We start from the raw sequence: 114627 nt of genomic DNA, 5'->3' as shown, positions 1-114627 counted from the left end.
CAGGCCTGGACGACGGCACTGCGGCTCGACCCGGCGGACAGGCTCGGCGCGGTGCTCAAGCTGCAATTGATCGGCAGGGCAGCGGCGGCCCAGGCGCCGCCCAGCGCCTTTGTCGAGACGCTGTACGACCACTATGCCGGGAGTTTCGAGGCTGAACTGGTCGACAGGCTCGGCTATCGTCTGCCCGAATGCCTCGACCGCGCCATCCAGGCAGCACGGCCGGGCCGGTTTTCGCTGGCGCTCGATCTCGGCTGCGGCACCGGCCTCATGGGCCAGAAGCTGCGGCCGATCGCCGACCGGCTGGAGGGTTACGACATCTCGGCCGCCATGCTGAGGCAGGCGCGCGCCAAAGGCGTCTACGATCTGCTCGTCAAGACGGACCTGCAGGATTTTTGCTATTCTGGCCCGAAAGCCGATCTGGTGACGGCGGCCGATGTGTTCATCTATGTCGGCGCACTCGAAAAGGTGGTGAACAAGATTGCCGGAATGCTTGCCGGCGGCGGTCTGTTTGCGTTCTCCGTCGAGACGCTCCCGGGCGGAGAATCGTCTGACAGCGCCGGCTTCGCCCTGCTGCCGTCCCGCCGCTACGCGCATTCCCAAAGCTATGTAGAGCGGGTTCTGGACGCCGACGGCTTTTCAGTCCTGTCGCTGCAGGCAACGATCATCCGGCAGGATCGCCGCCAACCGGTCGAAGGGCTGGCCGTAGTGGCAAGCTTGCTTTCCGGCAGCGTAAAATCTGGCTAAGACTTCTGCCGCTGCGCATGAGAAGCCGCAGCTGCGAACGACAAGGAGCACGTTCATGCGCTGGAACATGACGGTCTTGGCATCTTGCCTGGCGATGGCCGGCTGCGTCGGCAATTCGATGTCCGAACGGCAGGACGAAAACGTCCAGTCCTCGCTGCAATATGACAAGGTGCCTTGCGATCAATTGCTGGCGCAACGAAACGGCCTGGCGCAGCAATATCATCTGCCGGTGGACGCCAAGCCGTCCTTCTCCAACCCGGCGACGGGCTTTGGCCCGTTCACGCCGGATATGCGCTCGAAAGCCAAGCGCGATGCCGACCAGGCAAGCGGCAAGATCGACGCCATGAACCGGTCGATTGCCCGCCGCGAATGCGGCAAGCCGGCCAAGCAGAACAAGCTCGGCCTGACCTGACCGGATCCTAATCCGCCACCTTCCACTGCTCGCGCGAGGCGCTGGCGGGATAGACGCCGAGAATGCGCATTTCGCGCGAGAAAAAGCGCAACTCGTCGAGTGCCAGCTTCACCAGCGGATCGTCGGGATGGCCCTCTATGTCGGCGTAGAACAGCGTCGCCGTAAACGCGCCGAGCTGGTAGCTTTCCAGCTTGGTCATGTTGATGCCGTTGGTGGCAAACCCGCCCATCGCCTTGTAGAGCGCTGCCGGCACGTTGCGGACGCGGAAGATGAAGGTCGTCATCATCCTGGCGTCGGCCGAGGGGCGCTCGGCCCATTGCTTGTTCTTGGTCAGCACGACGAAGCGGGTAACGTTGCTGTCGGTGTCCTCGACATTCTCTTCGATGATGTCGAGCCCGTAGAGCGTCGAGGCCAGCGCCGGCGCCAGCGCGGCCATGGTGCGGTCCTTCATTGCGGCGACCATCTTGGCGGCGCCCGCGGTGTCGCCGGCCACCGTCGCCTTCCAGCCGTTCTTGCGGATGTATTTGCGGCATTGGCCGAGCGCGTGGATGTGGCTGTGCACGGTCCTGATCTCGTCGCGCCTGACGCCGGGCAGCACCATCAGCTGGAAGTGGATCGGCAGAAAGTATTCGCCGATGATGTGCAGCTTCGATTCCGGCAAGAGGTGATGGATGTCGGCGACGCGGCCGGCAATGGTGTTCTCGATCGGGATCATCGCCAGATCGGCTTTGCCGGTCTCGACCGCATTGAAGGCGTCCTCGAAGGTCGGGCACGGCAACGGCTCCATCGACGGGAACATGTTGCGGCAGGCGGTGTCGGAATTGGCACCCGGCTCGCCCTGGAAGGATATTTTGTTGGTCTTTTCAGGCATGCGCAGTGTCTCGGGATTGGGGGAGGAATTTCTTAGTTGGAAAGGAGCGCCCTGGCGCGTTCGAGATCGTCCGGCGTATCGACGCCAAGCGGCACCGACTGGACGATCTCCGCATCGATGCGCATGCCGGCCTCCAGCGCCCGCAATTGCTCCAGCCGCTCGCGGCGCTCCAGCGGCGACGGCCTCAGCGCAACGAAGCGTTCGAGTGCGGCGCGGCGATAGGCATAGAGGCCGATGTGATGGTAGAGCGGGCCTTCGCCCCAGGGCGCGGTGGCGCGGGTGAAATAGAGCGCCCTGAGCCGTGTCGCCGAGAGTGGCGAGCCGACCAGCTTGACGACGTTCGGATTGGTCTTTTCCTCGTCGCGGACGATCTCGACGCAGAGCGTGGCGATATCGACCGCTCTGTTCTCGAAAGGCTTCAGCGCGGCGCCGATAACAAGGGGGTCGATGGTCGGCAGATCGCCCTGCACATTGACGATCGTCTCGACGCTGTTGCCAGGGTCGAGAATGGCCAGCGCTTCGAAGATGCGGTCGGAGCCGGTTTCGTGGTCCGCCCGCGTCATCACCGCCTCGAAATCATGCGCGCGCACCGCCTCCGCAACGCCTTGCGTATCGGTGGCGACGACCACCCGGCCGAGCCCGGCCTCGGCAGCGCGGCGGGCGACGTGGACGATCATTGGAGTGCCGGCAATGTCGGCGAGCGGCTTGCCCGGCAGGCGGGTCGAGGCCATGCGGGCCGGGATCAGGATGAGCGTGGACATGAGGCGGGCAGGGGCTCGAAAAAGAGGAGGACAAAGTGGCAAAAGGTCTCACTGGCAGCGCCCTTATAGGTGTTGCAACGCCGGAGCAAAAGACCTAGTTTCCGCGCGATTTGGCCGGTTCCACCGGGTGGATCACGATACCGACGGACGGAGTGGACGGATCGGTCCGCCGGAAAGGGAGCCTGGGGCGTATGGATTCCAACGAAGTCAACAAGCTGCTCGCCGGTCTCCTCGGAACCGTGTTCATCGTCTTTTCCGTTGGCATCGTGTCCGACGCGCTGTTTGCCTCGCCGGCGCCGGAAAAGCCCGGCTTCGCCATCGAGGCGACCGAGCCCGCCGAAGGCGGCCCGGCCGCTCCCGCCGCGGCCGTGAAGCCGATTGCCGAGCTGCTGACCACTGCCAACGCCGAAGCGGGCGCCGCCATCTTCAAGAAATGCCAGGCTTGCCACTCCGGCGAAAAGGGTGGCCCCAACAAGGTCGGCCCCGATCTCTGGGATATCATCGACCGTCCGGTCGCCGAGCATGAGGGCTTTGCCTATTCTGCCGGCATGAAGGAGTTCTCCAAGGGCGGCAGCGAGAAGTGGACCTATGACAATCTCAACCACTTCATCACCTCGCCGAAGAAGTTCGTGAAGGGCACCGCGATGGGCTTCGCCGGCCTGCCCAAGGATGAGGACCGCGCCAACGTCATCGCCTATCTGCGCACGCTGTCGGACAATCCTAAGCCGCTGCCGGCGCCCGGCGCCTCGGCCGAAAATGAGCCCGCCAAGCCGGCCGAAGGTGCGGCCCCTGCCAAGCCGGCAGAAGGCGCGGCGCCAGCCGCTCCGGCGCCGGCTGCGCCCGCAAAATAACAAAACTGTAATGGCATAATCCTTGAAAAAGCCGGGTTCAGCCCGGCTTTTTCGTTAGGAAAAATGCATATGCGACGACAAAGCCGCTCGGTTGCGGTTTTCAGCGCCGCCAAATGATCTAGATTGGGCCCAGACGCTATGGTGACGGCGCTATATCGCGAAGAGGAGAACGCATGACGGTTGGCCGAGCGCGGACGCTTCTGAAATCGGTACTGATGCTGGCTGCTTTTGCCGGCGGCCTGCAGGCGACCTTTGCGGACGAATGGCGCACGACCTCCTCGCTGATCGGCGAATCCAAATACGGCGATAATTTCCAGCACTACGATTACGTCAATCCGGATGCACCGAAGGGCGGCACAGTGAACTCAGTGGTGCTCGGCACGTTCGACAGCTTCAATCCTTACATCGTGCAGGGTTCGCCGGCCGCCGGCTTCGCGCAGTTCGGCGGCGGCCTGCTCTACGACACGCTGATGGAGCAGGCGACGGACGAGGGCAGCACCAGCCATCCGCTGATCGCCGATGCCTATAAATATCCGACCGACTATTCCTCGGCGACCTATCGTCTCGACCCGCGGGCCAAATGGCATGACGGCCAGCCGATCACCACCGACGACGTGATCTGGTCGTTCCAGGTGCTGAAGGCCAACAGCCCGCAATATAGCCGCTATTTCGAAAACGTCACCGACGCGGTCGCCATCTCCGACCGCGAGGTCGAGTTCCATTTCAACCAGAAGGGCAACCGGGAGCTACCGAAGATCCTCGGCGATCTCGTCGTGCTGCCCAAGCACTGGTGGGAAGGCACCGACGCCAACGGCAAGAAGCGCGACGTCACCAAGCCGACGCAGGAGCCGCCGCTCGGCTCGGCCGCCTACAAGATCGCGAGCTTCAAGCCGGGGTCCGAAATCATCTGGCAGCGCGTGCCCGATTACTGGGCGGACAAGCTGCCCGTAAAAATCGGCCGCGAGAATTTCGACAGGCAGCGTTTCACGTATTTTCTCGACGACAATGCCGCCTGGCAGGCCTTCACCAAGGGCGGCTTGGACGACATCAAGCCGGAGAACAGTTCGAGGCGCTGGAACACGGCCTATAATTTCCCGGCAGTCCAGGCCGGCGACGTCATCAAGAAGGAATTCAAGACCGCGTCGCCCGAACCGATGCAGGCCTTCATGCTCAACACCAGGCGCCCGCTGTTTAGGGATCGCCTGGTGCGCGCCGCGCTGATGTATCCGTTCGACTTCGAGACGATGAACCGGACCCTGTTCTTCGGTTCCAACACCCGCACCAGCAGCTATTTCCAGGGCACGGAACTGGCGTCGAGCGGCCTGCCGCAGGGCAAGGAACTTGAAATCCTCGAGCAGTACCGTGACAAGCTGCCGCCTGAAGTCTTTACCCAGGAATTTAAGCTGCCGGTCTACGACACCCCGCAGGCTGAGCGCAAATACCTGAAGACCGCGGTCGATCTGTTCGCCAAGGCAGGCTGGGTCATCAAGGGCGGCAAGATGGTCAACGCCAAGACCGGCGAACCGTTCAAATTCGAGATCCTCGGCTGGAACGACACCGACCAGGTCATCGCCAGTCCGTATATCGCCAATCTGCGCAAGATCGGGGTCGACGCGACGCTGCGCCTCATCGATCAGACCCAGTATATCAACCGAGTCACTCACTTCGACTTTGACGTGGTCACTTCGATACTCGGGCAGTCGGACTCTCCCGGCAATGAACAGCGCGATTTCTGGAGTTCCAAGGCCGCCGATTCGCCGGGATCGCGCAATTACGCCGGCATCAAGAATCCGGTCGTCGATGCGCTGGTCGACCGGGTCATCTTTGCCACCGACCGCGACGATCTGGTTGCCACCACCCATGCGCTCGACCGGGTGCTGCTGTGGAACTATTATGTCGTGCCGCAATATTACCGCGCCGTGGTCTGGCTCGCCTACTGGAAAAAGTTCGGCATGCCGGAGAAGCAGCCCGCATATAGCGGCGTCGACCAGAATTCCTGGTGGATCGACCCGGACAAGGAAAAGGCGCTGGCGGCCAAATACAAGAGCGGCAATTGATGGCAGCGCTGCCTCGTCGCGACTTCCTCGCCCTGGGCGGTGCTGCCGCCGCTGCGGCACTGCTGCCAGGCCGAGCTTTCGCGGCCATTCCGACCGGCGTGAAACTGCACGGGTTGTCGGCTTTTGGCGATCTCAAATACGGGCCGGATTTCACGCATTTCGACTATGTCAATCCAGACGCTCCCAAGGGCGGCCGGATGAATTTCGGCCCGCCGAACTCCACCCTCAATCAGAGCTTTCTGACTTTCAACACGTTGAACTCGCTGGTGTTGAAGGGGGATTCGCCGCCGCGCACCGAGCTCTGTTTCGATTCGCTGATGGCAAGGGCGCTCGATGAGCCGGATGCGGTCTACGGCGTGCTTGCCGAATCCGTTACGTTGTCGCAGGACCGCAACGGCTTCCGCTTCAGCCTGCGGCCACAAGCGCGCTTCCATGACGGCTCGCCCCTGACGGCCGAGGACGTTGCCTTCGCCTTGAACCTCTACAAAGACCGGGGACACCCGAACCTTTCCCAAGCGCTGCGGCATATGACGGATGCGGTCGCAATCGATCCGCTTACTGTCAGCCTTACCTTCAACGGCAAACAGTCGGCGCAGAATATCCTCGCGATCGCCGTAATGCCGATCGTGTCCAAAGCCTTCTATACGGCCAATGATTTCGACGCCTCGACGATGACCCCGCCGCTCAGCTCCGGGCCGTACAAGATGGGACGGGTCGTGGCAGGGCAGACTATCGAATATGAACGCGTCGCCGACTATTGGGGGCGCGATCTCGCCGTGAACCGCGGGCTTAATAATTTCGACCGTATCCGTATCGATTTCTATCTTGATCGCCAGGCAGCGTTTGAAGCGTTCAAGAAAGGCGATACGCATTTTCGCGAGGAATTCACCGCGCGGGTATGGGCGACCGGTTACGACTTTCCGGCCCTGAAGGACGGCAGGGTCGTCAAACGGGAATTTCCCGGCGAGAAATCGCCCGACATGCAGGCTGTCGCGCTGAACCAGCGCCGGCCGCAATTCCGCGATGTGCGCGTGAGACAGGCGATCGCCTATTGCTTCGATTTCGAATGGACCAAGCGGGTACTGTTTTTCGGCTCCTACGAGCGCTCGCAATCGAACTTCGAACGATCGGACTACAAGGCCGAGGGCCTGCCCTCGCCCCAGGAATTGAAACTGCTGGAGCCGTTTCGAGCCGAGTTGCCGCCGGAAACCTTCGGCGAACCGGTGGTGCAACCCGTCTCGGACGGTTCCGGTCACGACCGTAAGGTGCTGCGCGAAGCTTCGAGACTGCTTGCCGAAGCCGGCTGGAAGCGAGCGGGCAATTTCGTCGTCAATGAGAAGGGCGAGCGACTGCGGGTGGAAATGCTGGCCGAGGACGAGGGTCTCGTTCGCATTTTCGCGCCGTGGTCCGAGAATATGAAGGCGATTGGCATCGACGCTTCGATCCGGCAGGTCGATTCGACGCAATTTGAAGCGCGGCAAAGCAACTACGATTTCGATTTCAACATGCTACATTGGTTGATCGGGGCGACGCCTACTGCCGACGGCCTGGAAATCCTCTACAATTCCCGGATGGCGAAAACGCCGGGGATGCGCAACTATCCGGGCACGGAAAGCAAAGCCATCGACGCGCTGATCGAGGCAGCCGGCAAGGCGCAGAGCCGGATCGAACTCGTCACAGCGCTCAACGCGCTCGATCGGGTCTTGCGCGCGCGGCTAGACTGGATTCCAACATATCATCTGGCGAATCACCGGGCAGCCTTCTGGGACATGTTCGGCTTTCCCGCTCAAAAGCCGGATTACGACTTTCCGGTCGAGACGCTGTGGTGGTTCGACAAAGACAAGGCGGCAAAGATTGGCAAAGCCTGAGATTTTTGCACAAGCGAGGCAGGGAACCTGATGGGCGCCTATATACTGCGCCGCATCCTTTTGATGATCCCGACCCTGTTCGGCATCATGGCGGTGTCATTTGCCGTCATCCAGTTTGCTCCAGGCGGGCCGGTCGAGCAGGTCATCGCCAGGCTGACCAACCAGGGCGGCAGCGATCGCCTCGGCGGCGGCGGGGGTGATGCCGGCGGCGCCAATTTCGATGTCGCCGGTGACGTCGGCTCGAAATACCGCGGCGCGCAAGGGCTCGATCCGGAATTCATCAAGAAGCTGGAGAAGCAGTTCGGTTTCGACAAGCCGCCGCTCGAGCGCTTCGGCATGATGCTGTGGAACTATCTCCGCTTCGATTTCGGCGACAGCTACTTCCGCGACATCTCAGTGCTCGACCTGATCCTGGAAAAGATGCCGGTGTCGATCTCGATCGGGCTGTGGATCACGCTTTTATCCTACCTGATCTCGATCCCGCTCGGCATCCGCAAGGCGGTCAAGGACGGCTCCACTTTCGACGTCTGGACCAGCGGCGTCGTCATCGTCGGCTACGCCATTCCGGGCTTCCTGTTCGGCATCTTGCTGATGGTGCTGTTTGCCGGCGGCTCGTTCTGGGACTGGTTTCCGCTGCGCGGCATCACCTCCGACAATTGGGACCAGCTGTCCTGGCCGCAGCGGATCGTCGACTATTTCTGGCATATGACCCTGCCGCTGACCGCGCTGGTGCTGTCGGCCTTCGCCACGACGACGCTGCTCACCAAGAATTCCTTCCTCGAGGAAATCCGCAAGCAATATGTGGTCACCGCCCGCGCCAAGGGCCTGTCGGAGCGGCAGGTGCTCTATGGCCACGTCTTCCGCAACGCCATGCTGATCGTCATCGCCGGTTTTCCCGGTGCTTTCATCTCGGCCTTCTTCACCGGCTCGCTGCTGATCGAGAACATATTTTCGCTCGACGGCCTCGGCCTGCTCGGCTTCAACTCGGTGGTGCAGCGCGACTATCCGGTGGTGTTCGCCAATCTCTTCATCTTCTCGCTGCTTGGCCTGTTCGTCGGGCTTTTGTCCGACCTGATCTACACCTGGGTCGACCCGCGCATCGATTTCGAGCGGAGAGACGTCTGATGGCGCGGACCACGGCCGAAACGGCGCCGGCTCGGATCGCGCGGCCCTTTCTGTCGCCGCTCAACCAGCGGCGCTTGCAGAACTTCAAGTCCAACCGGCGCGGCTACTGGTCGTTGTGGATATTCCTGTTCCTGTTCGTGCTGTCGCTGGTTTCCGAACTGATCGCCAACGACAGGCCGATCATCGCCTCCTACAAGGGCGAGATCCTGTTTCCGGTCCTGGTCGCCTATCCCGAGGAGAAGTTCGGCGGCTTCTATGCGGTCACCGACTACCGTGACCCGGTGATCCAGGACGAGATCAACGCCAATGGCTGGATGGTCTGGCCGCCGGTGCGCTACTCCTACCAGACCGTCAACAACGCTATTCCCGAAGCAGCACCGACCAAGCCGTCCTGGCTCTACGACAAGAAGACGCGCTGCAACCAGTATCCGAAAGGCGAGGCAGACCCCAATTGCAACGTCGGCAACTGGAACTGGCTGGGCACCGATGACCAGGCCCGCGACGTGCTGGCGCGCGTCATCTACGGCTTCAGGATCTCGGTGCTGTTCGGCCTGATCCTGACCGCCGGCTCGGCGCTGATCGGCGTGGCGGCCGGCGCTCTGCAGGGCTATTTCGGCGGCTGGACCGACCTCCTGTTCCAGCGTTTCATCGAGATCTGGTCGGCGATCCCGGTGCTGTACCTGCTCCTGATCGTCGCCGCCATCCTGCCGCCTGGCTTCTTCATCCTGCTCGGATTGATGCTGCTGTTCTCCTGGGTGGCACTGGTTGGCGTGGTGCGGGCCGAGTTCCTGCGCGCCCGCAATTTCGAATATGTCAACGCGGCGCGCGCGCTCGGCGTCTCCAACATCACCATCATGTTCCGGCATCTGCTGCCCAATGCCATGGTGGCGACGCTGACCTTCCTGCCCTTCCTGCTCAGCGGCTCGATCTCGACGCTGACCTCGCTCGACTATCTCGGCTTCGGCCTGCCGCCCGGCGCCGCCTCGCTGGGTGAGCTGTTGAAGCAGGCACAGCGCAATCTCAACGCGCCATGGCTCGGCATTTCCGGCTTCGTCGTCATCTCGCTGATGCTGTCGCTGCTGGTCTTCGTCGGCGAGGCCACCCGCGACGCCTTCGATCCGCGCAAGACGTTCAGATGAGCGACACCCCGCTGCTTTCGGTCCAGGATCTCAGCGTCGCCTTCACGCAAGGCGGCGACCAGTCGATCGCCGTCGACCATATTTCCTTCGACCTCGCCAGGGGCGAGACGGTGGCGCTGGTCGGCGAATCCGGCTCCGGCAAGTCGGTCACCGCGCTGTCGGTTCTGAAGCTGCTGCCCTATCCGACCGCCAGCCACCCGTCGGGAAAGATCTTCTTCCTCGGCGCCGACCTGCTTGCCACGGACGAGAGAGACTTGCGCCGCGTGCGCGGCAACAAGATCACCATGATCTTCCAGGAGCCGATGACCTCGCTCAACCCGCTGCACACGATCGAGCAGCAGATCGTCGAGGTATTGAAGCTGCATCAGGGCCTGGGGGATCGCAAAGCCAAGGCGCGCACGCTGGAACTTCTGCACGAGGTCGGCATCCGCGATCCGGAGAAGCGGCTCGACGCCTATCCGCACCAGCTTTCCGGCGGCCAGCGCCAGCGCGTCATGATCGCCATGTCGCTGGCCAACGAGCCTGAACTTTTGATCGCCGACGAGCCGACGACGGCGCTCGACGTCACCGTCCAGGCGCAGATCCTCGAGCTGCTCGCCGGCCTGAAAAGCCGCAAGAACATGTCGATGCTGTTCATCACCCACGATCTCGGCATCGTCAGGAAGATCGCCGACCGGGTCTGCGTGATGACCAGGGGCAAGATCGTCGAGACCGGCCCGACCAAGGAGATATTCGCCAATCCGCAGCACGCCTACACGCGGCATCTGCTTGCCGCCGAGCCGAAAGGCAAGCCGCCGGCGGCCAACCAGGCCGCCAAGCCGGTGATGGTCGGCAAGGACGTCAAGGTCTGGTTTCCGATCAAGAAGGGCTTCTTCCGGCGCACCGTCGACAATGTGAAGGCGGTCGACGGCATCGACGTCACCGTGCGGGCCGGCCAGACGCTTGGCGTCGTCGGCGAATCCGGCTCAGGCAAGACGACGCTCGGCCTGGCGCTGGCCAGGATGATCTCGTCGACCGGGACCATCCAGTTCAACGGACGCGGCATCGATCAGCTGTCCTTCAACGAAATGCGGCCGTTGCGGCGCGAGTTGCAGATCGTCTTCCAGGATCCGTTCGGTTCGCTCAGTCCGCGCATGTCGGTCGCCGAGATCATCGAGGAAGGGTTGAAGATCCATGAGCCGAAGCTGTCTCCTGATGGGCGCGACGAGCGTGTCGTCGACGTGCTGAAGGAAGTCGGCCTCGATCCGGCGACGCGCAACCGCTATCCGCACGAATTCTCCGGCGGCCAGCGCCAGCGCGTCGCCATCGCGCGCGCCATGGTGCTCAACCCGCGTTTCGTCATGCTGGACGAGCCGACCTCGGCGCTCGACATGAGCGTGCAGGCGCAGGTCGTCGACCTCTTGCGCAGCCTGCAGGCCAAGCACGACCTCGCCTACCTCTTCATCAGCCACGATCTGAGGGTCATCCGCGCGCTCGCCAACGAAGTCATCGTCATGCGCAACGGCAGGATCGTCGAGGCCGGTCCTTCCGAACAGATTTTCGGCAACCCGCGGACCGACTATACAAAGGCGTTGATCTCGGCCGCCTTCAAGATCGAAACGGCGCCGGTCGGCATCGTCAGCGAGTAGATTTTCGCCAGAGATCATGCACAAAATCAAAACGCTGCCGCGCCTTGCGCGTCGGAACGCGAACGCTGTTGGTAAAAAGGGAAAAACAATCCACAATGGAAAAAGGCCGCATCCTGCTTGCCCTCACCGGTATTCATCCGCTGCGCTGGCGCGAACTGCTGTCGGCGGAGCGCGAGGTGGTGCTCGAGCCGAATGGCGCCGGCGATCCCTCGATTACCTATGCTGTGGTGTGGAAACAGCGGCCGAACCTGTTGTCGTCGCTGCCCAATCTGCGCGCCATCTTCTCGATCGGCGCCGGCGTCGACCACATCTTCGCCGATCCCACCTTGCCCGACGTACCGGTCGTCAAGGTGGTGGCCGACAACCTGACCCAGTACATGACCGAATACGTCGTCTGGCGGGTGCTCGACCACCATCGCCAAGGCATGCTCTACCGCGCCCAGCAGCAGAAGAAGATCTGGCATGAACCGCAGCAGCGGCCGGCCAGCGACATCTCGGTCGGCATTATGGGGCTCGGCACGCTTGGCCGCGCGGCGGCATCGGTGCTGTTGTCGCTCGGCTTTCCCGTCAATGGCTGGTCGCGCAGCGATCGGCCGATGCAAGGTGTCTCGACTTACGCGGGCGAGGCCGGCCTGATCCCGTTCCTAAACGCCACCGACATCCTGGTGGTGCTGCTGCCGCTGACGCCGCAGACGCACGGTATCATCAACCACGGCGTGCTGAAGGAGCTGCGGAAGCGCAACGGCCTCGGCGGCTCGGTGCTGATCAATGCCGGGCGCGGCAGGCTGCAGAAGGACGCCGACATTTTGCGCGCGCTGGACGACGGCACGCTGAAGGAAGCCAGCCTCGACGTTTTCGAGGTCGAGCCGCTGCCGAAGACGAGCCCGCTATGGAGCCACCCCAAAGTGTTCGTGACGCCGCACGCGGCGGCAACCTCCGATCCGGTCCACCTGGCGCCGATCATGCTGCGTCAGATGGATGCTTTCGAGCGCGGCGAAGCGCTGGAAAATGTGGTGGATCGCGACGCCGGGTATTAATTTGTTGGAGCGCCGCTTTCCAGTCTCAGCCCCAGCCGAGCGGCACGTAGTCGATCTCCATAAACGCCTCGACTTCCGGAATCCAGCGGTCGCGGACGAAGGCGACGTGGTCGGGATGGTCGTTGTAGCCGGAATAGGCCCGCTGATCGGCGAACTCCATCGAGAAGCCGAAGCGGTAGTCGTTCTTGGGACTGACCTGCCGCAACTGCTCGAAATGCGTGACGCCCTTTATCGCCGTGAGAATCCTCTTGGCGTCGGCGAGGAACCGTTTTTCCTCGAGCGAATGCGGCGGGTGTTTCAGCGTGAACACGACGGTGTGACGGATCATTTTTTGCTCCTGCGATGTCTTCGTGTCACGCGCTGTCAGCCCAGGCGCGGATCAGGTTATAGGCGATCGCCCCTTTCGGCGGCGTCACTAGGCCGCCCGGATGCTCGCGGGCCAGCATCGAGAGCACCTCGTCGTGAAAGAACCAACGGCAATCTTCCAGCTCGTTGAGGTCGGGGTGGATATCGTCGTTGAGCGGTTCGCCGAAGCAGCCGATCATCAGCGAATAGGGAAACGGCCAGGGCTGGCTGGCGTGGTAGACGACGCGGCCGAGCCGGATGCCGGCTTCCTCCAGCGTTTCGCGGCGCACCGCCGCCTCGATCGTCTCGCCCGGCTCGATGAAACCGGCGAGCGCCGAATACATGCCGGGCCCGAAATGCCGGCCGCGGCCGAGCAGGCATTTTTCGCGTGTTGCCGTCAGCATGATCGCCACCGGGTCGGTGCGCGGAAAGTGCTCCGTACCGCAGGCCGGGCAATGCCGCTTGTAACCGCCCGCCCGCATCTCGGCTTCGGTGCCGCATTTGCTGCAGAAGCGATGGCTGGCATGCCAGGCGAGCAGCGCCGCCCCTTGCGCCAGCGCGCCGGCCGCCGCTTCGTCGATCAGCCCCTGCATATATACCGAGCGATAGTCGATCGCCTTGATCGTCTCGGGAAGCTGCTCGGGCTCGACCCCGGCCGGCACCGCCAGCACCGGGCCGCTTTCGGAAAAACCGAGCAGGACGCCGTTTTCGAGCGATGCTTCGAGCGGCCGGCATTCGGCCACCCCGAACCAGGGGTCGAATGCGCCTTGCGCAAGCTTCAAATAGAGCCGGCCGCCACGCATCAGCAAAAGCCGCGCCGAGGGATCGGCGAGTGCCTTTTCGACGGAATCGTCGGCGCGGTTTTCGGACTGCCGGTCGATAATGTTGCCGGCGAAGCCGACGAACTGGCTCGGCTCGCGCAAGGGCGCGTCAAACAGGCGAAAGCTCATGCAGACTCGGGAAGGTTCAAGGTGGACACGGGAGAGGCTTATAGCGCTGCCTTGATCTTTTCCGCAAACTTGCGAAGGTCGGAGCGCTGATAGGGCTCGCGCAGGCCGTGCCCCCACACCGGGCCGGGCCAGCCGGGATCGCCTTCCGAGCGCGCAATGACGTGTACATGCAACTGGCGCACGATGTTGCCGAGTGCGCCGGTGTTGATCTTGGTGCAGCCGGTCACCCGCTTCAGCGCCAGCGCCACCATGTTGGTCTCGAAGGTCAGCATCGCCTGGTCCAGCGGCGTCATGTCGTGGATTTCCTCGATGCCCGGCCGCTGGGGCACCAGCAGCAGCCATGGCCAGCGGCGGTCGTTCATGACGCGCAATTCGCACAGGCCGAGCCACATCAGCTGTTCGCTGTCGGCTTCCAACTGGGCGTCAAGCGTGAATCCGGCCTTGAGGCCCGGCAGCATCGGCGTTTCCCTCACTTTTTGACGTTTTTTGAACTCCATCGACGCTAGAGCGGCTTCCGAAGGGCCGCAAGGGGCAGCAAGCAACATTGGCCGCCGCGGCGCTGATTGTGCGCGAAGAAGTGAGGGCCCGGGCAAATTGCATCAGGTTGGCGCTGCCCCGCCGAGGTCGCGGCCACATTTTGTTCTTGCTTTGTGCCGGCAGCTATGCTACTAATCTCGCTATGGTGATTATTCGCACCAACGACCCGCCCGCCGAGGCGGGTTTTTGGTTTCAGCTTTCGCCGTCGCTCAAGGCCCCTATCATCCGCACTTGCATTTCATCGCCGGATTGCCGATATGGAGGCTGGGAGGTTGGTGGTGGACGGTCCACTCGCCAACCGGGTCAGGTCCGGAAGGAAGCAGCCCTAACGAGCCCGGAACGGGTCATTGTTCCAGCCTCCCGCCTCTTCGCCTTTTGCCCCGACATTGACGGCGCCAAGCCGTGCGGGCGAAACTATGCGCAGGAATCGGCCGCCTCCAGTGGCAGCCCTTGGAGCTTAACGGGCGAATGAGCGAAGCCGGAAACGAGGCCGGGAAATTGGACAAGCCTGCCGCCTACCGCGTGCTGGCGCGCAAATACCGACCGTCGAATTTCTCCGAACTGATCGGCCAGGAGCCGATGGTCCGCACCTTGACCAATGCCTTTGCCACCGGCCGCATCGCCCAGGCCTGGATGCTGACCGGCGTGCGTGGCGTCGGCAAGACGACGACCGCGCGCATACTCGCGCGGGCCCTGAACTACAAAACATCGACCGTCGACCAGCCGTCCGTCGACCTTGCCGTGCTCGGCGAGCATTGCCAGGCGATCATGGAAGGCCGGCATGTCGACGTCATCGAGATGGACGCCGCCTCGCATACCGGCATCGACGACATCAGGGACATCATCGAGCGTGTGCGCTACGCCCCGGTGTCGGCGCGCTACAAGGTCTACATCATCGACGAAGTGCACATGCTTTCCAACCAGGCCTTCAACGGCCTGCTGAAGACGCTGGAAGAGCCGCCGCCGCACGTCAAGTTCATCTTCGCCACCACCGAAATCCGCAAGGTGCCGATCACCGTCCTGTCGCGCTGCCAGCGTTTCGACCTCAGGCGCATCGATGCGGCAATGATCAAGGCCGACCTTGCCAGGATAGCCGGTCTGGAGGGCATCGAAGTCGAAGACGATGCGCTGGCGATGATCGCGCGCGCGGCCGAAGGCTCGATGCGCGATGCGCAGTCGATCCTCGACCAGGCGATCGCCCATGGCGGCGGCGCGGTCAGCGCCGAAGCGGTGCGTGCTATGCTCGGCCTTGCCGACCGTGCCCGCATCGTCGACCTGTTCGAACATGTCATGAAGGGCGACGTCGCCGCCGCACTTGCCGAATTCCGTGCCCAGTACGATACCGGCGCCGATCCTGCCGCGGTGCTGACCGACCTTGCCGAGTTCAACCATCTGGTCACCCGTCTGCGTTTCGTGCCGGCTGCCATCGACGACGCCTCGCTGTCCGAGGACGAGCGCCGGCGCGGCGCCGATTTCGCCAGCATGCTGTCGGTCAAGGTGCTGTCGCGGACGTGGCAGATGCTCTTGAAAGGTATTCCCGAGGTGCAGACCTCCAACCGCCCGGTCAGCGCCGCCGAGATGGTGCTGATCCGGCTGGCCCATGCCGCCGACCTGCCGACGCTGGACGAGGCGCTGAAATCGCTGGAGAACGGCGGTACCCTGCCGGGCACTGCGCCGCGCGTGAATGGCACGCCGGCAAGCCCCGGCCCCGCAAACCATGCGCCTGCAAGCGGTGGTGCCGGCGCCGTGGCGCAGGCGCGGATGCCGATGGCCAATGGCGGCGCCCAGACAATGCGTCTGGTCGAGGCCGAGCCGGTGCCGACCAACTTCGTTACTCCGCCGGAGCCGGCGGTCGAGGCGCCGCCGGTGCCGGTGAAATCGCTGGCCGACATTGTCGCCCTTGCCGACGCCCAGCGCGACATGGCCTTCAAGGTGTTGGTGAAGCGTTGCGTGCGCCTGGTGCGCGTCGAGCCCGGTCGTATCGACGTCAGCCTGACCGACGATGCGCCGAAGATGTTGCTCAACGATTTGACCGCCAAGCTGCGCGCCTGGACCGGCCGCAACTGGCTGGTGTCGCTGTCGAAGGAAGAGGGCGGCCAGACCTTGGCCGAGCTGGAATCGACAAAGCGCGAAAACGCCTTCCTCGATGCCAAGAGCGACCCGACGGTCGCCGCCATCCTGGCGCGCTTTCCCGGCGCCAAGATCATCGACGTGCGCATTCCCGACGCGCCGGAAGCCGACGAGGCCGACGTGCCGGTCGAGCCGCCGGCCGACGACGACGAAACCTGAAACAACCAGCACCAGCTGCAAAGGACCGTGCGATGAAAGACCTTCTCGGCATGATGGGCAAGGCAAAGGAAATGCAGGCCAAGTTCCAGGCCATGCAGGATGAGATCGCCACGCTGGAAGCCACCGGGCAGGCCGGCGGCGGCCTGGTCAGCGTCACGCTGACCGGCAAATTCGAGATGAAGTCGCTGAAGATCGACCCGTCGCTGTTCAAGGAAGACGAGGTCGAGATTCTCGAGGACCTGCTTCTCGCTGCCCACAACGACGCCAGGACCAAGGTCGAGCAGATCATGCAGGAGAAGACCAGGGCGCTGACCGCGGGCCTACCGATCCCGCCGGGAATGAAACTGCCGTTCTAAGGCTAGTGCATGTCGCGCAAAAGTGTGCAGCGGTTTTGCGATAACGACATGCATCAAAACAAGAACCTAAAGCGCGTCGCATGAGGCCGGTCGAACGCGACGCGCTAGTCAATCGGTATGCCGTTACAGTGGCCGAAGAGTGCAGCGGCCCAGTGCTCGCTCTACCGCCAGCTGTGTCTATTAGGCAACTCCCCACACTTAATAACGCTTTAGCCATCTTTTTGCCTGAAAGTGTCTCATTCTTGCCGCAACCAGAGGCGGGCTGGCAGCAGAATTGAGGGGACACCTGTTGATCTCTACCCGATGGAAGACGCCGTTGCGGCTCGGCGTCGTTATCTCGCCGCTGTTTTTGGCCGCTTGCAGTCAGACCGCCTCGCACGGCATGTCCAGCCTGACCGATGCTATTACGCCGAGTTTCCTGAGCTCGCGCTCCTACAATTCCACGCCGAAGGAAAAGGAGTGCCTGGAGCGGGCAATGTTCTTCGAGTCCAACCGGTCGAGCCGTGACGGCATGATTGCGGTCGGCACGGTGGTGATGAACCGGCTGCGGTCCGGCAATCACGGCAACACCATCTGCCAGGTCGTCGGCGAGCGCGGGCAGTTCGCGCCGGGCGTCATGACACGGCCGATGAATTCGAAGGCGATGCCCGACGTCGAGGAAGCCGCCGAGGCGGTGCTCAAGGGCGAGCGCAAAGCCAAGCTGAAGAACACCATGTTCTTCCACACCGCCGGCCTGCGCTTCCCCTACAAGAACATGCACTACACCATGGTCGCCGGCGGCAATGCCTTCTATGAAAAGCGCGGCCGCAACTGGCAGCCGCTGCCGGACGAACCGGTGGTCGCCATGGCCCAGGCCAAGCCGCAAGCGCCTGCCGCTCAGGCCATACTTGTCGCCTCGGCGGAGCCGGCACGCAGCGCCAAGCCGACATTCGCCAAGGCAACCTATGTGACCGCCGCTGCATCGCTGCCGGCAAAGCAGACAAGGGTGACCGCCGGAATGGCGACCCCGGAGAAGGCGACGGCGGAGAAGCCGATACTTGTGGCGCTGCAAGAGCCAATGCAGGAGCCGGATGCGGCCCGTTTTGGCGGAACCGTGAGCGAGCGGCCTGTCACCTCCTTCCAGGCCGCGCCGGCAGAGCCGACAATGTCGTTCGAGGCGACGCCCGAGAACACCGACGCCATCGGCGCGATGATCGCCGGCCAGACCCGGCCACTGGAAGAAAACTGAGGACGGCAGCACTGGCCGCGACGTCGGCCTTCCCTTCTCCCACAACAAGGGGAGAAGGGAAGAGCGGAGCCCCTGGCCGCTCAACTGTTCCAAAGCGTGCGGAAAAATCCTAAACCGGTGCGATGTCGAAGCGAATCGCCGGTCCCGAGATCGAACGCCTGATCCAGCTGCTGGCCAAGGTGCCGGGGCTCGGTCCGCGTTCGGCACGCCGCGCCGCGCTCCACCTCATCAAGAAGAAGGAACAGTTGCTGGCGCCGCTCGCCGCCGCCATGGGCGAGGCGGTCGACAAGGTGCGCATCTGCTCGACCTGCGGCAATGTCGATACCTCAGATCCATGCATGATCTGCACCGACCCCCGCCGCGACCCCACTACGCTCATCGTCGTCGAGGACGTGGCCGACCTTTGGGCGCTGGAGCGGGCGACAGCCATGAACGTGCGCTACCATGTGCTCGGCGGTACGCTGTCGCCGCTCGACGGCATTGGTCCTGATGAGCTAAACATCCGTTCGCTGGTCGATCGCGTCGCCGGCGGCGAAGTCAAGGAAGTGATCCTCGCCGTCAACGCCACGGTCGAGGGCCAGACCACCGCGCACTACCTCACCGACCAGCTTTCCGGCTTCGACATCAAGGTGACGCGCCTGGCGCACGGTGTTCCGGTCGGCGGCGAACTCGATTATCTCGACGAAGGCACGCTGGCCGCCGCACTGCGCTCGCGGACGGTGTTTTGAGGCGAGCGGCGGGAAGGGTGCTTCTGTGATGATTGCATTCTGTCGCGCCCCCCTCTGTCCTGCCGGACATCTCCCCCTCAAGGGGGGAGATTGGCTGTCGCGCTGGCTTTCGCCAATCTTCAACGGTGCAAGGCTGGAGCAGAAATCGAAGCTGCCAATCTCCCCCCAAGTGGGGGAGATGTCCGGCAGGACAGAGGGGGGCGCGACAGAACGCCGACCTCGCACACTAGCCTGCCTCTCGTTTCTAGCAGCCCTACTTGGGTTGATCCTCGCCACCCCGGTCTCCGCCGCAAAAATCGACGACCAGTTCCACGCCTGGCTCAGCAATGACCTCTGGCCCGAAGCCAAGGCCAAAGGCATCTCCAGGAAAACCTTCGATGCCGCCTTCGAAGGCGTCAAGCCGAACCTGAAGCTGCCCGACCTGGTGAAGCCGGGCGAGAAGGCGACGACGCCGCAGAAGCAGCATCAGGCCGAGTTCGGTTCGCCGGGCGCCTATTTCGCTGAAAAGATAGTCCGAGCGGTGACCGCCGGCGGCCGCACCCGCGAGGCGACCAACGCTAGGACGCTTGCCGCGATCGAGAAACGCTACGGCGTGCCTGGCGAAGTGCTGCTGGCGATCTGGGGCCGCGAGAGCGGCTTCGGCGCGGCGAAGATGCCTTATGACGCCTTCGAGGTGCTGGGCACCAAGGCGTTCATGTCGACCAAGAAGGAATTCTTCCGCACCGAGCTCTTGGCTGCGCTCGAGATCGTCGAGCGCGGGCTTGCCCCGGTCGGCGCGATGAAATCGTCTTGGGCAGGCGCGCTTGGCCAGCCGCAGTTCATGCCGACATCGTTCCTCAAGCATGCCGTCGATTTCGACGGCGACGGCCGCACCGACATCTGGAATTCGACGCCCGATATACTGGCATCGATCGCCAATTATCTCGTCCATTATGGCTGGGTCAGGGGCCGCGGCTGGGGCTTCGAGGTGACTGTGCCGGACAGCGTCTCGTGCTCGCTCGAAGGTCCGGACCAGGGCAAGAAGATTTCCCAGTGGGCTGATATGGGCATCAGGCGTGTGTCGGGTAAACCGTTCCCGGCGAGCGAACTGAAAGCCGAGGGCTTTCTTTTGATGCCGGCCGGGCGTAGCGGCCCGGCCTTCATCGTCACCCCCAATTTCTATGTGCTGAAGCAGTATAACACCAGCGATCTCTATGCCCTGTTCATCGGCCATGGCGCCGATCGCATCGCCCATGGCGACAGCAATTTCTCGGGCAATTGGGGCGCGGTCGGCGGGCTCTACCGATCCGACATCGCCGCCCTGCAGCGGGCGCTGGAAGCTAAGGGCTACGATGTCGGCAGCGCCGACGGCCTGCCTGGCTTCAAGACGCGCCGCTCGATCGGCAAATGGCAGGCCAGCAACGGCCGTTCCGCTACCTGCTTTCCCGACGCCGACCTGGTTACCGCGCTGAAATAGCCGGATTTTCGCACCGCCGGTCTGGCCCAATCGACCGTTCTGCAAATGCTCGTTGCCGCGCTCGAAACCGCCGGATATGGTGAACCTGAACCGCACAAAAAATTGCCAAGACAACGGTCCGGGGATCACCGTTCGACGCGGCAAGAAATGCCACAACCCTGAGCCGGGAACTCAGGTCAACAACAACAGGGAACAGTTAAAATGATGATGGAAAAGTTTGCTCTACGCTCCCGCTTCTTGCTCGCGGGCGCGGCCATGTCCGCGCTGCTTCTGGCCGGTGCGCCTGCCTTCGCGGTCACGCCCGCCGACACGCTGGTCGAGGGTTTCGCCATCGACGACATCATCACCATGGATCCGGGCGAAGCATTCGAATTGTCGACCGCAGAGGTCACCGGCAACACCTATGATCTTCTGGTACGCCTCGACCTCAGCGACACATCCAAGGTCAAGGGCGATCTCGCCGAAAGCTGGAGCGTCTCCGACGACGGCCTGACCTACACGTTCAAGCTCAAGCCCGGCCTCAAATTCGCCTCCGGCAATCCGATCACAGCGGCCGACGTCGCCTATTCGTTCGAGCGCGCCATCAAGCTCGACAAGAGCCCGGCCTTTATTATCGGCCAGTTCGGTATCGATGGCGGCAACGTCACCGAGAAGGCCAGGGCCGTTGATGACACGACGTTCCAGTTCACCGTCGACAAGGCCTATGCGCCGAGCTTCGTGCTGAACTGCCTGTCGGCGACGGTCGCCTCGGTCGTCGATGCCAAGCTGGTCAAGGAGCATGTCGCCGCGGTCACGCCGAGCGCCGACTACAAATGGGACAATGATTTCGGCAACGCCTGGCTGAAAACCGGCTACGCCGGCTCCGGTGCCTTCAAAATGCGCGAATGGCGGGCCAACGAGGCCGTCGTCCTTGAGCGCAACGACAATTACTACGGCGAAAAAGCCAAGCTTGCCCGCGTCATCTATCGCAATATGAAGGAAAGCTCGGGCCAGCGCCTGGCGCTGGAAGCCGGCGATATCGACGTCGCCCGCAATCTCGAGCCGAACGACCTCGATGCGATCGCCAAGAATGCCGACCTCACCACCACCTCGGCGCCGAAGGGCACGGTCTTTTATATCAGCCTCAACCAGAAGAACCCGAACCTCGCCAAGCCCGAGGTTCGCCAGGCGTTCAAATATCTCGTCGACTACGACGCGTTGGGCTCGACCATCCTCAAGGGCATCGGCGAGATCCATCAGACCTTCCTGCCCAAGGGCGTGCTCGGCGAGCTGGACGAAAACCCCTTTAAGCTCGACGTCGCCAAGGCCAAGGAACTGCTTGCCAAGGCCGGCCTCGCCGACGGCTTCAGTGTCACCATGGACGTACGCAGCACCCAGCCGATTACCGGGATGGCGGAATCGATCCAGCAGACGCTGGGACAGGCCGGCATCAAGCTGGAGATCATCCCCGGCGACGGCAAGCAGACGCTGACCAAATACCGCGCCCGTAACCACGACATCTATATCGGCCAGTGGGGCCAGGATTATTTCGATCCGAACTCCAACGCCCAGACATTCGCCAGCAACCCCGACAATTCGGATGAAGGCAAGACCAAGACGCTGGCCTGGCGCAACGCCTGGGACATTCCGGACCTGACCAAGCAGACCGAAGCCGCCTTGCTCGAGAAGGACGCGGCCAAGCGCGCCGCAATGTACCAGGATCTCGAGAAGAAGATCCTCAATACCAGCCCCTTCGTCATCATCCACCAGCAGCTGGAAGTGGCCGGCCTGCGCAAGAACCTCAAGGGTTTTGCGCTCGGCCCGAGCTTCGACACCAACTTCGTCGGCCCCGTCTCGAAGGAGTGATGCCGGGGAGTGACGCCGGCGGACGCGCTGTATGAGTGTGGCTGAAAGCGAGGTGACGGCAGGGCGCGGCGGCGCCCGCGCCGTTGCCGTGGCCTCATCTATCGCCCGGTTCCTGGTCATCGCGATAACGACCTATCTCGGTCTGCTCGCGGTGACCTTCTTCATCGGCCGCGTGATCCCGATCGACCCGGTGTTGGCGGTGCTCGGCGACCGGGCGCCGGCCAACGTCGTCGAACGAACGCGCCGCGAGATGGGCCTCGACCTGCCGCTGGTCGAGCAGTTCTACATCTATGTCAAACATGCCCTGAACGGTGATTTCGGCACCTCGGTGCTGACCACCAATCCGGTGATGACCGATATCCGCCGCGCCTTTCCGGCGACGCTCGAACTGGCGACGTTGGGAACATTGATCGGTTCGGTGATCGGCGTGCCGCTTGGCGTGCTGGCCGCCGTGCGGCGCGGCAGCGTCATCGACCAGATCGTGCGCATCATCGGCCTTGTCGGCTATTCCGTGCCGATCTTCTGGCTGGGGCTGCTGGCGCTGGTGCTGTTCTACGCCAAGCTGCAATGGGTCGCCTTTCCCGGCCGGCTCGACGTCGTCTACGAATACACCTTCACGCCGATTACCGGCTTTTACCTGCTGGATGCGCTCTGGCAGCGGCAGTGGGACGTATTTGCCGATGCCTTCCGCCACATCATCCTGCCGGCCTCGCTACTCGGCTATTTCTCGCTCGCCTACATCAGCCGCATGACGCGCTCGTTCATGCTGAACGAACTCACCCAGGAATACATCGTCGCAGCGCGCGCCAAGGGCCTGTCGGAAACGCGCATCATCTGGGGTCACGCGCTGCGCAACGCCGCGGTGCCGATGGTCACGGTGATCGCTCTGTCCTATGCCGGGCTGCTCGAAGGCTCGGTGCTGACCGAGACTGTGTTTTCGTGGCCGGGCATCGGCCTCTACATCACCAACTCGCTGCAGAACGCCGACATGAATGCCGTGCTTGGCGGCACGATCATCATCGGCTCGGTCTTCATCGCCATCAATCTATTCTCCGACCTGCTCTACCGGCTGCTCGATCCAAGGACCAAGGCAGGATGAGGACCAAGGCAGGATGAGCACGGAAGCGATTCAAACTCGCCGCGACTGGCTGCTCAGCGAGCGCCCGGCGTCGCGCGTGCAGGCGAGGCTCGGCCGCGCCTATGTGGCGTGGCGGCGCTTTTCCGCCAACCGGCTGGCGTTTGCCGGCCTGCTCATCATCGTCGCCCTGCTGGTGGTCGCGGCATTCGCCGATGTGCTGGCGCCCTATTCGCCGACATTCGGCGACCTCAAGGGCTCGCGGCTCCTGGCGCCGAGTGCGGCGCACTGGTTCGGCACCGACGATCTCGGCCGCGATATCTATTCGCGCATCATCTTCGGCTCGCGCTGGACACTCTACGTCGTCATTCTGGTTGCCATTATCGCCGCGCCCATCGGCTTGCTGGTCGGCACCGTCGCCGGCTATGCCGGCGGCTGGACCGATGCGATCCTGATGCGCATCACCGACATCTTTCTCGCCTTTCCGAAGCTGATCCTGGCGCTGGCCTTTGTCGCGGCGCTCGGCCCCGGCATCGAAAATGCCGTGCTTGCCATCGCCATCACCTCGTGGCCGCCCTATGCCCGCATTGCCCGCGCCGAAACGCTGACGGTGCGCAATTCCGATTATATCAAGGCGGTGCAATTGATGGGCGCCTCGCCGTTTCGCATCGTGCTTCGCCACATCATGCCGCTCTGCATCTCCTCGCTGATCATCAGGGTGACGCTCGACATGGCCGGCATCATCCTGACCGCGGCCGGCCTCGGCTTCCTCGGCCTCGGCGCGCAGCCGCCGCTGCCCGAATGGGGCGCGATGATCGCGTCGGGCCGCCGCTTCGTGCTCGACCAGTGGTGGGTGGCGGGTGCTCCGGGCTTTGCCATCCTCATCGTCAGCCTCGGCTTCAACCTGCTCGGCGACGGACTGCGCGACGCGCTCGATCCCCGAAGTGGCGACCAATGAGTGGCGACCAATGAGCACGCTTCTCGAAGTCAACGACCTGCGCGTTACCTTCCCGACGCGCACCGGCCTGATCGAGGCGGTGCGCGGCGTCTCCTTCTCGCTCGGCCGCGAGCGGCTCGGCATTGTTGGCGAGAGCGGTTCGGGCAAGTCGCAGACCGGCCGCGCCATCATGGGCGTCACCCCGCCGCAGGCCGAGGTGACCGCGAAGACGCTCGCTTTTGACGGCATCGACCTGCTGGCCGCCTCGCCGCGCGAGCGCCGCGCGCTGCGCGGCAAGCGTATCGCCATGATCCTGCAGGATCCGAAATATTCGCTCGACCCGGTGATGAGCATCGGCCGCCAGATCGTCGAGACGCTGCGCACGCATGAGAAGGTCTCCAAGGCCGAAGCCCGCGACCGCGCGCTGGCCATGCTGGAGGCTGTGCAGATCCGCGATCCGGCCCGTGTCTTCGACCTGCATCCGCACGAGGTTTCCGGCGGCATGGGCCAGCGCGCCATGATCGCCATGATGCTGATCGCCGGGCCGGAAATGATGATCGCCGACGAGCCGACCTCGGCACTCGACGTCACTGTCCAGCTCGACGTGCTCGGCATCCTCGACCGGCTGGTCAGCGAGCGCGGCATGGGGCTGATCTTCATCTCGCACGATCTGCGCCTGGTCTCGTCCTTCTGCGATCGTGTCATCGTCATGTATGCCGGCAAGGTGGTCGAACAGCTCAAAGCCTCGGAGCTCGGCCGCGCCCAGCATCCCTATACGCGCGGCCTGCTCAACTGCATGCCCAAGATCGGCGCCGACCGTCACCCGCTGCCGGTGCTCGACCGCAAGCCGGAGTGGGCAGCATGACGGCAGCCCTTTCCGTCGACAGGCTGGAGGTGGTCTTCGACCGCTTCCGCGCGTTGAAAAGCGTCAGCCTCGAGGTCGAATCCGGTGAATCCTTCGGCCTGGTCGGCGAGTCCGGCTCCGGCAAGTCGACGTTGCTCAGGGCAATCGCCGGCCTGGCGCCGGCCGCATCAGGCACCATCGCGGTCAACGGCAAAACGCTCGGCGCGCGTCGCGACAAGGCGTTTTACCGCGAGGTGCAGATGGTCTTCCAGGACCCGTACGGTTCGCTGCACCCGCGCCAGACCGTCGACCGCCTGCTGCAGGAGCCGCTCGCCATTCACGGCTTCGCCGACGGCGAAAAGCGCATCCAGCGGGCACTCGACGAGGTCGGCCTCGGCACCGGGTTCCGTTTTCGCTATTCGCATCAATTGTCCGGCGGTCAGCGCCAGCGCGTGGCGATCGCCCGCGCCCTGATTCTGGAACCGTCGATCCTGCTGCTCGACGAGCCGACCTCGGCGCTCGACGCTTCGGTGCAGGCGGAGGTGCTGAACCTGCTGGAAGAGATCAGGCGCCGCCGCAAGCTGACCTTCCTGATGGTCAGCCACGACCTAGCCATCATCACCCACATGTGCGAACGGCTGATGGTGATGCAGAACGGCGAGGCGATGGAGAATCTGACCGCGGACGATCTTGTCGAACGCCGTGTCACCAAGGATTATACGCGCAATTTGCTGAGGGCCAGCGAGGGGTTCGTGAGAACCGCTTGAACCTTCTCACGGTGCGCAGGACTAACTGTCTTCGGGAGATTCCCATGGAGCAATGGACGTTCCCAGACCCGCCCAATGTCGCGGTGTTTTTGGATCGGGTCATAATTACCCGCGGCGATTGGATTGCACACGTCTCGCATGACGATGACGACGGCAGTTGGCAATTCCACAACAGCGAAATTGGACCTGTTGACGAAGGCGACATAATGATTGTCAGCTTGCAAAACGTTGTGCAGCGGGATGAAAGTATCCTTGCGTTGGCCGACTTGCCGGAAGGCTGGCATGCTTGGCGCGAGTCAAAATCGTCGCCGTGGCAGCGCGCCAGGTCGCGCCCTGTACCCTCCAACGATAACGAATGATCCGGCAAAGCCTTAAGTCGGACCTTGCACCGGTTCGCCGGTCTCCAAAACGGGTAGCTCTTTCCAGCCTTTCGGCTCCTTGACCTGAACCACGCCGAATAGCGCGCCGGCAGGAACAGCAGCATGATCGCTGCGCCGGCGATAGTGCCGGGCCATCATCGCGTAGCTGCCGGACCGCAGGCCCAATCGCCCGCCGCCAGTGCCAACTTGAGGAAAACCTGAAATAAGCCCAGAAGAGTCTCAACAGCCATCAAACGAGAGCGGGCGCCGGCCCGGTGAGGGATACGATGACAAATTCAGCCATTTCCGAACGCAAGAGCCAGTCGATTTCGCGCGGCGTCGGCATGACCACGCAGATCTATGCCGATCGCGCCGAAAACTCGGAGATCTGGGATGTGGAAGGCCGCCGCTACATCGATTTCTCGTCCGGCATCGCCGTCGTCAACACCGGCCACCGTCACCCCAGGGTGATCGAAGCGGTCAAGGCGCAGCTCGACCGCTTCACCCATACCTGCTACCAGGTCGTGCCCTACGAGAGCTATATCCGGCTGGCCGAACGGCTGAACGGCATGCTGCCCGGCAAGTTCGACAAGAAGACGATTTTTGTCACCACCGGCGCCGAGGCGGTCGAGAACGCGATCAAGATTGCGCGCAACGCCACCGGCCGGCCGGCGGTCATCGCTTTTTCCGGCGGCTTTCACGGCCGTACCTTCATGGGCATGGCGCTGACCGGCAAGGTCGTGCCCTACAAGGTCGGCTTCGGCGCCATGCCGGCGGATGTCTTCCATGCGCCGTTCCCGGTTGCGCTGCACGGCGTGTCGGTCGCCGATTCGCTGGCTGCGCTCGACCGGCTGTTCAAGGCCGATGTCGATCCGGCCCGCGTCGCCGCGATCATCGTCGAGCCGGTGCAGGGCGAGGGCGGCTTCTACGAGGCGCCGCGCGATTTCATGACCGCATTGCGCAAGATCTGCGATCAGCACGGCATGCTGCTGATCGCCGACGAGGTGCAGACCGGCTTTGCCCGCACCGGCAAGATGTTCGCCATGGACCACCACGAAGTGGCGGCCGACATCACCACCATGGCCAAGAGCCTGGCCGGCGGCTTCCCGTTGGCGGCGGTCACCGGCCGCGCCGAGGTCATGGATGCGCCGAACCCCGGCGGACTCGGCGGCACCTATGGCGGCAGCCCGATCGGCGTCGCCGCGGCGCATGCCGTGCTCGACGTCATCGACGAGGAGAAGCTCTGCGACCGGGCCAACACGCTGGGCAACCGGCTAAAGCAGCGCCTGCAAGCGATCCGCGACGAAGCCCCGGAGATCGTCGATATCAGAGGCCCCGGCTTCATGAACGCGGTCGAGTTCAACGATGTGACGAAGGGCCTGCCGTCGCCGGAACTCGCCAATGCGGTCCGGCTGAAGGCGCTCGACAAGGGCCTGATCCTGCTGACCTGCGGCGTCTACGGCAACGTCATCCGCTTCCTCGCGCCGATCACCATCCAGGATGGCGTCATGAACGAGGCGCTCGACATCCTGGAAAGTTCGATCCGCGAGGCCCGCGCCGGCTGAACGATACGATTATCCTGCCGCGTGGGCCGGCTCTGCCTGCTGGAAGGCAGCGAGCGCTGCCTTCAGCCCGTCGGGCCCGGTCGCGACAATCTGCGGCGGCGGCGAAAAGCCGGCGCCGAGCATCTTGCGGCCAAGCATGTGGTCGCCGGGCCGGTTGACCGATTCGATGCCGAGCAGCCGGCTTCCGGCATAGTGGTAGATGGAGAATTTGTTCTCGGCCACGTCGCCCAGCACGACATGGCTGTCGCCGCCCGAAATCAAGCCGACCATCTGCAGCTTCATGTCGCCGATATCGGACCAGAACCACGGCACTGCCGAGTAATTGTCGGTGTGGCCGGCGATGGTGCGTGCGGCGAGCCGCGCCTGGTCAGTGGCGTTCTGCACCGATTCCAGCCGCACGTCGCCGCCGGTGAACCAGTGCCGGTAAGACGCCGCGTCGCCGATGGCGAGGATTTCCGGCACCGACGTGCGCATCTGCTGGTCGACGCGGATGCCGTTGGCGATGGCAATGCCGGCGGCTTCGGCCAATTCGACATTCGGCACGACGCCGATACCGATGACGACCATCTGCGCCGGCAATCTTTCGCCGGATGAGGTGATTGCAGCCGAAACACGGCCGTTCTCGTCCTCCAGCCGTTCGATGGTGGTGCCGGTAAGGATGCGCACACCGGTGGCCTCCAGCCGCTGGCGCACATGGCCGGCGATGACCGGTGCCACGGCGCGGGCGAGCAGCCGGTCGACCGCCTCGACCACCGCAACCTTGCGGCCTGCCGCGGTGAGCGTTGCGGCAATCTCCAGGCCGATGAAGCCGCCGCCGAGGATGACGACCTCCTCGCTTTGCGCGCTCAATTCGCGGATCAGGCGGGCATCGCCGAGCGAGCGCAGCGACACAACGCCGGAAAGCTCCGAACCCGGCAGCGGCAGCAGGCGCGGCCGCGCGCCGGTGGCGAGGATCAGCCGGTCAAACGGCAACACACCGCCGCCCGATATCTCCAGCCTGCGGCCGCCTACGTCGATCCGCTCGACCCGGATGCCTGGCCGGAAGTCGATGGCGCTGCCGGTATAAAAAGCCTCGCCGCGCAACGGCTGCGGCTTTGCTTGCTGATCCTTGATGAAGGTCTTCGACAGCGGCGGCTTGTGGTAGGGCAATTCGTTTTCGTCGCCGACCAGGATCACCGGGCCGTCATAGCCTTCTTCCCGCAGGCTGGCGGCCGCTTGCACGCCCGCATGACCCGCACCGACAATGACGACCCCGTTCTTCATAACAGCCCGATTCCTCATCCAAATCTAGGACGTCTCGCCAGGTGGCGATTGTCCGGCGCCGCCGCAAGAGCGCCGATCCGGGTCGCACCCGGAACGGCCGCCTGTCAACTGCGTCATGCGCCGGCATTCCTCATACGTCGGTGTTAAAGTTGACAGTTCTAGTTTAGAATAATTCTAAACTGTTGTTTCAATTGAATTTTTTCTATGCCACCAGTTGACATCCGGCGTCTTCGCCGTTTTATGGAAGCTCGCGCGTCAGCGCATCCCTTTGATGTCTGGGCCTTGAACCCTTTCGATTGGAGGCATTTCGGTGTCTTTCTTCCGCGAACCGCGCGATGGCGCGACCCTTCTTTGCCCGCTGGCAACTGCCCGCCGCGGCGCCGGCATTTCATAGATTCCCGAGGAGAGACAATCATGAGAACGATGATCACGGCGCGGTATGGCGGCAGGCTTGCGGCGATCGGCGCCACCGCGATGCTGACGGCGGCCGTGTTCGTGCTGCCGGCCAAGGCGCAAACCGATGCCAAGGCGGTCATCAAGACCTATTCCGACATTGCGCTCGCCAAATACGAGGATTCGCTGATCACGGCCGAGGCGCTCGACAAGGCTGTCGATGCGCTGCTCGCCAAGCCATCTGCCGAAACGCTGAACGCCGCCCGCGAGGCCTGGAAGGCATCGCGCGTTCCCTATCAGCAGACCGAGGTCTATCGCTTCGGTAATGCCATCGTCGACGACTGGGAAGGCAAGGTGAACTCCTGGCCGCTCGACGAAGGCTTGATCGACTATGTCGCCAAGAGCTACGGCACCGAGTCGGACGCCAACGCGCTCTACACCGCCAATGTGATCGCCAACAAGTCGATCGAGATCAACGGCAAGAAGGTCGACGCCACCGACCTGACGCCGGAGTTCCTCTCCGGCACCCTGCAGGAGGCCGGCGGTATCGAGGCCAATGTGGCGACCGGCTATCACGCCATCGAATTCCTGCTTTGGGGTCAGGACCTGCACGGCACCGGTCCGGGCGCCGGCGAACGGCCCTACACCGACTACGACCTCGCCAATTGCACCGGCGGCAATTGCGACCGTCGCGGACAGTATCTGAAATCGGCGAGCGACCTTCTGGTTTCCGATCTAAAGGATATGGTCGACGACTGGAAGGAAGGCGGCGCCGCCCGCAAGAACCTTGTCGATGGCGAGCTGAACGCCGCCATTTCGACCATCTTCACCGGCATGGGCTCGCTGTCCTATGGCGAGCTCGCCGGAGAGCGGATGAAGCTCGGCCTCTTGTTGCACGACCCGGAAGAGGAGCACGATTGCTTCTCCGACAATACCTACAACTCCCATCTTTACGATGCGATCGGCATCCGTGCCGCCTATCACGGCAGCTACAAGCGGCTCGACGGCACTGTCGTCGAGGGGCCGTCGGTGGCCGACATGGTCAAGGCGGCCGACCCGGCGGTTGACAAGGAATTGTCGGACAAACTGGACGTCACCGTCGCCAAGATGGAGGCCATCAAGGCGCGGGCGCTTGCCGGCGAGGCCTATGACCAGCAGATCGGAGAAGGCAACACGGAAGGCAATGCCACTGTGCAGGCGGCGATCGACGCGCTGGTCGATCAGACCAAGTCGATCGAACGCGCCGTCGGTACCCTGAAGCTCAATGCGATAGCCTTCGAGGGCTCGGACAGCCTCGATTCACCGGACAAGGTGTTCCAATAGACTATCGAAACCACCAGCCACGCGACGCAACGAAGCGGCGTTAGCCAGAGCGACAAATGCTGATCTGCCATTGCAACATCATCACCGAAAAGGAGATAGAGCAGACGATCGTCGGACTGCTGGATGAGGACCCCTGGCAGCTGATCGTGCCGGCGAAGGTCTATCACGCCATGCACAAGCGCGGTCGCTGTTGCGGCTGCTTCCCAAATGTGGTCGAAACGATCATTCGGGTCACCGAAAATTACCATGCCCGCTCGGCGGCGAGTGGCGTGGACATCGTTTCACACCTGGATCGCGTCAGAGGCCTACGCGTCCAATACGGGAGCAGAACCCATGAAAGGCGAACAGCAGATCATAGAGCGGCTTAACGAGGCTCTGTTTCTGGAACTTGGGGCGGTCAATCAATACTGGGTGCATTTCCGGCTGCTGGAAGACTGGGGATACGCCAAGCTAGCGAAGAAGGAACGCGCTGAATCGATCGAGGAAATGCACCATGCCGACCGGCTCGTGGCGCGCATCATCTTCCTCGAGGGCCATCCGAACCTGCAGTCCGTGGCGCCGCTGCGCATCGGGCAGAATGTCAAGGAAGTGCTCGAATCCGATCTTGCCGGCGAATATGACGCGCGCACCGCCTACAAGCGTTCGCGCGAGGTTTGTAACGAAGCAGGCGACTACGTGACGATGAAGCTGTTCGAGGAATTGCTGGCTGACGAGGAAGGTCACATCGACTTCCTCGAGACGCAACTCGACCTGCTCGCCTCGATCGGCGAAGAAAAGTACGGCCAACTCAACGCAGCGTCGGCCGACGAGGCGGAATAAGGACATGCCGGAATGCGGCGCCCCCTAGATTTCATGCGCCGCTTGCGGCCGGCCGAGCATTGTGGCCTGCCGCCTCCGCGATACGGTATCCTTCGCGGCGCCTTTCTTGCCGTGGTGGCGACGCTCACAGCCTCGGCGCTGGCCGGGGCGCCGCAACCGGCGGGGCTTGCCACCAGCCGCACGGATCTGACGCCGAAGGATCTGGCGCGCGTCATCGCCATCACCAGGCCGACCAGCGATTTCTCCAAGCCCGAGCAATTCGAGCTGATGCAGGGCGGCGCCGGCACCTCGAAGAAGGACGTCAACAAGGACGCCTTCTCGCAATCCTCTGCCAACATCAGCTTCGAGGAAGAGGGTACCTTCAAGCTCGGCAACGCCATTTTCCGCAAGAACTGGGTGTCCTCGCCATCCTCGACACAAGCCTCGGATGGGCTCGGTCCGTTGTTCAACGAGCGCGCCTGCCAGAACTGTCATCTGAAGGACGGCCGCGGGCATCCGCCCGAAGGCGACAGCGGCACCACCTCGATGTTCCTGCGCCTGGCAAGGGAAGCCAGTACCGAGGAGGAGAAAGCCGCGCTCGCCGATCACAAGGTGCTCAACTTTCCCGACCCGGTCTATGGCACGCAGCTGCAGGAATTGGCCGTTCCCGGTCTGCAGGGCGAAGGCAGGATGCATGTCGACTATCAGGACGAGAAGGTGAAATTGGCGGACGGCAGCACGGTGTCGCTGCGCAAGCCGAGCTATTCGGTCGACGGTCTCGCCTACGGGGCGCTCGATCCACACACCACGCTGTCGCCGCGCATGACGCCGCCGATGATCGGCCTTGGCCTGGTCGAGCAGATCGCTCCTGCCGACATCCTTACGCGTGCCGATGCGGCCGACCGCGATGGTGACGGGATTTCCGGCAGGCCAAACATAATACGCGACGCCAGCAGCGGTGAACTGACGCTCGGCCGTTTCGGCTGGAAGGCGCAGGCGGCATCGATCCGCCAGCAATCGGCGGACGCTTTTGCCGGCGATATCGGCATTTCGACACCTGAGGTGCCGAAGCACTGGGGCGATTGCAGCGCCGCGGAAAAGACCTGCCTTGCCCTACCTAACGGTGTACAGGAGCGCCTCGGTCCGGTCGAAGCGCCGCCGCCGGTCATGGACCTCGTGACCTTCTATTCGCAAAACCTTGCCGTGCCGGCCCGGCGCGATCTTGACAGACCGGACGTGCTCGCCGGCAAAAAACTGTTCTACGATATGGGCTGCGTCTCCTGCCATACGCCGAAATTCGTCACCCGTCGCGGCACCCCGAACAAGGCGCAGGCCTTCCAGCTGATCTGGCCTTATTCCGATTTCCTGCTGCATGACATGGGACCCAGCCTTGCCGACGGACAGGCGGTGGGCGAGGCCACGGGAAGCGAATGGCGCACGCCGCCACTGTGGGGCATCGGGCTCACCCAGACCGTCAGCGGCAACACCTTCTTCCTGCATGACGGGCGCGCACGAAGCCTGGCCGAGGCGATTCTGTGGCATGGCGGCGAGGGCCAGAAGGCGCGTGACCGCTTTGCCGCTGCCGATGCGGCCGACCGCGCCGCGCTGATCAAGTTTCTGGAGTCGCTCTGATGCGGAAGCGTCTTGCATTCGCTCTGATGCTGGTCCTCGCCGGTGCGCTGCCGGCATCCGCGGCGGTGAAGGCTTCGGATGTGATCCAGCGGGCGATCGACGGCTTCGTCCGCCCGGCCTATGCCAGACTGCATGACCATGCGGACAGCTTGGCCAAGACCATGCACGCGCTTTGCCAAGCGCCCTCGCGAGACAATCTCGATGCGGCACGCGCCGAATTCTCGGGTGTCGTGGATGCCTGGTCGGTGGTGGAAATCATCCGTTTCGGGCCGATCGCGGAAAACAACCGGCTTGAGCGCATGCTGTTTTGGCCGGACCGCAAGAGCATCGGCCTGAAGCAGGTGCAGGCAGCACTTGCCGGCAAGGATCCGACAGCCGCCGATCCGGCCCAGCTGGCTACAAAGAGCGTCGCCATGCAAGGGCTCGGCGCACTGGAATTCGTCCTCTACGGCGACGGAGCCGGTCAATTGGTCGGCAGGGACGACGCCTATCGCTGCGCCTACGGTGCGGCCATTGCCGGCAATGTCGAGACGATTGCCGGCGAGGTTGGCGATGCCTGGAACGAGCCCAACGGCTTTGCCGCGCTCTGGGCCAATCCGGGTCCGCAGAACGCGCTCTACCACGACGGAACTGAAGCGGTGACCGAACTGGTCGGCGTCTTCATCAACGAGCTGGAAATGGTCCGCGACGTACGCCTGAAAGGCTTCCTGGGCGCCAAGCCGGAGGCCGACAAACCGAAACAGGCGATCTATTGGCGCTCGCAAAACACCGCCCGCTCGCTGACCGGGAATCTGGCGGGCATGGACACGCTGTTCCAGGCCTCGCAGCTTGGCGACGCGCTGCCGCCCGATGCGCGCTGGATGGCAGAATCGGTCCACATCCAGCTCACCAATGGGATCGAGGCGGCCAAGGCGATCAGGGGACCGATCGACAAGGCACTTGCCGATCCGGCGCTGCGCCAGAAGCTCGACTATTTCTCGCTGGTGACATCCAGCCTGACGACCCTGATCGGCACGAGGCTGACCGCCGAATTCGGCCTGACCGCCGGGTTCTCGTCATTGGATGGCGACTGATCATGAGGACGCCGCTGATCGATCGGCGCGAATTCCTGAGGGCCGCAGGCGCTGGTTTCGCAGCGGCGATGGCGCCGTCGGCCTGGGCAAAGACACTCGACGCCGACGCGGTCTTCGCCACCGCTTTCGTCAAGCGCGACGGCAGCTATGGCGCGGCCGTCCTGTCCGAGGCCGGCAAGTTGTTGCACACGATCGATCTGCCCGATCGGGGCCACGACGTTACCTTCGACCCGGTGTCGAAGCGTTCGGTGGTGTTTGCCAGGCAGCCGGGCACCTTTGCTGTCGTCTTCGACCATACCGGCCGCGGTGAACCGCGCACCATTGCCAGCGTTGCCGGCCGGCATTTCTTCGGCCATGGCGTGTTCTCGGCCGATGGCACGCTGCTCTACGCAACCGAGAACGATTTCGACAATGCCGCCGGCGTCGTCGGCGTCTATGACGCACATGCGAAATTCAAGCGCATCGGCGAGTTTCCAACCTACGGCATGGGCCCACACGAGCTTTTGCTGCTTTCCGATGGCAGGACGATTGCTGTGGCCAATGGCGGCATCGAGACGCATCCGGATTATGGCCGCGCCGAGCTCAACATCGCAACGATGAAGCCTTCCTATGTTCTGGTCGACCGCCTTACCGGCGATCTCACCGAAAAGCACGAATTGCCGCCGGCGCTGCACCAATTGTCGATCCGCCATATGGATGCCGACCGGTCCGGCACCGTCTGGTTCGGCTGTCAATACAGGGGGCCGGGTACCGATCGTCCCCCGCTGGTTGGCCGCGCGCCGCGCGGCAAGGACTTGCAATTGCTCGATATGTCGCAGGATGTGCTCTCCGGCTTCAGGAACTATATCGGCTCGGTCGCCGCCAATCCTGCCGCCGGCACCATCGCCGTGTCTTCGCCTGAGGGGAATTCGCTTGCCGTGATCGACACGGCCAGCAGCCGCGTCGTCGCTACCAAGGCTCTGGTCGAGGTCTGTGGCGTGGCGCCCGATGGGAAAGGCTTCATGGCGACGACGGGTGCCGGCGAAATCATCGAAGCCGGTGGCGCGACCCGTTCCGAGCCGGACTATGTCTGGGATAATCACGTGCTGCGTATCGAGCAGATCGGCTAGTCCTGGCACCGGTTTGTGGCAGTTACGTTCGTCGAAACTTACCGTCTTGGACCCGCGCCGAAGCCAAGTCGCCTGACGATTTATCCATTATTCCCTTGCGGGGATCAGCCCTGGCGGGCAGAGGGAAGCTGTTTTCGAAACTGTCTCAACCGGCCGCTTCATGAAGTTGCTTGCCATCGACTGTGCCGCCAATCTCTGCGCCGCCTGCGTCTACGACGCGGCGGCCGGGAAAGAACTCGGCCGTTCGGTGCTCGATCTCGGTAAGGGTCATGCCGAGCATCTGATGGGTGTCATCGAAAAGGCGTTGGGGACCAGCAGAACCGACTATTCCGGCCTCGGCGCCATTGCCGTTTCGACGGGTCCGGGCTCCTTCACCGGTCTGCGCGTCGGCGTCTCGGCGGCGCGCGGCCTTGCGCTGGCGCTGAAAATACCGGCGATCGGCGTGACGACTCTTGAAGCATTGGCGGCGCAAGCAAGAGCGACGTTTCCCGGCCGCGCCGCGCTCGCCGCGCTCGATGCAGGGCGCGAGGAAATCCATGCGGCACTCTACGATGAAGCATCCGTTTTGATTTACGGTCCCTCGGTGACCACGCTCTCGCAAGCCGCCGCCATCGCGGTTGACAGCTCCGCGGTTCTGGCCGGTACGGCGGCAACGCAAATTGCCGCCTCGGCCGGGCGCGCCTTCGACGTCGGCGCGACAGCGGCCACCGCCGACATCGCCGTCTATGCCCGGCTGGCCGCCGCCCAACGTGCCGGTAAAAAGGGCGAGGGCGAAAAGCCGAAACCGCTCTATCTGCGCGGCGCCGACGCAAAGCCGCAGGCCGGCTTTATTCAATCTAGGCAAGACCATGATCCCAAAAAGTGGAAACCGGTTTTGGGAAAAGATCATGGTCCAAACGGAAACAAGTCCTGATGCGCATTCCCTTCCTCCAGTCGCGCCGCAGGGACTATGCGCTCGAGCCGTTGACGGTTGCCGATAGCGCGGCCATGTCGGTGCTGCATCGCGAGGATTTCGCGCGGCCGTGGACCGACGACGAATTCGCCGCGCTGCTCGAGCAGGACACGGTGTTCGGCTATGCCGCGCGCGAGACCGGACAGGGTGCCAAGCCGCCGGTCGGCTTCGTGCTGGCGCGGCTGGCGGCCGGCGAGGGGGAGATCCTGACGGTCGCGGTGGCACGCTCGCATCGGCGCCGGGGGCTCGGCTGGCAATTGATGGATGCGGTGCTGCGTGAACTGCACGCACAGCGCGCCGAGGCGCTTTTCCTCGAGGTCGACGAGACCAATGTCGCCGCGATCGCGCTCTACCGGCGGTTCGGCTTCCGCGAGGTCGGCAAGCGCGCCAACTATTACAAGTCGCCGGAGCACGGCCCGACCGGCGCGCTTGTCATGCGCCGCGATCTTCGCTAGCCAAACGCCGGGGTGGTGCGGATGATAGGAAAAATCAGGATTTTCCTGGCCCTTGGGCTGGTTGTCGTCGGCTCATTGGTGCTTGTTCCTTTGCAGATACTGTCGATGAGGACCGGACTCTGGCGCGAAACCTTCATCCTGAAGATCTGGCACAGGATGATCGTCAGGGCGCTGGGGCTGCGCATCCATGTCAAGGGAGCGCTGTCCGGCCAGCGCCCATTGCTGATTGCTGCCAACCACATCTCCTGGACCGACATCATGGTGCTGGGGTCGATGGTCGACGTGACGTTCATCGCCAGGGCCGATATGGCCGGCTGGCCGTTGATCGGCATGCTGTCGAAGCTGCAGCGCACCGTATTCATCGAACGTGAGCGTAAGCGTTCGTCGGGCGACCAGGCGAGCGAGATCGCCGGCCGCATGGCCAAGGGCGACGCCATGGTGCTGTTTGCCGAAGGCTCGACCGGCGACGGCAACATGATCCTGCCGTTCAAGAGCACGCTGTTCGGCGCCGCTACAATGGCGATTGCGGAAGGGGCGGCCGAACAGGTCTTCATCCAGCCGGTGGCGATCGTCTATACGCGCCTGCATGGCGTGCCGCTCGGCCGCCGGCATCGGCCGGTTGCCGCCTGGATCGGCGATGAGGAGTTGATGCCGCACCTCAAGGTGCTGATGGCCGAGGGCGCCCTCGACGTCGAGGTGCATTTTGGCGAGGCGATTGCTTTCTCCAGGGGCTCCAGCCGCAAGGAGACGGCAAAGCAGATGGAACGCCAGGTGCGCGAGATGGTGCAGGCGGCGCTCGCCGAACCGCGTCCGAGCCGGTAGGCTGCGCAGGTTCCGGCCAGATTCGTCTGTTTTTTGTCGGGGAAAGGCGCTAGAAGCCGCGAAATGGAATTGAACACGATAGAACGCGACGACATCGGCGCTGCCGCCGAAAACCTGGTCGTTCCGCCTGCCGCGACCAGAAAGGTCTTCGTCAAGACCTATGGCTGCCAGATGAATGTCTACGATTCGCAGCGCATGACCGATGCGCTGGCGGCCGACGGCTATGCCGCGACAGACGCCATCGGCGAGGCCGATCTGGTGCTGCTCAACACCTGCCACATCCGCGAGAAAGCAGCGGAAAAGGTCTATTCAGAACTTGGGCGCATCCGTGAGTTGAAGGCGGAACGTGCGAAGACCGGGCGCGAAATGCTGGTCGGCGTCGCCGGCTGCGTGGCGCAGGCCGAGGGTGCCGAGATCATCCGCCGCTCGCCGGCCGTCGACCTGGTTATCGGCCCGCAGACCTACCACCGGCTGCCCGGTGTGCTGGCGAGGGCGCGTGGCGGCGAAAAGATCGTCGAGACCGACTATGCCGTCGAGGACAAGTTCGAGTATCTGCCGCAGCCGAAGCGCGCCGAACTGATCAGGCGCGGCGTGACGGCGTTCTTGACCGTTCAGGAAGGCTGCGACAAGTTCTGCACCTTCTGTGTCGTGCCCTATACGCGCGGCTCGGAAGTCTCGCGGCCGGTGGCACAGATCGTCGCCGAGGCCGAGCGCCTGGCGGATGCCGGCGTGCGCGAGGTGACGCTGCTCGGCCAGAACGTCAATGCCTGGCATGGAAGAGGCGAAAACGGCGAGGAATGGGGCCTTGGCCGGCTGCTGTTCAGGCTGGCCGAGATTCCAGGCCTAGCGCGGCTGCGCTACACAACCAGTCATCCGCGCGACATGGACGATGAATTGATCGCCGCCCATCGTGATTTGCCGACGCTGATGCCCTATCTACATCTACCGGTGCAGTCCGGCTCCGACCGCATACTCAAGGCGATGAACCGCAGGCATATGGCCGAGGACTATCTGACGTTGATCGACCGCATCCGTGCCGCACGGAACGACATCGCACTGTCCGGCGATTTTATTGTCGGCTTTCCCGGTGAGACGGAAGCGGATTTCGAGGCGACGATGCAGTTGGTCGAAGACGTCAACTATGCCTCGGCCTTCTCGTTCAAATATTCTCCGCGCCCCGGCACGCCGGGCGCCGAGATGAGCGATCACGTGCCGGAGGCCGTCAAGGACGAGCGCCTGCAGCGGCTGCAGGCGCTGCTGCTGAAACAGCAGCAGGATTTCGGCACCAGCCTGATCGGCAGGACCATCGACACGCTGATCGAAAAGCCGGGCCGCCAGGCCGGCCAGAAGGTTGGCCGCTCGCCCTGGCTGCAGCCGGTTATTGTTGATGAAAAGGCCGGCGAAATCGGTGACATTATCCAGGTACGAATCACGAAGACGGGCTACAACAGCCTGTTCGCCGAATTGGCCTGAAGGTCTCGGCAGATGAGGAGAGACGGTTGAGCGCTGCTGAAGTGAAGAACCTGCCCCAGAACCTACCCTCGGGGGCCTCGGATATCGCGCACATCGTACTGACTTTCGACAACAACAAGCTTGCCAGCGCCCTTTACGGCCAGTTCGACGAGAATCTGGCCCGACTCGAGCAGAAGCTCGGCGTCGATATCCGCTCGCGCGGCAATCAATTGACCATCAAGGGCTCTTCCTCGGCCGCCGAGCAGGCACGCCGCGCCTTGGACAATCTTTACGGCATTCTGCAGAAAGGCACCGACATCGGCCAGTCCGATGTCGACGGCGCCGTGCGCATGGCGATCGCCAGCGACGACCAGCTGACGCTCCCGACGCTGGAGCGCAAGGGCAAGATGTCCGCCGCCCAGATATCGACGCGCAAGAAGACGATCTATGCCCGCTCGCTGAACCAAGACGCCTACATGCGCGCGCTGGAGCGGTCGGAACTCGTCTTCGGCATCGGCCCGGCCGGCACCGGAAAGACCTATCTGGCGGTGGCGCATGCGGCAATGCTGCTCGAACGCGGCATGGTCGAACGCATCGTGCTGTCGCGCCCCGCGGTCGAGGCCGGCGAACGGCTTGGCTTTCTGCCGGGCGATATGAAGGAGAAGGTCGATCCCTATCTGCGGCCGCTCTATGACGCGCTCTACGACATGATGCCGGCCGACAAGGTCGAGCGGGCGATTGCCGCCGAGGTCATCGAGATCGCGCCGCTGGCGTTCATGCGCGGCCGTACGCTGGCGCACGCTGCCGTCATACTCGACGAGGCGCAGAACACCACGCCGATGCAGATGAAGATGTTCCTGACCCGGCTCGGCGAGAACTCGCGCATGATCGTCACCGGTGATCCGACCCAGATCGATCTGCCGCCAAACACCAAATCCGGCCTGGTCGAGGCGCTGAGAATCCTCGACGGCGTCACCGGCATGGTGACCGTACGCTTCAATGAAGGCGACGTCGTCAGGCATCCGCTGGTCGCCGAGATCGTCAAGGCCTACGACCGTGACGGCAAGCTGGCCAGGGGCTTGGGTGTCGAAAGCTGATACGATTATGCGGCCGCATGGCTGAGGAGCAAAAGGCGGGGGGACCGCTTCCCGTCGAAATCGATATCGCGGTCGAGGCGGGCGACTGGCCCGACGAGACGACGCTGACGCGGCTGGTCGACCACGCCGTCTCGGCCGCCTTTGCCGAAACCGGTGCCGACGGCCGTTCCGAGCTCAGCATCGTCTTTTCCGACGATGCCCATATCCGCACGCTCAATGCCGGCTGGCGCGGCAAGGACAAGCCGACCAACGTCCTGTCTTTTCCGGCTTTTCCGTTTGCCAGGGGCGGGCCTCTGCCGCCGATGCTCGGTGACATCGTGTTGGCCGCCGAGACTGTCGCGCGCGAGGCGGCACTGGAAGACAAGCCCATCGAGGACCATATCTCCCATCTCGTCATCCATGGCCTGCTGCATTTGCTGGGCTATGATCACGAAACGGATGCCGAAGCGGAACTGATGGAAGCGACAGAGCGCGCAGCACTTGCGAGGCTTGCCATTCCCGATCCCTACACGTAATTACAAAAGACCAATTGACCGGACGATGATGAACGACAAACCAGAGACTGCCGCCCGCTCCGACGCCGGCAGTGTGATCAAGCCTTCCGAAACGACGGAAGAGGGCTCGAGTCCGAGTACCACGACCGGCAGCTTCGCCAGCGAGGCATCGCCTGCCGGTCCTTCCCTGTTCGATCGCGTGCTCGGGCTTTTCAGGCACCGCAACGGCACCAGCCTGCGCGAGGAGATTGCCGGTGCGCTTGCCGAAACGGCGAGCGATGCAGAATCCTTCTCGCCCGGCGAACGCGCCATGCTCAACAACATCCTGCGCCTGCGCGAAGTGCGGGTCGAGGACGTCATGGTGCCGCGCGCCGACATCGAGGCGGTCGAGATCACCACGAAGCTCGGCGACCTTCTGGGGTTGTTCGAGCAGTCCGGCCATTCCCGCATGCCGGTCTATTCGGAGACGCTCGACGATCCGCGCGGCATGGTTCATATCCGCGACGTGCTGGCGCACATCACCAAGGTCGCCCGCGTCAGAAAGGGCAGGACGACCAGGAAAACTCCGGTCGCGACGGTTCTCGATCTCGCCCAGGTCGATCTGGCGCGCACCATCGGCGATCTCAACCTGATCCGACCGGTGCTGTTCGTGCCGCCGTCGATGCTCGCCTCCGACCTGATGGGGCGAATGCAGACGACGCGCACCCAGATGGCGCTGGTCATCGACGAATATGGCGGCACTGACGGTCTCGTCTCGCTCGAGGATATCGTCGAGATGGTGGTCGGCGACATCGAGGACGAGCACGACGAAGACGAGCCGATGATCACCCAGGCCGGTGAAGGCGTCTTCATCGTCGACGGCAAGGCCGAGATCGACGATGTCGCCAAGATGATCGGCGAGGATTTCGCCGCCGGCGAGCACGGTGAATATGTTGACACGATCGGCGGCATGATCTTCAACACGCTTGGCCGGGTGCCGGCGCGCGGCGAAGTGGTGCAGGCCATACCCGGCTTCGAGTTCCATGTGCTCGACGCCGATCCGCGCCGCGTCAAGCGCGTGCGCATCGTCGAGACCCTGAAGGGCGAGCGCCGCCGCCGCGCCGTCCGCACCGAGCAGGCTTGAAGGACGCGGCTTGCCCGATGCCGGTTGAGGACCCGTTCAAGCACTCAACCTTGGGCTCGGGTGTCTTCTACCAGAATCCGCGGGCCGCATTGACATGGCTTGAAAAGGCTTTCGGCTTCGAGCCGAGCATGGTGGTCAGCGATGCCAATGGCAGGCTCGTCCATTCCGAGATGCGGTTCGGCGACGGCTATATCGTCGTCGATTCCGAATGGGCCGACCATATAGCCAGCCCGGCTTCAGTTGCAGGCAAGAACACGCAGTCGGTCTATGTACGCCTGAAGGACGGGATAGATGCCCACTGCGATCGTGCAAGGGCGGCGGGAGCCGAGATCGTCGAGGAGCCTGCCGACCAGCTCTACGGTGAACGGCAGTACAGGGCGCGCGATCCTGAAGGCCATATCTGGACCTTTTCCCAGACTGTCCGCTCCGTCCCGCGCGAAGAGGCTGAGCGGCTGGGCGGACTGAAGATCGAAGGCTGGCATCGATAGCTATGAGCGGACTTGTTCGCTCTTATCCGGTTTGGAGCCAAGCCCGCGGCCTGATAAATCTTGCTTCCTGATTCGCACGACTCGGAAGCATAGATGGAGCGCCAGGCCGGCCGGATAATTCTGCTTTGGGGCTGGCGGCGCGCGCTGGTGGCGTTTCTTGCCGGCGCGCTAGCGGTTCTTGCCCAGGCGCCTTACGATTTCTTCGCCGTCTGTTTCGTTTCGTTCCCACTGCTGGTGTGGCTGCTCGACGGCGCGACCTGCGAAGCCTCGGACGGTTTTCTGCGACGCTTGCTGCCGGCTTTCGCCACCGGCTGGTGGTTCGGTTTCGGCTACTTTCTTGCCGGTCTCTGGTGGGTCGGCTCGGCGCTGCTGGTCGAGGCCGACAGCTTTGCCTGGGCCTTGCCGTTCGCGGTGGCCGGCATCCCCCTCGCGCTGGCCCTCTTTTACGGTTTCGCTGCCGTGGTTGCCCGGCTGTTGTGGAGCAACGACATCGGGCGCATCGCCGCGCTCGCCTTCGGCTTTGCGCTGGCGGAATGGCTGCGCGGCTTCCTGTTCACCGGCTTTCCGTGGAATGCCGTCGGCTATGCGGCGATGCCGGTACCTTTGCTGATGCAGAGCGTCTCGGTGACCGGCATGGTCGGCATGGACGCGCTTGCGGTCTTCGTCTTTGCGCTGCCGGCGCTGCTTGCGGCCCGCCGGCATCTCCGCCTCGGCGCGGCATTGCTTGTCGTTCTCGTCGCCGCCCATGCCGGCTTCGGCTATATCCGGCTCGCCGCCCCCGAAAAGCCGGCCGCCCGCAGCCTTGACGTCCGTATCGTGCAGCCTGCCGTCGACCTTACGGAAAAATGGGATACCTCGGTGCGTGACCGTATCTTCGCCACCATGATGGGGCTTTCGGCCAAGGCGCCGGAACCCGGCCATGACAGGCCGCAATTGATCCTGTGGCCGGAGACGTCCGTGCCGTTTCTGTTCACCGAACGTCCGGATGCCCTGCCTGCGATCGGAGAGATGCTTGGCGATGGCCAGATGCTGGTCGCCGGCGTCGTTCGCGAGGAAGGCGGCTCGGCGGCCGGCAGCCGTTACTACAACTCTGTGGTGGCGATCGACGAAAGGGGCGAAATCGTCGATGCCGTCGACAAGGTCCACCTGGTACCCTTCGGCGAATACCTGCCTTTCGCCGATCTGCTCGGCCGCTTCGGGCTTGAGCAGCTTGTTGCCGGTCCAATGACCTTCGCGGCGGGCAATGAGCGGCATCCGATCGCGCTGCCCGGCGGTATCCGGGCGCTGCCGTTTATTTGCTATGAGGTCATCTTTCCCGATCTGGTCGCAGTTGACGCAACGTCAGCCGAGCTTATTGTGAACGTCACCAATGACGCCTGGTTCGGCGACACGCCGGGGCCGTACCAGCACTTCAGGCAGGCGCAGATCCGGGCGGTGGAGAATGGGGTGCCCCTGTTGCGCGCGGCTAATAACGGCATTTCGGCCGTTGTCGACCCGCGCGGTCGCATCGTCGACGCGCTGGCAATCGATGCACGCGGCGCGATCGATGTGCGTGTGCCGATCTCCAACCAAGCCATCGTTTCCTCCGGCCAACGACGCATTAACGGAATGCTGATCATGTTTTTGCTTGCCGTTGCGGCATGCATTTTGAACGTAAGGCAAAGGCTACGGGCGAATTGACAGCCGACACATTAGAAACTCATACTGTAAGCGCCTGAAAATTTTCGAAGTCGATAAGGTCGTTCTGTTGGGGCACGGGCCGCGGCGTCGTTTGGGCAGCAAAATAGAAAAAGCCGGAAAAATTCGGCGAGGAAAAAATGACAGAAGAAAACAAGAAAAAGCCGAATCCGATCGACATCCACGTCGGAAGCCGCATCCGGCTTCGCCGCAATATGCTGGGAATGAGCCAGGAAAAACTGGGTGAAAACCTCGGCATAACGTTCCAGCAGATCCAAAAGTACGAAAAGGGCACCAATCGCGTCGGCGCCAGCCGTTTGCAGGCAATCGCCTCCATACTCGGCGTCCCCGTCGCCTTCTTTTTCGAGGATGCGCCCGGTCAGGAGCCCGTGGGCAACCGTGGATTTGCCGAGGATGCTTCGATGACCTCCGCCGTCGAATTCTGCGGCAGCCCGGAAGGCCTCCAGCTGAATCGCGCCTTCGTCAAGATCGCCGACGTGAAAGTGCGCCGCAAGATCATCGAGCTGGTGAAGTCGCTTTCCACCGACGAAGTCGATTGACTGGCCCGTGAAGAGTTCAACAAGGAAGGGGTCGTCGTAGCTGGGCATGCAATTTCTCGCGGCTGCGCGCATTGAGGGATGTTCATTCCGCAAATGCGCTAAAGCGCAGATCGATTTCGCTCGACACGCTTCCTCGAAGCCGTTTTCCTCAGTCTGTTGGTGCAAGGGCTGATCGCAGTGCGCCCTGCCGCCGTCTTGGGATGCAAAGATAATAACGTCAAAATTCATGCCAGAACGGCTGCATGGCTTGACGAGCGACGCCCGGCACCGTTAACAACTGGCGCGCCAAAATCGGCGGCCTGCCGATATTTTTTTCAAGAGGGGACACCCGTGACGCGGCACAATTACTTCTTCACCTCGGAATCCGTTGCCGAAGGCCATCCCGACAAGGTCTGCGACCGCATCTCCGACGAGATTGTCGATCTCGTCTATCGCGAAGCCAGAAAGACCGGCATGGACCCGTGGAAGGTCCGGGTTGCCTGCGAGACGCTTGCGACGACCAATCGCGTTGTCATCGCCGGCGAGGTGCGCGTCCCCGAGACGCTGCTCAAGAAGGACAAGGAGGGCAACGTCCTGAAGGATGCGGCCGGCCATCCGATTGTCAACCCGGCCAAGTTCAAGTCGGTCGCTCGCAAGGCGATCCGCGAAATCGGCTACGAGCAGGCCGGTTTCCACTGGAAGACAGCCAAGATCGAGGTCCTGCTGCACGGCCAGTCGCCGGATATCGGCCAAGGCGTCGACAACGCCTCCGACCGGCAAGGCGAGGAGGGAGCCGGCGACCAGGGCATCATGTTTGGCTATGCCTGCCGCGAAACCCCGGACCTGATGCCGGCGCCGATCTATTACAGCCACAAGATCCTCGAATTGCTGGCGGCTGCGCGCCATGAAGGCAGCGGTGATGCCGGCAGGCTCGGGCCGGATGCCAAGAGCCAGGTCACCGTCCGCTATGTCGACGGCAAAGCGGCGGAAGTGACGCAGATCGTGCTGTCGACCCAGCATCTCGATGAGACGTGGGATTCGAAGAAGGTGCGCAACGTCGTCGAGCCCTATATTCGCGAAGCACTGGGCGACCTGAAGATTGCCGACAATTGCAACTGGTACATCAATCCGACCGGCAAGTTCGTCATCGGCGGGCCTGATGGCGACGCCGGCCTGACCGGCCGCAAGATCATCGTCGACACTTATGGTGGGGCTGCGCCTCATGGCGGCGGCGCTTTTTCTGGCAAGGACACCACCAAGGTCGACCGCTCGGCGGCCTATGCGGCGCGTTATCTCGCCAAAAACGTGGTTGCCGCAAAGCTCGCCGATCGCTGCACCATCCAGCTTTCCTATGCGATCGGTGTCGCCCAGCCGCTGTCGATCTACGTCGACCTGCACGGCACCGGCAAGGTCGACGAGGCAAAACTCGAGCGTGCACTGCGCGCCGTGATGGACCTGTCGCCTTCCGGCATCCGCCGCCACCTCGATCTCAACAAGCCGATCTATGCCAAGACGTCGTCCTACGGCCATTTTGGCCGCAAGGCCGGCCGGGACGGATCCTTCTCCTGGGAGAAGACCGATCTCGCCAAGGCGCTCAAGGACGCTCTCGCCGAACCGGTCGCCGAAGCAGTCGCCGCCTAACCGCGGCGCCTATGGATCCGAAGGACCGGCCAAGCCGTGCGACCGAGGCCTTTTTCGGTCGCCGGCGCGGCAAGACCATTCGACCACAACAGGCAGCGGCGCTGGAGAGCGGCTTCGCCGCCTACAGGCTCGATCTGACGGTTGAACCGCCGGCCGACTTGCGCAGCCTTTTCGAAGCCGAAGTTTCGGCTGTCCAGCTCGAAATCGGTTTTGGCGGCGGCGAACATCTTCTGCACCGTGCTACGGCCAGCCAGGCGACCGGCTTTATCGGCGTCGAGCCTTTCGTCAACGGCATGGCCAAGATGATGATGGCGGTCCGGGAGCGGCCGCTTGCCAATCTGCGCGTCTATGACGACGACGCCACACGTCTGCTGGACTGGCTGCCGCAGGCTTCGCTTGACGGCATTGACCTTCTCTATCCGGATCCGTGGCCGAAGAAGAAGCACTGGAAGCGGCGCTTCGTCAGCCCGGTCAATCTCGACCGCTTCGCGCGCGTCCTGAAGCACGGCGGAAAGTTCCACTTTGCGTCCGATATCGATAGCTATGTGAACTGGACGCTCCTGCATTGTCGGGCGCACGACGCCTTCACGTGGCAGGCAAGCGAAGCAGCCGACTGGCACCGGCCCTATGATGGCTGGCCGGGGACGCGCTATGAGGCCAAGGCCATTCGCGAAGGCCGACGGCCCGCCTATCTCACCTTCGTGCGGAAATAAGCGGGAAAGTAGAGCTGAGCACAAGGCGAGCGGGCCGAAGGCTCTCGGCGCTCACTTGGCTCAGAAGCGACGGATCTTGTCGAAGGCTGCCGGCTCCATGCCGAGATTGCGCAGATCATGCGCACGCGGCTTGCGACCGCTTTCCACAGCCCGGGACGCGGCTACGGCGCTGCCGAACACGCTAAAGACATCGCCTATGGCTGAAAAAAATCCACGATTGTTCATGATGGTACCCTTTTGAGCGCCGTGAGCGCTCCAATTGTGCAATGCAACATAGATAGTCGTGCGTGGCCGGTGCTCAAAGGGGGATCACTGCACGGGCGCCATGCATTTGGCGCAGCGCTGCGGACTCGGAGCCTTGCCGTCATGCAGGACGGGCTTGAAACGAGGACCACGATCGTCTATATCAGCTTCAAATTCTTGGTCGCTGTGACGAAGAGTGGGTCCACCCGGTCCCGCTCTTTTTTATTACCTGCCGACCAACAGAAATCGAGTGACAGGACCGAATGACAGTGACGGCAAGCGAAGGCGACGACCGCATCATCCGCGAAAGCGGCATCGATGCGCGCATCGCGCTGATCGTTCAGCCGGTACTGCGCGCCATTGGTTTCCGCTTGGTACGTGTGCACCTGTCGGGCCAGAACGGGCTGACGCTGCAGATCATGGCCGAGCGCGAAGACGGCACCATGACGGTCGAGGATTGTGAAGAGGTCAGCCGGGCGGTGTCGCCGGCGCTCGATGTCGATGATCCGATCGAGAAGGCTTATCATCTCGAAGTGTCGTCGCCGGGCATCGACCGGCCGCTGGTCCGCAAATCGGACTTTGCAGCCTGGACCGGCCATCTGGTGAAGATGGAAACATCGGTTCTCGTCGCCGACCGTAAGCGCTTCAAGGGCAAGATCGCCGAAAGCGACGCGGACGGTGTGCTGATCGAGCGTGACAAGGCCGCTTACGGCGAGGAGCCGACGGTACGTGTTCCCTACGATGCGATTGCCGAAGCGCGGCTGATTCTGACCGACGACCTTATCCGCGATGCGCTCTCGAAGGACAATCGGGCGCGCAAGGAAGCCAGGAAACGCCGCGGCGAACCCGAAGACGCACCAGAGGGTGCGGAAGACGAAACCGAACAGGAAATGTGATTGGGCTGCCGGCCGTAAGGGTCGGCAACAAGCTCGGGAGAAAGAAGATGGTTGTAAGCGCCAACAGGCTTGAACTGCTGCAGATCGCCGATGCGGTCGCGCGTGAAAAGTCGATCGACAAGTCGATCGTCATCGCCGCCATGGCCGATGCGATCCAGAAGGCCGCGCGCTCGCGCTACGGCCAGGAAACCAATATCCGCGCCGACATCAATGCCAACACCGGCGAGATGAAGCTGCAGCGGCTGATGGAAGTGGTCGAGAAGGTCGATGACTACGCGACGCAGATTGCCATTTCCTCGGCGCGCGAGCGCAATCCGGACGCCCAGCTCGGCGATTTCATTGCCGAACAGCTACCGCCGATGGATTTTGGCCGCATCGCCGCCCAGTCCGCCAAGCAGGTCATCGTGCAGAAGGTGCGCGAGGCCGAGCGCGACCGGCAATATGATGAATACAAGGACCGTATCGGCGAGATCGTCAACGGTACCGTCAAGCGCGTCGAATACGGCAACGTCATCGTCGATCTCGGCCGCGGCGAAGCGATCATCCGCCGCGACGAGCTGATTCCGCGCGAAAACTACAAGTATGGCGATCGCGTCCGTGCCTATGTCTATGACGTACGCCGCGAACAGCGCGGCCCGCAGATATTCCTGTCGCGCACCCATCCGCAGTTCATGGCGAAGCTGTTCACCATGGAAGTGCCGGAAATCTACGACGGCATCATCGAGATCAAGTCGGTCGCCCGCGATCCGGGTTCGCGCGCCAAGATCGCTGTCATCTCGCGCGACAGCTCCATCGATCCGGTCGGTGCCTGCGTCGGTATGCGCGGCAGCCGCGTCCAGGCGGTCGTCGGTGAATTGCAGGGCGAGAAGATCGACATCATTCCGTGGTCGCCATCGGCGGCGTCCTTCATTGTCAATGCATTGCAGCCGGCGGAAGTCGCCAAGGTCGTGCTCGACGAGGATGCCGAGCGCATCGAGGTCGTCGTTCCCGACGATCAGCTGTCGCTGGCCATCGGCCGCCGCGGCCAGAACGTCCGTCTTGCCTCGCAGCTCACCGGCTGGGATATCGACATCCTGACCGAGCAGGAAGAGAGCGAACGCCGCCAGAAGGAATTCGTCGAACGGTCGTCGCTGTTCATGGAAGCCCTCGACGTCGACGAGATGGTCGGCCAGGTGCTCGCTTCCGAAGGCTTCACCAGCGTCGAGGAGGTCGCGTATGTCGACTCCGGCGAAATCGCGTCGATCGACGGCTTCGACGAGGACACGGCTTCGGAAATCCAGACCCGCGCCCGCGAATATCTGGAGAAGATCGAAGCCGAGCATGACGAGAAGCGCAAGGCGCTCGGCGTCAAGGACGAGCTGCGCGAGATTCCCGGCATCACCACCGCCATGATGGTGACGCTCGGCGAGGACGGCGTGAAGACGATCGAGGATTTCGCCGGCTACGCCGCCGACGACCTGACCGGTTGGAAGGAACGCAAGGACGGCGAGACGAAGGTATTCCCGGGTGTGCTCGCCAACCACGGCGTATCACGCGCCGATGCCGAGCAGATGGTCCTGGCCGCTCGCCTGAAGGCTGGCTGGATCACCGAAGACGAGCTTGCCGCCGAGGGCGTGCCGGCTGACGAAACCGTCGGTGCGTGAGGTGAAACCGCATCGCACCGAACCCGCCCTTGGACGAGATGAACGATCGCACCTGCATCGTCACCCGCAGGCAAGCCGAACCGGATGAACTGATCCGTTTCGTCGTCGGCCCGGATTCGGCCGTCGTTCCGGACATCAAGAGAAACCTGCCCGGCCGCGGTTGCTGGGTGACAGCCGACCGCCTACATATAGAAAAGGCAGCGGCCAAAAACCTGTTTGCCCGTGCTTTTAAGGCGCAGGTGAGCGTGCCGGCCGATCTTGGCGGCATGGTCGACGCGCTGCTTTCCAGGTCCGCTCTGGGCATGCTTGGCCTGGCCCGCAAGGCGGGCGCCATAGCGCTCGGAGCGACCAAGGTCGAGAGCGCCGTGCGCGGCGGACTTGCACTTTTCGTGCTCCACGCGACCGAGGCTTCCGACGATGGCGTCCGCAAGATAAGCCAGGCGCGACGGGCAACCGTCCACCTCGGCGGGCCTGCGATCCGCGCTTACAAACTTTTCTCCGAGGCCGAGTTGAGCTTGGCATTGGGGGGTACAAATGTGATACATGCTGCCGTTCTCGCGGGAGACGCGGGCAGGGCGGTGCAGAAGCGCATGGTTGCGCTCGACCGATATCGGGGCGGTTCCCCGGACGATCTGGCAATGCTTGCGGCCGTTGCTGACGAAGATGATGCCGCAGAGGATATGGAATGAGCGATACGAAATCGGGCGACGACAAGACGCTGAGTGTTACGCCGAAGAAGACCTTGACGCTGAAGCGCCCCGGTATGGAACAGGGCACGGTGCGCCAGAACTTCTCGCACGGCCGCACCAAGTCGGTGGTCGTCGAGACCAAGAAGCGCAAGTTCTCGCTGCCCGGCGACAAGCCGGAGCCGGCGGCAGCGCCTGTGTCCGTCTTCACGCCGAAGCCGGTCGCGGCAGCGCCTGCCGTGCAGGAAGCTCCCAAGGCGCCTCCCCCGCCGCCGCCGGTCGAACGCGGCGGCATGGTGCTGAACGAGTTGTCGCGCCAGGAAATGGAAGCACGCCGCCGGGCTCTCGAGGGCTCGAAGGTCCGCGATGTCGAGGATCGCCAGCGCGCCATCGAGGAAGCCAAGCGCCGCAGCGAGGACGAAGAGCGCCGCCGCCGCGAGCGCGAGGAATCGGCTCGCCGTCAGGCCGAGGAAGAGGCACGGCTGCAAGCCGAGGCCGAATCCCGCCGCCGTGCCGAGGAAGAGGCGCGCCGCCGTGCGCCGCTCGCCGCCGAACTGGCAACAGTCGATGACGAGGAAGAGGTCAAACCGAAGCGGACCGGTGCCGGCGCACCAGTGCGCCGTCTGGTCACGCCGGAAGTGGCGCGTCCGGCCAAACCGACCAAGGGCGAGGAGGACCGCCGCCGCGGCAAGCTGACGCTGAATTCGGCGCTTTCCGACGAGGATGCGCGCGCCCGCTCGCTCTCGTCGATGCGCCGCCGTCAGGAGAAATTCAAGCGCGCGTTGCATAACGAGCCACGCGAGAAAGTCATGCGTGAAGTGATCCTGCCCGAAACCATCACCATCCAGGAGCTGGCGCAGCGCATGTCCGAGCGCGCTGTCGACGTGGTCAAGTTCTTCATGAAGCAGGGCCAGATCCTGAAGCCTGGTGACGTCATCGACGCCGACACGGCCGAACTCGTCGCCACCGAATTTGGCCATACGGTCCGCCGCGTCGCCGAGTCCGACATCGAAGAGGGCTTGTTCAACATCGCCGATCGTCCCGAGGACCTGCAGCCGCGTCCGCCGGTGGTAACGATCATGGGTCATGTCGATCACGGCAAGACCTCGTTGCTCGATGCCATCCGCAATGCCAACGTCGTCTCCGGCGAGGCCGGCGGCATTACCCAGCATATCGGCGCCTATCAGGTCGAGAAGAACGGTCACAAGGTTACCTTCATCGACACGCCCGGCCACGCCGCCTTCACGGCGATGCGTGCCCGCGGTGCCCAGGCGACCGATATCGCCATCCTCGTGGTGGCAGCTGACGACAGCGTCATGCCGCAGACGATCGAATCGATCAATCACGCCAAGGCGGCCGGCGTTCCGATCATTGTGGCGATCAACAAGATCGACAAGCATGACGCCGACCCGCAGAAGGTGCGTTCGGAACTGCTGCGCCACGAGGTGTTCGTCGAATCCATGGGCGGTGAGGTGCTGGATGTCGAGGTGTCGGCGACCAAGGGCATCAATCTCGACAAGTTGCTCGAAGCGATCCTGCTGCAGGCCGAAATCCTCGACCTGAAGGCCAATCCGGACCGCACCGCCGAAGGCGTGGTCATCGAAGCCCAGCTCGACAAGGGCCGCGGCCCAGTCGCCACCGTGCTGGTGCAGACCGGCACGTTGATGCCGGGCGACATTCTCGTCGCCGGCAACGAATGGGGCCGGGTACGCGCGCTCGTCAATGATCGCGGCGAGCAGGTCAAGGAAGCGCCGCCGGCAATGCCGGTGGAGGTGCTCGGCCTGCAAGGCACGCCGCAGGCCGGCGACCGCTTCGCCGTGGTCAACAACGAGGCCCGCGCCCGCGAGATCACCGAATACCGCCAGCGTCTGGCACGCGAGAAGGCGGTTGCCAGGCATGCCGGCCAGCGCGGTTCGCTGGAGCAGATGATGTCGCAGTTGCAGACCAGCGGACTGAAAGAATTCCCGCTGGTTATCAAGGGCGACGTGCAGGGCTCGATCGAGGCGATCAACGCCGCGCTCGACAATCTCGGCACCGACGAGGTGCGCGCCCGCATCGTCCATGCGGGGGCTGGCGGCATTACTGAAAGCGACGTGTCGCTGGCGGAAACTTCGGGGGCTGCGATCATCGGCTTCAACGTTCGCGCCAATGCGCAGGCCCGCGCAGCCGCGGCTGCGGCAGGCATCGAGATCCGCTACTATTCGATCATCTACAATCTGGTCGATGATGTGAAAGCGGCTCTTTCCGGCCTGCTCTCGCCGGAGCGGCGCGAGACCTTCATCGGCAATGCCGAGATCCTCGAGATCTTCGACATCACCAAGGTCGGCAAGATCGCCGGCTGCCGTGTCACCGAAGGCAAGGTCGAGCGTGGTGCGGGCGTGCGCCTGATCCGCGACAACGTCGTCATCCACGAAGGCACGCTGAAGACCCTGAAGCGCTTCAAGGACGAGGTTTCGGAAGTTCCGGGCGGCCAGGAATGCGGCATGGCCTTCCAGAACTACGAGGACATGCGCGTCGGTGACGTCATCGAGTGCTTCCGCGTCGAGATGGTGACCAGGACGCTCTGAGCTCGAACGTTCGAGTTCGGGCATCCATCGAGACCGGGCGGTGGTCGAAAGACCGCCGCCCAAACCATATGAGACATGTGGTGCGGTCCTATCCCGCGCCCCACGATTTCAGGATAGAGAAAAATGCCCCGTTCAATCACATCAGGCCCATCCCAGCGCATGCTTCGCGTAGGCGAGCAGGTGCGCCATGCTCTGTCGGAAACCTTGCAGCGCGGCGAGATCCTCGATCCGCTGATCGAGAACACGGTGGTTTCGGTCTCGGAAGTGCGCATGTCGCCCGATCTCAAGATCGCCACCGCCTTCGTTTCGCCGCTCGGCGCCAAGGATGCCGGGGCGGTGATCGAGGCGCTCAACAAGCATGCGAAGTTCGTGCGCGGCCGCGTCTCCGGCGCGCTGCGCCAGATGAAGTACATGCCGGAATTCCGCTTCCGGCTCGACACCAGCTACGACAATTTTCAGAAGATAAACGAGTTGCTGCACTCGCCCGAAGTGGCGCGCGATCTCAGCGCCGACGACAAAGACAAAGACGACCGGAAGGACAGCGAATAGTGGCGCGTCGCGGCAAGAAGAAGGGCCGGCCGATCTCGGGCTGGCTGGTACTGGACAAGCCGGTCGGCATGGGCTCGACTGAAGCCGTCTCCAAGATCAAATGGCTGTTCCAGGCGGAAAAGGCCGGCCATGCCGGCACGCTCGACCCGCTGGCGTCCGGCATGCTGCCGATCGCGCTCGGCGAAGCGACCAAGACCGTGCCATACGTCCAGGACGGCGCCAAGGTCTACCGCTTCACGGTTGCCTGGGGCGAGGAGCGTTCGACCGACGACCTCGAAGGCCTGGCGACCAAAAGCTCGGACCGCCGTCCGGCGGAAGCCGACGTACGGGCGCTGCTTTCGAAATATACCGGCGTCATCATGCAGACGCCGCCGCAATTTTCGGCGATCAAGATCGCCGGCGAGCGCGCCTACGACCTTGCCCGCGATGGCGAGACGATCGACATTCCGGCACGCGAGGTCGAGATCGGCCGGCTCGATCTGGTCGAGCACATGGCCGATCGCACCATCTTCGAGGTCGAATGCGGCAAGGGCACCTATGTCCGCTCGCTGGCGCGCGACATGGGCCGCGACCTTGGCTGCTTCGGTCACATCGCCGAGCTGCGGCGGGTCGAGGTCGAGCCGTTCACGCAGGAAGATTTCGTTACCCTGGCCGAGCTGGAAGCCGCCCGCTTCGGCGAGCAGGGCGAGCCGCAAGAAGCAGACGCCCCGATCGACTTCGGTGCCATCGATGCACTTCTGGTCGACACCGCCGCCGCGCTCGAATGCCTGCCGCAGGTCGCGATCAGCGACGATGCGGCAACCAAAATCCGCCTCGGCAATCCGGTCATCATTCGCGGCCGTGACGCGCCGGTAGAAGCGGAGGAGGCCTGCGCCACCGCGCGCGGCAAGCTGGTCGCCATCGGCGCCATCGAGCAAGGCATGTTCAAGCCAAAGCGGGTCTTTATCGGGTAACAGCTGTCTCTCGGCGCATGATCTCCAACCGGATTCTATTTTGGGAAAGGATCATGCGCTAAATCAACAGGGCGACGGCGTCGTTTGCCGTCCGAAGGGATGCGCGGCACCGACGCTGCATTCGAGGGGGCACATGGCAAAGGCTGAGACGGGCAGGAAGCGGGCGGTGCTCAACACACGGCGGCCGCCCGTCGGGGCTTCGCCCGGCACGCTGATCGCCGACCCGGCGGCACGCCGTTCCGAGCTCAGGCTGACATTGATCTCGCCCGAAAAGTTCAAGACCATCGACAATGCCAGCATCGACGACGTCAACACCCATTGCCACAATTGGCCGGTTATCTGGCTCGATTGCACAGGCCTCGCCAACATCCAGCTGATCGAGGAGATCGGCCGGATCTTCAACCTGCATCCGTTGGCGCTGGAAGATGTCGTCAACACCGGCCAGCGGCCGAAGGTGGATTTCTTCGAGGACCATGCCTTTGTCGTCGTCAGGATGATCGACGATGTCACCGCGCATCGCTACGAACAGATCGCCGTCTTCTTCGGCAGGAACTTCGTCGTCACCTTCCAGGAACGCGAAGGCGACCCGTTCGATCCCGTGCGCAAGCGGATCGCAAGCTCGGTGCCCAACCGCTTGCGCTCGCGCGGCGCCGACTATCTCGCCTATGCTTTGATCGACGCCATCGTCGACAGCTATTTCCCGCCGATCGAGGCTGCCGGCGAATTGGTCGACAGCATTGAGGACCAGATGCTGAACCAGGCGCACAAGCATCAGATGCGGCAGCTTCACGAATTGCGGCGCGATGCCAATGTGCTGAAGGGCGTGCTTTGGCCGATGCGCGACGCGGTGGCGACCATGATCCGCAACGACGTCTCTTATGTGAAGGCCGAAACCAAGATATTTCTGAACGACACGCTCGATCATTCGCTGCGATTGATCGAACTGGTCGAAACCCAGCGCGACATGCTGACCGGCCTGATCGAGATGCACTTGTCGCTCAGCCAGGCGCGCACCAACGACGTCATCAGCTATCTGACGATCGTCTCGGTGATCTTCATGCCGCTTACCTTTCTCGTCGGCGTATGGGGCATGAATTTCGACCCCGACACCTCGCCCTGGAACATGCCGGAGCTGAAAGCCTATTACGGCTATCCCCTGTCGCTCGTCTTCATGGCGCTTGTTGCGGTCGGGCTCTATGCGTACTTCAAATGGAAGAAATGGCTCTGACTAGGCGGAAGTGCCCGTTTATGCAGCAAAAAGCCGGCTTGTGAATTAGGCTGGCCTTTTTGTCGGAATTGCACTATATGCGCCGCAGCCTCGCGCTTTGACGCGTTGCTTGCACCGGCCCCTGCTGGACGACATCCCGGCTGAGGGCGTCCCGTTTCCTCAAACAGACAAGGAAAAACACGATGTCGATTACTGCCGAACGCAAGAAGGAATTGATGGGCGAATTCGCAACCGCCAAGGGCGATACCGGGTCTCCGGAAGTCCAGGTGGCCATCCTTTCGGAGCGCATCAAGAACCTGACCGATCATTTCAAGGACCACAAGAAGGATAACCATTCCCGCCGTGGTCTGCTCGCTCTCGTTTCCCAGCGCCGCAGCCTGCTTGATTATCTCAAGCGCAAGGACGACGCGCGCTATCAGACGCTGATCGAGAAGCTCGGTCTGCGCCGTTGACGAATTGACCGGCGGGTTCTTTCGAGAGCCCGCCGGTCGCGCATTGGAGCATCGGATCATCCAAGGCTCCAATGAAGAAAGCAGAGCGCCGCGCACCGGTTTGGACGCGCAAAGGACGCTCTGAAGTTTAGATTTGCGCAGGATACTTTCCGAAAACCTGGTTTTCGGGTTCACGCGCAAGGCCAGTCGGATCGATTGGCCAACCCGGTTTCGAAACAGCAGAGGGCCACTCGAAACCGCCCATGGACGGTCATGGGGCAGGATTGCAGGACGCTCGTGCGGCACCGCGCCGAATAGCCGAGCTTCCCGTTGTCTTGCCCGTGGCTGCCCGAGAAAGGAAGCCAAGGGAAAGGGCATCCGCGCACGCTGAAACGGCGCGGCCCTTTCCGCATACGAAGGACAAGACATGTTCAATTACCACAAAGTGGAAATCGAATGGGGCGGCCGTCCGCTCATTCTCGAAACCGGCAAGATCGCGCGTCAGGCTGATGGCGCGGTGCTGGCCACCTACGGCGAAACCAAGGTTCTCGCCACCGTCGTCTCGATGAAAGAGCCGAAACCCGGCCTCGATTTCTTCCCGCTGACGGTCAACTACCAGGAGAAGACTTACGCCGCCGGCAAGATCCCGGGTGGCTATTTCAAGCGTGAAGGCCGTCCGAGCGAGAAGGAAACGCTGGTTTCCCGCCTGATCGACCGCCCGATCCGCCCGCTCTTCGCCGAAGGCTACAAGAACGACACCCAGATCGTCGTCACCGTCGTCCAGCACGATCTCGAAAATGACCCGGACATCCTGTCGATCGTCGCCACCTCCGCCGCCCTGACCTTGTCCGGCGTGCCGTTCATGGGCCCGGTTGGCGGCGCCCGCGTCGGCTACATCAACGGCGAATATGTGCTCAACCCGCATGTCGACGAGATGCAGGAATCGAAGCTCGACCTGGTCGTCGCCGGCACCGCCGACGCCGTGCTGATGGTCGAGTCCGAAGCCAAGGAACTCGGCGAGGACCTTATGCTTGGCGCCGTCATGTTCGGCCACAGGGGCTTCCAGCCGGTGATCGACGCGATCATCAAGCTGGCTGAAGTCGCGGCCAAGGACCCGCGCGACTTCACCGCGCCGGACTATTCCGCACTTGAAGCCGAGATGCTCAAGATCGTCGAAGGCGAGCTTCGCGACGCCTACAAGATCACCGACAAGCAGAAGCGCTATGCCGCCGTCGACGCCGTCAAGGCGAAGGTCAAGGCCGCGTTCGCGCCGGCAGAAGGCGAAGAGGCCAAATACACGTCCGAACAGATCGGCACCGTGTTCAAGGAGCTCCAGGCCAAGGTCGTGCGCTGGAACATTCTCGACACCGGCTCGCGCATCGACGGCCGCGACCTGAAGACGGTCCGCAAGATCGTCTCGGAAGTCGGCGTCCTGCCGCGCACGCACGGCTCGGCGCTGTTCACTCGCGGCGAGACCCAGGCACTGGTTGTCGCCACGCTCGGCACCGGCGAGGACGAGCAGTATGTCGATTCGTTGACCGGCATGTACAAGGAGAAGTTCCTCCTGCACTACAACTTCCCTCCCTATTCGGTCGGTGAAACCGGCCGCATGGGTTCGCCGGGCCGCCGCGAAATCGGCCATGGCAAGCTCGCCTGGCGCGCCATCCGGCCGATGCTTCCGACCGCCGACCAGTTCCCCTATACGTTGCGCGTCGTTTCGGAGATCACCGAGTCCAACGGCTCGTCGTCAATGGCTACCGTCTGCGGCACCTCGCTGGCTCTGATGGATGCCGGCGTGCCGCTTGCCAAGCCGGTCGCCGGCATTGCGATGGGCCTGATCAAGGAAGGCGAGCGCTTCGCCGTGCTCTCCGACATCCTTGGCGACGAGGACCACCTCGGCGACATGGACTTCAAGGTTGCCGGCACCGCCTACGGCATCACCTCGCTGCAGATGGACATCAAGATCGAGGGCATCACCGAGGAGATCATGAAGATCGCCCTCGACCAGGCCAAGGATGGCCGTCAGCACATTCTCGGCGAAATGGCCCACGCGCTGTCCGGCGCACGTGCCGAGCTCGGCGAGTTCGCGCCGCGCATCGAGGTCATGCACATCCCGACCGACAAGATCCGCGACGTGATCGGCTCGGGCGGCAAGGTCATCCGCGAGATCGTCGAAAAGACCGGCGCCAAGATCAACATCGAGGACGACGGCACCGTCAAGATCGCCTCGGCCAATGCCAAGGAGATCGAGGCGGCGAAGAAGTGGATACACACCATCGTCGCCGAGCCGGAAGTCGGTGAAATCTACGAAGGCACGGTCGTCAAGACCGCCGACTTCGGCGCTTTCGTCAATTTCTTCGGTCCGCGTGACGGCCTCGTCCACATCTCGCAACTCGCCAATGACCGCGTTGCCAAGACCTCCGATGTGGTCAAGGAAGGCGACAAGGTCTGGGTCAAGCTGATGGGCTTCGACGAGCGCGGCAAGGTCCGCCTGTCGATGAAGGTCGTCGACCAGGCCACCGGCAAGGAAATCCTGCGCGACAAGAAGAGCGAAGGCGAAGAAAACGCCGCCTAAGCTGATCTAACTATGCAATCGAAGCGGGCGCGCCGGAAGGTCGCGCCCGTTTGCGTTTCAACAACAGCCTTGCAGTTCAAGAGTGGTGAATGTCCGCCGAGCCGCTGAAAACGCTTTTCCATCAGTTCGAGGCCGGTGCTGTTTCCCTGCCACGAAAGGATGAACGCATACTCTTTCTCGGTGCCGAGCCCGGCTTTCGCTTGCCGGAAGGGTTTGATGCCAAGCTTCATCTTGTCCAAGGCTTCAGGCCGCACTTTCGCGCCTTGCAGGCGTCCGGCTTCGCGGTCACGCCGCAGGTCGAAGGCGAGGCTTTCGACGCGGCATTTGTGCTCGCTGGCCGCCATCGCGGCCAAAACGAGTTGCGCGTTGCCGAAGCGGTCGAACGCGCAGCACCAGGCGGGTTGATCGTCGTCGCCGGCAGCAAGGACGATGGAATCGCCAGCCTGCGCAAGCATGTCGGCGCCCTTGTGCCGCTCGAAGGCCACCTGCCGAAGCATCACGGCATTGCCTTCTGGTTTCGCCGGCCGGCCGATACCGTTGCCGCGGCAACGCTTCGCGCCGCCAATCCGGACTTGGTGGTCGAGGACCGCTTCCGCACGGCCCCAGGCATGTTTTCCTTCGACAAGATCGATGCCGGATCGAAGCTGCTGGTCGAAAATCTGCCCAACGATCTGCGTGGCAGCGTTGCGGATTTCTGTGCCGGTTGGGGCTATGTCGCCGCCGAAGTCGCCGCCCGCTCACCCGGCATATCGGCGCTTGACCTTTACGAAGCGGATTTCGAGGCGCTGGAGGCGGCCAAGGCCAATGTCGGCAACACAGGCGTGGAGCCACGTTTCTTCTGGATAGATCTTTTGAGAGAACCGGTCGAGCGCCGCTACGACGTGGTCGTCATGAACCCGCCCTTTCACCGCAGCCGGGCGACTGAGCCGGAAATCGGTGCCGGCATGATCCGCGCGGCAGGCAAGGCGCTGAAGCCCGGCGGCCGGCTGTTCATGGTGGCAAACCGTCAGCTTCCCTACGAACCGGTGCTGGCGGCCGCCTTCTCCAGCCATGCGGAGCTCGCCCGCGACGGCATGTTCAAGGTCTTATCGGCGCGACGCTGAAATCCTGCGGGGCAAGCCGGCGATACGTCGCTCGCGCTATTCCCGCCCGCCGTCGGTCTGCTTCAATTCGTCAAGCGTCGGCATGGAAACGATGTGATAGCCGGAATCGACATAGTGGATTTCGCCGGTGACGCCGGAGGACAGGTCGGACAGCAAATAGAGCGCGGAGCCGCCGACTTCGTCGATCGTCACTGTACGGCGTAGCGGCGCGTTGCGCTGCTGGTAGGAGAACATGTGGCGTGCGTCGGAAATCCCGGCGCCCGCAAGCGTCCGTACCGGTCCCGCCGATATGCCGTTCACCCTGATGCCGCGCGGGCCGTAGTCGTTGGCGAGATAGCGGACGCTGGCCTCCAGCCCCGCCTTGGCGACACCCATAACGTTGTAGTTCGGCATGACACGGACCGAACCGGCATAGGTCAGCGTGATCATCGAACCGCTATCCTTCATCAATGTGGCGGCGTGACGGGCGATCTCGGTGAAGGAGTAGCAGGAGATCACCATGGTGCGGATGAAGTTGTCGCGGCTCGTGTCGGCGTAGAGGCCTTTCAGCTCGTTCTTGTCGGAAAAGCCGATGGCATGGACGACGAAATCCAGCCCGCCCCACGCCTTCCCCAAAGTCTCGAAAGTCGCGGCGACCGACACGCTGTCCTCGACGTCGCAAGGCACCACCAGGGATGCGCCCAATTTCTCGGCGAGCGGCTTGACCCGGCGCCCGAAGGCCTCGCCCTGATAGGTGAAGGCGAGGTCCGCGCCATGTTCGGACAGTTTGCGGGCGATACCCCAGGCGATCGAATGATCGTTGGCAACACCCATGACAAGCCCGCGCTTGCCCTTCATCAATCCGTCCATGGTCGGCAAATCCTTATGCGGAATAGCGCTGGAAAATCAGCGTTGCGTTGGTGCCACCGAAACCGAACGAATTGGACAAAACGGTGTCGATCCTTGCATCGTCGATGCGCTTGCGCACGATCGGCATGCCCTCGAATTCCGGATCGAGGTTCTCAATGTGGGCACTCTCGCCGATGAAGCCGCCTTGCATCATCAGGATCGAGTAGATCGATTCCTGCACGCCGGCGGCGCCCAGAGAATGGCCGGTTAGCGATTTGGTCGACGTGATGAAAGGCATCTTCTCGCCGAACACCTCGCGGATGGCGCCCATTTCCTTGGAGTCGCCGACAGGCGTCGAGGTGCCGTGCGTATTGATGTAGTCGACCGGCGAGGACACCGTTGCGAGCGCCTGCTTCATGCAGCGCGCCGCGCCTTCGCCCGACGGCGCCACCATGTCGTAGCCGTCCGATGTCGCGCCATAGCCGACGATCTCGGCATAGATCTTGGCGCCGCGTGCCTTGGCATGCTCGAGCTCTTCAAGAATCAGCACGCCGGCGCCGCCGGCAATGACGAAACCGTCGCGATCGACGTCGTAGGCGCGTGAGGCGACCGATGCCCTGTCGTTGAACTTGGACGACATGGCGCCCATGGCATCGAAGAGATCCGACATCGTCCAGTCGAGATCCTCATGGCCGCCGGCGAAGACGATGTCCTGCTTGCCCCACTGGATCAGCTCGTAGCCATTGCCGATGCAATGCGCAGACGTCGAGCAGGCTGATGAGATCGAATAGTTGACGCCGTGGATCTTGAACCAGGTGGCAAGCGTCGCCGACGCGGTCGACGACATCGCTTTTGGCACCGCGAACGGTCCGATCCGCTTGGGGCTGCCGTTTTTGATAGTGGTCTCGGCCGCCTCGACGATTGCACGGGTCGACGGTCCGCCGGAGCCCATCACGATGCCGGTGCGCTCGTTGGTGATGTCGGCCTCGTCGAGGCCGGCGTCTGCGATCGCCTGGTCCATTGCGACATGGTTCCAGGCAGCACCCTGCGACAGGAAGCGCATGGCGCGACGGTCGATCATGCCCGATGGGTCCAGCGTCGGCGCACCCCACACCCGGCAACGGAAGCCATGCTCGGCGAAAGAGTCGGAGAAGCTGATGCCGGACCTGGCATCGTGCAGCGAGGTCTGCACCTCGTTGGCATTGTTGCCTATCGACGACACGATGCCGAGACCTGTGACTACGACCCGTCTCATTCGCAACTCCTTCCAGCGCGGACCCCGAACCTGAAATCAATTTCCGGAATGGAACCATGCGCAAAATTAAAAGTGCTACAGCGTTCATCAGACGTCCAAGACGTCGTACTGTAGGGTCTTCGTTCAGACGGCGGCCGATTGCTTGGACAGACCGACCTTCAGATCCGTTGCCGCGTATATGGGCTCGCCATCTGCCTTCAGCCAGCCATCGGCGATGCCAAGCACAAGCCGACCGCGCATCACTCGCTTGAAGTCGACGCCATACTCCACCTTCTTGACCGAAGGCGTGACCATGCCTTTGAACCTCACCTCACCGGTCGACAGCGCCATCCCCTTGCCGGGTTCACCGAGCCATCCGAGATAGAACCCCGTCAACTGCCACATGGCGTCCAGGCCTAGGCATCCTGGCATGATCGGATTACCGATGAAATGGCAGGCGAAAAACCACAAATCCGGCTTGATATCGAATTCCGCGCGGATGAAACCCTTGTCGAATGCACCGCCGGTCTCGCTGATCTCGGTGATGCGGTCGAACATCAGCATCGGCGGATAGGGCAGCTGCGCATTTCCCGGTCCGAACAGCTCGCCGCGGGCGCAGGCAAGCAATTCCTCGTAACCGTAGCTGGATTTCGAACCCGCCATCAATCTCGTCCCCGTGATCGTCCCGGGCGATAGGCGCCCTTGTCGGTGGTTTCCTAACACAATCTGTTTCAGGCCGGAAACCGGCGCTTGCGCTTAACCTGCCCGTCTGCCCGGGTCAATGCGCGCTATTGATCGCATTCGGTCGACAGAATATATGTCAGGACACGTCCGGTTTCGGCAGATGCTCAATTTCTGCCATTTTGGACCTGTCTGAGGCGGAATTGTGAGCGCGACGGATACATGGATCTGGGTTGCCGGAAGGATAATGTCGCTGTGGACAAGCGGGTTCGCGAGGCCGGTCTGAGGCCGACACGCCAGCGCATCGCGCTGGCAGATCTGCTTTTCGCCAAGGGCGACCGCCATCTTTCGGCCGAGGAACTGCACGAGGAGGCGCTTGCCGCCGGCGTGCCGGTGTCTCTGGCCACCGTCTACAATGCTCTGCACCAGTTTACCCAGGCCGGTCTTCTCCGCATCCTTGCCGTCGAGGGATCGAAGACTTATTTCGACACCAACACCTCCGATCACCATCATTTCTATATCGAGGGCGAAAACAGGATCTTCGATATCGACAGCGGCCCGGTGACGGTTTCCAACCTGCCGGAACCGCCGGAGGGCATGGAGATCGCCAATGTCGATATCGTGGTGAGACTGCGTCCGAAACGCTGCGACTGACCGGCGCCTTATGAAATTCCTGGATTTGACGCTCCGGCTCGAATGGGTCGCCGTCGCGGTGGCGGCTCTTGTCTTCTATGCAATCGCCGGTGTTTCCTGGTGGCTGTTTGCCGTGCTCATTCTGGCGCCCGACCTGTCGATGCTGGGTTACATGGCCGGGCCGCGCGTCGGGGCTGTCGCCTACAACGCCTTGCACATACTGATCTTGCCCGTTCTGCTGGCGCTTGTCGGCAGCGTCTTTGACAACGCAATGGCGATAGCTGTCGCGCTGATCTGGATCGCCCACATCGCCATCGACCGCGCTCTGGGCTATGGTTTGAAGCTGTCAAGCAGTTTCCAGGATACCCATCTCGGCCGCATCGGCCGCTAAACCATCCCCGAACCGAAGATCAGCGAAACAAATGCCGGATCCGGTGCTTGCAGCGCTGGCCCGACCTCCGGTTCGGAAAAGTCAGTTCTTGACCTTTTCGCCGGGATAGGCACCCCAGACCAGCGACTGCGCGAGCCAGCCGGTATGGCCGTCGAAGGTCATTTCGCACCACTGGCCATCGCAGGACTTGATCGTGCCCATCACCCCCGGTTCGAGGATCGCGATGACGCCTGCATCTTTTGCCGGGTCGTCAAGGAGGTTGACGCGAGCGTCCTTGCCGCGCTGCCAGGGGGCGACGATCGCCGTGCGACGGCCCGAAAGCAGCGACTGATTGATCCAGCCTTCCGAGCCGTCGGCATCACGCACACGGCGCCACGTATCGAACTCCTGGATGATCTCCATCGGCAGGCCTGGCTTCATATACATCCAGTCGACGGAATAATTGACGCCCGGCCCAACGCGCGAGTTGACGCGGCCGGATTTCAGGCTGACGAAGCGCGGCAGCGGCAAGCCGCTTGGTCCGAGCGTGACGCTCTGGGCGGGTGCGGCGGCACTTTGCGCCATCACCAGTGGGCTATGGATGAGAGCGCCGAGGAATGCTGCACTGAGGGTCAGGCGGAGCGACGCGAAACCAGACACTTTCGTTCCTTTCGGCGCCCGCCCATCGGCCTTCGCGCCCATTTTTCTTTGTCTTCGGCGGAACCGCTTGTTACATGGATGACCGGTACCGCGATCGGCTCTCAGTTTCGCCGTTCTTGGTTAAAGAGGTCTCAACGAGATCGGGTTCGAGGAAACAATGGCAGGCAAAAAGAAGCCCCTCGTCGTCATCACGCGCAAGTTGCCCGACCTAGTCGAGACCCGCATGCGCGAGTTGTTCGACGCCCGCTTGAATGTGGAGGACAGGCCGATGACGCAGCCGGAACTGGTGGCGGCGGTCAAGGAGGCCGACGTGCTGGTGCCGACTGTGACCGACAATATCGACGCGGCGCTGATTGCCCAGGCCGGCGACAACCTCAAGCTGATCGCCAACTTCGGCAATGGCGTCGACAAGATCGACGTTGCGGCAGCGGCCAAGAAAGGCATCACCGTCACCAACACGCCGAACGTGCTGACCGAAGATACGGCCGACATGACCATGGCGCTGCTGCTGGCCGTACCGCGACGGCTGGCCGAAGGCGCCAACGTGCTGACCGGCGACAAGAAATGGGCGGGATGGTCGCCGACCTGGATGCTCGGCCGTCGCATCTGGGGCAAACGGCTCGGCATTGTCGGCATGGGTCGGATCGGCACTGCCGTCGCCAGGCGCGCCAAGGCGTTTGGCCTCTCGATCCACTACCACAACCGCCACCGCGTGCTGCCGGCAATCGAGGACGAGTTGGAAGCCACGTATTGGGAAAGCCTCGACCAGATGCTTGCCCGTATGGACATTATCTCGGTCAATTGCCCATCGACACCGGCAACTTTCCATCTGCTTTCGGCACGGCGGCTGGCGCTTCTGCAACCGTCCGCTTACATAGTCAACACCGCGCGCGGAGATATCATCGATGAGGAATCGCTGATCAAGCTCATCCATGACGGCAAGATCGCCGGCGCCGGCCTCGACGTCTACGAGCACGAGCCGGCGCTGAACAGCAAGCTGCTGAAGCTTGCCCACAAAGGCAAGGTCGTGCTGTTGCCGCATATGGGTTCGGCGACGCTCGAAGGCCGTATCGACATGGGCGAGAAGGTGATCATCAATATCCGCGCCTTCTTCGATGGTCATCGCCCGCCCGACCGCGTGCTGCCGTTGAGGGCGTGACCTGCCGTCACGCCGGCACGGTCTTGCCGCGGCAACCGCGCGTTCGTCGTTGGATAGCTTTGGCTTACGAAAACGCCTTGCGCATGGTGATTGAGGTCGGCCGGTCGTAGCCCTTGTGCGCTGTCCGTTCGGTTTCACGAAAACCGAGGCGGGCAAAGGCTGCGTGATTTCCGGTCAGCTCGATCCGGGTCTGGAGCTCGATGGCGGTCCTGTTGTGGCTGCGGGCAAGATCTTCGACGGCCTGCATCAGCTGTTTTCCAATGCCTTGTCCCTGAAGAACCGGCTCGACCGCGAGCTTTCCAACATAGAGCTCGTCTGCGCGCTTCAGGATGAAGACGCAACCGACGATCTCGTTTTCCTTCAGCGCCAGGAATGCTGTCTCCTCCAGCGCTCTAGCCCTGAGATTTTCAACGGTGAGCCGATGCGCCGAGGACGGCGGGTCAATAACCCCGTCCATAAAGGCGAAGGCCCGCATGACCAGCGCCAGCACCTCGTCCCAACAGTCGAAATCGGCCGCAAGCTGCACGATGGAAACGTCGGCAGGCAGGCTCACGGGCTGGTTCGCTTGTAGCGGATCGTGTCGAAGCGTGCCGCCAGCGCATCGTAGAGCAGCAGTCGTCCGACCAGCGGCTCGCCAATCCCGGTGATCAGCTTGATCGCTTCCATGGCTTGCAGCGTGCCGATGACCCCGGTCAGCGCGCCGACAATGCCGGCCACCGCGCAGGATGGCACCAGTCCCGGCGGCGGCGCCTCGGGAAAGAGATCGCGGTAGCTTGGGTTCAACTTGCCGTCCGGGCCGGTTTCGAATGGCTTCAGTACGGTGACCGAGCCGTCGAAGCGGCCAACGGCGGCATGCACGAGCGGCCGGCTTTCCGCGGCGCAGGCGTCGGCCACCGCGTAGCGTGTCTCGAAATTGTCGGAGCCGTCAACGACGATGTCATAACGGGCAATGAGGGTAGGGGCGTTGTCCAGGGTCAGCCTGAAATTGTGCTCTTCCACGACGACGTTTGGATTGATGCGGATGATCGCCGCTCTGGCGCTGTCGGTTTTCGCCACCCCGACATCGCCCGTGGCGTGGATCACTTGTCGTTGCAGGTTGGAAAGCGAAACGATGTCGTCGTCGACGATACCGAGAGTGCCAATCCCTGCGGCGGCGAGATATTCGAGCACCGGCGCTCCCAATCCGCCGGCGCCAATGACGAGCACCCGCGCCCGCTTCAGCCGCTGCTGGCCCGCGCCGCCGATCTCGGGCAGCACGATGTGGCGGGCGTAGCGTTCGAGCTCTTCATCGGTGAGGGCGGCTGTGATCATCGCCGGACCATATAACGGAGGAAAAAACTTGTCAGGCGTCAATGCATGCAGCTCAGAAATGCGCCATGGACGAAATTCAAATGGTCGGCCTGACCGTGCCGTGATCGACGGTCAGGAATTGCGCGCGTCCCTTGAGGCTGTCAAACAACGCGGCATCGGTCCCGGTCATGAAGGCCTGGCAGTTTAGTTCCTCCAGGATCGAGAACAAGGCCGCCCGTCGACCGCCGTCGAGATGGGCGGCGATCTCGTCGAGCAGCAGGATCGGTGTCATGCCCGACATCTCGCCGGTTAGCCGCGCATGCGACAAGACAATGCCGACCAGCAGCGCCTTCTGCTCGCCGGTCGAACAGAGCTCGGCCGGCATCGCCTTGGGCCGGTGGCGCACCACGAGGTCGGAACGGTGCGGGCCGTCGAGCGTGCGTCCGGCGGTGCGGTCGCGGTCGCGCCCCTGGGCAAGCGCACGACGGAACCGTTCCTCTACGTCGACGGCCGGCAAAATACCGAGTTCGCCTTCCAGTTCGCCAGAGATGCCGATGTCGGCTTGCGGAAACGGTCCGTCGCCGGGCAGCCGGTCGATCATGGCGGCGAGCAGGCGCACCAGTTCGGCACGCGCCGCGGCAATTGCCACGCCGGTCTCGGCCATTTGCATCTCGATCGCATCGAACCAGGCACCGTCGCGTGAACCGTCGGCGAGCAGTCTGTTGCGGCCGCGCATTGCCTTTTCGTAGTCAAGCGCGCGCTGGCCGTGGCCAGGATCGATCGCCAGCACCAGCCGGTCTAGGAAGCGCCGGCGGTCGGCAGCCGGCCCGGGGAACAGGCCGTCCATGGCCGGTGTCAGCCAGACCACGCGCAGCCATTCCAGCATGTCTTCGGCTGAGCGTGCCGTCGCGCCGTTGATCCGCACCCGCCGGCCGGCTTCGCCGTCGCTGCCCGATATTCCGGTACCGATCTCGACCTGGCCTTCCGGCCCGTCAAGCCGGGCATGCAGCGCAAAGCCACCGTCGCCGCCTTCGCGCGCCACCTCGGAATAGGGTGCGCGGCGCAGGCCGCGGCCCGGCGTGAGCAGCGAGATCGCTTCAAGCAGATTGGTCTTGCCGGCGCCATTGTCGCCGGAGAAAACCACAGCACCGGGATCAAGGTCGATTGCCAACGCCGCATAGTTGCGGAAATTCGTAAGTGTGAGCTTACTTATGTACGTCTGCTGCGGTTTTGCAGATCTGGTCACGACAGCAAGATGGCCCCGTTCGGGCCCTACACCCGCATCGGCATCAGCACGTAGAGCGCGGTCTCGTCGGCCATGTCGTGGATCAGCGTCGGGGAACCGGCATCCGCCAGCATGAACTTCGCCTCCGTGCCGGTCAGTTGCGCGGCAACGTCGAGCAGGTATTTGGCGTTGAAGCCGATTTCGATCGGATCGGACGAATAGTCGGCCGCCAGTTCCTCGGTGGCACTGCCCGAATCCGGGTTGTTGACCGCAAGCGTGACCTGCCCTTCGGCGATCGAAAGCTTCACCGCCCGGCCGCGTTCGGACGAAATGGTCGAAACGCGATCGACGGCAGCGGCGAAACTCTGGCGATCGATAATCAGCTTCTTGTCGTTGCCGGTCGGAATGACGCGCTGGTAGTCCGGGAAAGTGCCGTCGATCAGCTTGGAGGTCAAGATAACGCTGCCGATGGTGAAACGGATCTTGGTGTCGGACAACTCGGTGGTGACTGCAACATCGGGATCGTCGACCAGCTTTTGCAGCTCGCTGACCGTCTTTCGCGGGATTATGACGCCAGGCATGCCCTCAGAGCCTGCCGGCGCATCGATCTCGGCGCGCGCCAGCCGGTGGCCGTCGGTCGCGACAGAGCGCAGCTTCAGCTTGCCGCCGGCCTCGTGCGTGTGCAGATAAATGCCGTTCAGATAATAGCGCGTCTCCTCGGTCGAGATGGCGAACTGGGTCTTTTCAATGAGGCCCTTTAGTCCGACGGAATCGAGCCGGAAAATATGCGAGAACGACCCGGCTGAAAGCTCGGGAAAGTCGGACTGCGGCAGGCATTGCAGGCGGAAGCTCGAGCGCCCCGACGTCACCGTCATGGCGTTGCCGTCTTCGTCGGTCTTCAGCGCCACCTCCGCGCCGTCGGCAAGCTTGCGCACGATGTCGTAGAGCAGATGTGCCGGGACCGTCGTCGCCCCGCCACGTTCGACCTTTGCCGGCGTTGCTTCGGTCACCTCCAGGTCGAGGTCGGTCGCCTTCATTTCAAGGCTGGCCCCCTCGGCGCTGAGCAGCACGTTCGACAGGATCGGAATGGTATTGCGCCGCTCGACCACGCGGTGAACATGGTTGAGCGACTTCAGGAGATTTGACCGTTCCAGGATAACACGCATGACGAAACAGGCTCGCTTGAATGAATGAACGGGTCTCCGGCAAGCGGCGCCCCGCGAAAGGTCTGAACAGGCTCAGAATCTGCGTAAACTGACAGGAAAAACCCGGCAAACGCAAGCCCGCGCCACCGGTTCGGACCGGCTGCACGGGCTTTCTGGGGATAAAAAGGCCGGAGTCCGCGAGCCGGCGTTTTTCGGGCCGTCAGGCCTGGTCGTTGATCAGCCTTCTCAGCAATTCGAGTTCCTGCGCCAGTGTGTTGTCGGCACCGGAAAGATCCTCGATCTTGCGCACCGCATGCAGCACGGTCGTATGGTCACGACCGCCGAACCGCCGCCCGATCTCCGGCAGCGAGCGCGGCGTCATCACCTTCGACAGATACATGGCGACCTGCCGTGGCTTGACGATGGTGCGTGTGCGCCGGTTGGACAGAAGTTCGGTCTTCGACACGTTGTAGTGGCGCGCGACGATGCGCTGGATGTCCTCGATACGCACCCGCTTGGGTTCGCCCGAACGATAGATGTGGCCAAGGATCTCGTCGATGCGGTCGATGGTGATCTGCGGTTCGAAGGATTGGCGAAACAAAAGCTGGTTGAAGGCACCTTCGAGCTCGCGTCCGCTGCCGGTCACCGTGCGGGCGACGTGGTTGAGGATCTCTTCGGAAATATCGAGCGACGCATCGTCGAGCTTGGCGGTGGCAAGCCTGAGCTTGAGCATACCGATACGCATGGCGAAATCCGGGGCTGACATTTCCAGCGCGACGCCGCCGTTGAGGCGCGAGCGGACGCGTGGCTCCAGCGACTCCAATTCCGACGGCGGCCGGTCGGCAGCGACCACCACTTGCTTGGCGCTGTCGAGCAGCATGTTGATCAAATGGCAGAATTCGTGCTGGATCGACTTGCCCTGCAGGAACTGCATGTCGTCGATGATGAGGAGGTCGATGTCGCGCAGCTGTTCTTTCAGCGTCAGTGCGTTGTTGTCGCGGATCGCGGTGGCGAACCGCCACATGAAATACTCAGCCGTCAGATAGACGACCCGCGATTTCGGATTCTGCTTCAGCGATTCTGCGGCGATCGCCTGCAACAGGTGCGTTTTGCCCAGCCCGACCGTCGCGTGAAGAAAGAGCGGATTGAAACGCACCGCGCTCGACTGCGATTCCGCGACCGCCTTGGCGGCGGCAAAAGCCACTCGGTTCGATGGTCCTTCGATGAAGGAGGTGAAAGTATAGCGTGGATCGAGTGGCGAACCGAGAACATTGTGCCGGAACTCGGTTTCTGCCGGCATCCCCGGGCGGGGTACCGGGACCCGTTCGACCCTACTGGGGCTCGCCGTGCCCGCAGAGAGCGCGGTTTGCGTCTGCCTGGTCATCTTGCGCGCCGGGGCCACTTCTGGCTCGACGCTGTTGCGGCCCTGCCGTGTGGCGGTGCGAACCACGATCTCGATCTTGAGGATCTCCGGATCCTCGTGCTTCCACAACTCGGTGATGAGATCGAGATAGTGGCCGTTGATCCATGAACGCAGGAATGCGGTTGGCACTGAGATGCGGACAATGCCCTTAGAGGATTCAGCGACCTTCATGCGCCCGAACCAGCTCGAATAGACCTCGGTTCCCAGACGCGCCTTCAACTGGGCCTTGACCCGATCGAACTTCTGTTCAGCTTCATTGGAAGCCGCCATGTCGTTCCTTCCGATTAACGTTCCAGGAAATGGGAGGTCGCCTGTAAGCTCCCTTTCGATGCCGCCGCTCTGCATGATCGAGTTCCTTGTCTCTTGTACCTGTTTTCCGCCGGGGATGCGCCTCCTGCATCCATGTTTCCGGCGACCGTGTCTTCGCTGCGACACCATCGCCGCCGCCGGCTGATGAATCGCCTCGTTGTCGGTCCGGCGCCGAAGAGCCGATCCGCTTTGGTCATGTCAGGGCAACAAAATGCCGTCCGGCGAAAAACCGCCGGCGCACCGTCGACCTGCCATGTACAATTACGCCAGTCCCCTACCGTATCGAAAAGACAAACCAACCCCGTCCGCGGAGTTGAATCCGCGGTGTAAACTCTGCCAATTTGAGCTGGCCGGTTTCAGGCTGGTCAAGGGCCAAGGGCCCGTCCCTTCGATGGACAGACATTACCGAAATCGCTGTGGATAGGGCAAGGCCACCCCTAACGGATTTTTAAGGAATCTGACTAGAAAGGGACGTTTCGAACGCCATGCTGCAACAGTTGATTTTGACAAAGCCATTGTGATTCAAACCCTTTTCCGGCGAATGTGAAAAAGGCCACACAATGCGAAATTTTCTGAAATAATTCACTTGACAGCCAATTGCCGCCTATCGGCCACAGCCGATGTGAACAAGCTGTGGATCACCATCGGTAAGCCTCTGAAAAAAAACAGTAATCTGTGACGCTCGGAAATTTTCGTATTGGCGGTTTCGAAGGCTGCGAATATCAGCGGGCATGTATATGCCGGCAAAGCATTTCGAACTTTGAAATGCACCCGGAGCGCCATTTTGCGGGCTTTCTTTTAAGTACTTGCCGGCAAACGAAAAAAAACCCGGCGCGATTGGCCGGGTTTGAAGAAGCGCAGTTCAGGAAAAGGTATATTAGGCCGACAGCACCTTGACCCGTTGGGCCAACCGCGACACCTTGCGCGATGCCGTGTTCTTGTGCACCACGCCCTTGGTCGCGGCGCGCATCAATTCCGGCTCGGCCACCTTGAAGGCAGCCTGTGCGGCCGCCTTATCGCCAGCCGCGAGCGCCTCTTCGACCTGGCGGATGTAGGTCCGGACGCGGGAGCGGCGGTTCTTGTTGATCGCTGCGCGACGGGCGATCTTGCGCGTTGCCTTTTTGGCCGAGGAGGTATTGGCCATGGTGCCTCTCTTCTGATCTGGTGGGCGCTTGCGGGATACCGCAGGGCGCAAAAAACAAACGGGCAGCCACAGGGCCGCCTCGGTTGGTGCGGCTTATAGTTCAGCTTTTCCGGCGCGTCAACGCTGCAGCGCTTTCTTTTTGACCGGCGCCTTCGTCATCTCATCGGTTCGTGAAATTCGGCTTCCGCTTGCCGCTGAAGGCCGCCATGCCTTCCTTCTGGTCATCCAGCGCAAACAGCGAATGAAACAGCCGGCGCTCGAACCGCAGACCCTCGGTGAGCGTCGTCTCATAGGCGCGGTTGACGGCCTCCTTTGCCATCATCACCGACGGCAAGGAAAAACCAGCGATCTTGGACGCTGCCTTAAGCGCTTCCTCGATCAACTCGCCGGCTGGCACCACGCGCGAGACAAGGCCGGAACGCTCGGCCTCGGCTGCGTCCATCATTCGACCCGTCAGGCACATATCCATCGCCTTCGACTTGCCGACAAAGCGGGTCAGGCGCTGCGATCCGCCCATGCCGGGCATGACGCCCAGCGTGATCTCGGGTTGGCCAAATTTGGCGGTGTCGGCGGCGATGATGAAGTCGCACATCATCGCCAGTTCGCAGCCGCCCCCCAGCGCATAGCCCGCCACCGCCGCGATGATCGGCTTTCGTGCCCGCGTAAATTCTTCCCAACCGACGAAGAAATCCTGCAGATAGGCATCCACATAGGAGATGGACTGCATTTCCTTGATATCGGCACCTGCCGCGAAAGCCTTTTCCGAACCAGTGATGACCATGGCGCCGATGTCGGCATTGGCGCCCATGCTATTCACCGACGCGACCAGTTCCGCGAGCACTTGTGAATTCAGCGCGTTGAGCGCCTGCGGCCGGTTCAGCGTAATCAGCCCGACCTTGCCGCGGGTTTCGACGATGATGGTTTCATAGCCCATGCTTTGCTCCTCCTCGCTTCTGGTTCAAGCCTGACAGGCCCGGCAGTGGAAAGTCGAACGACCGCTTTGCACGATACGCTCGATGTGGCCGCCACAACCAGGCTTGGAGCAGGCTTCCCCATCGCGATCGTAAACCGCGAAGGAATGCTGGAAGTAGCCCAGCGATCCATCGGTCTGCATATAATCGCGCAACGACGAGCCGCCGGCGGCGATCGCATCGGCGACGACCGAGCGGATTGCTTCGGCCAGGCGTTCGCTCTGCTCTTTGGCTTTCTTGCCGGCTCTCGCGAGGGTGCCCGCTTCGCGCAGCGGCGACAGGCCGGCCCGCCAAAGCGCTTCCGAGACGTAGATATTGCCTAGCCCGGCAATCAGCCTCTGGTCCAGAAGTGCCGCTTTCAGCGGTGACTTGCGACCTTTCAGCAACGAAGCGAGCAGCGCGCCGTCCAGTGCGTTGCCTGTAGGCTCGACGCCTAATCCCGCCAGCATCGGATGCATGTCGGGCTCGCCTTCCGAAAACAGCATGAACCCGAAGCGGCGCGGGTCGTTGAAGATCACGCGAGAGCGGACGCCGGCAGGGGATGCGATGTCGAAGACGACGTGATCGTGAGCAGTGTTTTTCGAACGTTCGTGGTGGAACGCGCCGGGCGTTGCGCTCTCGTCGGCCGTTTCGATGCGAAACGAACCCGACATGCCGAGATGGCAGATCAGAACCGGGCCGTTGTCCATGTGCATTGTCAGATATTTGGCACGGCGGCCGAGCGCCGCAATCGTCTTGCCGGTCAGCCGCTCCGAAAATCTCTCGGGGAACGGAAACCGCAAATCCGGCCGGCGTGCCTCGACACCGACAATGCGGGCACCTTCAAGGGCCGGCTGCAGACCGCGCCTGACTGTCTCTACCTCCGGCAGCTCAGGCATGGCCACCTATCGTGGCATGGAAGGAGGTGCCGTGACGGCCGCGCGCCAGCCCGAGATGTTCGGCCACGGTTTCGCCGATGTCGGCAAATGTTGTCCTCAGTCCGATCTCTGCGCCTTTGAAACCCGGCCGTGTCCCGATAATCGGAATACGCTCGCGCGTGTGGTCGGTGCCGCGCCACGTCGGATCGTTGCCGTGATCGGCGGTCAAAATGAGCAGATCGCCTGGCCTCAGCCGTGCGAATGCCTCGGGCAGGCGCCGGTCGAAAGCTTCGAGTGCGGCGGCATACCCCGCAACGTCGCGCCGATGCCCGAACTCGGTGTCGAAGTCGACAAAGTTCGCGAAGACGAGGTCGCCGTCGCGGGCGTCTTCCATGGCACCAAGCGTTTTGTCGAACATCGCCATGTTGCCGGCAGCCTTGCGGACTTCCGAGATCCCCCGATGGGCGAAAATGTCGCCGATCTTGCCGATCGCGATAACCCGGCTGCCGCGCGCCGTCAGCCGGTCGAGCAGCGTCGGTTCCGGCGGCGGTACGGCATAGTCGCGACGATTATGCGTTCGCTCGAACGTGGCGGCGGTTTCACCGATAAACGGCCGCGCGATGACGCGGCCGATATTCAGCGGATCGACGAGCCTGCGCACCACTTTGCAGAACTCGTAAAGCCGTTCCAGGCCGAAATGAACCTCATGCGCGGCGATCTGCAGGACGGAGTCGATCGAGGTGTAGCAGATCGGCTTGCCGGTGCGGATATGGTCTTCGCCGAACCGTTCGATAATCTCGGTGCCCGGAGCATGGCAATTGCCGAGGATGCCAGGCACCTTCCCTTCACGCACCATTGCTTCGGTCAACTCGGCCGGAAAGGCGGGAATCTTGTCTGGGAAGTAACCCCAGTCGAAACGGACCGGCAGGCCGGCTATTTCCCAATGGCCCGATGGCGTGTCCTTGCCGCTCGAAACCTCTTGGGCCGCGCCGTGAAAGGCGGCGGCAAGCCGCGCACTGCCGGCATTCTCGAACCTGAAACCCGTCGCCGTTGCCGCGGCCTGGCCGAGGCCGAGCGCGAGCATGTTTGGTACAAGAAGGGGTCCGGCACGCAGGCCTTCGCGATCGGCGCGGCCTTCTGCGCAGGCCCGCGCGATGTGTGCGAACGTATTGGAGCCGGTGTCGCCATAACGTTCGGCATCGGCCGCGCCGCCGATGCCGAAGGAGTCGAGGACAAAAAGGAAGGCGCGTGCCATCGAAAGGTTCATCATTGCCTGTGTGTTGGCTCAGACATAGGGTTCCGCGCCGCCATTGGCAATTCGGAAACCCAAACAGCACGGCTTGGCGTGCTGGTCCCGGAGAGACGAATCGCGGCATGGTCGATCTGCGGATGGAAATGCGCGGCGCGGAGCTCGCATGAGGCTTGCCCTGACAGCATTCGCCGCCGTACTGGCTTTGCTGCCGGATGCGTCTTGCACAAATCTGGCGCGAGCCGATTGGCGCGATGTTATCGGAACGTTCCGTATCGGTATCGTCGCCGAACCGTTGCCGGTCCGAGGGACTATGTGCTGGCTGCAGCCATCGTGCGTCTAGTCTCGGCCCGCGGTCGCAAGCAATAGCAACAGACCGGTTAGCGGGCTTCAGGCGTCAGCAATCGCTGCACGGAATGGTCGGGCTCCTGCGCGGCCGCAGATAATAAGTTTCCGCCATCGATATCGAATTGAAGACCGAGCTCAACCCGAACCGGCTTTGGCCGTCCGCCGACCAGGTGATGATTGGCTTGTAGGCGAGATCGCTTTCGACCCGAATGAGGAACGTGCCTTTGATCTTGAGCGCGCTCGGGACCGTTGTGGTGGAATCCTTGACAGCGTCGACGCTAGAGACGCCATCGACCAGTTTGCGCGACCACACGACCAGGACTTTCGGCGTCGTCTCGTTGGTCACCTGTATCGCCGTGATAATGATCTTCGGTTTCGAGCGGTTGTAGGGCTGGAGCGTGGAACTGCCGATCGCCATGATGGCATCGACATCGGCCGCCTTGACGGTCTGCTGCTGCGTGACGAGGTCCGCTACCATGCTGCCGATGCGGCTGACCTTCTTGCTGGTCTCGATGGCTTGCGAGGCCTCCATTGTCATAAAGTACATGATCAACAGGACAGGCACGATGAGGGCAAACTCGACAGCCGCAATACCGCGGCGGTCCGAGCAAAGCCGGACTGCTCTTGTACAAATCCCTGCGATGCCCAGCTGTGCCCCCGCACGAATCATGGCTTTGCCCCTTTTCAAGCGACTACGTGGTTCAGTTGTCGAACGGCTCGTTCTGCCAAGTGATCGAAGCAAAATGCAGCGTTTTACCGTCCTTCAGGTTGGCCATCGATTTGGCCATGAAGTCGGTCATCACCGGCCATTTGTAAAAAACACGCAGCATGTTTCTCGACTCCGCCAGGCCAGGTGCGACGGTGAAGGTCTGTGTGCTCGTGCCCTTGGTCAGCACGACGTCGCCATCCTGGATCTTGAAACCGGCCAGCGCCGCATCGGCGAAGGTCGGATATTCGCGCAAGTCCACCAGCAATCCGGGACAGGTCTTGGCGACCATGATCTCCAATTTGGTGCAGATCATATCCCGCAGCTTGGTCCCGGACACATCGGCCGGTCTTAGTTGGCCGGTACGCAGTTGGCGCGCGATGTCGTCGGTTGCGTTTGCCATCACTTCCTGTGCGGCAAAAGAAATGCAGCTCTCCAGGATGGCGAAGACAAGAAGCGCGAAAGGAATTGCAAGCATGGCGAATTCGATCGCCGTGCTTCCGCGGCGGTCGCCCAAAAACCGTCTTGGAGAACCTGCTCGTCCTGCCTTGCTCATGTCCTCTGCCCGCCGATGCCGCTTCTGTATCGGTCCCACCCTTAGTCGGAACCGATTGAAGTCCGGTTGGAATGACCGTTAAATTCAACGGGAAGGCCTTAACCCGGCGATAACCGAAGCACGTTCTCGCCAAAGACGGAGACGTCGGCTACTAATGCGCGGCGCTCATTTCGGCTTCGGAGGCCTTCTCGGCATCGCTCTTATACGAGCTTTCGCAATATGGCGCGCAGGACATGGTCTGTACTTCGGAACGCCGATAGATGCGCACCGACGACGCTGCCTGGCGCACGACGGTTATTTGCTCATCGACGATCGGGTTGCCCTCCTGGTCGAGGACGACGAGATTGGTGACGCCAAATCCCTTGCCGGTCAGTACGATCGTCGATGCATCCTGCACGGAGGCGTCGGCGATCGCCGGATTGCCGACGACAATCGTATCGGCGGCGCGCGACAATTTGATGATCTTTGCCTGGTTCATCGTCACCTCGATGCCGGCGCCGGCCCTGGCTGGAAAGGCGAAAGCCGCTGCGGCAAAAAGCACGGCAACTGGAAATGATGATCTCGGCCCGGCCATTGAGGCGCCCCCTGGCAAACTGTTCAACGGAACATGAACGAGATTGGTGAACCAACCGTTAAGCGGCTGGAGTTCAGGACCAAGCCGGAACCGGCATTGGGCCTAGCCGGCACGGCTGGAACGTCTTTGCCGAATTGCGCCTCTTGCGCCTTTTGTCAGCCCGGGGGCCTAGCGGCGGGTATTTTAGTTCTGGGTTAACCACGCAATGTCGTCGAAGCGGGAAAGGAATCGGTAAGCCTGTTTATTAAGCCGATTGAAACAGCTTCTCCTTAGATTCGCAGTATCCGATCAGCCACCAAGAGAAGTTGACGGAAGTGCTGTAACAATTGGAGTAGGAGCTCGAATGTCTAACCTCATCGCACGTTTTGTGAAGGACGAATCCGGCGCGACCGCTATCGAATACGGTCTGATCGCCGCTCTTATCGCACTCGCCATCATGGTCGGCGCCGGCCAGCTCGGCAACTCGCTGAACGCCAAGTTCACCGCCATCTCCACTAAGGTGAACGGTAGCTGACCGTAACGGGTTCGGTTGTTCTGAAATAAGGGCCGCCGCACTGGCGGCCCTTATTTAGTCCTCGCATGATTTGAAATTTAGGCCTCATCAGTCGTTAATCGAATAGGATTAGGCTGGGGCTAGATGCAATTGGGTCATAGGCGCGCCGATGCTTGAAGCCGTGATCTTCGTCGTGTTTCCGTTCTGCATGCTTTTTGCCGCGATCTCCGACATGCTTTCGATGACGATCGCCAATCGCGTGCCGGTGTTGCTTGTGGTTGTCTTCGCCTTGGTTGCGCCTTTGACCGGCATGGACTGGGCCACCTATGGCTGGCATTTCGCCGCCGCCGGCCTGGTTCTCGCGGTGACGTTCGGCCTGTTCGCGCTGGGCGGCATGGGCGGCGGCGACGCCAAGCTTCTGGCTGCCACTGCCATGTGGATGGGACTGAACATCCATCTCATCGAATACCTCGTCGCCTCGACATTCATCGGCGGACTGCTGACGCTAGCCATCCTCGCCTATCGAAAATCGCCGCTTGCCGCCGTCACAAGCCACAATCCGTTCCTGCGCCATTTCGCCGATGAGGCGACCGGCGTTCCGTACGGCATCGCGCTTGGCATTGGCGGTCTGCTCACCTATTCCGACTCGCCATTGATGGTCTGGGCACTTACCAGGCTGGCGGGCTGAATTTCGCTTTACGCGGTTGGCGCCGAGCAGGCGAGTTGGCCACGTTTTCCTTCGGGCCGGGCTTGTCGGTCCAATTTATGTAAACGTTAAATTAATCACGATCGTAAGTATAACATTAACCTTGTTTTGACGATTGCCGCTGCAAAGTCCCGCTTGGCTACGTGGTTTGCCAAGGCGAGGTTCGGACAGATGCCAGCATCCCGATTGATTATTCTGAGCGTGGCGATAGCCGCGGCCGGTGGTGCAGGCTATGTCGCGAAGAACATGGTCGTGGCTCCGCCGCCTCCGGTTGTCGATTCCGGTCCTCAGGCGCCGGCGATCGCGCTGCAGGATGTGCTTGTTCTTTCCGGCGACGTTCCGATGGGCAGTCCGCTTGAAAACAACATTTCCTGGGAGTCATGGCCGTCCGCCGGCATCAACGCAAATTTCATCACCCGCGCCGCCGAGCCTGAAGCGCTGGACAAGCTGAAGGGCGCCGTCGCTCGCGTGGCGCTCTACGCCGGCGAGCCGCTGCGGCGCTCGAAGCTGATCGGTGAAGGGCAAAGCTTCATGTCGTCGATCCTGCCCTCCGGCATGCGGGCCGTTGCCACAAGCATCTCGGCCGACACCTCGGCCGGTGGCTTTATTCTTCCCAACGATTTCGTCGACGTCATCATGACCCGCAGAGCCGATCCCGCCAATGGCGGTGGTCCGGGCTTCACGACCGAAACTATCCTGAAGAACATTCGCGTCCTGGCGATCGACCAGACCATTCAGGAGGACGAGGAAGGTAAGAAGACCAGGGTTGGCCAGACCGCCACCCTGGAACTGACGCCGCAGCAGTCCGAGATCATCACCGTCGCACAGCAGATGGCGGATCGCCTGACATTGGCGCTACGCTCGATCAAGGACAGTCAGGACAAGAATGTGGGCGAAGCCGATTACCTGGTTTCCGGCAATGGCCGGCGCGGAACCGTGCGGTTGATCAAGTCGGGCGAAGTTTCCGAAGTGGGGGCGAGGAAATGAGGCTAAAAACCAAATTGCCGGTCACGCTGGCTGCGGCGATCGGCCTGCTTTTCCTTGGAACGAATGCATATGGCGTTCTCTGTGCCAGCGCAGCAGGCGACAACGCCAGGGTGACGGCTTCGACCGCCACCCAGCGGGTCAAGCTCGGACTGAACAAGTCGGTGGTCATCGACCTCCCGAGCGATGCCTACGACATTCTCGTCGCCAACCCCGCTGTAGCCGACGCGGTGACCCGCACCGCCAGGCGCATCTATCTGTTTGGAAAGGCGGTCGGCGAGACCAATATCTTCGTCTTTGGCCCGAATGGCGAGCAGATCGTCAGCCTTGACCTAGCGGTCGAACGTGACGTCGCCGGGCTGGAGGATTATATCAAGCGCTTCATCCCGTCATCGGAGGTCAAGGTCGAGTTGCTGAACGACAACGTCGTTCTGACCGGAACCGTGGACACTCCTCTGGACGCCAAGCGCGCGGCCGATCTGGCAACCATTTTCGTGTCCGGCGGCGAGGCGACCACGGGTCAATATTCGCAGACCGCTGCCGGCGGTTCGGCTGAAGCCGGCGTCGCGATCGATAACCCAGATGCCGAGCGCCGCGTCAGCAAGATCGTCAACCTGCTGCAGATCATCGGCGACGACCAGGTGACGCTGAAGGTAACGGTCGCGGAAGTCAGCCGCTCGGTGATGAAGCAGCTCGGCGTCAACATGGTGGGCAACGGCAGCAGCAACGGCATCAGCTGGGGCGCGGTAAGCGACAATTTCACTGGTTTGGGCAAGTCGCTGTCGAACTCGGGCCTCTCTATCGGGAGCTCGACGCTGCAGGCCTACATCAATGCCATGGAACAGTCCGGTGTCATGAAAACCCTCGCCGAACCAACATTGACGGCCGTATCCGGCGAGAAGGCGACCTTCAAGGTTGGCGGCGAATACAACATGGTGACCAGCGTTTCCCAAGCCGTATCAAACGATAACCAGACCGGTCTGAAGACGTATTCGGTCGAGAAGATCGAATACGGCATTGGCCTGGAATTCCAGCCGGTGGTGCTGTCTCCCGGCCGTATCAGCCTGAAAGTCAGAACCTCGGTTTCCGAGCCGACAACGGAGGGGTCTGTGTCTTTGTCCGAAGGCGTAACAAGCCCGGGCATGAATGCCCTGTCGCTCCGCAAGCGCTTGGCCGACACAACAGTGGAACTGCCTTCGGGCGGCTCGATGATGATTGCCGGCCTTGTCCGCGATGATCTCAGGCAAGCCGTCAACGGCTTACCTGGTCTGACAAAGATTCCAGTGCTTGGCGCGCTGTTCCGCAGCAGGGATTTCGTTCGCAACGAGACCGAGCTCGTCATCATCATTACGCCCTATCTGGTGAAGCCGGTGGCGCGCAACGATCTTGCCAAGCCGGATAACAATTTCAACGCCGCCAGCGATGGCGCCGGCATCTTCCTTGGCCGCGTCAACCGTGTCTACGGCACCATGCAGACCGACAAGCCCAACGGCCGTTACCACGGCGTTGTCGGCTTTATCTACAAGTAAGCGGGGAAGCGGTCATGTCTAAGGCAGCATCGAAGGCACGGGCGATCACCGCGACGCGGTCGGTCCATTCGCGAATCTGGCGGCCGGCCGTTCCCATTATGGCGATCGCGGTGGCGGCATTGCTGGCCGGCTGCGCCAATCGCGACAGCGTCACGGTGGGTGCCATACCGGACGATTATCGCACCACCCATCCGATCGTCATAGCCGAGAAGATACAGAAGATCGACCTTCCGGTCGGCGCCGGCGACCGTGGCATGACCAGATCCCAGCGTGACACGCTCCTGGGCTTCCTGGACGGATACGACAGGAGCGCGGCTCCGGTGCTGACGATCGAGATTCCGAGCGGCTCAGCCAACGAAATCGCAGCGGCCGTGGCCGGCCGCGATTTCGCCAGGCTGGCCATAGCCAGCGGCATCAGCCGGAAGCGGATCGCCATGCGGTCCTATCAGTCTGTTTCGGCCGAAGCGTCCGCACCGATCCGTGTTGCCTACGTCTCGGTGAAGGCTCAGACGGATAAATGCGGGCGCTGGCCCGAAGACCTGCTGCAGACTTCGGAAAACAAGCACTATGCCGATTTCGGCTGTTCGTATCAGAACAACCTGGCTGCCCAGATGGCCAATCCGTCCGATTTGATCGGGCCACGCAAGCCGACCCCGATCGACGCGGAAAATCGCGGCGCGGTGATCGACGTCTATCGTGACAGAGGTATTTCGGACGAATTCCTCGGCAATTCGGAAGTCGAATATTAACGAGTGTTGAGGCTCAACAAACCCTAAGCCGCGCAAGTCACGGAAAGTGATGACAATGAGCAATCTTGCCTATGACACAGAGGTACCGGGCGGCGAAACCTCGGAGCAGGATATTGCCGCGATGCAGGCGTTGCGGCCGATCCCGCGCATTTCGATCCAGGCATTTTGCGAGACCGAAGGCGTAGCCAATCCGGTCGAGCGCGCCGGCGAGGATCGCCGCATGGCCAAGGCCCATCTGAAGGTGCATATGGGGGGCATCCCTACCGCTATCGAATTCTATCAGTCGGCGCCGACACCGAACCTGATCCTGCTTGAATCGCGCAGCGAGCCGAAGCTATTGCTTGAACAACTCGCCCAGCTCTCCGAGCATTGTGACCCGACCTCCAAGGTGGTGGTTGTCGGCCACTACAACGATGTCGGCCTGTACCGCGAACTCATTCGTTCGGGCATTTCCGAGTATGTCATCGCGCCCGTATCGATGGCCGACATCGTCAGCGTGGTGTCTTCGATCTTCGTTGATCCGGAAGCGGAGCCGATCGGCCGCTCGATTGCCTTCATCGGCGCCAAAGGCGGCGTCGGCTCCTCGACCATAGCCCATAATGTGGCCTGGGCCATGTCGTCCCTTTTCAAATCCGAAGTGGTTGTCGCCGATCTCGACCTCGCCTTCGGAACGGCCAATATCAATTTCGACCAGGATCCGGCGCAAGGCATTGCCGAGGCAGTCTTCTCGCCGGAACGCGTCGACGAGGTCTATCTCGACCGGCTGCTCGCCCAATGCGCCGAGCACCTGTCGCTGCTTGCGGCCCCTTCGACCCTGGAGCGGGTCTACGATTTCGATCCCGACGCCTTCACCCAGCTTATCGACATAGCCCAGCGTAGCGCGCCGCTCCTCGTGCTCGATGTTCCCCACGTGTGGGCCGGCTGGACCAAGAACACGCTGGTCAAGGCCGACGAGATCGTCATCACGGCGACGCCCGAACTGGCCAATCTGCGCAACACGAAGAACCTGGTCGACATGCTGAAGCGGCTTCGTCCGAACGATCCCGCGCCAAAGCTTGTGATCAACCAGGCCGGTGTGCCGAAACGTCCTGAGATTACGCCGTCCGACTTCTCCGAATCGCTCGGCCTTTCGCCGATGTCGGTCATCCCGTTCGAGCCGCTTTTGTTCGGAAATGCTGCCAACAACGGACGTATGCTCGGTGAGATGGATGCCAAGAATCCGGTTGTCGCCACGATCAACGAGATCGCCCATGTGCTGACAGGGCGCAGCGAAATCAAGGTGAAGAAAAAGGCTGGCCTCGGCAATCTGATCGGCAAGCTTTCGCGCAACAAGAAGTGATGCCTCAGCGGTGGAATTGGTAAGCGATCATGTTTGGTAAAAGAGGCAGCGACGACGGCAACCGGACCATTCCGGAATTCCGTCAGCCAGCACCCGCACCTGCTGCGCCGGCGGCCGCAAACCCTGTGGAAGCGGCTGTAACTGCCAGGTCGGCGGCGCTGCCGCCATCCGGCGCGCCTGCCGCGCCGGCGGTTCGCCGTGCGGTCGAGCCGCCGCCATTGGCCCCGGAGCCGAAAAGTATCCAGCGCCAAAAGAGCGAAACCTACTACGACACCAAAAGCCAGGTCTTCGCCGCACTCATCGATACGATAGATCTGTCGCAGCTCGCCAAACTCGATCCCGAAAGCGCGCGCGAGGAAATCCGCGACATTGTCAACGACATCATCGCGATCAAGAATTTCGCGATGTCCATCGCCGAGCAGGAAGAGCTTCTCGAGGATATCTGCAACGACGTTTTAGGCTACGGGCCGCTGGAGCCACTGCTTGCCCGCGACGATATTGCCGACATCATGGTCAATGGCTCCAAGAACGTCTACATCGAAGTCAACGGCAAGGTCGAGCAGACCGGCATCCGTTTCCGCGACAACCAGCAGCTCCTCAACATCTGCCAGCGTATCGTCAGCCAGGTTGGCCGCCGCGTCGATGAATCAAGCCCGATCTGCGATGCGCGTCTTCCTGATGGCTCCCGTGTCAACGTCATCGCACCGCCCCTGGCTATCGACGGCACCGCACTTACCATCCGCAAGTTCAAGAAGGACAAGCTAACGCTCGACCAGCTGGTCAAGTTCGGCTCGATTTCTCCGCAAGGGGCCGAGATTCTCAAGATCATCGGGCGTGTCCGCTGCAATATTGTCATCTCGGGCGGTACCGGCTCAGGCAAGACGACGCTGCTCAATTGCCTGACCAACTATATCGACCGCGAAGAACGCGTCATCACCTGCGAGGACTCAGCTGAGCTGCAATTGCAGCAGCCGCATGTGGTGCGTCTCGAAACCCGTCCGCCCAACCTCGAAGGCGAGGGCGAAGTGACCATGCGCGACCTGGTCAAGAACTGTCTGCGCATGCGCCCCGAACGTATTATCGTCGGCGAAGTGCGCGGACCCGAAGTGTTCGACCTGCTGCAGGCGATGAACACCGGCCATGACGGCTCGATGGGAACGATCCATTCGAACAGCCCGCGCGAATGCCTCAACCGTATAGAGTCGATGATCGCCATGGGCGGCTACACGCTGCCGCAAAAAACCGTGCGCGAAATCGTCGTCGGCTCCGTCGACGTAATCATACAGGCTGCACGCCTGCGCGACGGATCGCGGCGTATCACCCACATCACCGAGGTGATCGGCATGGAAGGCGACGTCATCATCACCCAGGACATCGTTCTCTATAACATCAAGGGCGAGGACGCGAACGGCAGGCTGCTGGGCGAGCACGTGTCGACTGGCATCGGCCGTCCGCATTTCTGGGAGCGCGCCCGCTACTACGGTGAGGAGCAGCGCCTCGCGGTTGCGCTCGAGGCGATGGAGAAACGCGCTGATTGATCCGTCTGGAAGCGTGGGGGCCAGGGTCGATGTTCGGAATTGACGGCACCGTATTGGCATTCGTCGTGCTCGCCGGCTTCAGCGCCGGCGCTGTGGCCTATGCTTTCCTGTTCAACCGGATCAGCACCGAGAAGCAGGTCGGCAAGCGGCTTGAATCGATCAAGACCGCCGAGACGGATCGTTCCGTCGTCAAGGCGTCGCGCGATCGCGTGGCGGAAGCGGCCAAGCGTCGCAAGTCCGTCCAGGATTCGCTGAAGGATCTCGATCAAAAGCAAAAGTCCAATCAGAGCCTGGTCAAGAAACCACCGCTGAAGATCCAAATCCGTCAGGCCGGCATGAAGATCTCGCTTGAGCGCTTCTATGTCTACTCGGCGGTCTGCGGCGTCGTCTTGACGGCTCTTGTCTATTTCATCGGCGCACCGTTGCTGGTTTTGCCGGCTGCGCTGCTGGTCGGCGTCTTGGGTCTGCCCCGCTGGTTCGTCTCGTTTCGCCGCGCGCACCGCGTCAAGGCGTTCCTCAACGAATTTCCGAACGCGCTCGATATCATTGTGCGTGCGGTAAAATCCGGCCTGCCGCTGAACGATGCCGTGCGCCTGATCGCCAACGAATCCCCCGAGCCGGTCAAGACCGAGTTCCGCCGCATCGTCGATTCGCAGCAAATGGGTTTGTCGATCCCCGACGCGGCCATGCGCATGCCAGAAACGATGCCGTGCACCGAGGCGAGCTTCTTCGGCATCGTCATCCAGATCCAGTCTCAGGCCGGCGGCAATCTTTCCGAAGCGCTGGGCAATCTTTCGCGCGTGCTTCGCGACCGCAAGAAAATGAAAGCCAAGGTCCAGGCATTGTCCATGGAAGCCAAGGCATCCGCCGTGATCATCGGCGCGTTGCCTTTCGTCGTCGCCTTTCTCGTCTATTTGACGAGCCCGAACTACATCATGCCCCTCTTCATCACCAGCACCGGCCATCTGATCCTCGGTTGTTCCGGCATCTGGATGTCGATGGGCGTCCTGGTAATGCGCAAGATGATGAATTTCGAAGTCTAGGACTCGCGTATGACCGATCACGTCATCAGAACTCTCACCGACCCGTCCCTGCTGATCGCACTGCTGGTCGGTATCGCGGTGTTTGCGACCGTCTTCACGCTGCTGCCCGCTTTTGGCGGGAACCAGCTCAAGGCGCGCATGAAATCCGTAGCGCTGGAGCGCGATGAGCTGCGCGCCAAGCAGCGCGCGCGGCTGGCAGTCGAAGCCGACCGCCGCCGCAAGGGCCTGCGCGAAGAACAGTCGGTCGGCATGCGCAATATTGTCGATCGCCTGGATCTCAGGCGTGCGCTGGCGGATGAAGGTACCTTGCAGAAATTGAAAGTGGCGGGTTTTCGCGGGCAAAATCCGCTGACGCGCTTCCTTTTCTTCCGTCTCGTCCTGCCCTTCATCGGCTTTGCATTGGCGGCGGTGTATCTGTTCGTGCTCGGCGGATTGCCCGAGCAGCCGCTTTTCGTGAAGCTGTTCGTGTGCATCGTGGTAGCCTATGCGGGATTCTACGCGCCCGTGCTCTACGTCAACAACCGCGCTACCAAGCGCAAGCAATCGATTCAGATGGCGTGGCCGGACGCGCTCGACCTGTTGCTGATATGCGTCGAGTCCGGCATGTCGGTGGAAGCGGCGCTTCGCAAGGTCGCCGATGAGATCGGCGCGCAATCGGTGGCATTGGCGGAAGAATTCATCCTGACAAACGCCGAGCTTTCCTATCTGCAGGAGCGCAAGCAGGCCTACGAGAACCTTGCAAGCCGAACTGGCCTGGAATCCGTCAGGTCGGTGTCCCAGGCGTTGGTTCAGGCCGAGCGCTACGGCACGCCCGTGGCGCATGCGTTGCGGGTGCTTGCCAGTGAGAGCCGCGACATGCGCATGAATGCCGCCGAGAAGAAGGCGGCCGCGCTGCCGCCGAAGCTCACCGTGCCGATGATCCTGTTCTTCCTGCCGGTGCTGTTCGCCATTATTCTGGGTCCCGCCGGCATCCAGGTGAGCCAGCGCGGCATCTTTGGCGACCAGCCGAAATCCAGCAGCGAGTAGCGCCAGCGGCGTTGCCAGAAACGCTGATACGATTCAGAGCCACGCTGCCGGTGCAGCGCGGCTCTTTGCGTTAGACATGTTGCGGAATTCGCGCGCCGGTTCGGCGCTCGAAGCGGTCAGTTGGTGGCGGGCTTTGCCTTGTCCTGGTCCTTGAGCTGGCTCCAGGCATTCTGCTGCGCCAGCATCTGGCGAAGGTAAGCGACGTTAGCCTGCGCCTGATCCTGCGACAGCTCTTGCGAGGCGATCTTCTCGGCCTCGTCGAAACGGCCTTGCAGACCGACGACCAGCGCAAGGTTCTGGCGGACGCGGCTATCTGCATTCGGCTGCTGGGCGGCTGAGCGCATATAGGTTTCGGCCGTGCGCAAATCACCTTCCAGCACGTACGACATGCCGAGATTGGAAAGGATCGACGGTTCGTTTGGCCTGAGATCCAACGCCTTGCGATAGCCTTGGCGCGCCTCGTCCTTTTGGCCGAGCTGGTCGAGAATGGCAGCTTCCGCCGACACCAGTTTCCAATCAGGATATTCAGGGGTCTGCGCGCGGCGCACGGCATCGAGAGCCGGTTCGAACTGTCCGTTGGCGGCAAGCGCCTTGCCATAGGCGGCGAGCACGTCGCGGTCCTTCGGCAGGGCGATCGCCAGCTTGCGCATCACCGCAAGCGATTGGTCTGCGTCGCCGTCCATCTGCAGCGCCGCGGCATAATTTGTCGCGATCCGCTTGTCGCTGGGGTTTTTCGAATAGGACTGGCCAAGCGCCATCGTAGCGTTGTGCAGTTCGCCCGCCGACATTGTTTCCAGCGGCTTGCCGCTTGGACGAGAAATCGAGCCAGTCGTCAATTTGCTGGTTCCGCAGCCAGCGACGCCTGCGGCAAGCGCCATCATCAACGCCGTGCTGATCAGCCTATTTGCGCTGGCGTTCATCCTGCGGTTGGTCGGCATCGGCACCAGGGCTCCGTTCATGCGCGTGACCATTTGCGAGGTCATCTTTCCTCCCGCAGAAATATTCTGTTAACCCTAACGGAGAGTTAAGAAACGTCGACTCGGAAGCCGGAGGCCAGCGAATGCCTGTCGAACTCGTCGAGAAAGAATTGAGCAATGCGCTGCCGGTCCATCTGGTGGCGAAGGATGCTCTGGCGGCGTCGGGCCTTGCGCCATCCTCGGTCGCCTGGGCCAAGGCCAACGGCTTTTCCGGCGAGGCCGGCAGGACGCTCATCGTGCCTGGCGACAACGGCGCGATTGCCGGAGCCCTGTTCGGCACCGGTGATGGCGAGGGCGCACTGGCCATCGGCGCACTAGCGAGAGCCTTGCCCGAAGGCGAGTGGCATTTTGCGTCCGCACCGGCCAAGCCGGAGCTTACGGCACTCGCCGTGGCGCTCGGCGGCTATGTCTTCACCCGCTACGGCAAGAAGCCAGGCAAGACGCTTCGCCTCGCGCTGCCGGCAGGCACCGACGCCGCCCGCATCCGCCGCCTCGCCGATGGCATTTTCCTGGCGCGCGATCTGGTTAACACGCCGACCAGCGATATGGGCCCCGGGCAGTTGGAGAAGGCCGCCCGGACCTTGGCCGCGACGCACAAGGCCGAAATATCGGTGACCAAAGGCGACGATCTTCTTACCGCCAACTTTCCGATGATCCACGCCGTCGGTCGGGCTTCTGCCGACGCGCCACGCCTGATCGACATGATTTGGGGGCCGAACAATGCCCCCAAGATAACGCTGGTCGGCAAGGGCGTCTGCTTCGATACAGGCGGTCTCGACATCAAGCCGTCCTCGGGCATGCTTTTGATGAAGAAGGACATGGGTGGCGCTGCCAACGTGCTGGGTCTCGCTTCCATGATCATGGCCACCGGGTTGAAGGTTCGGCTGCGCGTGCTCATCCCGGCTGTCGAGAATTCGATAGCCGGCAATGCCTTCCGGCCAGGCGACGTGCTGGTGAGCCGCAAGGGCATCACCGTCGAAATCGGCAACACCGACGCCGAAGGGCGGCTGGTGCTCGCCGATGCCCTGGCCTTGGCCGATGACGAAGAGCCGCAGATGCTGGTCGATATGGCGACGCTGACAGGCGCTGCCCGTGTTGCGCTCGGTCCCGACCTGCCGCCGTTCTACACCGGTGACGAGGCGCTTGCATCCGAGCTGGCGGACGCCTCCGTTGCGGTCGAGGATCCGCTATGGCGCATGCCGTTGTGGAAGCCCTATGACGCCAAGCTGGCGTCGAAGGTGGCCAACATCAACAACGTCACGTCGGACGGTTTCGCCGGCTCGATCACCGCGGCGCTTTTCCTGAAGCGCTTCGTCGAAAAGACCGCCGGCTGGGCGCATGTCGACATCTTCGCCTGGAACCCGTTCGACCGCCCGCACGGCCTTGCGGGTGGCGAAGCGCAAGGCATCCGGGCGCTGGAGCAGGTCATTTCGAACCGCTACGGCTGATTCTAGGACATAGCCGACGAAGGTATTGACTGAAACGGAACCGAAACAATTTTCCGACATGCTGGACGGATGTCGATTATCATGCGTCCAAGCCAAGCGTTGCGACTATGGCAACAGGTGGTGCTGTCGGAGGTGCGCGACGACGCGCCCGATCTCACCATGCGCCAGACGGCGATCCTGTTCACCATCTATCTCGATCCGCCGCCACACACGGTGCGGGGGTTAGCCGCCCGCCTCAACGTCACCAAGCCGGTGATCACCCGTGCGCTCGATACGATGGGGGCGCTGAAACTGGTGTCGCGCCATCGCGACGAGCTCGACAAGCGCAACGTGCTGGTCAGGCGTACAGTCGAAGGCGCGCTCTTTGTCGAGCGCTTTGGCGATGTTATCATTGCCAGAGCCCAAGAGTTGCCCATTTGAACGAGTTGCCGATTTGACCGCCAGCGATGCCCGCCTCCATGCCTTCCGCTCCGATCTCGCCGACGCCAGGCTGAAAGGCGAGGTTTCCGCCGACCGTTTCGTCGCCGGCCGGCCGGCTCGCATATCAGCCTCCGTGGCCGATGTCCGCAAGGCTCCGCGCCCGGATGCCGGCGTCGATACCCAGCTTCTGTTCGGCGAAGACGTCCTCGTCTTCGAGGACGTTGAGGGCTGGGCCTGGATACAGGCCGAGCGCGACGGCTATGTCGGCTATGTCGCCGACACTGTGCTGGGCGGTCGGGACCATGCGCCCACGCATGTTGTCTCGGTGCCGCGCACTTTCCTCTATCCGGGACCGGATTTGCGGTTCCCGATCAGCGGGCAACTCTCGATGGGATCGGCGGTAACAGTGAAAGGCGCGGCTGAAACACGCCGCACGTACTATGCTCTGCTGCCATCCGGCGAGGCGGTCATATCTGACCATCTCAGGCCTGTCGCCGAGGTTGCCCCCGACTACGTCGCGGTCGCCGAGGCGTTTCTCGGCACGCCCTATCTGTGGGGCGGCGTTTCCGGCTTCGGCATCGATTGTTCCGGTCTCGTGCAACTTGCAATGCACATGGCTGGCAGGCAAGTGCTGCGCGACACCGACATGCAGGCGGCGACCGTCGGCGAGCCGCTCGAACCCGGGCCGGATTTTGCCGGGTTGCGGCGCGGCGACCTGGTCTTCTGGAAAGGCCACGTCGCGATCATGACGGATCCGGAGACCATGATCCACGCCAACGGCCACACCATGCTGGTGTCGCGTGAAGGACTGGGGGAGGCGGTCGCCCGTATCGGCTATCTCTATGGCGGACCGACCGGGTTTCGCCGGCCGTAACGCGAATCGATCACCTTTTGTTCTGATTCTGCTTGGCGATTGCGCGTCGCCGCGCTACCTCTGGCGCGTGACAGAGCAGCCGCGCCTTGCCCAACAGAATGCCGCCGTCGTCCTGCCCCAGCCATTCGTCAAATGGTTTGCGGAAAAGGGCTGGTCGCCGCGCGCCCACCAGATCGATTTGCTGGCCAAAGCCCAGGGTGGGCAGTCGGTATTGCTGATCGCCCCGACCGGCGCCGGCAAGACGCTGGCCGGGTTCTTGCCATCGCTGACCGAACTGGCCGGCCGACCGAGGAGAAGGCCGGGGCAGGCGCATCGAGGCATCCACACACTCTACATCTCGCCGCTGAAGGCGCTGGCCGTCGACATCGAGCGCAATCTCGGCAAACCCGTCGAAGAAATCGGGCTGCCGGTCACCGTCGAGACGCGCACCGGCGACACGCCCGCACACAAGCGCCAGCGGCAGAAGCTGGCGCCGCCCGACATTCTCCTGACCACGCCCGAGCAATTGGCGCTGCTGATTGCCGCGCCCGATGCCAGGCGCTTCTTCGAGGACCTGCGCTATGTCGTGCTCGACGAATTGCATTCGCTGGTGACCTCGAAGCGCGGGCATCTCCTGTCGCTCGGGCTGGCCCGGCTGCGCTCGTTTATGCCCGCCCTGCAGACGATAGGCCTGTCGGCGACGGTCGCCGAGCCTGACGAATTGCGGCGCTGGCTGGTCAGCCAGAATCCACCGGGGCCGATGGCCGAACTGATCGTCGTCACTGGCGGCGCCAAGCCCGACATCTCCATTCTCGATTCGGAGGAGCGCGTGCCGTGGGCGGGACATTCGGCCCGCTACGCAACGCCGGAAATCTACAACGAGATCAAGCGCCACAAGACAACCCTGCTGTTCGTCAACACGCGCAGCCAGGCGGAGTTGCTGTTCCAGGAGTTGTGGCGGGTCAACGAGGAGACCTTGCCGATCGCGCTGCATCACGGCTCGCTCGACGTCGCGCAGCGCCGGCGTGTCGAAAAGGCAATGGGCGAGAACGCCCTGCGCGCCATCGTCGCCACGTCGACGCTCGACCTCGGCATCGACTGGGGCGATGTCGACCTGGTCGTCCATGTCGGCGCGCCGAAAGGTGCCAGCCGGCTGGCGCAGCGCATCGGCCGTGCCAACCACCGTATGGACGAGCCGTCCAAGGCGATCCTGATACCGGCCAACCGCTTCGAGGTGCTGGAATGCAGGGCGGCGCTCGACGCCAATTATCTCGGTGCCCAGGATACGCCGCCGCTGGTCGATGGCGGGCTCGACGTCCTGGCGCAGCACGTGCTGGGCTGTGCCTGCGGTGCGCCGTTCCATGCCGATGCGCTGTTCGAGGAGGTGCGGACGGCAGCACCCTATGCCGATCTCGATCGCCCGACATTCGATCGCGTCATCGATTTCGTCGCCACTGGCGGCTATGCGCTAAAGAACTACGAGCGCTATGCCCGCATCCGGTTGAACAAGGACGGACTGTGGCGGGTCTCAAATCCTCGCGTCGCCCAGCAATACCGGCTCAACGTCGGCACCATCATCGAAGTGCCGGCGCTCAACGTCCGCTACGTCCAGGCCGGCAGCAGAGGCGCGGCTTCGCGTGGCGGCCGGGTTCTGGGCAAGATCGAGGAGGCGTTCCTCGAAACGCTGACGCATGGCGACACCTTCATGTTCGCCGGCAAGGTGCTGCGCTTCGAAGGTATCCGCGAGAATGAGTGCTTTGTCTCGAATGCACCCGGCAGCGACGCCAAGGTGCCGTATTACGGTGGTGGCAAATTCCCGCTTTCGACGTACCTGGCCGAACAGGTCCGCGCCATGCTGGACGATCCGCAGCGCTGGAAGAAGCTGCCGGAGCAGGTCGCCGACTGGCTACGCTTCCAGGCCGACAAGTCGGTGCTGCCGAAACGCGACGATCTGCTGATCGAGACCTTTTCGCGCGGCAACCGCCACTATCTGGTGGCCTATCCGTTCGAGGGCAGGCTGGCGCACCAGACGCTCGGCATGCTGCTCACCCGCCGCCTCGACAGGGGGGGAGCCAAGCCGCTCGGCTTCGTCGCCACCGACTATGCGCTTGCCATATGGTCGCTGGCCGATATGGGCCATATGTTCAGGGCGAAGAAACCGTCGCTGGCTGCGCTATTCGATCAGGACATGCTGGGCGACGACCTCGAAGCCTGGCTCGCCGGCAGTTGGTTGTTGAAGCGCACCTTTCGCAATTGCGCGCTGATCTCGGGATTGATCGAGAAACGCCACCCGGGGCAGGAGAAGAGCGGCCGCCAGGTAACCGTGTCGACGGATCTCATCTACGACGTGCTGCGCAGCCACGAGCCCGACCATATCCTTTTGCAGGCGACGCGTGCCGATGCCGCGACCGGTCTCTTGGATGTCAGCAGACTTGCCGAGATGCTCTCGCGCGTCCAAGGTCGAATCATGCATAAGAACCTCGAGCAGATATCGCCGCTCGCCGTGCCGATCATGCTCGAGATCGGCAAAATGCCGGTGCACGGCGAGGCCGATGACACGCTGCTGATGGATGCAGCCACGCTGGTCGAGGAGGCCATGGGGACGAAATGACTGTCGCGCTGGCCATGGCTGCGCCTCTGGCGGATGCGGGCGCTGTCCGTATCGCCGGCGAACGCGCGATCTGCGACCGTCGCGGCGTGCTCTATTTTCCCGAATTCCGGCTTCTGACCGTATCCGACCTGCATCTGGAAAAAGGCTCATCACTGGCCAGGCGCGGCACGCTGGTCCCACCTTACGACACCGGTGCGACGTTGCTCCGGCTACAGGCGGTGATCGCCGATTATCAGCCTGCGATCGTTATCAGCCTGGGCGACAGTTTTCACGATGGCGGCGGCGCCGCACGTATGCACGCGAGCTTTCGCCAAAGGCTGGAAGGGCTGATGGTCGGGCGCGACTGGTTCTGGGTCGCCGGCAATCATGATCCAGAAGCGCCGGCCGACTTGCCAGGCGAGACCGTGCGCGAGCTGGCCATAGGCTCGCTACTCTTCCGGCACGAGCCTTCGGCGGTGAGAGTGGAAGGCGAGATATCAGGCCACCTGCATCCTTGCGCCCGCATCGTGCAGCAAGGCCGTTCGGTGCGGCGTCGTTGCTTTGCCGGCGATGGCGGCCGCATGATCATGCCGGCTTTCGGCGCCTATACCGGCTCGCTCAACGTGCTCGATCGCGCCTATGCCGGGCTGTTCCGCCGCGAAACGCTGATGGCCTATATGCTTGGCACAGAGCGCATTTTCGCGATTTCCCACGCGATGCTCAGGCCGGGCTGAACCTACCTGCCGTAGTACAAAGTGACCGTGTGCTTGGCCTCGGCGAAGAACAGCCAGCGCTCGACCAGCATTCCGGCGAGTTGGGCGATTGCGGCGAGTATCGACAGTGCTGCCGCATAGGGCCACGGCAAGGCGAACGCCGCGACCAGCAGCAACGCGGGCAAAGCAAAGGCCAGCACCTGCGTGATCTGGCGGAGTTTAGCGCTGTGCTTGCGCGCAATGCGAAAGCCCATCTCCTTGAGCAGATAGTTTTCCTCGGTATGCGGCCATTCCAGCGACCGCACCGTGCCGCCGGAAAGCCCGGTTGCGGTGTTGGCATTGGTCGGGATCTCCAGCCTGTCATTGTATCGCCAGGTCGCCAGCTTCAAACCCCAGCCGAGCGCGGTCAGCAACAGGGCAGCCGCCAGAAGCATATTCGAGCCTGCGGCAAATCCCTGCAGCAGGGCGTTGAGCAGTACGCTGCCGGTCATCGCCGAAAAGACCAGGTAGGCGGGCAGGGTGAAGCGGCTGTGCCACTGGGCAATCGGCTTCAACGACGCGTAGATCATGCCGGTGGTGCAGACGGTTGCGACCGCGCCGATGGCAGCGAGCAGCCCGGCGACAGCCGCCCAGCCGCTCGTACGGCCGAGGACCACCCAGCCAATACCGAACAACCCCGCCGGCACGAAGGTGGCGACCGAGGCAACACCTTCGCGCGACAGCCATGAGCTACGCCATTGCGAGAAGGCACGCCAGGCGCGTTCGGGCCGGCCGAGATGGCCGGCCGACGACAGCAGGCCTGTCGAGATCAGGCCAAGCGCCAGCCCCATGCCGGTGAGGCCAAGCCAGAAATCGGGCGGGATAAAGCCCTGTCCGGCGAGCACGCCAAGCAGCGCGAGCAGGCCGTAACCGGCGCCCGTGGCCGTGGTGAAAAAGACGACGGAGAAGGCTGGATGCATGAAGGCACGGGTCAGTTCGAAAGCATGCGGTCGACCCAGCCGAGGAAGCCGCCTTCAGCCTGCACCGCTTCAAGCGCTGGCGCCGGCACCGATGCGGCGCGGGTGGTGTGGGCACGTGGCGGCAGATATTTGTTGGTCGGCTTATAGCCCATTTCCGGCATCAGATCGACACCGCCGCGCTCGGCCACCAGTTGCGAGATAGCGGATGCCGGATCGCCCAGATCACCAAAATGCCGCGCGCTGGTCGGGCAAGCAGCGACGCAGGCGGGCACGCGATCTTCTTCCGCCAGATTGTCGTTGTAGATGCGGTCGACGCACAACGTGCATTTCTTCATCACGCCGACATTGGTGTCGAATTCGCGCGCTCCGTAGGGACAGGCCCAGCTGCACAGTTTGCAGCCGATGCATTTGTCCTCGTCGACCAGCACGATGCCATCCGACGCCCGCTTGTAGGAGGCGCCGGTCGGGCAGACCGTGACGCACGCCGGCGTCTCGCAGTGCAGGCAGGAGCGTGGGAAATTGACCGTGCGCCCACCCATCTCGGTCATGTGCTCATAACTGTGCACGCGGTTGAACCAGACGCCGTCGACATTGCCGCCATAGGGGTCGATGTCGGTCAGCGGCGCCATGTGGCCGCCGGTGTTCCATTCCTTGCAGGCGGTAACGCAGGCCTGGCAGCCGACGCAGGTGTCGAGATCGATGACAAGGCCGAGCTTCTTGTCGGTGTGGGTGGGAAGGCAAGTCATTTGGCAGCTTCTCTTTCCCGACGGAATTCGGCGCCGAAACTAAGCTTATCGGGCGGGGGTTCAAAATGCGGCGGCTGTCGGAACCGCTCGAACTGCGGTTCGGTGAAGCCTGCTTCCTCGTCTGCGCATTTGACGATGCGCACGCGCAGGTCGAACCATGCCGCCTGGCCGGTGACAGGATCGGAATTCGAATAATGTTTGCCATTCGCATCGGCAGAGGTCTGGTCGCCGATGATGTGGTTGAGTAGAAAGCCGCGATTGGATTCGGCCGCCTCATCCTTCAGCCCCCAGCTGCCGCGACGCTTGCCGATCGCATTCCAGGTCCACACCGTATTGGCGTTGACGCCGTCGACCAGCTTGATCTGTCCTTTGACCTTGCCGTTGATGCTCTCGATCCACACCCAGTCATCATCGACAAGCCCGAGGCTGGCGGCGGTCCGATTGTGCACGAACAGCCGGTTCTGGCTGGTGATCTGCCTTAGCCACGCATTCTGCCCGCCCCAGGAATGGTACATGTGCATCGGCCGCTGCGTCAGCGCGTGGAGCGGATAGGCTTGGCTATCGACGGCAGCCTCTTCGAAGGGCGCGTACCAGAACGGCAGCGGATCCATATAGGTCTCGATACGGCCGCGCTCCGCCTCCGGCGGCAGCACCCCGCCATGGCCGCGCGCCGCAAGGCGAAAGCGCTGCATCGGCTCCGAATAGAGTTGGAAGACGATCGGCTCGGCCTTCGGCATGAAGCCCATGCTCTCAGCGAATTCGAGATACGAGCGGTTGGCCATCTTGTAGTAGCGCTGATCGGCGGCGAAGTCCTGGTGCCAGAAGCCGCCATTGTCGATGTAGCGCTGCAACTGGTCGGGATTGACCTCGCCCTTGCCGACCGAGGCCCCGTCCTTGCCGCGCCAGCCGGCGAGCGGACCGACATCTGGCGTGCGCTCGTGATTGACGATGTAGTCGGCATAATCGCGGTATTTGGCGGAACCATCGTCATCGACGAAGCCGGGCAGGCTTAGCCGCGCGCCGAGTTCGATCAGCACCGTCTGGAACGGCCTGACGTCGCGATCCGGCTCGACAACGGGATGGCGGATAGCGTCGCCCGGCCCGTCGGCGTGGCTGATCGGGCGGTCGAGCAGACTGATACAGTCATGCCGCTCGAGATAGGTGGTGTCCGGCAACACCAGATCGGCAAAAGGCACGGTCTCGGAATAATAAGCGTCGGAATAGATGATGAACGGGATCTTGTACTCACCTGACTCATCGATATCGGTCAGCATTGCCATCGTATCGACGGTGTTCATCGACGAGTTCCAAGCCATGTTGGACATGTACATGAACAGAGTGTCGATCGTGTAGGGATCGCCGGCCCAGGCGTTGCGGATAACCGTGTGCATGAGCCCGTGTGCGGCCAGCGGCGCATCCCAGGAGTAGGCCTTGTCGATACGAATGGGCTTGCCGGCTTCATCGATCAGCAGGTCCCCCGGTCCGCTGACGAAGCCGAGCGGCATGCCCTCGAGCGGCGTCATCGGCTTCACATTCTTGCCGGCTGGCTTGGGACCCGGCGGCGCGGACCGCGGATAAGGCGGCTTGAAGCGGAAGCCGCCCGGCACGTCCACCGTGCCGAGAAGCACCTGAAGCAGATGAATGGCCCGGCAAGAGTGAAAACCGTTCGAATGGGCCGAGATGCCGCGCATCGCATGCATCGACACCGGCCGACCCTTGATGGTCTCGTGCCGGCGGCCAGCCCAGTCCGTCCAGGCCACCGGCAGTTCGATTTGCTGTTCGAAGGCGACATGGGCGAGTTCTGCGGCAATGCGTCGGATGGTGTCGGCGGAGATGCCGCACCGGTCAGCGACGGCGTCCGGTGAATAGCTCTCGTCCAGATAACGGTCGGCGACGAGTTGGAAGACCGGCACGCAGCGGCGGCCGTCGACGAGAAAGCTGCCGGTCAATGCGGGCTTCGCGTCGGCATCGCCGGCGTCGACAGGCGTCTTCGCCACCCTGTCCCAAGCCTGCGGATTGCCGTCGCCATTGCGCATGAACAGCCCGTCATCGACAGCTCCAGGCTCCTGAACGACCAGGATGTGGGCATTGGTGTAGCGCAAGAGGTACTCGAGATCGATGCGGCCAGCCTTCAGCAATTCATGGATGAGGGCGAATACGAACAGGCCGTCGGTGCCGGGCCGGATGCCGATCCAGTCGTCGGCAATTGCATTATAGCCGGTGCGGCAGGGATTGATTGAAACCACCTTGGCGCCGCGCGCTTTGAGCTTGCCGAGGCCGATCTTGATCGGATTGGAATCATGGTCTTCGGCAACCCCGAACAGCATGAAATACTTGGTGTTGTCCCAGTCGGGCTCGCCGAACTCCCAGAACGAACCGCCAATCGTGTAGAGGCCGCCGGCTGCCATGTTCACCGAGCAGAAACCGCCATGGGCCGCGAAGTTCGGCGTGCCGAACTGGCTCGCCCACCAGCCGGTCAGCGATTGCGACTGGTCGCGCCCGGTGAAGAAGGCAAGTTTCTTCGGATCGGTTCGGCGGATGTTCGAAAGCCGTTCTGTCGCGATCGACAAGGCTTCCTCCCACTCGATTTCGCGGAACTCACCCGAGCCGCGCGGGCCGGTGCGCAGTAGCGGCTTCTTCAGCCGGGCCGGGCTGTAATGCTGCATGATGCCGGCGCTGCCCTTGCCGCACAGCACACCGCGGTTGACCGGGTGATCCTTGTTGCCGTTGATGTAGCGGACCTTGCCGTCCTTGATATGGACGTCGATGCCGCAGCGGCAGGCGCACATATAGCAGGTGGTCTTGGCGATGCTGTCGGAGACATCAGGCGAAGTATCGACGCCGTCGCCTTCAGCGGGGGCGCGCGTATCGGCAAGCGGCCGTTGTGATGGTGCCGAATTGGCTCCGCGCAGCAGGTTGTTGGTCATGATCCGGTGATGCTCTTGCGCTCCGCGAACTTGGCTCTCGTCTTCGGGCCGGGGCCGCGCATGTAATGCTCTTCCGGCCGATAGCGTTCACCCAAGAGCCGCCGCCGCAGGCTGCGGGTCCAGTGCGCAAACACCGATTTGAACCGCCCCACCAATTCTACCCTCGACTGCTCTGGCGCGACTTTTTTCCAATTTCGGGCCAAAATTTAGAACAAAGCAACCGATCCGTCTAACAACTTGCTCTTGTAATTCCAATCGGATTTGCTTCTTAGTGTCGGAATGACCCTGGACCAGTTGCGGATCTTCGTCGCCGTCGCCGAACGGGCGCACATGACCAAAGCGGCCGAGTTGCTGGGCATCTCACAGTCGGCCGCATCCGCCGCGATCCGCTCGCTCGAACAGCAGCATGGCGTCCAGTTGTTCAACCGCGTCGGCCGCAGCATCGAGCTTGCCGAAACCGGACGCCGATTCTTGCCCGAGGCCAAGGCGGTCCTCGAGCGGGCTGCGGCCGCCCACAATGTGCTGGAGAATGTCTCGCAAACAATATCAGGCAGTCTCTCGATCGCTGCCAGCCAGACCATCGCCAGCTATTGGCTGCCGCGCCGGCTCGCCTCTTTCCACGAAGCCTATCCTGCCGTCAGGCTGAGCGTGAGCATTGGCAACACCAGGCAGGTCGAGACCTATGTACTTGATGGCGCAGCCGATTTTGGCCTGGTCGAGGGGCGCACCGAATCCGACATTTTGCGGCGTGCCAAGGTCGATATCGATCGCATGATGCTGGTCGTGGCGCGCTCGCACCCTGAGATCGCGGAAGTTTCGCCTGGACATCCCGACCTTGGTGGGCTTCGCTGGATCATTCGCGAAGGCGGGTCGGGCACGCGCGAGGCGCTGGAGGACCTTGCCCGACGCGACGGGATTTCGTTCGCGGACCTGCAGATATTCCTGGTATTGCCGAGCAATGAGGCTATTCGCCAGGCGGTCGAGGCCGGCGCCGGCGCCAGCATCATCTCGGAACTCGTCGTCGCGCGCGCGGTCGCCGAAGGCAGCCTGCGTTCTGTGCCGGTCGATCTGCCGAAGCGCGAATTTGCCATGATCACGCATCGCGACCGGCAGCCAAGCCTGGCCCAGATGGCGCTCAAGGCGCATCTTGGCGGCAAAGCTGACAGATCCGCGCCGCTTTAAGCCGATCAGCCGAACTTCCGCTGCGCATCGAGCGCCAGCCCAAGCCCGACCGAGCCGAACACATCGCCTTCGATTACCGACGCCTGCGGCACCAGCGCCAGGATCTGCTGCCTGGCCAGCGGGATCGCGGTCGATCCGCCGGTCAAGAACACCGCGGTGATATCCGAGGCCTTCACCTGTGCGTCGCGGATGGTCTGCTCGACCGTAGCCGCAACACGCTCAATGTCCCTGGCTATGGTGGCTTCGAGACCCTTGCGCGTGATTTCTGCCGTGAACCTCACCTCCGGCAGCGCGACCTCGACATCGGCCGACGATCGTTCCGTCAGCTCGATCTTGGCCTTTTCGACCAGCGCCGCCAGCGCGTGGCCGTAACGATGCTCGACAATGTGGATGAAGCGGTCGACCAGGTCTGCGCGCTCCGCCTCATAGCGGATCTGGCGCAGATGCGTCATCGCCCTTGCGGTATAGACCAGGTTGATGCGCTGCCACGTCGCCAGGTCGATGAAGTAGCTCGCCGGCAGATTACGCTTGCCATCCGTGGTCGGTGAGAGATGGCCGAGCTGCGGCATCACATGGGCGATGCTCAACAGCCGGTCGAAGTCGGTACCGCCGATGTGGATGCCGCGGCTGGCCAGGATGTCGTCCTTGCGGTCAAGCGAGCGGGCGCGCTCGGGCGAAACCCGCACGATTGAGAAGTCGGACGTGCCGCCGCCCATGTCGACGATCAGCGCCAGTTCCTCGCGCGTCACCTTTTGTTCGTAGTCGAGTGCCGCGGCAATCGGTTCGAACTGGAAGGCGATGTGCTTGAAGCCGTGGGCACGAGCGGCATTTTCGAGTTCGTGCTCGGCCTTGGCGTCGGCCTCGGCATCGTCGTCGACGAACTGCACGGGCCGTCCCAGCACGACGCTGTCGACCGCGTCATGGGCTTCTTCTTCCAGCTTCTTTTTCAGATGGCCGACGAACAGGCCGACAATCTCCATGAAGCCGATCGAGCGCGCCTTGATGCGCGTCTTTTCGTGGGCGAGCGAGCTGCCGAGCACACTCTTCAACGAGCGCATCAGGCGGCCTTCGATACTGTCCGTATAGTTGGCAAGGGCGCGTCGCCCGAAATAGGTGCGGTTGTCCTCGAAATTGAAGAATACCGCACTGGGCAGCGTGACCTGGCCGTCTTCCAACGCCACCAGCCGCGGCTGCCCGTTCCTGACCACGCTTACGGTGGAATTCGAAGTGCCGAAGTCGATCCCGGCGAATGCTGGTCGCATCGTGCGTTCCTGTATTTCTGATTTGGGGAGCAGCAGCTCGTGTCCGGCCGGGCCGGGGGTCGCGGTCTAACCCATACCCTCGGAAAGGGAAACCACTTTTACGAGAGTTCAGTCTTTCCTGAACACCAGTCTTCCGAGCCAGCCGGTCAGCATGGCCAGCGATACGGCAAAGACACCGTAGAGGAAGGAATAGTCGTGCGCGACGCGGAAGATCGACTGTTCGAAACCGGACTTGCGGATTTCGAGCTGGGCGGAGCTTTCCTTGATGAACAGGCCGCTCTTGAACAGGAAGGCGCGGGCCTTATGGGTGCCGACCGGAACGTTTGGGGCGAGCCTGACGGTGGCGCGGAACAGGTTCTGCGACAGGAACTGCACACCGCCGACATTCTCGCTGTAGAGGCCGGTCGCCGCCTTGCGTTCGCGCAGCGCGGCGGTGAACTCCTCGATTGTCGCCGGGCTGTCCTCCGCGTCGGCCGGCTGCAAATAGAGGTTGGAGGCGCCAAGCGACAGCTGCTTGTAGCTGTTCGGATCGGTGACGTCCTGCAGCGGCCGCGTCGTCGCCACCGAATAGGAGACAGGTACGTTTTTGAAGGTCTCCGACTCCAGATTGACCCAGACGCCGAGCACCCGGTCCTTGCGGCGCACGACGACCGGCCGAGCCGGGCCTTCCAGCACGACGATCACGTCGTAGCGCCCTTGCCGTGCGACAAGCGGATCGGCATTTTCCAGTGAGCCGAAAATGGTCAGGTCGGCGCCGGAAAAGCCGGCGGTAATCGAGACATTGTCGGTGGAAAGGCCGATCTGGATGTTTTCGGTTAGTGGCACCTGCGCCTTCGCCGGTGGCGCAGCAGCCAGCAGCGACAGCAAGGCGGCGGCCGCGAGCGTCCTTAGGCCGGCCATCAGCTCAGGCCCACGCCGGACAGAGAATAGAGATTGGGCGGCGTGACGAAAAGATCGATGGCAAGCCGGATGGCTACCGCCAGCACGAGCAGCGCCAGCAGCGCCCTGAGTTGCTCGCCCCGCAGCCTCTGACCAGCCTTGGCGCCATATTGCGCGCCGGCGACGCCGCCTGCCATCAACAGGAAGGCGAGCATGACGTCGACCGTCTGGTTGGTGGTGGCGTGGACCAGCGTGGTGTAAGCCGAGGTGAAGATGATCTGGAACAGCGAGGTGCCTATGACGACGTTGGTCGGCACTTTCAAAAGGTAGATCAGGGCCGGCACCATGATGAAGCCGCCGCCGACGCCCATGATCGAGGACAGGAAGCCAATCGCCGCGCCCAGCCCAAGCACCGGAATGACGCTGACGAAGAGCTTCGAGGCCCTGAACCGCATCTTCAGCGGCAGGCGGTGGATCCAATTATGCTGGCCGGATTTCTTCAACACCGGTGCGGCGCCGCTGCGAGTGGCGCGCAGCGCATTGACGCTCTCGACCAGCATCAGTCCGCCGACGGTGCCGAGCAGCACGACGTAGAGCAGCGAGATGAACAGGTCGAGCTGGCCGAGCCGGCGCAGGAGCGCAAAGACATAGATGCCACCGGTCGAGCCGACGATGCCGCCGGCTAAAAGCACGCCGCCGAGCTTGAAGTCGAGCGTGCCGCGCTTCATGTGCGACAGGGCGCCGGAGAAGGAGGAAGCGATGACCTGGTTGGCGCCGGTGGCGACCGCAATTGCCGGCGGTATGTTGTAGAAGATCAGCAGCGGCGTAATGAGAAAGCCGCCGCCCACGCCGAACATGCCCGACAGGAAACCCACCGCCGCACCCATGGCCAGCAGCACGAAGATGTTGACGGAAATTTCCGCGATCGGGAGATAGATGCCCACCCGTCAGTCTCGATCAGTTTGCCTCCTGGCGAATGCAACCGTTGCGGGCATTTTGCGTCAGAAGGCTATCTCGTTCTTGCGCCGGCCGGGCCGTGAAGTCAAACTTCGCCGCACCGCCGAAACAAAAAACAACTCAATCAGTTAACAGGCAAATCTGTGGCAAGGGCGTCGCGGAAACGACGCATCCGCCGTTATTTACGCGCAAGCAGCGCCTTGACCAGCTTTTCGTCGATCGCGCCGGTTGCCTTCATATCGTTGTCGGCCTGGAAGGCCATGATCGCGTTCTTGGTTTTCTGGCCCATCATGCCGTCGGGATTGCCGGCCTCGTAGCCGTTCTTGTTGAGAATGCGCTGGATGTTCTGGACCGCTTTCTTCATGTCGATGCCGGCGGTGGTCTGCGGTGTGCCGTCCTGCCACGATTCAGGAACGTCGGCCGAATTGGCGGCTGGATCGAGCGGCTTGGTCTTCCACAGTTCAGCCGCGGCCCGCGCACGCTCCAGCTGCTCGGGCCTCAGCGCCTTGGCGATCTCGTCGCGCTTGGCCGCCGCATCCTTGTCGCCGGTCTTGGCGACGAGTGCGAACCATTTGTAGCTCTCCTCGAGGTTCTGCTTCATGCCGACGCCCTTCGCCGCGAGGATGCCGAGATTGAACTGGCTATCCTTGACACCGAGATCCGCCGCCGCCTGGAACCAGCGCGCTGCCGATTCATTGTCGGTCACGCCATCCGCCGCCATCGCAAACAGCACGGCAAGATTGTGCATCGCGCTGGCATTGCCCTGCGCTGCGGCAAGCTGGTACCAGGTTTTCGCTTTCTTGATGTCGCGTGCGACGCCGATGCCCTTCTCGTAGAAATTGCCGATGCGGTATTCTGCCGGTGCGAAACCGAGTTCGGCAGCTTTCTCATACCATTTGGCCGCCGCCGCCATGTCTTCTTTGACGCCGCGAGACTCGGCGTAGCGCGAGCCGATCTCGAACAGCGCCTTGGCGTCGCCGCCGGCCGCTGCATCGCGCAGGGCGGCCGGACCGGCATCGGCCGGAACGTCGATCTTGGCAACGCCTGCCGCGGCAGCATCCGCCGGCGGCACCGTGCCGGTCGTGTCCTGCGTCGCAGCGGTGGCTATAGCAGGCGCGGCAGCCATTGGCTCGGCGTCGCTGGCCGTCGCCGCTGCCGGCGCGGGCACCGCGGCCGCGGTGTCTTGCGCCGCCAGGTCAGCGGGCGCCGCAGAAGCCGAGGGCGCCGTCGATGTCTCGGCTGCCGGTGTAGCGGGGCCGGTTTGCGCCGCCGTGTCGTCCTTGGTCATCGATGCGGATGGCTCTGCCTGCCTGACCGTGGGCGACGGCGCGCTCTCCTGTGTTGTCGTCTGCGCGTCCGCCTTCGGCTCGCTGGCAATGCTGGCCAAAGCGGTTTCCACCGGCTGTACGGCCACGGCCGGTGCCGCCTCATTGTTGGTGACTTCGACCGGGTCGGAGAAGAAGGCTTTGCCCAGTTGCAGGCCGGCAAGCGCCAGCATGATGGCGATTGCCCCCATCAGGATCGGCTTGCGTCGCGCCTTGAGCAGGTCGCCGATCCTGAGTGCCTTGACCGGGCCTTTCATCGTCGACTGGCGCTTGAGGGCGTCCGCCTCGGCGGCCGCCGCTTGCGCAGCCCGTCTGGCTGCCGCGATGAAGTCCGATTTCGCCGCCTCAGCGCCGCCTTCCCGGGTCGGCTGCCCGCGCTCGTCGCGCACGCGCTTCATGATGGCGCTGAGGTCGGGTGCGCCGGAGCCGGGTTCCAGTGGCCGGTTGGCGAGCTTGGGGTCGAGGGGCTCGTCGAGATCGACGCTCGGTATCTCGGCGCTCTGCGCCGAGCCTGCAAGCGGCGGCATCTCGGCGTCCTTCTTGCCCTTCAAGGCGCGCGCCAGCCCGCCTAACATCGATTTCCTGCCGCCGCCTTGCTCGGTTTTTTCACGCGTCGTGTCTGAACCGAGAGCCGCCAGGGCTGCTGCGGCGGCGGCCTCGGCTGGCGTACGCGGACCTGGCTCGTCGCGCACGAGCGCCGCGGCGCGGCCGTCGAGATCGGCCATGCTGCCCGTCAACGGCAGCGGCTGGTCGAGGTCCATCGACGGTGCGTCCTGCACCGAGATCTTGGATGGCCGGCCGAAACGCTTGCTCAACTCCGCGCTTGCCGGTTCGCCCGTCTCCAATGAACCAAGCCTGTCAACGATCTTGAGCAGCGTATCGTGGATAGCCTCGAACGTTCTCGAATTGCGCTCGTCCGAACGGCGCGTCAGTGCCTCGAGCGTCTTCAGGTCCTGGGCGAGGCCGGTAACGGCCGCCGTGTTGGCGCTTGATCCGGCCAGTGAGCGGACGGCGCTCTCAGCCGCCTCGCGCGCCGCGCCGAGGATGGAATCGCGGGTTCCGGCCAGCGACTTCTCGATTTCGTTGAGACGCGGGCTGATGTCGTCGAATTCCGGCAGCGGCGTGCCGGGCTTGGAAAGATGCGCCGTCAGGCCGGCGACCTGCGCTTCAAGGCTGCGGATCAACGCCGGGTCGATGCTGGCGACCTGCGCCGCGGACGAATCCAGCCGGCTTGAGATGTCTTCGAGCCGGCTCTCCAGGCCACGGATCGCCGCCTCGTTGGCGGGATCTGGAACGCGCGTCTCAATCCGCTTGGCCAGTGCGGTGAAGCGGGCGTCGATGGCATCCATAATGCCGGCGCTATCGACCTGCGGCATGCGCTGGTCCAGCCTGTCGGCGACCTCGTCCAACCGGCGCTCAAGGTCGCGAAACAGCATGTTGCCTTGTTCGATTGCGTCGCCCTGACGACGTTCCATCATGCTGGACAGCACGTCGAAGCGCTGCTCGAGCCCCTGGAAGATGTAGTCGGCGTCGGGCATGGCAGGTGCGTGGTCGATCTTGTCGGCAATAAGCGCGACTTGCCTGGCAAGGCGCTCCATCGCCTGTTCCGGCAGATTGGCTCGGCCGGCCAGTTCATCCACGCGGCTCGACAATGTGTTGAGACGGTCAATGACCTCCCGACCCGGACGATCCTGCGACACTTCTTCGATTTGCTGGGCCAGTGAATCGATCCGCTTCTCGATGCGTTCGAAGGGCTCGGGGTCGAACGAATTGGCTTGCGCGGCAACCGTCGAGGCGACGATCGCGCGGGAAATCTCGTCGAGCCGCTCGTCGATCTGACTGAATGTGTCGCCGCCGCGATTGTCCTGCTGGCGGGCGAAATGGTCGACCGCTCCGGCAAGCGTGCGGACCTTTTCCTCGAGCGAGCGCAGCGACAGCGATTCCGGCAGATTGCTGACGGCATTGCTGATCTGTTCGAGCCGCTCCGTCAGCGCCGACAGGCCGGGTGCATCGGAACGCTTGCGCTGATCGGCCTCGACGCGATCCTCGAAAGCGTTCCAGCGGCGGTCGAAATCGTCCCAGCGGCGTCCGACCGCCTGCACGCTCTCCTCGCGCGCCAGCGTATCGAGCGCGGCTTTGACCTGCTCAAGCTCGAGCCGCAGCATATTGACGCTTCTGTCGTCGCTTTTTTCGGCCAGTGTCTGGATGGCGCCGGAAAGCCGCTCGAATTCGACGCTGAGTTCGGCGCTGCCTTTGCCGCCGCCATTTGACTGGAAGGCTCGCCCAATATTCTTGCGCAGTACCTCGAACTCGCGTTGCAGGCCGGAGGTCATCTGCTGGCGCAAGTCTTCGCGCAGGCCGCGCAATTCCCCGGCGATCTTGCCGGCTAGGGCGACGCTGTCCTCCTGGCCGCGCACCCGGTCGATATCGCGGGCGATCGCCTGGTAATTCTGGTCGAAAGCCGCTGCTGGACCTTTCGGCCGCTGCGCGCGTGGATCCTCATACCGGCGCTGCTGGCCATAGGGTTGGGCGCTGGGATAGCGTGGTTCTGCCGCTGGTCGGCGCGGATCGGGGTGGCTTGCCGTCTCCTCGCGCGTCCGCTCCAGCCGCTGCTCCAGAGTTTCCAGGGAGCGGTTGAGCTCTTCAAGCGTCGTGTGCGGCCGGCGTTGCCTGCCGGCGTTGAGTGTATCGAGGTAGGACCGCTTGCTGTTCATCAATGCGCCCGTTTCAGAATTGCTGGCTTTCACCAGGTTCCCAAAGTCCTGCCGGGACGAAGGCGACTGCTTGGCTTGTTGCAGTGGAAGACGAGCTTCCCGGGTCTCATCCGCGCTCCGAAAAACCGTGAAAAATTCAGTACAGGATAGACACGGGTAACCGACATGCGCACATTTCGCCCCAACGTGGTAAACAACGCGTTAACCAAGCTTAAGAAGTTGCAACTTTGTCGGCTGGCTGCCGACGGCGCCGGGTGTCTTTTTTGGACGCGCAAAAGACGTTGTAGAATTTTGATCAGCCGCATGATCGCTCCCGAAATCGGGAACGACCTTTTAGGTTGTCCGCTGGTGCTGCGGCATAAAGTTGCAAGACCAGAACGCTCTTGCGTGGTGAGGCGGCTATCGATATAGAATTGACGTAAACGTAAATGAGCGGATTACGCCGTTTGCGATTTGTTTGTTGAAACCACGAGTGGAAGCACGCCCCCGCTTTCACTCAGGCGACGCAAGGTCCGCGACCGCGACGCCACCAGACGGGGAAAGCCAGTGACCATGAAACTTATTTCGCCCGGCCAAGCCGCGGCCAACACCAACGATATGTCGAGCGAAGCCGGTGAAGAGCTTGTCCGCATCGGCGAAATGGCCAAGAAATACGGAGTGACGCTGCGTACGCTGCGTTTCTATGAGGACAAGGGTCTGCTCAACCCGCAGCGCGACGGCTCGACCCGTCTCTATACACGCCGCGACAGGGCCCGGCTGAAGCTGATCCTGCTTGGCCGCAAGGTCGGGTTCTCGCTGCGCGACGTCAAGCAGATGATGGACCTCTATGATCCGAACGGCTCCAACACCAAGCAATTGCGGCTGGCGCTCGACAAGTCGGAGAAGCAGCTTGCCCGTCTGCAGAAGCAGCGGGCGCTGATCGACGACGCCATCAGCGAACTGAGTGCTTCGATGTCGACCGTCCGGCAAATGCTGATCGAGCGCTCGACGCCGCAGGCCAGCGTAGCGAGCTAAACTAAGCTTTCGATTTGTGACGAATAAGAGCCGCGTGGCTTTCGCTGCGCGGTTCTTCGTCGTTTGCCGTGCTTTGTCGTTTGTCGTCCTGGCGCGCGGGAGAAAATTTGACGCACCGCCGAATTGACGTTTACGCAAACGTCAATATTTGTTATCTCGACCACAACGTTGGTCCGTCTGCCATCCTCATATGCTGGGGCTGATTTCGGGGCCAAGACCGCATGGTGGAGGAAACGCATGCCGATCTACAGAGCGCCGGTCCGGGACACGCTGTTCGTGCTGAACGAAGTGCTGGGATATCAGCGTTATTCCAATCTTCCCGGATTTTCCGACGCGACGCCGGATGTGCTCGAGGCCATCCTTGCCGAGGGCGCGAAGCTCGCCGAAAACGTGATGCAGCCGCTGAACCGCGTTGGCGACGTGGAAGGCTGCATGCGCCATGACGACGGTTCGGTAACGACGCCGAAAGGCTTCAAGGAAGCTTTCGACCAGTATCGCGAAGGCGGCTGGATGGGGCTCGCGGCACCTGTCGAGTTTGGCGGGCAAGGCTTGCCCTACGCGGTGCACACTGCGGTTGCCGAATACATGGTGTCGGCCAATATGTCGCTGATGATGTATGCCGGCCTGACGCAAGGCGCGATCGCTGCGATCATCACCCATGGCACCAAAGAGCAGAAGGCAACATGGTTGCCGAAGCTGGTCGAGGGTGCCTGGACCGGCACCATGAACCTGACCGAGCCACACTGCGGAACCGATCTTGGCTTGCTGCGCACCAAGGCCGTCCCAAATGGCGACGGCACCTACAGGATCTCCGGTCAGAAGATCTTCATCTCGGCCGGCGAGCATGACATGTCGGACAATATCGTCCACCTGGTGCTGGCCCGTATCGAGGGCGCGCCAGATGGCGTGAAGGGCATCTCGCTGTTCATCGTGCCGAAGCTCAAGCTCGATGCCTCAGGCAATCCGGGCGAGAAGAACACCGTCTCCTGTGGCTCGATCGAGGAGAAGATGGGTATCCATGGCAACTCGACCTGCGTCATGAATTACGACGACGCTGAAGGCACGCTGCTCGGCGAGGCCAATGGCGGGCTGAAAGCAATGTTCACCATGATGAATGAGGCGCGGCTTGGCGTCGCCCTGCAGGGACTTTCGCTATCTGAGGTTGCCTACCAGAATGCGGTTTCCTACGCCAAGGATCGTCTGCAGGGCCGCTCGCTGTCAGGGCCGAAGGCGCCGGACAGGAAGGCCGATCCGATCATCGTCCATCCGGACATCCGCCGCAGCCTGATGACCATGAAGGCTTTCAACGAGGCCGGCCGCGCGCTGGCGCTGTGGACGGCGATCAAGTCCGACATCGCTCACCGCTCCGGTGACGACAAAGATCGCCAGGTCGCAGACGACTACACCGGCCTGATGACGCCGGTGGTCAAAGGCGTGCTCACCGACAAGGGGTTCGATCATGCGGTAATGGCGCAGCAGGTCTTCGGCGGCCACGGCTATATAGAAGAGCACGGCATGAGCCAGTTCGTCCGCGATGCGCGCATCGCCATGATCTATGAGGGTGCCAACGGCATCCAGGCGCTCGACCTCGTCGGCCGCAAGCTGGCCTTGAATGGCGGCCGCGCGGTCCAGGCTTTCTTTAAGGAAGTCGGAGAGTTCTGCGAGGAAAACCGCACCGACGAGACGATGGCGACCTTCACCAAGGCGCTGAAGAAGGGCCTCAACGATCTGCAGACGGCGACGATGTGGCTGGTGCAGAACGGCATGGCCAAGCCCGATAACGCCGGTGCCGCCTCGACCGACTACATGCATCTCTTCGGCCTGGTGGCGCTGGGCTATATGTGGGCGCAGATGGCCAGGGTGGCCGCAGCGAAATTGGCGAATGGCGCCGACGGCGCTTCGTCTTTCTACGACCACAAGCTGGTGACGGCGCGCTTCTTCATAGAGCGGATCATGCCGGAGACGTCGGCGCATCTTGCCCGCATCTCCAGCGGTGCCGACACATTGATGGCACTGCCGGCGGAAGCGTTCTAGCTTCGGCGTTCCCCTCCCCCTCGAGGGGAGGGTGGCCCGAAGGGCCGGGAGGGGTCCTGGGTGCAGTGCGCCGACCTCCATTCTGGTGCATGCCTTGGAGGAAAATGATCGCAATGCCGTGGCATATGGCGCAGGTTGTAAAAGACAAGGTCGAGCACGTCATCGGCGACCCCACCCGGCCGCTTCGCGGCTACCCTCCCCTCGAGGGGGAGGGGAACGTTGGCGCGAGGGAGAAACCATGACCCACCCCGCCGAAATCCTTGGCCTTCCCAAGCCCGCCTGGGCGGCGGACGAGGTCGGCATGCTTTACGACATGGCGCACCGCTTCATGTCGGAAGAGATCGCGCCGCGTTACGACGAATTCGAGAAGAACGAAATGGTCGACCGCGAGAGCTGGCTGAAGGCGGGTGCTGCCGGCCTGCTCTGCGCCTCGATGCCGGAGGAATATGGCGGATCGGGCGGCACCTTCGCGCATGAGAGCGCCATCATCGAGGCGATCGGCCATGTCGGCGTCGACGGGTTCGGCATTGGCCTGCACAATTCGATCGTTGCCCCCTATATCCTCCACTACGGCTCGGAGGAGCAGAAGAAGAAGTGGCTGCCGAGGCTGGCGACCGGCGAGCTGATCGGCGCCATCGCCATGACCGAGCCGGGTGCGGGCTCCGACCTTCAAGGCGTCAAGACGCGCGCCGAAAAGGACGGCAACCGGTACAAGCTCAACGGCTCGAAGACCTTTATCACCAACGGCCAGCTCGCCAATTTCATCATCGTCGTTGCCAAGACCGATCCTGAGAAGGGCGCCAAGGGCATCTCGCTGATCGTCGTCGAGACCGACGAGGTGGAGGGTTTCGAGCGCGGCCGCAACCTCGACAAGATCGGCCTCAAGGCCAACGACACGTCGGAACTGTTCTTCAACGACGTACGTGTGCCGACCTCGAACCTGCTCGGCAACGACGAAGGCCAGGGCTTCGTCCAGTTGATGCAGCAATTGCCGCAGGAGCGGCTGCAGATCGGCACCACTGCTATCGCCATGGTCGAGCGGGCCCTGGCGCTTACCATCGACTACGTCAAGGAGCGCAAGGCCTTCGGCAAGCCCATCATCGAATTCCAGAACACCCAGTTCAAGCTTGCCGAATTGAAGACCGAGGCGACCATCGGCCGCGTCTTCTATAATGACTGCGTTGCCCGTCACATTAACGGCGGCCTCGACCCGGTGACCGCGTCTATGGCCAAATACTGGCTGTCGGACCTGCAAGGAAAAGTCGTCGACGAATGCCTTCAATTGCATGGCGGCTATGGCTACATGAATGAATATCCGATTGCGCGCATGTTCCGCGACGCCCGCGTCCAGCGCATCTACGGCGGCACCAACGAGATCATGAAATTGCTGATCGGGCGCTCGCTCTGAGCGAGTTTCAGCAAACCCAAGGAGCAGGAAAATGGCCGAAGCTTATGTCTATGATGCCGTGCGCACGCCGCGCGGCAGGGGCAAGAAGGATGGCTCGCTGCACGAAGTGCCGGCGGTGCGGCTCGGCGCCAAGGTGCTCGAGGCCATCCGCGACCGCAACGGGCTGGACACCGGCACCGTCGACGACATCATCTTCGGTTGTGTCGATCCGGTTGGCGAGGCGGGTGCGGTCATTCCACGTGCCGCCGCTTTCGAGGCCGGCTACGACACCAAGGCGCCTGGCATGCAGATATCGCGCTTCTGCGCCTCGGGCCTCGACGCCATCAATTTCGGCGCCGCCAAGATCGCGCAGGGCGCCGACGAGATCGTCATTGCCGGTGGCGTCGAATCGATGTCGCGCGTCGGCATGGGCGCCTCCGGCGGCGCCTGGTTCATGGACCCATCGGTCGGCCTGCCCGGCTGGTTCGTGCCGCAAGGAATCTCGGCCGACCTGATCGCCACCAAATACGGCTTTTCGCGCGACGACGTCGATGCCTACGCGGTCGAAAGCCAGAAGCGTGCCGCCAAGGCGTGGGGCGAGGGCCGCTTCAAGAATTCGGTGATCTCGGTCAAGGACCAGAACGGCCTGACCATCCTCGACCATGACGAACATATGCGGCCCTCGACCGACATGCAGTCGCTGGCCGCGCTCAACCCGTCCTTCGTCATGCCCGGCGAAATGGGCGGCTTCGACGCCGTCGCCGTGCAGAAGCATCCCGAGGTGGAACAGGTCAACCACGTCCACCATGCCGGCAATTCCTCCGGCATCGTCGATGGCGCGGCGGCCGTGCTGCTCGGCTCGAAAAAGGCGGGAAAGACGCTCGGCCTCAAGCCGCGCGCACGCATCCGTGCGTTCGCCAACATCGGCTCCGAACCGGTGCTGATGCTGACCGGCCCCGTCGACGTCACCGAGAAGCTGTTGAAGCGGGCGAAGATGAAGCTGTCGGACATCGACCTGTTCGAGCTCAACGAGGCCTTCGCTTCGGTGGTGCTGCGCTACATGCAGGCTTTCGACATTCCGCATGACCGGATCAACGTCAATGGTGGGGCCATCGCCATGGGCCATCCGCTCGGCGCCACCGGTGCGATGATCTTCGGTACGGTGCTGGACGAATTGGAACGCCGCGACCTCAACACCGCGCTGGTGACGCTTTGCATCGGCGCCGGCATGGGCACTGCAACGATCATCGAACGCGTCTGACGGAGAGAGATGATGAGCTACACCAATTTCACCCTCGACATCGACGCCGACGGCATTGCGCTGGTCACCTGGGACATGCCGGACCGTTCGATGAACGTCTTCACCGAGGAGGTGATGCTCGAACTGAATACCATCGTCGACAAAGTGGCGAGCGATGCAGCGATAAAGGGCGCGGTGATCACCTCCGGCAAGGATACGTTCTCGGGCGGCGCCGACATCACCATGCTGCAGAAGATGCTGGCGACCTTCGCCGCCGACAAGGCGAAGGACCCGGAGAAGGCGACCAAGGCGCTGTTCGACAATGCGGGCACCATGAACGGCCTGTTCCGTAAGCTGGAAACTTCGGGAAAGCCATGGGTTTCGGCGATCAACGGCACATGCATGGGTGGCGCGTTCGAATTGTCGCTCGCCTGCCATGGCCGTGTCGCGGCCGATTCAGACAAAGTGAGGATGGCGCTTCCCGAAGTGAAGATCGGCATTTTTCCGGGCGCCGGCGGCACCCAGCGCGTGCCACGGCTGACCGACCAGCAGCAGGCGCTGCAAATGCTGACGTCCGGCCAGACGCTGTCGCCTCAGAAGGCCAAGTCGATGGGCCTGATCCATGAGATTGCCGAGCCGGACAAGCTGGTCGAAACCGCCAAGGCGATGATCAGGAACGGCTTGAAACCGGTGGCGCCATGGGATGAAAAGGGCTTCAAGCTGCCCGGCGCCCCGATCTATTCGGTGGCCGGTGCCAATCTGTGGCCCCCGGCCATCGCCATTCTGCGCCGAGAGACCTATGGCAATTATCCCGCCGCTGCCGCCATCCTGAAATGCGTCTATGAGGGCCTGTTGGTGCCGTTCGACACCGCCTTGCGGATCGAGCAACGCTATTTCACCGAGATCATGCAGACCAGGGAAGCGGCAGCGATGATCCGTTCGCTGTTCGTGTCGCTGCAGGAACTGAACAAGGGCGCGCGCCGCCCGGCCGGTGTGCCGGAAACGAAGTTCAAGAAGATCGGCGTACTCGGCGCCGGCTTCATGGGCGCTGGCATTGCCTATGTGACGGCCAAGGCCGGCATTCCGGTGGTGCTGCTCGACCGCGACATGGAGTCCGCCGCCAAGGGCAAGGCGCATTCCGACAACCTGATCTCGGATCAGGTAAAGAAGGGCCGTGCCAAGCCGCAGGACAAATGTCAGTTGCTGTCGCTAATCACGCCGACGGCCGACTATGCGGATCTCGCCGGCTGCGATCTTGTGGTCGAGGCGGTATTTGAGGATTCGGCCGTAAAGAAGGGTGCCACCGAACAGGCCGAGGCTGTGCTCAAGCCGTCGGCGATCTTCGCCTCGAATACGTCGACCATACCGATTACATCGCTGGCCAGGAATTCGGCGCGGCCGAAGAATTTCATCGGCATCCATTTCTTCTCGCCGGTCGACAAGATGATGCTGGTCGAGATCATCCTCGGCAAGAAGACCGGCGACAAAGCGCTGGCAACCGCGATCGACTTTGTCCGTGCCATCAAGAAAACGCCGATTGTCGTCAACGATACGCGCGGCTTCTATGTTAATCGCTGCGTGCTGCGCTACATGTCGGAGGCCTACAAGATGCTGATCGAAGGTGTTCCGGCGCCAATGATCGAGAACGCGGCCAAGGCCGCCGGCATGCCGGTCGGTCCTTTGGCGTTGACCGACGAGACGGCGATCGACCTTGCCCAGAAGATCATGAAGCAGACCATGCGCGACCTCGGCGACAAGGCGGTCGATCCGAAGCAGATGGCGCTGATCAACACGATGGTCGACACGCATGGTCGCTTGGGCCGCAAGAACGGCAAGGGCTTCTATGACTATCCGGCAAAACCGGCCAAGAAGAAGCTGTGGCCAGGCCTCAGGGATCTCTACCCGCAGCTGGCGCCGGAGCAGGTCGATTATGAGGAACTGAAGCAGCGGCTGCTGGTCACCATCGCGCTTGAGGCGGTACGGGTGATGGAAGAGGGCATCGTTACCGACCCACGCGAGGCCGATGTCGGCTCGATCCTGGCCTTCGGCTTCGCGCCCTATACAGGCGGTGCACTGTCCTACATCGACGGCATCGGCGCGAAGAAATTCGTCAAACTCGCCAAGCGCCTGCAGAAGAAATACGGCACCGAGTTCAAGGCGCCGAAGCTGCTGCTTGATATGGCCGAGAAGGGCGAGACCTTCTACGAGCGCTTCGATCCCTATACCAGGGACGAGGCCAACGAGGCAGCCTGACGCCGTCTTCGGCGGTGGACAAGATGGCGGCCAAGGGGTAAAACAGGGAAGGTATTTTTTCCTGTTTCGAAGGAAGAGCAAGGTGCTCTCGCACGACCGCGTTTGGGCCGCCATCGACGCTCTTGCCGAGCGTTATTCGCTTTCGGCCTCTGGGCTGGCCAGGCGCGCTGGCCTCGACTCGACCGCCTTCAACAAATCGAAGCGGCTGTCCTCAGATGGACGGCCGCGCTGGCCGTCGACCGAATCGCTGGCCAAGATCATCGAGGCGACCGGCGCCTCGCTGGAT

Annotated in this window: 104 protein-coding genes, 1 other RNA gene and 1 pseudogene (2 of these 106 cut by a window edge); 75 read left to right on the top strand and 31 right to left on the bottom strand. The window is 62.6% G+C overall.

Annotation, left to right across the window (positions count from 1 at the left end; all coding sequences use genetic code 11):
- Together NKJ28_RS12715 and NKJ28_RS12710 are read left to right on the top strand one after the other, a co-directional pair.
- Positions 1–744, top strand: partial view of a methyltransferase domain-containing protein gene (locus NKJ28_RS12715; RefSeq protein WP_352635808.1) — the 3' portion only. It extends 201 nt beyond the left edge of the window; the window shows 744 of its 945 coding nt (coding positions 202–945); its start codon lies beyond the left edge, outside the window; it ends in the stop codon at positions 742–744.
- Positions 745–799: 55 nt separating this feature from the next.
- Positions 800–1156, top strand: a complete 357-nt coding sequence (locus tag NKJ28_RS12710; RefSeq protein WP_023676854.1) for a hypothetical protein — start codon at positions 800–802, stop codon at positions 1154–1156.
- Positions 1157–1163: 7 nt separating this feature from the next.
- On the opposite strand, the gene NKJ28_RS12705 is transcribed toward NKJ28_RS12710, so the two are convergent.
- Both NKJ28_RS12705 and NKJ28_RS12700 read right to left on the bottom strand, forming a co-directional pair.
- Positions 1164–2027 carry a prephenate dehydratase gene (locus NKJ28_RS12705; RefSeq protein ID WP_023717847.1) on the bottom strand — a complete coding sequence of 288 codons (864 nt, stop codon included), beginning with the start codon at positions 2025–2027 and terminating at the stop codon, positions 1164–1166.
- A 32-nt stretch (positions 2028–2059) separates the two neighbouring features.
- Positions 2060–2788 carry a 3-deoxy-manno-octulosonate cytidylyltransferase gene (locus tag NKJ28_RS12700; RefSeq protein ID WP_352635806.1) on the bottom strand — a complete coding sequence of 243 codons (729 nt, stop codon included), beginning with the start codon at positions 2786–2788 and terminating at the stop codon, positions 2060–2062.
- A 191-nt stretch (positions 2789–2979) separates the two neighbouring features.
- On the opposite strand from NKJ28_RS12700, the gene NKJ28_RS12695 reads away from it, so the two are divergent.
- The 7 genes from NKJ28_RS12695 to NKJ28_RS12665 all read left to right on the top strand — a co-directional run bounded on the left by NKJ28_RS12695 (position 2980) and on the right by NKJ28_RS12665 (position 12493).
- Positions 2980–3639 (top strand): c-type cytochrome, encoded by a 660-nt coding sequence (locus NKJ28_RS12695; RefSeq protein ID WP_352455085.1) that lies wholly within the window; start codon positions 2980–2982, stop codon positions 3637–3639.
- A gap of 173 nt (positions 3640–3812) precedes the next feature.
- Positions 3813–5696 (top strand): extracellular solute-binding protein, encoded by a 1884-nt coding sequence (locus NKJ28_RS12690; RefSeq protein ID WP_352635804.1) that lies wholly within the window; start codon positions 3813–3815, stop codon positions 5694–5696.
- A complete protein-coding gene (locus NKJ28_RS12685) occupies positions 5696–7564 on the top strand; it encodes an extracellular solute-binding protein (protein ID WP_352635802.1) in 1869 nt (622 codons plus the stop codon). Before NKJ28_RS12690 ends, NKJ28_RS12685 begins: the two co-directional genes overlap by 1 nt.
- Positions 7565–7594: 30 nt before the next feature.
- The gene (locus tag NKJ28_RS12680; protein WP_352635800.1) at positions 7595–8689 is read left to right on the top strand and encodes a microcin C ABC transporter permease YejB; all 1095 of its coding nucleotides are present in this window, start codon (positions 7595–7597) and stop codon (positions 8687–8689) included.
- A complete protein-coding gene (locus NKJ28_RS12675; protein ID WP_352635798.1) occupies positions 8689–9828 on the top strand; it encodes an ABC transporter permease in 1140 nt (379 codons plus the stop codon). Before NKJ28_RS12680 ends, NKJ28_RS12675 begins: the two co-directional genes overlap by 1 nt.
- Positions 9825–11456, top strand: a complete 1632-nt coding sequence (locus NKJ28_RS12670; RefSeq protein ID WP_352635796.1) for an ABC transporter ATP-binding protein — start codon at positions 9825–9827, stop codon at positions 11454–11456. Before NKJ28_RS12675 ends, NKJ28_RS12670 begins: the two co-directional genes overlap by 4 nt.
- Positions 11457–11551: 95 nt before the next feature.
- Positions 11552–12493, top strand: coding sequence for a 2-hydroxyacid dehydrogenase (locus NKJ28_RS12665; protein ID WP_352455091.1), 942 nt, complete (start codon positions 11552–11554; stop codon positions 12491–12493).
- Between the two features lie 25 nt (positions 12494–12518).
- On the opposite strand, the gene NKJ28_RS12660 is transcribed toward NKJ28_RS12665, so the two are convergent.
- Genes NKJ28_RS12660 through NKJ28_RS12650 form a run of 3 tightly spaced genes read right to left on the bottom strand, consistent with a single transcriptional unit; the run spans position 12519 to position 14246 of the window.
- Positions 12519–12821, bottom strand: a complete 303-nt coding sequence (locus tag NKJ28_RS12660) for a Dabb family protein (protein ID WP_023676866.1) — start codon at positions 12819–12821, stop codon at positions 12519–12521.
- Positions 12822–12846: 25 nt separating this feature from the next.
- Entirely contained in the window at positions 12847–13788 is a 942-nt protein-coding gene (gene nudC, locus NKJ28_RS12655; protein WP_352577507.1) for an NAD(+) diphosphatase, read from the bottom strand.
- 38 nt (positions 13789–13826) lie between these two features.
- Positions 13827–14246 carry an HIT family protein gene (locus NKJ28_RS12650; RefSeq protein ID WP_023676868.1) on the bottom strand — a complete coding sequence of 140 codons (420 nt, stop codon included), beginning with the start codon at positions 14244–14246 and terminating at the stop codon, positions 13827–13829.
- Between the two features lie 346 nt (positions 14247–14592).
- Here NKJ28_RS12650 and ffs point away from each other — a divergent pair.
- The 13 genes from ffs (at position 14593) to NKJ28_RS12585 (ending at position 27774) form a co-directional block, all read left to right on the top strand.
- Positions 14593–14689, top strand: an RNA gene (gene ffs / locus NKJ28_RS12645) — signal recognition particle sRNA small type.
- 104 nt (positions 14690–14793) lie between these two features.
- Entirely contained in the window at positions 14794–16614 is a 1821-nt protein-coding gene (locus NKJ28_RS12640) for a DNA polymerase III subunit gamma/tau (protein WP_352570308.1), read from the top strand.
- A 32-nt stretch (positions 16615–16646) separates the two neighbouring features.
- Entirely contained in the window at positions 16647–16970 is a 324-nt protein-coding gene (locus NKJ28_RS12635; RefSeq protein WP_023676870.1) for a YbaB/EbfC family nucleoid-associated protein, read from the top strand.
- A gap of 289 nt (positions 16971–17259) precedes the next feature.
- Entirely contained in the window at positions 17260–18198 is a 939-nt protein-coding gene (locus tag NKJ28_RS12630) for a cell wall hydrolase (protein ID WP_352589010.1), read from the top strand.
- Positions 18199–18320: 122 nt separating this feature from the next.
- Positions 18321–18926 carry a recombination mediator RecR gene (recR, locus tag NKJ28_RS12625; protein ID WP_352448580.1) on the top strand — a complete coding sequence of 202 codons (606 nt, stop codon included), beginning with the start codon at positions 18321–18323 and terminating at the stop codon, positions 18924–18926.
- Between the two features lie 178 nt (positions 18927–19104).
- The gene (locus NKJ28_RS12620) at positions 19105–20382 is read left to right on the top strand and encodes a lytic murein transglycosylase (protein WP_352621951.1); all 1278 of its coding nucleotides are present in this window, start codon (positions 19105–19107) and stop codon (positions 20380–20382) included.
- Between the two features lie 201 nt (positions 20383–20583).
- A complete protein-coding gene (locus tag NKJ28_RS12615; protein WP_352635792.1) occupies positions 20584–22227 on the top strand; it encodes an ABC transporter substrate-binding protein in 1644 nt (547 codons plus the stop codon).
- Positions 22228–22258: 31 nt separating this feature from the next.
- Positions 22259–23326: an ABC transporter permease gene (locus NKJ28_RS12610; protein ID WP_023676874.1), complete on the top strand. Its 1068-nt coding sequence runs from the start codon at positions 22259–22261 to the stop codon at positions 23324–23326.
- 13 nt (positions 23327–23339) lie between these two features.
- Positions 23340–24260 carry a nickel transporter permease gene (gene nikC / locus NKJ28_RS12605; protein ID WP_352448584.1) on the top strand — a complete coding sequence of 307 codons (921 nt, stop codon included), beginning with the start codon at positions 23340–23342 and terminating at the stop codon, positions 24258–24260.
- Positions 24261–24270: 10 nt separating this feature from the next.
- Entirely contained in the window at positions 24271–25104 is an 834-nt protein-coding gene (locus NKJ28_RS12600; RefSeq protein WP_023676876.1) for an ABC transporter ATP-binding protein, read from the top strand.
- Positions 25101–25850 carry an ABC transporter ATP-binding protein gene (locus NKJ28_RS12595; protein ID WP_352635790.1) on the top strand — a complete coding sequence of 250 codons (750 nt, stop codon included), beginning with the start codon at positions 25101–25103 and terminating at the stop codon, positions 25848–25850. The genes NKJ28_RS12600 and NKJ28_RS12595 overlap by 4 nt, the downstream gene beginning before the upstream one ends.
- A 44-nt stretch (positions 25851–25894) precedes the next feature.
- On the top strand, positions 25895–26209 hold the full coding sequence (locus tag NKJ28_RS12590; protein ID WP_352635788.1) for a hypothetical protein: 315 nt from the start codon (positions 25895–25897) through the stop codon (positions 26207–26209).
- 287 nt (positions 26210–26496) lie between these two features.
- Positions 26497–27774, top strand: a complete 1278-nt coding sequence (locus NKJ28_RS12585) for a 4-aminobutyrate--2-oxoglutarate transaminase (protein ID WP_352635786.1) — start codon at positions 26497–26499, stop codon at positions 27772–27774.
- Between the two features lie 9 nt (positions 27775–27783).
- On the opposite strand, the gene NKJ28_RS12580 is transcribed toward NKJ28_RS12585, so the two are convergent.
- On the bottom strand, positions 27784–29037 hold the full coding sequence (locus NKJ28_RS12580) for an NAD(P)/FAD-dependent oxidoreductase (protein ID WP_352635784.1): 1254 nt from the start codon (positions 29035–29037) through the stop codon (positions 27784–27786).
- 423 nt (positions 29038–29460) lie between these two features.
- Between NKJ28_RS12580 and NKJ28_RS12575 the strand changes: the two genes are divergently transcribed.
- The 18 genes from NKJ28_RS12575 (at position 29461) to trmB (ending at position 46818) form a co-directional block, all read left to right on the top strand.
- Positions 29461–30753, top strand: coding sequence for an imelysin family protein (locus tag NKJ28_RS12575; protein WP_502902182.1), 1293 nt, complete (start codon positions 29461–29463; stop codon positions 30751–30753).
- 56 nt (positions 30754–30809) lie between these two features.
- Positions 30810–31121: a (2Fe-2S)-binding protein gene (locus tag NKJ28_RS12570; protein WP_023676882.1), complete on the top strand. Its 312-nt coding sequence runs from the start codon at positions 30810–30812 to the stop codon at positions 31119–31121.
- Positions 31087–31572, top strand: a complete 486-nt coding sequence (bfr, locus tag NKJ28_RS12565; protein ID WP_023676883.1) for a bacterioferritin — start codon at positions 31087–31089, stop codon at positions 31570–31572. Before NKJ28_RS12570 ends, bfr begins: the two co-directional genes overlap by 35 nt.
- Positions 31573–31584: 12 nt before the next feature.
- Entirely contained in the window at positions 31585–33183 is a 1599-nt protein-coding gene (locus NKJ28_RS12560; protein ID WP_352635782.1) for a di-heme oxidoreductase family protein, read from the top strand.
- The gene (locus NKJ28_RS12555; RefSeq protein WP_352635780.1) at positions 33183–34256 is read left to right on the top strand and encodes an imelysin family protein; all 1074 of its coding nucleotides are present in this window, start codon (positions 33183–33185) and stop codon (positions 34254–34256) included. The genes NKJ28_RS12560 and NKJ28_RS12555 overlap by 1 nt, the downstream gene beginning before the upstream one ends.
- 2 nt (positions 34257–34258) lie before the next feature.
- Positions 34259–35365 carry a DUF1513 domain-containing protein gene (locus NKJ28_RS12550; RefSeq protein ID WP_352635778.1) on the top strand — a complete coding sequence of 369 codons (1107 nt, stop codon included), beginning with the start codon at positions 34259–34261 and terminating at the stop codon, positions 35363–35365.
- A gap of 160 nt (positions 35366–35525) precedes the next feature.
- Entirely contained in the window at positions 35526–36278 is a 753-nt protein-coding gene (tsaB, locus tag NKJ28_RS12545) for a tRNA (adenosine(37)-N6)-threonylcarbamoyltransferase complex dimerization subunit type 1 TsaB (protein ID WP_352635776.1), read from the top strand.
- Entirely contained in the window at positions 36278–36772 is a 495-nt protein-coding gene (rimI, locus tag NKJ28_RS12540) for a ribosomal protein S18-alanine N-acetyltransferase (RefSeq protein WP_023676888.1), read from the top strand. Before tsaB ends, rimI begins: the two co-directional genes overlap by 1 nt.
- Positions 36773–36793: 21 nt before the next feature.
- Entirely contained in the window at positions 36794–37594 is an 801-nt protein-coding gene (gene olsA, locus NKJ28_RS12535; RefSeq protein ID WP_352635774.1) for a lyso-ornithine lipid O-acyltransferase, read from the top strand.
- 63 nt (positions 37595–37657) lie between these two features.
- On the top strand, positions 37658–39067 hold the full coding sequence (gene miaB / locus NKJ28_RS12530; protein ID WP_352635772.1) for a tRNA (N6-isopentenyl adenosine(37)-C2)-methylthiotransferase MiaB: 1410 nt from the start codon (positions 37658–37660) through the stop codon (positions 39065–39067).
- Between the two features lie 26 nt (positions 39068–39093).
- The gene (locus NKJ28_RS12525; protein ID WP_352455111.1) at positions 39094–40143 is read left to right on the top strand and encodes a PhoH family protein; all 1050 of its coding nucleotides are present in this window, start codon (positions 39094–39096) and stop codon (positions 40141–40143) included.
- Positions 40144–40160: 17 nt separating this feature from the next.
- Complete coding sequence (gene ybeY, locus NKJ28_RS12520) at positions 40161–40658, top strand: rRNA maturation RNase YbeY (RefSeq protein WP_352635770.1); 498 nt, start codon at positions 40161–40163, stop codon at positions 40656–40658.
- A 28-nt stretch (positions 40659–40686) separates the two neighbouring features.
- Positions 40687–41760 carry a hemolysin family protein gene (locus NKJ28_RS12515; RefSeq protein WP_352448597.1) on the top strand — a complete coding sequence of 358 codons (1074 nt, stop codon included), beginning with the start codon at positions 40687–40689 and terminating at the stop codon, positions 41758–41760.
- Between the two features lie 17 nt (positions 41761–41777).
- A complete protein-coding gene (locus NKJ28_RS12510) occupies positions 41778–42248 on the top strand; it encodes a VOC family protein (RefSeq protein WP_352635768.1) in 471 nt (156 codons plus the stop codon).
- 93 nt (positions 42249–42341) lie between these two features.
- Positions 42342–43928, top strand: a complete 1587-nt coding sequence (lnt, locus tag NKJ28_RS12505; protein WP_352635766.1) for an apolipoprotein N-acyltransferase — start codon at positions 42342–42344, stop codon at positions 43926–43928.
- 137 nt (positions 43929–44065) lie between these two features.
- Entirely contained in the window at positions 44066–44485 is a 420-nt protein-coding gene (locus tag NKJ28_RS12500) for a helix-turn-helix domain-containing protein (protein WP_023676895.1), read from the top strand.
- Between the two features lie 330 nt (positions 44486–44815).
- A complete protein-coding gene (gene metK, locus NKJ28_RS12495) occupies positions 44816–46105 on the top strand; it encodes a methionine adenosyltransferase (RefSeq protein ID WP_023676896.1) in 1290 nt (429 codons plus the stop codon).
- 11 nt (positions 46106–46116) lie between these two features.
- Positions 46117–46818: a tRNA (guanine(46)-N(7))-methyltransferase TrmB gene (gene trmB, locus NKJ28_RS12490; protein ID WP_352614602.1), complete on the top strand. Its 702-nt coding sequence runs from the start codon at positions 46117–46119 to the stop codon at positions 46816–46818.
- Positions 46819–46878: 60 nt separating this feature from the next.
- Here the strand turns inward: trmB and NKJ28_RS12485 are convergent, their stop codons facing one another.
- Positions 46879–47043, bottom strand: coding sequence for a hypothetical protein (locus NKJ28_RS12485; RefSeq protein ID WP_352448601.1), 165 nt, complete (start codon positions 47041–47043; stop codon positions 46879–46881).
- Positions 47044–47324: 281 nt separating this feature from the next.
- Here NKJ28_RS12485 and rimP point away from each other — a divergent pair, with 281 nt between their 5' ends.
- The 10 genes from rimP (at position 47325) to NKJ28_RS12435 (ending at position 59692) form a co-directional block, all read left to right on the top strand.
- Complete coding sequence (gene rimP, locus NKJ28_RS12480) at positions 47325–47957, top strand: ribosome maturation factor RimP (RefSeq protein WP_023676900.1); 633 nt, start codon at positions 47325–47327, stop codon at positions 47955–47957.
- A 47-nt stretch (positions 47958–48004) separates the two neighbouring features.
- Positions 48005–49600: a transcription termination factor NusA gene (nusA, locus tag NKJ28_RS12475; RefSeq protein WP_023676901.1), complete on the top strand. Its 1596-nt coding sequence runs from the start codon at positions 48005–48007 to the stop codon at positions 49598–49600.
- A gap of 38 nt (positions 49601–49638) precedes the next feature.
- Positions 49639–50289 (top strand): RNA-binding protein, encoded by a 651-nt coding sequence (locus NKJ28_RS12470; protein WP_352455116.1) that lies wholly within the window; start codon positions 49639–49641, stop codon positions 50287–50289.
- The gene (infB, locus tag NKJ28_RS12465; RefSeq protein WP_352589066.1) at positions 50286–52853 is read left to right on the top strand and encodes a translation initiation factor IF-2; all 2568 of its coding nucleotides are present in this window, start codon (positions 50286–50288) and stop codon (positions 52851–52853) included. The genes NKJ28_RS12470 and infB overlap by 4 nt, the downstream gene beginning before the upstream one ends.
- A 123-nt stretch (positions 52854–52976) precedes the next feature.
- Positions 52977–53402, top strand: coding sequence for a 30S ribosome-binding factor RbfA (rbfA, locus tag NKJ28_RS12460; protein ID WP_023676904.1), 426 nt, complete (start codon positions 52977–52979; stop codon positions 53400–53402).
- The gene (truB, locus tag NKJ28_RS12455; RefSeq protein ID WP_352635763.1) at positions 53402–54355 is read left to right on the top strand and encodes a tRNA pseudouridine(55) synthase TruB; all 954 of its coding nucleotides are present in this window, start codon (positions 53402–53404) and stop codon (positions 54353–54355) included. Before rbfA ends, truB begins: the two co-directional genes overlap by 1 nt.
- 133 nt (positions 54356–54488) lie before the next feature.
- Positions 54489–55583 (top strand): magnesium/cobalt transporter CorA, encoded by a 1095-nt coding sequence (gene corA, locus NKJ28_RS12450; protein WP_352635761.1) that lies wholly within the window; start codon positions 54489–54491, stop codon positions 55581–55583.
- 140 nt (positions 55584–55723) lie between these two features.
- The gene (gene rpsO / locus NKJ28_RS12445; RefSeq protein ID WP_280940423.1) at positions 55724–56035 is read left to right on the top strand and encodes a 30S ribosomal protein S15; all 312 of its coding nucleotides are present in this window, start codon (positions 55724–55726) and stop codon (positions 56033–56035) included.
- 406 nt (positions 56036–56441) lie between these two features.
- Positions 56442–58589, top strand: coding sequence for a polyribonucleotide nucleotidyltransferase (pnp, locus tag NKJ28_RS12440; protein ID WP_352635759.1), 2148 nt, complete (start codon positions 56442–56444; stop codon positions 58587–58589).
- Between the two features lie 89 nt (positions 58590–58678).
- Complete coding sequence (locus tag NKJ28_RS12435) at positions 58679–59692, top strand: class I SAM-dependent methyltransferase (RefSeq protein ID WP_352635757.1); 1014 nt, start codon at positions 58679–58681, stop codon at positions 59690–59692.
- A gap of 36 nt (positions 59693–59728) precedes the next feature.
- Here NKJ28_RS12435 and fabI read toward each other — a convergent pair whose 3' ends face one another.
- From fabI to fabA, 3 genes are all read right to left on the bottom strand, one after another.
- Positions 59729–60541, bottom strand: coding sequence for an enoyl-ACP reductase FabI (gene fabI / locus NKJ28_RS12430; protein WP_352635755.1), 813 nt, complete (start codon positions 60539–60541; stop codon positions 59729–59731).
- 13 nt (positions 60542–60554) lie between these two features.
- Positions 60555–61775 (bottom strand): beta-ketoacyl-ACP synthase I, encoded by a 1221-nt coding sequence (fabB, locus tag NKJ28_RS12425; protein WP_023676911.1) that lies wholly within the window; start codon positions 61773–61775, stop codon positions 60555–60557.
- Between the two features lie 123 nt (positions 61776–61898).
- Positions 61899–62417 carry a 3-hydroxyacyl-[acyl-carrier-protein] dehydratase FabA gene (gene fabA, locus NKJ28_RS12420; RefSeq protein ID WP_023676912.1) on the bottom strand — a complete coding sequence of 173 codons (519 nt, stop codon included), beginning with the start codon at positions 62415–62417 and terminating at the stop codon, positions 61899–61901.
- Positions 62418–62657: 240 nt separating this feature from the next.
- Here fabA and irrA point away from each other — a divergent pair, with 240 nt between their 5' ends.
- Positions 62658–63089, top strand: coding sequence for an iron response transcriptional regulator IrrA (gene irrA / locus NKJ28_RS12415; protein ID WP_023676913.1), 432 nt, complete (start codon positions 62658–62660; stop codon positions 63087–63089).
- Positions 63090–63099: 10 nt separating this feature from the next.
- Positions 63100–63459: a DUF4260 domain-containing protein gene (locus NKJ28_RS12410; protein ID WP_023676914.1), complete on the top strand. Its 360-nt coding sequence runs from the start codon at positions 63100–63102 to the stop codon at positions 63457–63459.
- An 81-nt stretch (positions 63460–63540) separates the two neighbouring features.
- Here NKJ28_RS12410 and NKJ28_RS12405 read toward each other — a convergent pair whose 3' ends face one another.
- A complete protein-coding gene (locus NKJ28_RS12405; protein ID WP_023676915.1) occupies positions 63541–64098 on the bottom strand; it encodes an SH3 domain-containing protein in 558 nt (185 codons plus the stop codon).
- Between the two features lie 157 nt (positions 64099–64255).
- Here NKJ28_RS12405 and NKJ28_RS12400 point away from each other — a divergent pair, with 157 nt between their 5' ends.
- Complete coding sequence (locus NKJ28_RS12400; RefSeq protein ID WP_352589090.1) at positions 64256–65257, top strand: 2-hydroxyacid dehydrogenase; 1002 nt, start codon at positions 64256–64258, stop codon at positions 65255–65257.
- A gap of 64 nt (positions 65258–65321) precedes the next feature.
- On the opposite strand, the gene NKJ28_RS12395 is transcribed toward NKJ28_RS12400, so the two are convergent.
- The 9 genes from NKJ28_RS12395 to NKJ28_RS12355 form a co-directional block, all read right to left on the bottom strand.
- Positions 65322–65810: a GNAT family N-acetyltransferase gene (locus tag NKJ28_RS12395; protein WP_352589093.1), complete on the bottom strand. Its 489-nt coding sequence runs from the start codon at positions 65808–65810 to the stop codon at positions 65322–65324.
- Positions 65807–66568: a molybdopterin-synthase adenylyltransferase MoeB gene (locus NKJ28_RS12390; protein ID WP_352635752.1), complete on the bottom strand. Its 762-nt coding sequence runs from the start codon at positions 66566–66568 to the stop codon at positions 65807–65809. Before NKJ28_RS12390 ends, NKJ28_RS12395 begins: the two co-directional genes overlap by 4 nt.
- A gap of 76 nt (positions 66569–66644) precedes the next feature.
- On the bottom strand, positions 66645–67793 hold the full coding sequence (recF, locus tag NKJ28_RS12385) for a DNA replication/repair protein RecF (RefSeq protein WP_352576939.1): 1149 nt from the start codon (positions 67791–67793) through the stop codon (positions 66645–66647).
- A 26-nt stretch (positions 67794–67819) separates the two neighbouring features.
- Entirely contained in the window at positions 67820–68938 is a 1119-nt protein-coding gene (gene dnaN, locus NKJ28_RS12380) for a DNA polymerase III subunit beta (protein ID WP_023676920.1), read from the bottom strand.
- A gap of 199 nt (positions 68939–69137) precedes the next feature.
- A complete protein-coding gene (dnaA, locus tag NKJ28_RS12375; RefSeq protein ID WP_023676921.1) occupies positions 69138–70610 on the bottom strand; it encodes a chromosomal replication initiator protein DnaA in 1473 nt (490 codons plus the stop codon).
- Between the two features lie 916 nt (positions 70611–71526).
- Complete coding sequence (gene rpsT, locus NKJ28_RS12370; RefSeq protein WP_023676922.1) at positions 71527–71793, bottom strand: 30S ribosomal protein S20; 267 nt, start codon at positions 71791–71793, stop codon at positions 71527–71529.
- A gap of 160 nt (positions 71794–71953) precedes the next feature.
- Complete coding sequence (locus NKJ28_RS12365; protein WP_352448613.1) at positions 71954–72727, bottom strand: enoyl-CoA hydratase; 774 nt, start codon at positions 72725–72727, stop codon at positions 71954–71956.
- 24 nt (positions 72728–72751) lie between these two features.
- Positions 72752–73642, bottom strand: coding sequence for a bifunctional DNA-formamidopyrimidine glycosylase/DNA-(apurinic or apyrimidinic site) lyase (gene mutM, locus NKJ28_RS12360; protein WP_352576941.1), 891 nt, complete (start codon positions 73640–73642; stop codon positions 72752–72754).
- A complete protein-coding gene (locus NKJ28_RS12355) occupies positions 73635–74876 on the bottom strand; it encodes a phosphopentomutase (protein WP_352576943.1) in 1242 nt (413 codons plus the stop codon). Before NKJ28_RS12355 ends, mutM begins: the two co-directional genes overlap by 8 nt.
- 160 nt (positions 74877–75036) lie before the next feature.
- Here NKJ28_RS12355 and NKJ28_RS32990 point away from each other — a divergent pair.
- A pseudogene (locus NKJ28_RS32990) lies at positions 75037–75165 on the top strand (phosphate/phosphite/phosphonate ABC transporter substrate-binding protein); the annotation flags it as partial.
- A gap of 102 nt (positions 75166–75267) precedes the next feature.
- Here NKJ28_RS32990 and NKJ28_RS12350 read toward each other — a convergent pair.
- The 3 genes from NKJ28_RS12350 to NKJ28_RS12340 form a co-directional block, all read right to left on the bottom strand.
- Positions 75268–75888 (bottom strand): TadE/TadG family type IV pilus assembly protein, encoded by a 621-nt coding sequence (locus NKJ28_RS12350; RefSeq protein ID WP_023676926.1) that lies wholly within the window; start codon positions 75886–75888, stop codon positions 75268–75270.
- Positions 75889–75919: 31 nt separating this feature from the next.
- On the bottom strand, positions 75920–76480 hold the full coding sequence (locus NKJ28_RS12345) for a TadE/TadG family type IV pilus assembly protein (protein ID WP_023676927.1): 561 nt from the start codon (positions 76478–76480) through the stop codon (positions 75920–75922).
- Positions 76481–76631: 151 nt separating this feature from the next.
- Complete coding sequence (locus NKJ28_RS12340; protein ID WP_023676928.1) at positions 76632–77054, bottom strand: pilus assembly protein N-terminal domain-containing protein; 423 nt, start codon at positions 77052–77054, stop codon at positions 76632–76634.
- Between the two features lie 343 nt (positions 77055–77397).
- Between NKJ28_RS12340 and NKJ28_RS12335 the strand changes: the two genes are divergently transcribed.
- The 9 genes from NKJ28_RS12335 to NKJ28_RS12295 all read left to right on the top strand — a co-directional run bounded on the left by NKJ28_RS12335 (position 77398) and on the right by NKJ28_RS12295 (position 86461).
- On the top strand, positions 77398–77568 hold the full coding sequence (locus NKJ28_RS12335) for a Flp family type IVb pilin (RefSeq protein ID WP_023676929.1): 171 nt from the start codon (positions 77398–77400) through the stop codon (positions 77566–77568).
- A 148-nt stretch (positions 77569–77716) separates the two neighbouring features.
- The gene (locus NKJ28_RS12330; protein WP_352635748.1) at positions 77717–78235 is read left to right on the top strand and encodes an A24 family peptidase; all 519 of its coding nucleotides are present in this window, start codon (positions 77717–77719) and stop codon (positions 78233–78235) included.
- Between the two features lie 189 nt (positions 78236–78424).
- Positions 78425–79240 carry a Flp pilus assembly protein CpaB gene (cpaB, locus tag NKJ28_RS12325; protein ID WP_023676931.1) on the top strand — a complete coding sequence of 272 codons (816 nt, stop codon included), beginning with the start codon at positions 78425–78427 and terminating at the stop codon, positions 79238–79240.
- On the top strand, positions 79237–80766 hold the full coding sequence (locus tag NKJ28_RS12320) for a type II and III secretion system protein family protein (RefSeq protein WP_352635746.1): 1530 nt from the start codon (positions 79237–79239) through the stop codon (positions 80764–80766). The genes cpaB and NKJ28_RS12320 overlap by 4 nt, the downstream gene beginning before the upstream one ends.
- A 14-nt stretch (positions 80767–80780) precedes the next feature.
- Positions 80781–81515 (top strand): CpaD family pilus assembly protein, encoded by a 735-nt coding sequence (locus NKJ28_RS12315; RefSeq protein WP_023676933.1) that lies wholly within the window; start codon positions 80781–80783, stop codon positions 81513–81515.
- A gap of 55 nt (positions 81516–81570) precedes the next feature.
- The gene (locus NKJ28_RS12310; protein WP_352455131.1) at positions 81571–82854 is read left to right on the top strand and encodes a CpaE/TadZ family protein; all 1284 of its coding nucleotides are present in this window, start codon (positions 81571–81573) and stop codon (positions 82852–82854) included.
- A gap of 29 nt (positions 82855–82883) precedes the next feature.
- Positions 82884–84392: a TadA family conjugal transfer-associated ATPase gene (locus NKJ28_RS12305; protein WP_352455132.1), complete on the top strand. Its 1509-nt coding sequence runs from the start codon at positions 82884–82886 to the stop codon at positions 84390–84392.
- 29 nt (positions 84393–84421) lie between these two features.
- The gene (locus NKJ28_RS12300) at positions 84422–85435 is read left to right on the top strand and encodes a type II secretion system F family protein (RefSeq protein ID WP_023676935.1); all 1014 of its coding nucleotides are present in this window, start codon (positions 84422–84424) and stop codon (positions 85433–85435) included.
- A 9-nt stretch (positions 85436–85444) separates the two neighbouring features.
- Complete coding sequence (locus NKJ28_RS12295; protein ID WP_352635744.1) at positions 85445–86461, top strand: type II secretion system F family protein; 1017 nt, start codon at positions 85445–85447, stop codon at positions 86459–86461.
- Between the two features lie 116 nt (positions 86462–86577).
- On the opposite strand, the gene NKJ28_RS12290 is transcribed toward NKJ28_RS12295, so the two are convergent.
- Positions 86578–87399: a tetratricopeptide repeat protein gene (locus NKJ28_RS12290; protein WP_023676937.1), complete on the bottom strand. Its 822-nt coding sequence runs from the start codon at positions 87397–87399 to the stop codon at positions 86578–86580.
- Positions 87400–87521: 122 nt separating this feature from the next.
- Here NKJ28_RS12290 and NKJ28_RS12285 point away from each other — a divergent pair, with 122 nt between their 5' ends.
- From NKJ28_RS12285 to pdeM, 5 genes are all read left to right on the top strand, one after another.
- Positions 87522–88886: a leucyl aminopeptidase family protein gene (locus NKJ28_RS12285; protein WP_352455133.1), complete on the top strand. Its 1365-nt coding sequence runs from the start codon at positions 87522–87524 to the stop codon at positions 88884–88886.
- Positions 88887–88955: 69 nt separating this feature from the next.
- Complete coding sequence (locus NKJ28_RS12280; protein ID WP_023676939.1) at positions 88956–89306, top strand: MarR family winged helix-turn-helix transcriptional regulator; 351 nt, start codon at positions 88956–88958, stop codon at positions 89304–89306.
- On the top strand, positions 89269–90180 hold the full coding sequence (locus tag NKJ28_RS12275) for a C40 family peptidase (RefSeq protein WP_502896642.1): 912 nt from the start codon (positions 89269–89271) through the stop codon (positions 90178–90180). The genes NKJ28_RS12280 and NKJ28_RS12275 overlap by 38 nt, the downstream gene beginning before the upstream one ends.
- A 67-nt stretch (positions 90181–90247) precedes the next feature.
- Entirely contained in the window at positions 90248–92770 is a 2523-nt protein-coding gene (locus tag NKJ28_RS12270; RefSeq protein ID WP_352635742.1) for a ligase-associated DNA damage response DEXH box helicase, read from the top strand.
- Complete coding sequence (pdeM, locus tag NKJ28_RS12265) at positions 92767–93483, top strand: ligase-associated DNA damage response endonuclease PdeM (RefSeq protein ID WP_023676942.1); 717 nt, start codon at positions 92767–92769, stop codon at positions 93481–93483. The genes NKJ28_RS12270 and pdeM overlap by 4 nt, the downstream gene beginning before the upstream one ends.
- Before the next feature lie 2 nt (positions 93484–93485).
- Here pdeM and NKJ28_RS12260 read toward each other — a convergent pair whose 3' ends face one another.
- Genes NKJ28_RS12260 through NKJ28_RS12250 form a run of 3 tightly spaced genes read right to left on the bottom strand, consistent with a single transcriptional unit; the run spans position 93486 to position 98094 of the window.
- Positions 93486–94421, bottom strand: a complete 936-nt coding sequence (locus NKJ28_RS12260; RefSeq protein ID WP_023676943.1) for a dimethyl sulfoxide reductase anchor subunit family protein — start codon at positions 94419–94421, stop codon at positions 93486–93488.
- Positions 94422–94432: 11 nt separating this feature from the next.
- Positions 94433–95167, bottom strand: coding sequence for a 4Fe-4S dicluster domain-containing protein (locus tag NKJ28_RS12255; RefSeq protein ID WP_023676944.1), 735 nt, complete (start codon positions 95165–95167; stop codon positions 94433–94435).
- Positions 95164–98094, bottom strand: coding sequence for a molybdopterin oxidoreductase family protein (locus NKJ28_RS12250; RefSeq protein ID WP_352635739.1), 2931 nt, complete (start codon positions 98092–98094; stop codon positions 95164–95166). Before NKJ28_RS12250 ends, NKJ28_RS12255 begins: the two co-directional genes overlap by 4 nt.
- Positions 98095–98373: 279 nt before the next feature.
- Here NKJ28_RS12250 and NKJ28_RS12245 point away from each other — a divergent pair, with 279 nt between their 5' ends.
- Positions 98374–99276 (top strand): LysR substrate-binding domain-containing protein, encoded by a 903-nt coding sequence (locus NKJ28_RS12245; protein ID WP_352576957.1) that lies wholly within the window; start codon positions 98374–98376, stop codon positions 99274–99276.
- Positions 99277–99281: 5 nt separating this feature from the next.
- Here the strand turns inward: NKJ28_RS12245 and NKJ28_RS12240 are convergent, their stop codons facing one another.
- The 4 genes from NKJ28_RS12240 to NKJ28_RS12225 form a co-directional block, all read right to left on the bottom strand.
- Positions 99282–100538 carry an Hsp70 family protein gene (locus NKJ28_RS12240; RefSeq protein WP_352635737.1) on the bottom strand — a complete coding sequence of 419 codons (1257 nt, stop codon included), beginning with the start codon at positions 100536–100538 and terminating at the stop codon, positions 99282–99284.
- Between the two features lie 108 nt (positions 100539–100646).
- Complete coding sequence (locus NKJ28_RS12235; RefSeq protein WP_352576961.1) at positions 100647–101438, bottom strand: TIGR02186 family protein; 792 nt, start codon at positions 101436–101438, stop codon at positions 100647–100649.
- The gene (locus tag NKJ28_RS12230; RefSeq protein ID WP_023676949.1) at positions 101438–102361 is read right to left on the bottom strand and encodes a sulfite exporter TauE/SafE family protein; all 924 of its coding nucleotides are present in this window, start codon (positions 102359–102361) and stop codon (positions 101438–101440) included. Before NKJ28_RS12230 ends, NKJ28_RS12235 begins: the two co-directional genes overlap by 1 nt.
- A gap of 191 nt (positions 102362–102552) precedes the next feature.
- A complete protein-coding gene (locus NKJ28_RS12225; protein ID WP_352635735.1) occupies positions 102553–106413 on the bottom strand; it encodes a peptidoglycan-binding protein in 3861 nt (1286 codons plus the stop codon).
- A 552-nt stretch (positions 106414–106965) separates the two neighbouring features.
- Here NKJ28_RS12225 and NKJ28_RS12220 point away from each other — a divergent pair.
- From NKJ28_RS12220 to NKJ28_RS12195, 6 genes are all read left to right on the top strand, one after another.
- Positions 106966–107427, top strand: coding sequence for a MerR family transcriptional regulator (locus NKJ28_RS12220; protein ID WP_023677331.1), 462 nt, complete (start codon positions 106966–106968; stop codon positions 107425–107427).
- A gap of 237 nt (positions 107428–107664) precedes the next feature.
- A complete protein-coding gene (locus tag NKJ28_RS12215) occupies positions 107665–109461 on the top strand; it encodes an acyl-CoA dehydrogenase (RefSeq protein ID WP_352635733.1) in 1797 nt (598 codons plus the stop codon).
- A gap of 238 nt (positions 109462–109699) precedes the next feature.
- A complete protein-coding gene (locus NKJ28_RS12210) occupies positions 109700–110869 on the top strand; it encodes an acyl-CoA dehydrogenase family protein (protein WP_352635731.1) in 1170 nt (389 codons plus the stop codon).
- A gap of 31 nt (positions 110870–110900) precedes the next feature.
- On the top strand, positions 110901–112109 hold the full coding sequence (locus tag NKJ28_RS12205) for an acetyl-CoA C-acetyltransferase (protein ID WP_352589120.1): 1209 nt from the start codon (positions 110901–110903) through the stop codon (positions 112107–112109).
- 12 nt (positions 112110–112121) lie between these two features.
- A complete protein-coding gene (locus tag NKJ28_RS12200) occupies positions 112122–114341 on the top strand; it encodes a 3-hydroxyacyl-CoA dehydrogenase NAD-binding domain-containing protein (protein ID WP_352635729.1) in 2220 nt (739 codons plus the stop codon).
- A gap of 82 nt (positions 114342–114423) precedes the next feature.
- Positions 114424–114627 carry the start of a S24 family peptidase gene (locus tag NKJ28_RS12195; RefSeq protein WP_023677336.1) on the top strand. It continues 441 nt past the right edge of the window, so only the first 204 of its 645 coding nucleotides appear in the window; the start codon lies at positions 114424–114426; the stop codon falls past the right edge of the window.

The organism is Mesorhizobium sp. M0145 (assembly GCF_040322355.1).
Lineage (GTDB): Bacteria > Pseudomonadota > Alphaproteobacteria > Rhizobiales > Rhizobiaceae > Mesorhizobium.
Note: the sequence above shows the minus strand (reverse complement) of the source record. Positions and strands in the feature narration are given on the sequence as shown.

Bases quoted from the DNA above. Each gene is read 5' to 3' on its own strand.
- NKJ28_RS12710 (WP_023676854.1), top strand. From the start codon at position 800: ATGCGCTGGAACATGACGGTCTTGGCATCTTGCCTGGCGATGGCCGGC.
- NKJ28_RS12705 (WP_023717847.1), bottom strand. From the start codon at position 2,027: ATGCCTGAAAAGACCAACAAAATATCCTTCCAGGGCGAGCCGGGTGCC.
- NKJ28_RS12700 (WP_352635806.1), bottom strand. From the start codon at position 2,788: ATGTCCACGCTCATCCTGATCCCGGCCCGCATGGCCTCGACCCGCCTG.
- NKJ28_RS12695 (WP_352455085.1), top strand. From the start codon at position 2,980: ATGGATTCCAACGAAGTCAACAAGCTGCTCGCCGGTCTCCTCGGAACC.
- NKJ28_RS12690 (WP_352635804.1), top strand. From the start codon at position 3,813: ATGACGGTTGGCCGAGCGCGGACGCTTCTGAAATCGGTACTGATGCTG.
- NKJ28_RS12685 (WP_352635802.1), top strand. From the start codon at position 5,696: ATGGCAGCGCTGCCTCGTCGCGACTTCCTCGCCCTGGGCGGTGCTGCC.
- NKJ28_RS12680 (WP_352635800.1), top strand. From the start codon at position 7,595: ATGGGCGCCTATATACTGCGCCGCATCCTTTTGATGATCCCGACCCTG.
- NKJ28_RS12675 (WP_352635798.1), top strand. From the start codon at position 8,689: ATGGCGCGGACCACGGCCGAAACGGCGCCGGCTCGGATCGCGCGGCCC.
- NKJ28_RS12670 (WP_352635796.1), top strand. From the start codon at position 9,825: ATGAGCGACACCCCGCTGCTTTCGGTCCAGGATCTCAGCGTCGCCTTC.
- NKJ28_RS12665 (WP_352455091.1), top strand. From the start codon at position 11,552: ATGGAAAAAGGCCGCATCCTGCTTGCCCTCACCGGTATTCATCCGCTG.
- NKJ28_RS12660 (WP_023676866.1), bottom strand. From the start codon at position 12,821: ATGATCCGTCACACCGTCGTGTTCACGCTGAAACACCCGCCGCATTCG.
- nudC (WP_352577507.1), bottom strand. From the start codon at position 13,788: ATGAGCTTTCGCCTGTTTGACGCGCCCTTGCGCGAGCCGAGCCAGTTC.
- NKJ28_RS12650 (WP_023676868.1), bottom strand. From the start codon at position 14,246: ATGCTGCCGGGCCTCAAGGCCGGATTCACGCTTGACGCCCAGTTGGAA.
- NKJ28_RS12640 (WP_352570308.1), top strand. From the start codon at position 14,794: ATGAGCGAAGCCGGAAACGAGGCCGGGAAATTGGACAAGCCTGCCGCC.
- NKJ28_RS12635 (WP_023676870.1), top strand. From the start codon at position 16,647: ATGAAAGACCTTCTCGGCATGATGGGCAAGGCAAAGGAAATGCAGGCC.
- recR (WP_352448580.1), top strand. From the start codon at position 18,321: ATGTCGAAGCGAATCGCCGGTCCCGAGATCGAACGCCTGATCCAGCTG.
- NKJ28_RS12620 (WP_352621951.1), top strand. From the start codon at position 19,105: ATGTCCGGCAGGACAGAGGGGGGCGCGACAGAACGCCGACCTCGCACA.
- NKJ28_RS12615 (WP_352635792.1), top strand. From the start codon at position 20,584: ATGATGATGGAAAAGTTTGCTCTACGCTCCCGCTTCTTGCTCGCGGGC.
- NKJ28_RS12610 (WP_023676874.1), top strand. From the start codon at position 22,259: ATGAGTGTGGCTGAAAGCGAGGTGACGGCAGGGCGCGGCGGCGCCCGC.
- nikC (WP_352448584.1), top strand. From the start codon at position 23,340: ATGAGCACGGAAGCGATTCAAACTCGCCGCGACTGGCTGCTCAGCGAG.
- NKJ28_RS12600 (WP_023676876.1), top strand. From the start codon at position 24,271: ATGAGCACGCTTCTCGAAGTCAACGACCTGCGCGTTACCTTCCCGACG.
- NKJ28_RS12595 (WP_352635790.1), top strand. From the start codon at position 25,101: ATGACGGCAGCCCTTTCCGTCGACAGGCTGGAGGTGGTCTTCGACCGC.
- NKJ28_RS12590 (WP_352635788.1), top strand. From the start codon at position 25,895: ATGGAGCAATGGACGTTCCCAGACCCGCCCAATGTCGCGGTGTTTTTG.
- NKJ28_RS12585 (WP_352635786.1), top strand. From the start codon at position 26,497: ATGACAAATTCAGCCATTTCCGAACGCAAGAGCCAGTCGATTTCGCGC.
- NKJ28_RS12580 (WP_352635784.1), bottom strand. From the start codon at position 29,037: ATGAAGAACGGGGTCGTCATTGTCGGTGCGGGTCATGCGGGCGTGCAA.
- NKJ28_RS12575 (WP_502902182.1), top strand. From the start codon at position 29,461: ATGATCACGGCGCGGTATGGCGGCAGGCTTGCGGCGATCGGCGCCACC.
- NKJ28_RS12570 (WP_023676882.1), top strand. From the start codon at position 30,810: ATGCTGATCTGCCATTGCAACATCATCACCGAAAAGGAGATAGAGCAG.
- bfr (WP_023676883.1), top strand. From the start codon at position 31,087: ATGAAAGGCGAACAGCAGATCATAGAGCGGCTTAACGAGGCTCTGTTT.
- NKJ28_RS12560 (WP_352635782.1), top strand. From the start codon at position 31,585: ATGCGGCGCCCCCTAGATTTCATGCGCCGCTTGCGGCCGGCCGAGCAT.
- NKJ28_RS12555 (WP_352635780.1), top strand. From the start codon at position 33,183: ATGCGGAAGCGTCTTGCATTCGCTCTGATGCTGGTCCTCGCCGGTGCG.
- NKJ28_RS12550 (WP_352635778.1), top strand. From the start codon at position 34,259: ATGAGGACGCCGCTGATCGATCGGCGCGAATTCCTGAGGGCCGCAGGC.
- tsaB (WP_352635776.1), top strand. From the start codon at position 35,526: ATGAAGTTGCTTGCCATCGACTGTGCCGCCAATCTCTGCGCCGCCTGC.
- rimI (WP_023676888.1), top strand. From the start codon at position 36,278: ATGCGCATTCCCTTCCTCCAGTCGCGCCGCAGGGACTATGCGCTCGAG.
- olsA (WP_352635774.1), top strand. From the start codon at position 36,794: ATGATAGGAAAAATCAGGATTTTCCTGGCCCTTGGGCTGGTTGTCGTC.
- miaB (WP_352635772.1), top strand. From the start codon at position 37,658: ATGGAATTGAACACGATAGAACGCGACGACATCGGCGCTGCCGCCGAA.
- ybeY (WP_352635770.1), top strand. From the start codon at position 40,161: ATGGCTGAGGAGCAAAAGGCGGGGGGACCGCTTCCCGTCGAAATCGAT.
- NKJ28_RS12515 (WP_352448597.1), top strand. From the start codon at position 40,687: ATGAACGACAAACCAGAGACTGCCGCCCGCTCCGACGCCGGCAGTGTG.
- NKJ28_RS12510 (WP_352635768.1), top strand. From the start codon at position 41,778: ATGCCGGTTGAGGACCCGTTCAAGCACTCAACCTTGGGCTCGGGTGTC.
- lnt (WP_352635766.1), top strand. From the start codon at position 42,342: ATGGAGCGCCAGGCCGGCCGGATAATTCTGCTTTGGGGCTGGCGGCGC.
- NKJ28_RS12500 (WP_023676895.1), top strand. From the start codon at position 44,066: ATGACAGAAGAAAACAAGAAAAAGCCGAATCCGATCGACATCCACGTC.
- trmB (WP_352614602.1), top strand. From the start codon at position 46,117: ATGGATCCGAAGGACCGGCCAAGCCGTGCGACCGAGGCCTTTTTCGGT.
- NKJ28_RS12485 (WP_352448601.1), bottom strand. From the start codon at position 47,043: ATGAACAATCGTGGATTTTTTTCAGCCATAGGCGATGTCTTTAGCGTG.
- rimP (WP_023676900.1), top strand. From the start codon at position 47,325: ATGACAGTGACGGCAAGCGAAGGCGACGACCGCATCATCCGCGAAAGC.
- nusA (WP_023676901.1), top strand. From the start codon at position 48,005: ATGGTTGTAAGCGCCAACAGGCTTGAACTGCTGCAGATCGCCGATGCG.
- NKJ28_RS12470 (WP_352455116.1), top strand. From the start codon at position 49,639: ATGAACGATCGCACCTGCATCGTCACCCGCAGGCAAGCCGAACCGGAT.
- infB (WP_352589066.1), top strand. From the start codon at position 50,286: ATGAGCGATACGAAATCGGGCGACGACAAGACGCTGAGTGTTACGCCG.
- rbfA (WP_023676904.1), top strand. From the start codon at position 52,977: ATGCCCCGTTCAATCACATCAGGCCCATCCCAGCGCATGCTTCGCGTA.
- corA (WP_352635761.1), top strand. From the start codon at position 54,489: ATGGCAAAGGCTGAGACGGGCAGGAAGCGGGCGGTGCTCAACACACGG.
- pnp (WP_352635759.1), top strand. From the start codon at position 56,442: ATGTTCAATTACCACAAAGTGGAAATCGAATGGGGCGGCCGTCCGCTC.
- NKJ28_RS12435 (WP_352635757.1), top strand. From the start codon at position 58,679: ATGTCCGCCGAGCCGCTGAAAACGCTTTTCCATCAGTTCGAGGCCGGT.
- fabI (WP_352635755.1), bottom strand. From the start codon at position 60,541: ATGGACGGATTGATGAAGGGCAAGCGCGGGCTTGTCATGGGTGTTGCC.
- fabB (WP_023676911.1), bottom strand. From the start codon at position 61,775: ATGAGACGGGTCGTAGTCACAGGTCTCGGCATCGTGTCGTCGATAGGC.
- fabA (WP_023676912.1), bottom strand. From the start codon at position 62,417: ATGGCGGGTTCGAAATCCAGCTACGGTTACGAGGAATTGCTTGCCTGC.
- irrA (WP_023676913.1), top strand. From the start codon at position 62,658: ATGGATCTGGGTTGCCGGAAGGATAATGTCGCTGTGGACAAGCGGGTT.
- NKJ28_RS12410 (WP_023676914.1), top strand. From the start codon at position 63,100: ATGAAATTCCTGGATTTGACGCTCCGGCTCGAATGGGTCGCCGTCGCG.
- NKJ28_RS12400 (WP_352589090.1), top strand. From the start codon at position 64,256: ATGGCAGGCAAAAAGAAGCCCCTCGTCGTCATCACGCGCAAGTTGCCC.
- NKJ28_RS12390 (WP_352635752.1), bottom strand. From the start codon at position 66,568: ATGATCACAGCCGCCCTCACCGATGAAGAGCTCGAACGCTACGCCCGC.
- dnaN (WP_023676920.1), bottom strand. From the start codon at position 68,938: ATGCGTGTTATCCTGGAACGGTCAAATCTCCTGAAGTCGCTCAACCAT.
- dnaA (WP_023676921.1), bottom strand. From the start codon at position 70,610: ATGGCGGCTTCCAATGAAGCTGAACAGAAGTTCGATCGGGTCAAGGCC.
- rpsT (WP_023676922.1), bottom strand. From the start codon at position 71,793: ATGGCCAATACCTCCTCGGCCAAAAAGGCAACGCGCAAGATCGCCCGT.
- NKJ28_RS12365 (WP_352448613.1), bottom strand. From the start codon at position 72,727: ATGGGCTATGAAACCATCATCGTCGAAACCCGCGGCAAGGTCGGGCTG.
- mutM (WP_352576941.1), bottom strand. From the start codon at position 73,642: ATGCCTGAGCTGCCGGAGGTAGAGACAGTCAGGCGCGGTCTGCAGCCG.
- NKJ28_RS12355 (WP_352576943.1), bottom strand. From the start codon at position 74,876: ATGGCACGCGCCTTCCTTTTTGTCCTCGACTCCTTCGGCATCGGCGGC.
- NKJ28_RS12350 (WP_023676926.1), bottom strand. From the start codon at position 75,888: ATGATTCGTGCGGGGGCACAGCTGGGCATCGCAGGGATTTGTACAAGA.
- NKJ28_RS12345 (WP_023676927.1), bottom strand. From the start codon at position 76,480: ATGAGCAAGGCAGGACGAGCAGGTTCTCCAAGACGGTTTTTGGGCGAC.
- NKJ28_RS12340 (WP_023676928.1), bottom strand. From the start codon at position 77,054: ATGGCCGGGCCGAGATCATCATTTCCAGTTGCCGTGCTTTTTGCCGCA.
- NKJ28_RS12335 (WP_023676929.1), top strand. From the start codon at position 77,398: ATGTCTAACCTCATCGCACGTTTTGTGAAGGACGAATCCGGCGCGACC.
- NKJ28_RS12330 (WP_352635748.1), top strand. From the start codon at position 77,717: ATGCTTGAAGCCGTGATCTTCGTCGTGTTTCCGTTCTGCATGCTTTTT.
- cpaB (WP_023676931.1), top strand. From the start codon at position 78,425: ATGCCAGCATCCCGATTGATTATTCTGAGCGTGGCGATAGCCGCGGCC.
- NKJ28_RS12320 (WP_352635746.1), top strand. From the start codon at position 79,237: ATGAGGCTAAAAACCAAATTGCCGGTCACGCTGGCTGCGGCGATCGGC.
- NKJ28_RS12315 (WP_023676933.1), top strand. From the start codon at position 80,781: ATGTCTAAGGCAGCATCGAAGGCACGGGCGATCACCGCGACGCGGTCG.
- NKJ28_RS12310 (WP_352455131.1), top strand. From the start codon at position 81,571: ATGAGCAATCTTGCCTATGACACAGAGGTACCGGGCGGCGAAACCTCG.
- NKJ28_RS12305 (WP_352455132.1), top strand. From the start codon at position 82,884: ATGTTTGGTAAAAGAGGCAGCGACGACGGCAACCGGACCATTCCGGAA.
- NKJ28_RS12300 (WP_023676935.1), top strand. From the start codon at position 84,422: ATGTTCGGAATTGACGGCACCGTATTGGCATTCGTCGTGCTCGCCGGC.
- NKJ28_RS12295 (WP_352635744.1), top strand. From the start codon at position 85,445: ATGACCGATCACGTCATCAGAACTCTCACCGACCCGTCCCTGCTGATC.
- NKJ28_RS12290 (WP_023676937.1), bottom strand. From the start codon at position 87,399: ATGCCGACCAACCGCAGGATGAACGCCAGCGCAAATAGGCTGATCAGC.
- NKJ28_RS12285 (WP_352455133.1), top strand. From the start codon at position 87,522: ATGCCTGTCGAACTCGTCGAGAAAGAATTGAGCAATGCGCTGCCGGTC.
- NKJ28_RS12280 (WP_023676939.1), top strand. From the start codon at position 88,956: ATGTCGATTATCATGCGTCCAAGCCAAGCGTTGCGACTATGGCAACAG.
- NKJ28_RS12275 (WP_502896642.1), top strand. From the start codon at position 89,269: ATGTTATCATTGCCAGAGCCCAAGAGTTGCCCATTTGAACGAGTTGCC.
- pdeM (WP_023676942.1), top strand. From the start codon at position 92,767: ATGACTGTCGCGCTGGCCATGGCTGCGCCTCTGGCGGATGCGGGCGCT.
- NKJ28_RS12260 (WP_023676943.1), bottom strand. From the start codon at position 94,421: ATGCATCCAGCCTTCTCCGTCGTCTTTTTCACCACGGCCACGGGCGCC.
- NKJ28_RS12255 (WP_023676944.1), bottom strand. From the start codon at position 95,167: ATGACTTGCCTTCCCACCCACACCGACAAGAAGCTCGGCCTTGTCATC.
- NKJ28_RS12250 (WP_352635739.1), bottom strand. From the start codon at position 98,094: ATGACCAACAACCTGCTGCGCGGAGCCAATTCGGCACCATCACAACGG.
- NKJ28_RS12245 (WP_352576957.1), top strand. From the start codon at position 98,374: ATGACCCTGGACCAGTTGCGGATCTTCGTCGCCGTCGCCGAACGGGCG.
- NKJ28_RS12240 (WP_352635737.1), bottom strand. From the start codon at position 100,538: ATGCGACCAGCATTCGCCGGGATCGACTTCGGCACTTCGAATTCCACC.
- NKJ28_RS12235 (WP_352576961.1), bottom strand. From the start codon at position 101,438: ATGGCCGGCCTAAGGACGCTCGCGGCCGCCGCCTTGCTGTCGCTGCTG.
- NKJ28_RS12225 (WP_352635735.1), bottom strand. From the start codon at position 106,413: ATGAACAGCAAGCGGTCCTACCTCGATACACTCAACGCCGGCAGGCAA.
- NKJ28_RS12220 (WP_023677331.1), top strand. From the start codon at position 106,966: ATGAAACTTATTTCGCCCGGCCAAGCCGCGGCCAACACCAACGATATG.
- NKJ28_RS12215 (WP_352635733.1), top strand. From the start codon at position 107,665: ATGCCGATCTACAGAGCGCCGGTCCGGGACACGCTGTTCGTGCTGAAC.
- NKJ28_RS12210 (WP_352635731.1), top strand. From the start codon at position 109,700: ATGACCCACCCCGCCGAAATCCTTGGCCTTCCCAAGCCCGCCTGGGCG.
- NKJ28_RS12205 (WP_352589120.1), top strand. From the start codon at position 110,901: ATGGCCGAAGCTTATGTCTATGATGCCGTGCGCACGCCGCGCGGCAGG.
- NKJ28_RS12200 (WP_352635729.1), top strand. From the start codon at position 112,122: ATGAGCTACACCAATTTCACCCTCGACATCGACGCCGACGGCATTGCG.